The following is a 115,343-nucleotide window of genomic DNA, read 5'->3' on the forward strand; positions in this document are numbered from 1 at the left end:
CACGTCTGGATCCGGGGCGCTCCGCTTCCGTCTCCTAGGCCGTGTCTGCAATGGACGTAAAACAGGTGGGGATGTGAGGGTGGTTAGGGAGTATAAAGCCATTTTATGGGTTTATTTGGCCATATTTATATTATATTTTTGGTATATGTAGTAAGTTTTGTATTTTATGATGTTTATTTCATTGATTTTTGTTGATACTTTTTTAAAATATTAGTCATTCAATAGCTGATTTTATTGTTATTTTTGAGGTAAATTTCAATCTTAATCAAATATGACTATCGGAATACCTAAAGAAATCAAAAATAACGAAAGCAGGGTCGGACTAACAGCATCTGGCGTCTTCGAATTGAAGCAATATCATCACCATGTTTTGGTGGAACAAGGTGCGGGCAAAGGAAGCGGGATATCCGATGCGGAGTATGAAGCCGCGGGGGCCGAGATCGTGACCGATCCCCACGATATTTGGGCACAGTCAGACATGATCGTCAAGGTGAAGGAGCCCATCGATGAAGAGTTGCGATTGGCCCGGCCCGGGCAGATTATGTTTACCTACTTCCATTTTGCCTCGAGCATCACGCTCACCGAAGCCATGATTGGCCGTGGGGCGGTGTGCATCGCGTATGAAACCGTGGAGAAGCCCGACCGTTCGCTGCCCTTGCTTACCCCCATGTCTGAGGTGGCCGGCCGCATGGCCGTACAGCAAGGTGCCCGCTACCTTGAAAAGCCGGTGAAGGGCAGGGGCGTGCTGCTCGGCGGCGTACCGGGTGTTCCTCCTGGCAGGGTGCTCATCCTCGGCGCGGGCATCGTAGGCGTGCAAGCCGCCAAGATGGCGTCCGGATTAGGCGCGCATGTCACCATTCTCGACATCAATACCGATCGCCTGCGGTACGTAAACGATGTCTTGCCTTCCCACGTCGTCACCCAATATTCCAGTCAATATACCATCCGCAAACTCGTGCAAACCCACGACCTCATCATCGGCGCCGTGCTGATACCCGGTACCAAAGCGCCCAACCTCATCACGCGCGATATGCTCAAGACCATGCGTCCCGGTACCGTTATCGTGGATGTGGCCGTCGATCAGGGCGGCTGCGTAGAGACCTGTGTGCCCACTACACACGAAAACCCCACCTACATCATCGATGACGTATTGCATTACTGCGTGGCCAACATGCCCGGCGCGGTACCGTTTACCTCCACACTGGCATTGACCAATTCTACCTTGCCCTATATTATCAAGATCGCCAATAAGGGATGGAAGACCGCCTGCGCTAACGATGCCGCGCTCATGAAGGGGCTCAATATCGTAGAAGGCAAGGTCGTATACCAGGGCGTGGCCGAAGCATTTGATTTGCCACTGCATGATGTGGCTGAGGTACTGATGACCATGTAATCCACTCATAGCGAAACCGATACCCACCTCTTTCTTGAATGTGCTTAATAATTACTTAACACGAAATTAATCAAAAGATGATTTTCAGTGAATGTTGGCTTTATATTAAATAAAGTTCTTTGTATCGGAATATAGAGGAGTCAAAACATTAAAATTGAAAATCATGAAAAAGTTATTTTTACCATTCCTAGCGGTGTTTGCATTGGGATTTGTAACCAGCTGTAGCGACGATGATCCAGTAGATCCAATCGAAGAGGGCGAAGAGATGGTTAAATCGGGTTCCATTACCGCCAATGAAACATGGACTGCTGAAAACGTTTATATATTGGACGGCAAAGTGGTAGTAGACGCTGGTGTAACATTGACTATTGAAGCAGGTACTATTATCAAAGGTGAAGAAGGACAAGGAGACCAAGCCTCGGCATTGGTAGTGGCACAAGGCGGTAAGCTAATGGCCAATGGTACCGCAGATGCGCCGATTGTCTTCACTTCGGTGCTGGACGATATTCAACCTGGTCAGAAGGCTGGCACGAACCTCGATATTGAGGACAAAGGGGCTTGGGGTGGAGTAATTATCTTGGGCCGTGCCCCGATCTCCGTTGCATCGGATCTCCAAACCAAAAACGTGGAAGGGCTGCCGGCAAATGCTGCTTATAGCATTTACGGTGGTACAGATGCGGCCGACAATTCGGGCTCGATCAAGTACATTTCCATTCGTCATGGCGGTGTTGCTATCGCTACTGACAATGAGATAAATGGGTTGACTCTAGCCGGTGTCGGAAGTGGAACGGTTATCCAGAATGTGGAAATTGTAGGCAACCAAGATGATGGCATCGAATGGTTCGGTGGAACGGTAAACGTGACCAATTTGCTGACATATGGACAGGGCGATGATGGTTTCGATGTGGATATGGCTTATTCTGGTACCATTTCAAATGGCTTGGTCGTTCAAGGTCCTGAGCCCGGTTCTGCTTTCGAATTGGATGGGCCGGAAGGTACCGCTGCTACTGAGGCGTCCTTTACCATGGAAGATATTACGGTCATCGGTGGTGGCCAAAGCGCCATGGTTGCAGATTTGAGGGATGGCGTATTATGCGCATTGAACAATATCTTGGTGTATGATATTACTGCAACCTCTACAATAAATGTAGCTGGTGCTGATTCTCAAACTGAATTTGCCAATGACCGGATTACGTTTTCAAACTGGGAAGTTGTGCTTCCTACAGGGGTAGCCCTACCAGCATTACTGACTGGAGCTCCAGCTGGAACCGCAGCTAACTTCACCGGCAATGTAGCGACCATTGCTTCTGCCGATGCGGCTACTGTTGGCGCTGACCTCGCTGCATTTTCTTGGACTTACGCAGCAAGTAAGAGTGCATTTTAATTGCAATTGATGAAAGATTACGTGTCCATCTCCAGCATAGGAGATGGACATTTTTTATAAAATACAATACGCATTTATCCAAACCCTATGTTGAAGAAATTTTGGTTACTTTTTGCAGGGAATATCTGTTTTTCAGTTATACTTTTTGCCCAGCAGGGGCAGCTGGTCGGTACCGTGTCAGAAGGAGGAACTGGTGAAAAGCTTTCCAGTGTGACGGTAGCCGTGAAGAATTCCTCGATTGGTGCCCGGACCGACTTTGAAGGCGATTATGCGCTGGAACTTAACCCAGGCACGTACACATTAGTTTATTCTTTTATCGGCTATCAAACCCAAGAAATCGAAGCGGTGGAGATAAAAGCCGGAGAGGCGACACACCTCGATATCGTCCTGGAGTCGCAGGCAGACCTGCTGGATGAAGTCGTGGTGACTACTACGGCAAGGCGCAATTCCGAAATCTCGCTGTTGAACATGCAGCGCAATTCGACAACGCTGATGGATGGCCTTTCGCTTCAAAGCATCAAGCGAAGTGGCGCAAGCACGATTGCTACAGCGGTGCGATCGGTGCCAGGCGTTTCGGTGCAAGATGGAAAATACGTGTATGTACGCGGGTTGGGCGATCGTTATACCAAATCTGTTCTGAATGGGATGGATATCCCGGGTCTTGACCCGGATAAGAATACCATCCAAATGGACATATTCCCGACGAACATCTTGGAGAATATTGTCGTCGTCAAATCGGCCTCTGCAGAGCTACCAGCGGACTTTACGGGTGGTGTGGTCGATATTGTGACCAAAGATTTTCCGGCACAAGAGCAGTTCGGCGCTTCGATATCGGTTGGTTATAATCCTCAGATGCATTTCAACGATCGTTATCTGAGTTATTCCGGTGGAAGTACGGATTTCTTGGGTTTTGATGACGGCACACGTAAAATGCCCATTTCCGCAGGAACGACAATACCCCATCCGGCTTCCTCCAACAACGGTACCTTAGAAGGAATTACCCGGTCATTTGATCCGACGATGGCGGCGCAGCCGCAAACGAGTATGCCGGATTTCAGTGTAGGCTTGAATTATGCCAATCAATACGATGTAAAGGGCAATAAGTTGGGACTCCTTTTGTCCTTAGACTATAAAAATTCCACTGAGTTTTACGACGGATTCGAAAACGGTGTTTACCAGCGATGGTCAGAACGGGATCGATTTGATTTGCGCGATAACAGGCGGCAGTATGGCAATCTCGGGACAAACAATGTATTGGGTTCGGTGTTGGCTGGTTTGTCTTATAAGACGAGCAAATCGAAATATATGTTTAATGTCCTCCATATCCAAAACGGAGAAAGCAGAGCTGCATTTTTTGACCAATCAACGAGAGTTGACAACGTGATTAATGTGGTCAAGGACAACTTGGAATATTCTCAACGGTCCGTTTCTAACGTACTGATCAGCGGTAAACACGCCAATGAAGATGCTTCCTTCACCACCGAGTGGAAAATTTCGCCCACACTATCCAAGATTAACGACAAAGACGTACGGCTTACTACGTTTATCGACGGCGGCAACGGAACCTACACCATCGGCTCGGATGCGGGCTTTCCTCTCCGTATCTGGCGAGATTTGGATGAAGTGAATTTGGTTGGCAAGGTAGACTTCGTAAAAAAGCATCAATTCCTTGGGGACAACTCCACGTTAAAATTCGGAGCGTTATATAGCTATAAAGCAAGGGATTATTCCATTCAAAGTTACGAAATTGCTCCTTATAATACGATAACCTCAGCGTTGAATGGCGATCCCGATGCATTGTTGGCTGACGAGAATGTATGGACGCCAGAGGGCGATTCAGGATATTTTATCCGTGGAAACTTCCAACCTGCTAACACATACGATGCTACTCAACAAGTTGGAGCGCTATATGTGTCAAATGAATTTAGGTTACTAGAGAAATTGCAAGCGGTAATTGGGTTAAGGGGCGAATTTTTCATGGCAAATTTTACAGGGCAAAACAATCTGGGAGACGAAGTATACGACAATGAGAACGTTCTGGATAAAATCGATCTATTCCCCTCGGCAAATTTGATATATGGATTTACCGAAAACAACAAATTTAGGCTATCTTATTCACGGACGACTGCAAGGCCAACATTCCGCGAGCTCTCCGTGGTGCAAATTCCAGACTTGCTGACCGGCATCATGTTTTTGGGTAATATCGATCTACAACCCACTTATATTAACAACTTTGACATTCGTTATGAGTTGTTTGGTGACAATGCCCAAATGTTTGCTGTAAGTGGTTTTTACAAGCGGTTTAAGGATCCCATAGAAATTGTGGCCTATTCTGAAATCGACCCGAGCCAGTTCACACCAAGGAATGCGCCCGCTGCCGATGTTGTTGGTGTGGAGATTGAGGCAAGAAAGCATTTAGGCTTTATTTCCGATGGTTTGAGTGACCTTAGCATCAATGTCAATGCTTCGCTCATCCAATCACGGATTGAGATGCTCAAGGGTGCTGGTCAGGAGTACGATTCACGGCTAAACGCTGCACGTGATGGCGAGGAAATAGAAGATACAAGGGAGTTGCAGGGCCAGTCCCCGTACCTAATCAATACCGGGCTATTGTATAATAATGAAGATTTAGGATTGGAGACCGGATTGTTCTATAATGTACAGGGTAAAACACTTGAGGTAATCGGATTGAGTGTCAATCCCGATGTGTACACTCAACCGTTCAATAGCTTGAACTTTAATTTCTCCAAGAAGGTTGGCCAAGCGAAAAAAGGTACGATCAGCCTGAAAGTTGAAAATATCCTGAATGACGACAGGGAGAGCCTATATGAGTCATTCCGCGCTGAATCACAGCGGTTTCAGTTGAGAAGCCCGGGGCGTAATTTTAGCTTGGGATATAGCTATAGTTTTTAAGAGGATAAACAGTTCTTATGGAAGGCCCGGCATTCGACATGCCGGGCCTTTGTTTTTTGGATAGTTTAAATACTTAATCGAGTATTAATTTTAAACACATTTTACCCCTATTTATTCACTGCTTTTTAATGGTAGATTAATATTGTTGAGTTATCCTTGCGGTACAGATACTCTACAATTCATTAACTAAGTAATTTTAACCCTATGAAAAAAATTTGTTTTTCTTTATTGACCGTGGTGTTTTCTTTGCAACTTTCCGGTCAGGTCACGTCAAAGTATCATTTGGTGCGCTGGGTCAATCCGGATGAAGCCAATACCGTGTCGAATTTTTGCAACAACGGAATAATCCAAGCAGTCGGGGAACGAAGATTAAATATTCTGATTGAAGATAAGCTTCCTGTTAACACCGTATTTGTTGCGCAATTAAGCACTGTTCCATCCGGCTACAAGTATTTTATTGTAGTCGAATCTAGCGATTCTCCAATATCTAATCCGGACGTAACTATCACAGATTTTGCGAATACATGCGAAATTGTCGATTTTTGTGCTGGAAATTTGAAAACTTATAAGAGGCACAGAATTTATTATTTAGGTGCATCCATATCAGGTCTTGAGACATTATATTGTCAATATCTTCAAAGCCCTCCAAGTGGTAATGGAACTAAAGTAAATATTTTCAGAAGCACTCCGTTGGCAACAAACAAGGTGTATTATTTCGCAGCTGGTAGTGGGGTACAAGAGGGCTATTACTATGTCGGCTATTCCGGTTATACAAGAGATCCAGACGAAGATAGTAATGTACACGATTATACACTTATAAGCAGAATTGATTTGGCTGATTCAGATTATGACGGTGTTCCAAACATTTGTGATGACTGCGCTACCCAGTCCGGCCCTCCTAGCAACGGCGGATGCCCATTGCCACCTGCGGATTTGTCGTTAAATCCAGCATCCACCTTTGTTACCAGTAACTGCACTAATTGTCCTAGCCTTCTAGGTGATTTAGGGAATAAAAGATATGAGATCGCTCGTAATGGAGGAGGAATGACAGTGAGTGCTTATATCAGAAACACTGGGCAACAGGCATCAGGAAGTTATACCATAAAGGTTTATCTTTCATCAGACGCAACGCTAAGTAGTAACGATTTTAATTTTTACTCGTCAACAGTTTCTGCTTCACCAATTAGCGCGGGCGGTACTGACCAGGAAAGTATTTACGTTTATGGAAGTCAATTCGAATACAATCAAGCTTATGGAAATTACTATGTCCTCATAGTGTTGGATGCCAATAATGTTGTTCCAGAGGGCAATGAAAATAATAATTTGACGGCAATTCCTATTTTGTTTAAACAAAATTTTTAATCCCTACTACTATAAAAATTAAAAAAGTTATGAAAAATATTGTTTTGAAGTATGTTCTTATACTTGCAGCTGTAACGGTTGTGATGGGTTCCTGTGGTCAAATGGAAGAAGAACTAAATTCCAATAATGAAGAAGTAAATAGCGAGGTATTTAGTTACCGCTTTGGCCAGCAGATCGTGGACGGTAGCCAGCAGCTCAGATTGCTTATTTCTGAGCTAAAGGGTGATAGTTTATTTTTAACGAAAAAGGCGGTTTTAATTTATTATACCTTTGAAGGTGATAGTGTCGGTAACTGGCATTCAGCCTTAAACCCTGACCCAAATAAAGATTACAGGTTGCATTTTTCGTTTGGGGAGAGCGTTGATAGCGATACTTATGAGTTGAGAATCGAGGCCTTAGATGCTCAATCCGCTGAAGATTATGGACGCCCATTGAACTTTAGTGACATACGGATTTTAGCTCCGTTACATTCGTCACTCCGATCGCTTACCAAGTCTGATTTAGACCTTGCGGATTATTACGCTGTAACCAAATATTTCGGACTAGAGGAATAGCAACTATCCTTCCAATATTGATAAGAGGCTAGGCATGCTAGAAATGCCGAGCCTCTTTATTTCTTTTCCGCCGAAGGTCAACGAAAATTTTATAGCATACATACTAGGATGCCACGGGCTTTCATAGCCGGGGGTCAACGAGTTAAATCAGCAATAAGATCAGCAATATACTTGCCTCAAAGGGCATGGAGCCTGTGGATTTGGCCAATGCATGTGCACTGGGCGAAGATATCATTTTTGTGGAACCAACCATCCAAGCCAGTCAGCATTATCCCGAAATTATGTTTTTCTTCTAAAACCTTTTATCCAGTTCAACCGCTTCTTTTATCAGCCCGGTTAAAGCGGGAATATCAATGTCATCAACCGACTGATAAATCTTGTAGAAAATCTGTTTGTTCGTTCCGTGTGCCAGATAGTTGTTTTCATCTTTCAGGCGATTGCCATACCAAAAGCCAAATAATACTCCGTTTTTTATGCCGCTTCGGGGAACGGATGCTGGAAATATCAGGCAAATGGATTTTTTACCGTAGAAAAACGGGACATTGTAGGACAGTTTTTCCTTTCCGTATCCGTTTAAGGTTTCTATCGTTAGCTGACGCAGGACATCTGTCAGCAAGGCTTCATCCCCTGGAAGAAACTCAAACAGTTCTACCAGCGACCGGAATTTTACCTGCTCTTTTGCCATACCCGATATATCCTCTGTATGTTTCGTCAATCGCAGCCTTGCCCGGGAAGCTCCGTTCATTTCAGCTTGCCATACGATGAGTTTTTTACTTTTTAAAGGTCAATAACAATTCGTCCAACTGCTGGAAATCGATGGTCATACCTTCTTTAAAGCCCATCGCCAGCTCTTTTTCGAGGTCGTCAAGTGTGTCGTAAGTCAGCAGCATATCTACCTGTACTTTATTATCTTTCGGGATAAAGCTGTTTTCCCATAAATTTTGAGGAAACGCAGGATTTAACATGCCGTTTTCATCACTAATTCCACCTTTTGACGCGAATGATTCTTCTTTTACAATTGAAAGGAAGTTGGTTTTTGCCCAATGTTTTTCTCCTTCGGGACTTACCATTGCATACAACCAATATCCACCTTCCCGAAAATCCATTGTTTTCGTTTCGGCTCTCCACGGTTGCGGTCCCCACCACTGGTCGAGCAGTTCAGGTGTTGTCCATGCCTGCCAAACCAATGCAAGGTTTGCGGCAAATTCACGGGTGATGTGAATGGTGTTGTTTTCTTTGTTGACGGTAAAGTCAAATAATAATGTCGGGTTCATTTTATTTATTTTTTAGTGTTTGTAAAAATTCGTTCAGGTTTTTAAGATGCGACGAAAAGCCTTTTTTGTGGCTGACTGTAGCCATTTTTTCAAACATTTCGGGACTTCCGTATTTTTCAGTCATCGTTACGCGTGTTTTGCTCCCGATGGCTATCGGGATTTCGCTGAAGAGTAGGGTGCATTCGGTACGCGGGAAATCCGGACTAACCATTCCGTTTTCATCGCTGAATGCCCTCAACTCCGTAATGCTTTTTTGAGGTTCAATTTTTTTGTAATCATATCGGCTCCAATGTTTATTCCCCTCGGGGCCTACCAATGCAAAATGCCAGAAGCCACCTTCACGGAAATCCAACGTTTTTGTTTCTGTTCTGTAAGGATTTGGAGCACACCACTGGTCGAGTAATTCGGCCGTTGTCCACGCCTGCCATACCAACTCAAGGTTAGCATCGAATTTACATTCGATGTGAATGGTTTTATTTTCCTTGTTTACGGAAAAATCAAACAAGAGATTACTAGTCATTTTTTCTGTGTTTTAATCGTTGCCAATAAGTTGTCTAACTGATCAAATCTTGTTTCCCAGATTTTGCGGAACTGGTCCAGCCATTTATCGATTTCTTTCATTTTGTTTAGTTCAAGCTGGTAATAAATTTCCCTGCCTTGTTGTTTTTGCGTTACCAATTCGCATTCCGTCAAAATGCGTAAATGTTTAGATACTGCCTGTCGGGTAGTGTCAAAATGTTCGGCAATGGCGTTGGGCGTCATCGCCTGTAATGCAATTAAGGCAATAATTGCCCGTCTTGTCGGGTCGGCTACTGCCTGAAAAATATCTCGTCTTGTTTCCATTATGCAAATATATGGTTGCAAATATAAATGCAATCATTTGGTTTCGCAAATTTTTCAAGAATTTTTTTGGTTTGTGCTCGCAAATGTCCTGAAAAGCAAGTCACGATAAAACCATGGAACTCCTGTTTCAATATCTTGATGAGCTGAACGATAAGATTAAACGGTCACCACTACCGTAGCCAGTACAGCCGTTTTTGCGATGGATGATTTCGTAAGGTGATGGAGGTACTGGTAAAGAAAAGGAAGTTGACGCAGGATGAACGGCCTTTTTGCAACCTAACAATTTTGTATTATATTGTGTGGATTGATAACCCCATTGGTGTATGACGGCAATCACGGCAACGGTACCGAAGGAAAAGGATGTAAAAGTGCTTAAAGAGATTCTGGAGCGCTTTGGCATAGACTATACCATTGAGGAGTTTTATCAAAGCCTAACATCGTACTAACGCTGACTTAACCTACTGCAACTACTTTTGGCCTTAAATCAACTCATTGTCGAATGGATTTACGGTACATTTCAACCTAATTGAATTACTGCATGAAAGGCATTATCTGTTTATTGGGCCTCGGCCTGGCACTTGCTGCCATCGTACCCGCCACCGCGCAAATCCGCCCCACGGCGTACCTGGGCAACGCGCATTCGCATAACGACTATACCCGCAATCATCCCTTTAGCCTGGCTTATGGATTGGGCTTCGGTTCTATCGAAGCGGACATTTTCCTGCGCGACGGTGAGCTGTATGTGGCCCACACGGCCGGAGAAATCACCGAAGGGGGCACGTTTGACGCGCTGTACCTGCAGCCCATCCTACGCGCTTTTGCCGATGCATCGGAAGGGTGGCTGTATCCGGACAGCGGGCAGTTGCAGTTGCTTGTAGACCTGAAAACCGAGGGAACGGCTACTTTGAAAGCACTGGAGGAAAAGCTGCTGCCTTATAGGGCTTACTTTGATAGCAAACGCCATCCGAAAGCCGTGAAGATCGTGATCAGCGGCAATATGCCCGCCCCAGACCGGTTTGCTGATTTTGACGGGTTGTTCTTTTTCGACGGGCGGCCTGGTATGGCGTACACACCGGATCAGCTGGAGCGCATCGGGCTGTTCAGCGCCTCCTTTCATGATTTTTCGCGGTGGAACGGACTGGGCAGGCTTACCGAGACGGACCTCGGACGTGTGCGCCATGTGGTTGATTCGGTGCACCGACTGGGAAAAAAAATGCGCTTCTGGGCAAGTCCCGACACCAAAACCACGTGGTATGAATGGGTGAAATTGGGTATCGACTATATCAATACGGATAATCCCATGGGATTGGCAGCATTTCTGACTGCCTATCCCAAGCTTAGCTATCAGGCAGCGGCGCAGTACACACCCTATGAACCCCTCCATGCGGCCTTCCGCCCCGGCGCTAAACCGCGCAATGTCATCCTGCTGATCAGCGACGGCGCAGGCCTCTCCCAGCTGTGGGCAGCGGCTACCGCCAATGGGGGGAGGCTCAACGTGCTTGGCATGCCTTATACGGGCTATCTGTTTACCGGCTCGGCAGACAACTACCACACCGATTCGGCAGCGGGGGGAACCGCACTGGCAACCGGCTCCAAAACGCGGAACCGGGCTATTGGGGTCGATACCTTGGGGAAAGCGCTGGTTAACCTGCCGGAGCGCCTAGCGACAAGGGGTATAGTAAGCGGTATCGTATCCAACGATGGCGTTACCGGCGCGACTCCATCATCCTTTTACGCGCACCGTGCGGAGCGCGATATGGCCGACAGCATTGCCAGCGACCTGCTGCGCAGTCCGCTATCGCTGGTGGTGGGTGGCTTCGATCCCGTATTTGCCGCAGCGGACAGCGCGTTGGTACGTCAACTGCGCCAACAAGGGTTCGAGGTACAACAAGGCTTGGAAGGGCTGGGCCAAAGCAAGAGCAAACGCGTCTTGAGCTTTGCTGAAGATCAGGTAAGTGGCGAATGGGACAAGTTAAGTGCTGAACAGGGTAACCTGAATACGAGCTATCGGATGATCGAAGACGCTTTTGAACGCTCGGTAGCATTCTTGAAAGACAGGGCGGGGGATAAGGGTTTCTTCCTGATGGTGGAAGGAGCAAAAATAGACGGCGGCGGCCATGGCAACAGTGTGCCCTTTACGGTGACAGAGTACCTCAGTTTCGATAAGGTCGTAGGCAAAGCGCTCGAATTTGCTGATGCCGATGGGGAGACCCTTGTCATCGTGACCTCAGATCACGAGACTGGCGGTCTGATCGTTTTGGATGGCGATTATCGAACCGGATACGTGCTCGGCGATTTCGCTACGACCGACCATACGGGCCTCCCGGTGCCGTTGGCAGCCTACGGTCCGGGAGCCGAATATTTCCAAGGCTTTGTAGATAACTCGGAGCTCGCGGGGCGCATCGTTCAGCTGATACGCTAAAACTCCTTTTCTCCAAATTCACTGCCCGGCAGCTTGAGTTCGCGCGCCAACCGGTTCAGGTTGAACGACAGATTCAGCATGATCACATCGACTTCGTAAATGTAGTTGGTGGTGGTATAAAAATCTGGTCCCCATGTGGTGATCCGCTGTTCGTTGCTGGGTAGCAGGCCCAGATCGATGTTTTGCCATTGCACGAGCGCGGTGATCGCCCCATCCCAGAAGGTGTGTTTCAGCGATAGATTGGGTGATAGGAACCGCGAGTCTTCGCCTTGTACCGTCGGTCTGGCCGACAAATAATTCACATTGCCCTGGAGACTGAATGCCGGCGTCAATTGGATGTTTGCGTTGGCGTTGATCGCGTGTACCCAAGCTTGGTTTTCCAGCCGCTCAGCGTAGTCCAGTATCATGCCCCGCGTCGTGCTACGGTATACGTTGGCGCCGAGGTAAAGCTGTGCCCACTTCACCGGAGTATAATTGGCGCCAAGCTCAAGGCCCGTCCGCGTTGCCCGCTCGGCATTGGTAAACACCCGGTTCAAGATGGTGTCTGCATAGACATTATTCACCCGCTGGATGGGGTTCTTGACGTCTTGGTAGTACAGTGTGGTAAAAAAAGACCCCTGCTTGAACTCCCGGATGATGCCCAGTTCTGCCAAGTAAATGAATTCCGGTAGGAGGTTCGCGTCACCCTGCTCCAAGGTTTCCGAGTGCTCCCGCTCGGGAATGGGGTTCAACTCAAAATTGCTGGTTCGCTGTACACGCCTGCTGATGCCGGCTTTGGCCTTCCAGTGGTCATCGAGGCGATACAGGGCGCTTGCCGAGGGAAATAGGTTGTGCAGCGTCAGCCGGTAGTCTCCATCGTCGGTCGCGTTGACATGTAAATCCCGGTCGGCATATTCATAGCGCAGGCCACCCATATATTCCAGGCGCTCGGTCTTTCCTGAATACTGGGTATAAATGGAATGGATTTGATTGGTGGCCACCACATCACCCGTGAATGCCGGTACGATCGCGAAATCAGTGTCATCGCCCTCCCTTACCCGGTAGACAAAACGACCGTCTTGCTCATCCCGCCGGTACTGATAGCCGCTTTCCCACTTCCCGTGCCCAAGAGGAGTTGCAAAATCGACCTTTCCGCGGAATCCATTCAGGGGATTGGTATACGTGCTGACGGTGTGTTGCACCGTATCGGCTGATTCGATGTTGTGGTTGCGGGTAGCACCGTACAAGTCTGCGCGTTCGTACAGGGCAGAGAAGCTTAGGGATGATTGGTCTGCAAAGGTGTGCGTGTAGTCCAGGTTACCCAGTACAAAATCACCCTCTTTGTTTTGGAGGTTGGCATTGAAGTATTGACGCCGGCCAATGACCGTGCCCGTGGCGAGGTCCGTTTTTACATTGTCATAGTGGATATCGGCCACCCTGTCCTGGAATTTATGGCCAGCAAAGAATCCGGCAGTGAACCGGTGGCGTTCGTTGGGCGTGAAAGCCACATTAAGCCGCCCGCCATAATTGTATTTGTCAAAGCTGCGCTCGCCATGGGAAGGGAAGGAAGTCCGTCGGTCTGCGATCAGTGTGTAGACATCCCCATCCCGTAGGCCCGCATTGTCATTCCGTAGGTAATTGGCGTTCGCCGTCAAATCCCACTGGTTCCGGCGGTAATTTACCGTTACATCGGCGCCGTAGCGCTGTTGACGTTGGGCATTGTCATAGTCCTCAATGGATGGCAGACCACCTTGCAGGTTGGCCACCATCGCCAGCCCATCGTCGGCCCCCTGTTTGGTCGTGATGTTGATGATGCCGCCCCTGCCATCGGGGTCATACTTGGCCGATGGCGAGGTGATCAATTCAATGTTTTCCACCTGGTTGGCCGGCAATTGGCTTAGCATGGTCGTGGCATCGGTTTGCACCGGTTTTCCATTGATCAGCACCAAAAAGCCCTGGGCACCTCGCAAGGTGATCTGGCCCTGCCCATCTACGGAAACCGAAGGCATGTTGCGGATCACGTCGATGGCGGTTCCGCCTTTCGCGGCTTGGAATTGCTCCGCCCGATAGACCTGTTTATCGATCTTGTTGGCGCTTTGCAACGGTTGCCCCGTTACCTGCACTTCGTTTAAAAACTGTTGGCTGAGGTTCAGATCTATACGACCAAGGTCGATCTGCTGGTTGCCGGTGATGCTTAGCTGGTCGGATTCAACCGTTTCGTAGCCCAACGACTGCAACCGGATGAAGTAGCTGCCACGCGTTAGGTTTTCAAACCGGAATTTGCCTGCCTCATCGGCGAGCTGTCCATTCACCAGCGCGGAATCCTGGCTTTGGTATAGCGACACGCTGGCGAAAGCCAGCGGGCTTTGAGCCGCCTGATCAAACGCAATACCCGCTATCGATCCGGTTTGAGCAAACGCCTGTGTTACCATCAGTGTAGTCACCAAGCAGATGAGTAGTAAGTGTGTTTTATGCATCGGTAAACGTCATTTTGCAGCAAAGGTACTACAGCAAAATTCTGATAGCATGGTCTATTTGAAAATAACGCGGTATAAACCATACGCCAATCGGCCAGTTAGCCAAGTTGCCGGAAGGCATGGGGGGTGGTTTGGGTATGCCGCTTGAAGTACTTGATGAAATGCGAGGAGTCCCGGAAGTCGAGCTGGGCAGCGATCTGGCTGGCGGTCATATCCGTATAAAGCAGCAGGCGCTTGGCTTCGCCCAATAAGTGCCCGGCCAATACTACTGCTGCGGACTGCCCGGCGGCCCTGCGGCATACCGTATTCAGGTTCTGTGGGGTGGTGTTCAACAGCGAGGCATAGTGGGCTACGCTATTTCGCAAGGTGTCAGTCTGCCCGAGCAAGGTTTCAAAGCGTTGGAAAATGTCCGTAGTGCCAGCGCGCCATTGTTTTTCCGGCTGTGCTTGTTGCAATACCTTAGCGAGCAACGCCTTGAGCAACCCTTCGACCACATCACTTCGGTGGGCAAGCGCTTGCTTCCATTCCTGCAATAAGAGTCCGAAAAGCGATGCAATGCTGTTGGGATCGTGTATATACAGGCATGTATAAGCGCTTACGGTTGATAACAGCTCTTTGAGGGCCTTATCGAGGCTATCATCGACGTACTGTTTCTTGATGATCAGGACGTAACCTTCCGGTTCGCCGGTGAGTTCCCAATGATGTATCTGCTCCCTACGGATGATGAAGAGCACCGGGGGGAATATAACATACTGTTTTCCATCAATGGTATGCGAACCGCCTCCCTTGATGAGAAATACGAATTCGAAATAGCTATGGTGTTTATGGGGAGCTGTGGTCCGGATTTCCTTCCGGAATTCGGCAATCTTGATGAGCTGATGGCTGTCGATTTTGTTTTTTACTTCGAGCATATGAGCGTAACGTCTTCGAAGGTACAAATTTTAAATTTTTCTGCCGTTTGCTATGGCTATTTCTCCGACCACACGGGATTCCCTATACCCTTAGCGGCCTACCTTGTCATTCAAGCAATATTTCTTACCTGCGCGGTGGCCCAGCGGCTTACTGACTTTCGGAAATAATTGATAACTTTAACAAGGTATAACGAAAGCATAAGCAAATGTCTCGTTCCATCTTGCTGTTATTGCTTGCCTGCATGGCCTGCAATGGGGTTTTTGATAAGGGAAAGACGGATGCCGCGGCATCTCCATCAGGACAGCCCGTCCCGATCGGGGACCTGCCGGAATGGGAGCAGGTGTTCTACGATGATTTCACAAAGGACGCCACGTTGGGTTCCTGGGGAAGCGCGTGCGATTCCCGGAAGATCGTATACACCGGCGCACGGGGGCAGCAATGGAGGGCTTATCCCGCTTGTTTTGCCGATACGTACCAGGATCGCCCATATCGTTCGGACTCCGTATTATCCGTAAAAGACGGAGTGCTCAATTTTTATCTCCACCCGGTGGACGGGCAGCCTGCAGGTGCCAATCCCTCGCCCATCATCTATAATGGAAGCCAATATCAGACATACGGTAGGTATGCTGCCAGATTCAGGGTGGACAATCCCAACTTGGAGGAATATCATGTTGCCTGGCTATTGTGGCCCCAATCCGAAAAACGGCTGGAGGACGGTGAAGAGGATTTTCCGGAAGGATCGCTTTCCGGAAGGATAGGCGGTTTCCACCATTACGCCGCATCCGATCCCTGCTACGGCTGTCAGGATCCGGCGAAAACAAATGAAAAATTTACCGAATGGCATACGTTTATCATTGAATGGCGCCCCGGAAACATTCGGTATTATCTCGACAGCACCTTGGTGCTGGACTCGGATAGGGGAGTACCGGACAAACCCATGCGCTGGCAATTGCAGACCGAAACGAAAGGGTATGGCAACAATTCGGGCAACCTGATGCTCGATTGGGTAAGTGTTTACCGGTATCGTCCTTGATAAAAATTTGGAAGTTATCTTTATTAATCGTAATATTGCAATATATAATTATGGGACTCACGAAAACAGCTATTTTCACGGAGGAGCAGAACCGATTGGCGGTATTGCTCAAGGCGCTCGCGCATCCAGCACGGATTGCGATCCTCCAACACATCATGGCCTCCAATACCTGTATCTGCGGGGAGCTGGTGGAGGAACTGGGCTTGGCACAGGCGACCATTTCCCAGCACCTGAAGGAACTGAAGAACGCTGGGCTCATTCAAGGGACCATCGACGGGGTGAGTGTGTGCTATTGCATCCAGCCGGAAAACTGGGCGCTGCTGAAGGACCAGTTGAGTGGATTTATGAAGGCTTATAAGGGTGTCTCCAGTTGCTGTTGATTTTTTTTGAGCTTATTAATCGTAAAATTGCAATATTATGAACAATGCAGATTTAATGACCTGGGCGGCCTTTAAGGATCAGCTGGCGGCTCATCCGGACGCAGTGCTTCAATTCCAATATGCCGAAGGCAAATGGGTGGATGCTGCCTACCACATCACGGAAATCAAGCAGGCGCCGATCACTTCGGTGGATTGCGGCGGGGTGATGAATGCGTGGACGGAGATCATCGTACAACTATGGGAGCCGGAGGCAGCAGATAAGGAACGGGCAATGGCGGTAAGCAAAGCGCTTTCCATTGCCGATGTTGTGGAGAAGACGCTGCCGCTTAATCCTTCGGGAATCGTGAAAATCGAGTTCGGCAATTCGCAGTTCGATACCCGGCAGATGTATCCCGGCGAATTTATTGAAGCGGGCGAAAACCTGGTGGTGAATCTTATTCCCGATGCGACGCAATGCAAAGCCATCGGTAGGGGAGATAACTGCACGACGACAATAGGGGGCGATCCCTGCTGCGGAGCGACCGAGGGAGCTGCTACCAAAAAGAAGGTGGAGTTGGTGCAGCTGACTACAGCAGACGTGTGTACGCCGGGTTCGGGTTGTTGCTAATATAAATGTGATCGAAGATGCAGACGCACATGATGAAACATTCAGATTGGCCCGCTATCAAGGCAATTTACTTGCAGGGAATTGCTACGGGGCAGGCTACTTTTCAAACGGAAGCTCCCGACTGGGAGGAGTGGGACCGCTCGCATAGCCTGCATTCGCGTTTGGTAGCCGTAGTGGAGGATCAGGTGATTGGATGGGCGGCGCTTTCACCTGTTTCCGGTCGCTGCGTGTATGGCGGAGTGGCTGAGGTGAGTGTGTATGTGCATGAGCAGCACCGGGGCAAGGGAGCGGGAGCATTACTGATGGAACAGCTGATCATAAGCAGCGAGCAAAATGGGATATGGACGCTGCAAGCGGGTATTTTCCCTGAAAACAAGCCGAGTATCGAGCTGCATCGCCGCTGCGGATTTCGGCAGGTGGGCTATCGGGAGCGAATCGGTAAGCATGGCTCCCTGTGGCGCGATACGGTGTTGATGGAGCGGCGTAGCACGACTGTTGGCGTGGAATAAATATTAAATGAAAAACCAAAAGATAAAACTGTGAAAAAAATCCTTGTATTATGTACCGGCAACAGCTGCCGGAGCCAATTGGCAGAGGGTTACCTACGACACTTTGCCGGAGACCGCGCCGAAGTATACAGCGCGGGCATTGAAACGCATGGGGTTAACCCCAAAGCGGTGCAGGTCATGAAAGAAGACGGCATCGACATCTCGGGGCATACATCCAATCATGTGGATGAGTATATTGATATTGATTTTGACTATGTCATCACTGTTTGTGACAATGCCAAAGAAAGCTGTCCGGTGTTCCCATCCAAAGCCCGGCAATTCCACCACAATTTCCCCGACCCGGCAAAGGCAACAGGTACACCCGAAGCGGTAATGGATCAGTTCCGCGCAGTACGGGATCAGATCAAGGGGTACAGTGAGGCATTCGTCCGCGAACACATCACAGGAGGAAAGTAGCATGTCGGCGATTGATTGTGCGCCCGCGGCGCGGCGCAAGCGGCTTGGGTTTCTTGACCGCTACCTGACTTTGTGGATATTCCTGGCGATGACGATTGGCGTAGGCATCGGCTATTTTATTCCCGCATCGGCTGGATTTATCAATTCATTCTCCAGCGGTACCACGAATATCCCACTGGCCGTGGGCCTCATCCTGATGATGTATCCGCCGCTTGCGAAAGTCAAGTATGAGCAACTGGGGAAGGTATTCAAGGATGTCAAGATCCTGAGCCTTTCCCTGGTGCTCAATTGGGTCATCGGACCGGTATTGATGTTTATCTTGGCGGTTACGTTCCTGCAGGATTATCCGGAATACATGGTGGGCTTGATTCTCATCGGCCTGGCCCGATGCATTGCCATGGTGGTGGTGTGGAATGAATTGGCGGAAGGGAACCGGGAATATGCTGCCGGGCTGATTGCGCTGAACAGTATTTTCCAGGTGCTGTTTTACAGCGTGTTTGCATACCTGTTCATCACGGTGCTTCCGCCGCTGTTTGGCATCAACGCGACCGAAATCAACATCACCATCGGGCAGATCGCAGAGAGCGTGGGCATTTACCTGGGCATTCCATTTGCGCTGGGCGTAATCAGCCGGTATGCGCTCATTGCCTGGAAAGGGGAGGAGTGGTTTACTAAAACCTATGTGCCGGTGATCTCGCCCATCACGCTGATTGCGCTGTTGTTTACCATCGTGGTCATGTTCAGCCTGAAAGGGGAGCTGATCGTACAGATTCCGATGGATGTGGTGCGGATCGCCATTCCGCTGGTGATTTACTTCGCTTTTATGTTTGTATTCAGTTTCCTCATCGGCAGGCGCTTGGGCGCCGATTATTCCAAAAATACGGCTATCGCCTTTACGGCCACGGGTAACAACTTCGAGCTGGCCATCGCGGTGGCCATCGGCGTATTTGGCATCAACAGCGGGCAGGCCTTTGCCGGGGTTATCGGTCCGCTGGTGGAGGTGCCGGCGCTGATTGCACTGGTCAACCTGGCGTTCTGGTTCAGGAATAAATATGACAACGGTATCCGCGCTGCCGCGGAATAGGCTGTTGTTTTATTTTACTTGATTGATCACCATGGGCGCTTTTTCGATGAGCAGTGCGCCGAATAGGATGAACATCAGCAGCATCACCACGGCCACAATGCCGGACAACCGCGCGCATCTGCCCATTTTGAAATTTCCTCACGAATTCAGTATCTTCGAACAGGCAGAATCGAAGCTACATGACGGCAATGAAAACTGAGATTTTAACTTCTATCCCTGTGCTACCAACTTCTGATATTGAAAGGGATGTTGTTTGGTACAACGAAAAAATGGGGCTTGAAACGTATTTTGCAGACCAGATGTATGCCATTTTGTATAGGGATAAGCTCATTTTGCACCTGCAATGGCATGCTGACACGGATGACGACCCGTTGCTGGGCGGTTCGGTGGTGAGGGTTTACGTAAAGAACATCAAACCGCTTTTTGATGAGTTTCTGCAAAGGGGCACCATTACCGCAGACAGATTACGAACGAACACCCCGTGGAAAACCAACGAGTTCGGCTTTCACGACTTGAATAATAACGCTATATTTATCATGGAAGACGCCATTGGAATGGAAGATAATTAACGCCAGTTTATTATGAAGCACTCCATTCTCACCATTACATTAAACCCAACGGTGGATAAAAGCAGCTCCGTCGATCAAATTGTCCCGGATAAAAAGCTCCGGTGTGCCGAGCCGAAATACGAGCCGGGTGGAGGTGGCATCAACGTTTCAAGAGCCTTGAAACGTTTGGGGTTGGAGGCAGAGACGTTTTTCCTTTCGGGTGGGCGAACCGGAGCACTGCTGGAGGAGCTGCTCCAAGCGGAAGATATACCGATGCACCCGTTTACCGTTCCCGGCGAAACGCGGGAGAATTTTATCGTGGTGGATTTATCCAGCAACCGGCAATACCGCTTCGGAATGCCGGGAGAGGAGGTTGCCACGAAAGATCAGGCAGCTATCCTAAAAGCCGTTGGAGATCTGACGCCGTTTCCTGCAATTGTCGTGATCAGCGGAAGCCTTCCGCCCGAGATGCCTACGGCATTTCTGAGGCAGCTCATCACCCAATCGAAGGAGAAGGGCAGCAAGGTTGTGGTCGATACCTCCGGGCAGGCACTTCAGGAAGCGGCAGCAGAAGGAGTGTTTTTGTTGAAACCAAATTTAGGCGAACTGGCTGGTTTGACGGGTAAAGATGAATTGGATAGCGCTTCTGCCGAGGCTGCGGCACTGAAAATGATTGGGGAAGGAAAAGCGGAAGTTGTCGTCGTGTCGCTGGGTGCGCAGGGTGCCAATATGTATTCGGCCACGGAGCGTCTCCACGTGGGGGCTCCCGTCGTGAAAAAACGCAGTACCGTTGGCGCGGGAGATAGTATGGTCGCCGGGATGGTGTCCGTGCTTGCCACAGGCGGCAGTTATGAAGAAATGCTTCGGAAAGGTGTGGCTTGTGGTACAGCGACAACCATGGTAGCAGGTACCGGGCTGTTTGCCCGGGAAGAGGTGGACCGCCTATATGCAGAGTTGCACTAATAAAGGACACGTGAGGTCTTTTAGACTTATCTGTTCAATCGTTGACAAAAAGTTAATCCCCACTTAATTGCTAGATAATATACCTACCTTAGCTTTGCTGTAACAAAAAGAACATATAGCAGCATTCATTTTGTTAGGTTTGGTTAAATGGAAAGACCCCGCTGTGAAGCGGGGTTTTTTTTGCTTTGATGGATATTGCGTACCTTTGAATTTTACAAAGCGCGTCCATCGATGAAACACATAAAAAACACCTCGCTCGACGAGTTTTATCTGGAAGCGGCCCACTTTACGGGGAAAGCGGTCGACACCCTGTTGCCACCCGGAATTAACAAGGAAATAGGTCATTTCAATGTGTTTGACCTTGCCGAGACCATCAAAGAGGTGAAACGGAAGTCGGTGATGCCTTACAACCGCAGGGCCTACTACAAGATAAGCCTGATCAGGGGGAAAAACAGAGCGGAGTATGCCGATAAGGTAATCGACGTAAAGGAAAATGCCCTGTTGTTTGCCACACCAAAGGTGCCTTATCATTGGATTCCGCAAGATGAACAGCAATCGGGTTCTTTCTGCGTGTTTACGGACGCCTTTATGCTCAAAAATAAGAGTGGCGTGGTACTGGATGAACTCCCGATCTTTCGATCCGGTGGCTATCCGGTTTTTGAGATCACGCGGGACGAGGCCGAAGAAATAGCGCTTATATTCAAAAAGATGCAACAGGAGATTGCGTCGGACTATGCCTATAAGTATGACCTGCTTCGCAACTATGTGCTTGAGCTCATCCACTACGGTCAGAAACTGCAACCGGCATCGGCCTCGCATGCCAACCAACATGCTGCTGCCCGGATCATTGCCTTATTCGTCGAATTGCTGGAACGGCAGTTTCCCATCGAATTGCCCAACCGGCAGCTTCAGCTGCGATCGGCGAAAGAATATGCCGAACGGCTTGCGATTCATGTAAACCACCTCAATAAGGTGTTAAAAGAGCATACCGGTAAGACGACCACGGAGATGATCAGCCATCGGATCGTGCAGGAAGCCAAAATCCTGCTGAGGCAAACGGACTGGAATATCTCGGAAATCGGGTATAGCCTAGGCTTTGAGGAAGTATCGCATTTTTCCAATTTTTTTAAGAAGCAAACCGCGGAGACGCCGCTTACATTCCGTTCGTCGGTACCTCATATTTGAATTTTGTAAACATCGGATTGATGTTTGCAACTGGTGACACTGCTTTTTGTCCGACTTTTGTGGGATCAGATGATGATCACACGAATTAAAACATGAACGAGATGACAACAGCAAAAAGTAAAGTGGCACTGGTGACCGGCGGAAGCCGTGGCTTGGGCAGTGATATGGCGATCAGCCTGGCAAAAAAAGGAATAGACGTGGTGCTGACCTACAAAAGCAACCAGGCGAAGGCCGATGCGGTCGTGGCCGAAATCCAATCGATGGGGCGGTCAGCTGCCGCTTTTCAGCTGGACACCAGCAATGTAGCGTTATTTGACGGTTTCTTCACGCAGGTAACAGCGCATTTAAAGGCGCAGACGGGCAGTCCGAACATTGATTTCCTGATCAACAATGCGGGTACCGCGCTGTATGCGCCCTTCGCGGAGACAACGGAGGCGCAATTTGATGACATGCTGAATATCCATTGGAAAGGTGTCTTTTTTCTGACTCAGAAGGCGCTGCCATTCATCAATGACGGCGGCCGCATCATCAACGTATCGTCCGGGCTTGCGCGGATCGTGATGCCCGGTTCATCGGCATACGGTTCGATGAAAGGGGCCATTGAGGTGTTTACGAGGTACCTCGCTAAGGAATTGGGTGCGCGGGGCATCGCGGCGAATGTCGTTGCTCCGGGCGCCATAGAAACGGATTTCGGTGGTGGCCGCGTGCGGGACAATGTCGAACTGAATCAAACCATTGCCGCGGCGACGGCGCTCGGCCGCGTGGGACGGCCCGACGATATCGGCAGTGTAGTGGCTTTCCTGTGTACGGAAGAAGCCAAATGGATCAATGCGCAGCGGATCGAGGTGTCTGGCGGGCAGATGATATAAGTCCGTATTTCAGCCCCAGGCTAAACCACCTCCCCGGCATGGGTACCGCGGCGGCCTCGATATAGGTGACGTCGAAGATGTTCTGCACATCCAGGTATACGTCCACGGGATTGAAACGATAGGCCATGCGCAGATCGCTGACGACGTAGCGGCGATAACTGAAGCGCTCATTGACGCGTGCGGCTACGGTGGCGGAGAACCGTCCGGTCGTCAGCTGCAGGTTGGCGGCTAACTGATGGCGCAGGCTTTCGATGACATACTTGGATAGGTAGCCAGCCTCGCGGCTGTCTTCAAATCGGGGCGACAGCCAGGTGTACGAAAGACCAGCCATCAGTCCGGGCTGCCCGGCGCGGTGCAGGATCCGGTAGTTGCCGGAGAAGGTGAGGCCCTGTGTGCGGTTGCGCTGGAAATTGTGGGGTTGCCAGGGATCGTCGGGCGATGTGCGCACCCAATCAATGAAATCATTGACGTTGCGGTAGAAATAACCGGCATGGGCAAACAGCCGTGGACCGGCGTATTTGACGCCGCCCTCGGCGTGCCAGGCCTGCTCGGATTGCAGCACGGGGTTGCCGATGTTGCCGGGGCGCTGATCGAGGTAAAGGTCGGTAAACGAGGGGATGCGCTGACCGGTGCCGGTGTGGGCGACCAGTTTCCATCGCTCGCTCACCTCGTAGCCGAGGTCGATGCCGGGAAATACCTGCCAGCCATAGTCAGAGTTGTAGTTGACATAAGCGCCTGCGTTGAGCAGCAGGCGGTCGATCTGCTCGGTCTTGAACTCGGCGTATATCCCGTAGTTGCTGCGATCATGGTTGCCGATGTTGGAACTCCGGATGATTTCCTGCCGCATCTCCAATCCGATACCGAAGTCGCCCGCCGCGGTTTGGAGGGTGCTATTGATTTCGGTATTAATGGCATGGCCGCGGTGCTGGCTCCGCGCACGGCTCAGGTCGTGGCGGAAGTAGCGGTAGTCATCATACCCATAGCGGTAACTGACGCGGGGCGACAGCGACAGACGCTCGGTGAGCCGGCTGCGATACCCGATGGCAGCCAATACAGTTTGGACGATCTCGCGGGATTCTTTGTCGCCCGGCGCGGCATAGAACCCGTTAGCTCCGAAATCACTGGATACATAGCCGCCCATGAGCGACAGCGCATCCTCGCCGTGGGTCTGGACCTCTCCTTGGTAAAATACCTTGTGATTGCGGAATGCCGTGTTGTAGCGATAACCGTTGCCGGATTCGTGGCTGCCGTAGAGCGACTGGCGGTGGCGCGGCCCGACGATGCTGCCACCCATTTGTATCCCCCGCCCATGGAAGCGTGCGCCGTTGGCGGCGGTATCGCTTTTGAATCCCGACCCGGCGTAGGCGTGAGCGGATAAGCCGGAGGCATCGGGCGTACGCGTCACGATGTTGATGGCACCGGTGAGGCTGTTGATGCCGTATATCCGCGCCGCCGGTCCGCGGATGATTTCGATGCGCTCAATGGCGTCGGTGGGGATGGGCAGGTTGAGGCTGTTGTGGGCGGTTTGGGCATCGAGTACTTTGACACCGTTTACCAGGATGAGCGTCTGCTCGAAGCTGCCGCCGTCGATCGCGACATCGGCTTGGGAACCGAAGGGTCCGCGTTGGCGGAGGTCCACGCCGGCGACATGGCTCAGCAGCTCATTGAGCGACCGTGCGGGCAGCGCGTCGATCTGGGCCCGGTCGATGATCTGGATATTCCGGTTTTGCTTGGCAAACGGGAGCTGGAGGCGGTTTTCGGTGATAACGACCTCGCCTAGCGATATGGCACTGGTATCTGACCGTGGCGGTGCAGGCCGCGCTCCCGGGTGAACTTGCGCCGAGGCAAAATGGGTACAGCTAATGGTGAGCATGACCAGGGTTATGCAGGCTATCGGTAGAAAACGCTTCATCTTGTTTGTTTTTTTGCAAAAGTCGTATCTTGCCGGCACATCTTGATGTGCCAGTTTTGATATTATGGATAGTCCGGTTTTAGTGCCTTATCGAAGTTTTGTCCAGATCGACCGCCAGTCGGCTACGCCGGTGTACCTGCAGGTGGCCCACCAGCTGATCAACGCGATCCAGCGCGGGTACCTGATGGACGGCCATAAATTGCCGGGCAGCCGAAAAATGGGCGGATTGCTGGGATTGCACCGCAATACCGTAGCGGCCAGCTATGACGAACTGGCGGCTCAAGGGTGGGTAGTATCGCATCCGAGCCGGGGGACGTTTGTGCAGCATGGGCAATGGGAAAAGCCCGGGCGGCTAACAGGACAGGAGGGGGCAGCGCTGACGGTGTATCCGCAGCAGGCGGGTTTCGGTTTTAAGCGATGGAATGTGCTGGACAATCCGTTCGACCGGTCGCCCTGCCGGTATAGTCTTGACGACGGACTGCCCGATCCGAGGCTTTCCCATGTCGACTATCTCTCCCGGCTGTTGCATACGAATATGAAACGTAAGGGCAACAGGACCAAGCTGGGGGGGCATAACCTGATGGGAAGCGACTATTACCGGGAAAACCTGGCCAATTTTCTCAACCTGACACGGGGCTTGCATATTGCGACGAACAACCTGCTGGTCACACGCAGCCTGGAGCTCAGCATCTATATCGTAGCCGAAACATTGATCTCGCCGGGTGACAGCGTGGTGGTAGGGGAGCTGAGCTATTTCGCTACAAACATGATCTTCCAAAAAGCGGGGGCGAACATCCTGACGGTTCCCGTAGACGAAGAAGGCATTGACGTATCGGCTGTTCGGGCACGCTACGAGCAGCGTCCATTCCGGTTGTTGTATATCACGCCTCACCACCATTACCCAACGACGGTGACGCTCAGCGCGCGCCGCCGTGTTGAGTTGCTGGAACTATCGGCCAAATACGGCTTTATCATCCTGGAGGATGACTACGATTACGACTTTCGCTACGATGGGAGCCCGCTGCTCCCCATGGCCAGCGCCGACACGGAAGGGATGGTTGTCTACGTTGGTACGTTCGGTCGATCCATGGCATCCGGCTTCCGTTCGGGCTTCATCGTGGCACCCGAGGCCCTGATCGGCGAAATGGGCAAACTATTGGGTATCATGGACCGGCATGGCGATATGTTGACCGAACTGGCTCTGGGCGAACTTATCGCAGAAGGGGAGATGCACCGCTACCTGCAAAAGACTACCCGCGAGTACCGCGCCCGTCGCGACCAACTGGCCGCCCTACTGGCGGACCGTCTCCGGGGCGTAGTGGATTTTGCTATGCCCGCGGGGGGATTGGCCATTTGGACCGCATGGCCACAGGAGATGAACCTCATGCGGTTTGGAAGGCTGTGTGCCCATCGCGACCTGTTTTTGCCCCGTTACCTGCTTTATCAATCGCGGCGACATACCGCTATCCGGCTGGGATTCGGCAGTTTGACGCCCCATGAACTGACCGAGGTGGTGGACATCATGGCGGAGGCGGCAGTGGGCTAATGCCATTCTTCCCGCCCGAGGATTTTCTGCCCTTCTGCGGGGGCAGGTACCGAGTCTACGGCTGCGGGCAGCTCGGTAAGCTGCCGCAGATCCGGCTGACCGGCGTCTACCCACGCCGAATACCAGAAGTTGCCGATGCTGCGGATGGCTCCCCGCATCCGCTGCTCGACCATACCCTTCATGGTTTCGTGATAGGCTGCCGAATAGGCGTCTGAATAGGTACGGATCAGGATGCGGTTGCGCTCGATGTAACCGTACTTGCGATCGGCGGGAAATGCCGCACTTAGTCGGGCTTCAATGCCCAATACCGAATCGACCAAGGCATGGCTCTCCCGTACAATCCGCCAGGCTTCTTCCACCGGCGACTCGACATAACGGGCCCGCCCCACCATGAAATCATACTGGTCGGCAAATAGTTCGGGCAGCCTGCTTTCCCAAAAGGCATGGATGCCCACTTGGTTGGTCTTCTGTCCATTGTAATTGCTGGTGGTATGCAAGGGCACATGCGCGTCGGCCAAATAGTGGCCAATATCGGAGGAATGGCGCAGGACCCGCCGAATGTCATGCTTGCTGAGCGCGTCGACGAGGTTGCGATAGCTCCGGTTGATTTGCCAGGGGAGGATGCCCGAGGCGAGCAACCGGCGCTCGGAGAACTTATCAACGGCGGCCGTCCAGTGGATGGGAATGGTATCAAAAGGCTGCTCACCGTATTCGTCGGCATCAATGAAATGGCGGAACGATTCGTTGGTATCGACATAGCACCGCTTATCGGCATCGATGGCATGTTCGGTCATGTAGTCCACCCGGTCCTTGTAAAAACCGGCGATATCCGCTGGCAAGGTAAACACGGCCATTCGGTTGATGAGCTTATGCGCGTGGAAACCCCACGATGAAAGCAGGATTACGGCCATAGCGGCTAATGGTAATAGGCAGATTCGGTTCATGAAATAAAATTAGTATATTCGTTAAAATATTACAAATCCTTCACCGGCTTTTAATATTGGAGTAATATCAAATTGCCAAATTCGTGTACATCAATATACGGATGCTATGAAAAGGTTGCTAAGTTGGTTCGGAAGTTTGAAAAGCCGTATTTTTTTGCGTTTTTTGGCTTCAGCATTTAGGCATTAATCGCGTCATCAGCGTGAGAAGTTGTAATTCTCTGATGTCTCCCGTCTGATGTCTCGTATTCATATGAAAATTCTCTACGCAGTACAAGGTACGGGCAACGGCCACTTGAGCCGTGCGATGGATGTAGTGCCCTGCCTGCAACGGCGGGCCGAAGTGGATGTGCTGGTGAGCGGTATACAGGCTGACCTGACCTTGCCTTTTCCCGTTAAATACCGCATGCATGGACTCAGTTTCATTTTTGGAAAAAAGGGGGGCGTGGATCTGTGGAGAACATTCATGAGCTCCACCGTGCGTCGGTTAGTCCATGAGGTCAATAACTTGCCGATAGAACAATACGATTTGATTATCAATGATTTCGAACCGATATCGGCCTGGGCTTGCAATACGCGGGAAAAGATATGCGTCGGTTTGAGCCACCAAGCGGCAGCCATGGACCTGCAGGCCCCGAAGCCAAAGGAGCAGGATATGCTGGGCAAGTTTATCTTGAAGAATTACGCGCCAGCTACGATCAACTACGGATTCCACTTCAAACGCTATAACCACCGGATTTTTACGCCGGTCATCCGTCAGCAGGTCCGTCAGTTGGCTGTGGCAGACAACGGTCATTACACCGTTTATCTCCCTGCATATGACGATGCGCGATTACTCAAGCACCTGATGCGTTTTCCGGATGTTCACTGGCAGGTTTTTTCCAAACATAACAAAAAGCCGTTTGAGATGCGCAATGTAAGCGTGCAGCCCATCGCCAATGAGGCATTTATCCAAAGCATGGCGACCTCAGCCGGGGTCTTGTGCGGTGCCGGATTTGAAACACCGGCGGAAGCCTTGTTTCTGCAAAAGAAACTATTGGTGGTGCCGATGAAGAACCAATATGAGCAGCACCTCAATGCGGCGGCATTGGAGGAAATGGGGGTGCCTGTGATCAAAAACCTGAAACCCAAAAACGACCTCACCATAGAGACTTGGCTGAATAGCCGCCGTACGGTTTCGGTGGATTATCCCGATTGTACACAGTCCATCATCGATGAACTGCTGGAAACACATGTATCCAACGCATTGGTATAGGTAAATGGTAAAAGCAGACTTCGGATCTGATTTTCAGTGGGGCGTCTCCAGTGCCGCATTTCAAACGGAGGGCGCATGGGACGAGGCCGACAAAGGATTGTCTATATGGGATGTGTTTTCCAGCAAAAAGGGCAAGGTTAAACACGTTCACGATGCGCGCACAGCTTGTGATTTTTACAACCAATACCGAGACGATGTCGCGTTGATAAAGGGCATGCACATTCCGAATTTCCGTTTCTCGCTGTCATGGCCCCGTATCTTTCCCGATGGCGTCGGCCGATACAATGCCAGGGGGATGGATTTTTACGAGCGATTGGTAGACCATTGTCTGGAACAGGGCATTGTGCCGTGGGTGACCCTATACCATTGGGACCTCCCGCAAGCCTTGCAAGATAAGGGCGGGTGGACCAATCGGGATGTGCTTGACTGGATATCGGAATATGCTGCCCGGGCAGTGAAAAGCCTGGGCGATCGCGTGCAGCACTGGATGGTGCTGAATGAGCCAGCCGTATTTACCGGTGCTGGTTATTTTTTTGGCGTGCATGCGCCCGGTCTCACCGGCTTGCGTAATTTCTTTCCGGCGGCGCACCATGCAGCTTTAGCCATGGGCACGGTGGGACGGCTCATGCGAGCGGAGATGAGCCGGGCCCGGATTGGCACCACCTTCAGCTGCTCAAGTATACACCCCTACAGCAGCAGGTGGCGTGATGTGGATGCCGCTAAACGGGCCGATGCCTTGATTAACCGCCTCTTTATCGAGCCGGTATTGGGACTGGGCTACCCCACAGCTGATCTGAAGGCTCTGGGAGGGATCGAAAGCTACGTGCGGGCGGGAGATGAGGTGCTTTTGCCATTTGATTTTGACTTCATCGGCATCCAGAATTATACCCGTGAACTGGTACGGCACTCCTATTTTGTACCCTACCTGCAAGCACAGCTGGTACCAGCCAAAAAACGCAAGGTACCGCTCATCACCGAGATGGGATGGGAGGTGTATCCCGAGTCGATCTATGAAATGATCAATAAATTCAGCGCCTATCCTAATGTGCCCGATATCTACATTACAGAAAACGGTGCGGCTTTTCCGGATACAGTCGAAAGCGGTGCCGTGCATGATGCGCTGCGCATTCAATACCTGCAAGATCACCTCGCACAGGTGCTGCGCGCCAAGCGCGAAGGGCTGAATGTGCATGGCTATTTTGTGTGGACACTGCTCGACAATTTTGAATGGGCGGAGGGATACCATCCGCGATTCGGATTGGTGCATGTGGATTTCGAGACACAGCGGCGGATCGTAAAGGATTCCGGCAAATGGTATGGATCGTTTTTGGCAGATAACCCGTGATCATGATTGTCAACGCTTTGCCATTTTGAACGAATATTTAGCGTCTCGATAGCGGCTGGCCGATCATGGCACGGTTTTATACAACATCTTTCCAGTATTCGTTCGTTCCTTTGTTTTTATTTTGTGATCAGTGGCTGAGTTTTTAGATTTCTTGAACAACCTCACCAATCCGGACTGGATTGTTGCACATGGCGGTCTTTATTTATTGTTGTTTATCGTTTTTGCCGAAACGGGTATTCTCATCGGGTTTTTCCTGCCGGGGGATCCGATCTTGTTTATCGCGGGCATCATCATTGCCAACCTGACGCTTGGGCCGGTGGACTCCGTGCTTACATTGTTGTATTGGATCGCGCTGATCGGCGCTGCGGGCATCTTGGGCAACTTCGTAGGTTACTGGTGTGGCAAATACTTTGGGCATCGGCTGTTGAAACAGAAGGATAACTGGCTTTTCAAGAAGGAATATATTTTGAGAGCGCAGGAGTTTTACCATAAGCGGGGAGGGGTGGCGATCATCCTTGCACGTTTCTTGCCGGTGGTGCGCACGTTTGCCCCGATTGTGGCAGGCATCGTGGAAATGGACTTCAAGAAGTTTGCCCTGTATAACGTGGTGGGTGGCATCCTTTGGGTGGGCAGCCTGGTGACCTTGGGTTATCTCCTCGGCGAAAACGAATGGGTGCAAGAGAACCTGGAGTATGTGATCATGGGCATCGTGGTGCTGGCTACCGCGCCTGTACTGGTGAATATGATCACCGGAAAGAAAAAGCCTACGGCACTTGCCCAGGCTGAGGTGCTCGAGGAAGAGGAATACTAACGAACGTTCTCAAGCGTCAAAAGACATTTCGGCTTGTCTACGATCGAAGCCAAAATGATCCATTTAATTGGTCAGTAATATTTTACAGCGGTACAATCCCATTCTTAATGGCGTAGATGGCCAACCCCGTCCTGGTCTTTAATTGCAGCTTCTCACACAAGGCGTTGCGGTAGCCCTCAACCGTTCGGGGACTTACACACATTTCGTCGGCGATTTCGGCGTAGCTTTTTTCGGAGCAAACTTGTTTCAAAAACTCGATTTCGCGGTTGGTTAGTTTCACGAACATGCGGATGGCTGAATCCTCGGTTAGCGCATGCACCGATTGCATGACCTTACGAGTAATCAATTCGTTGAAAAAGTAGCCCAATGCTAGTACATCGTCAAACGCCCGCCGCAGTTCGGTGGGCTCAGCATCCTTGAGTACATATCCTTTGGCCCCGTGCTTAATCATCTTGATAATGGCTGTTTCAGTATCCATGGTGCTCAAGGCCAGTGTTTTGACGGATGGATGATTTGTCCGAAGCCATTCAGCTGTGGTGTATCCGTCCATCTCGGGCATGGTGATGTCCAACAGGACAATATCCGGTAGCTGTGAGGTTTGTAAGCGGTTGATAAAATCCCGTCCGTTGGCTGCTTCAAACAGCACCTTGTAGCCGGGAAAATAATTGATGAGCGCGGCCAGTCCCTTGCGAAATAGGGCATGGTCATCTACAATGGCGATGTGCTTGGTATCAGGCATAAGGGTATTTCTAAGGTGATTGTGGTGCCTTGGTTAACGATACTGTTGATGGTGGCCGTGCCGCCGATCAGCGCGGCGCGACTGATGATGTTTTGCAGGCCCAGCCCGGTTTGACCGGCGCTTGCCGGATCAAAGCCGCTTCCATCGTCGCGGATTGCGATGCTTACTCCATTCTCGTCGAAGTCAAACGCTACATGGATTTCATGGGCTTTAGCGTGTTTCAATACATTTTGGAGGCTTTCCTGGATAATGCGGAACAGGATGATTTTAGATTGCTCAGGCAACGGCCTTTCTGTACCCTTGATCGCTGTGGTACATTTCATCACGCCTCCCCGACTCATCCGCTGCAATTCTTGCGATACGGCTTGGGATAGGGTGACCTGCTGCAGGCGCTCGCTGCTGAGGCTCTTGGCGATGTCGCGCAGATCGGCCATTGCCTGGCCGACGTTGTGCTTGATCTCCTCGAGCAGGGTTTTATCTATCTGCTCATGCTGCTCGGCAATGTTCAGCTGTACCTTGGCAAGGCTGAGCAATTGCCCCACGTTGTCGTGTATTTCCCGGCTGATGGTGTTGAAGGTCGCTTCCTGCATTTCCAAGCGCGCCTGGAGGAGTTGTTTGTGATAGGCTTCATCCATGGTTTGCTTTTCTTGGTGGTGCTGGAATTTTTTTTTCTGGTGATACAGCATGGTAAAGACAATCACCCCCACAAGAAGGATAAATAAGACAACGCCTGAACAGATAACGATCAGGATTTCCTGGTATTGATCATTTGACATAAATATGCATAGCAAAATAGCGAATACATCACAATGTTGGAAATCTGAAGTAATTGCTTTAAGAAATTCGCCAGCGTAGCATGGTTTTTAGTCAAGAAATTGAACATGCCCATATAAGGCAGTCCACAGGTGTAAAAGAAAACCAAGCCTACAGCTATCCAAAAATCGCTGTAAAATCGGTATCGGATGGTACCTTCATTTACAAGCGTTTGATAACAGAAGAGGATAGCCCACAAAACCGTGAACAAACCACCGACGGTGTACACATAGCTGTTCCATTCGTCGATTTCAAACAGAAAGAAAACGACAGCATACCAAAAAACGGGATATACATACAGAAACCCGTTAATGAGATAGCCAACATGTCTGGATCGAATGATTTGCTTGAAATAATATGCGTAAAACATATACTCCGCCAGCATGAAGAAATTATAGCGTTGTACATTGCTTTTTGGTCCAGAAATTTCGATTTGCAAAAAAGTGCTCCATTCTATCAGACTGGTATATATCAGTAATACAGCGAGTACGTTTAGTTGGAAGGGAAAGCCACGTCTTATGCCTATGATGCCGAATACGGTCGCAAGTGACAACAAAAAAAGATAGGTGTAATGTAAATACATACCTTACCAAAATTTGAGAACGTCCAGTACCCACTATAACGTGCTTCCTTTGTCCGGATACGGCGGGATTGGAAATGCTGTATCCTGTGCGCCAAGGAATGGTACGCCTTTTTCGGGGTAGCGGGGATCAACTCCTTCTAGATGATGGTCTTCATGTTTTGCGTCGGTAAACACAAAAAGAATGGTCAATCGTTGGCAGTAGCGATGTCCATGCTCGCTCTGCACCGGGACATTAGTGTACGAAGCGATATAGATTTTGATGCCCGACACGCCGTATTGATTATTCAGTTGATAGTCGATTTCGTCCCTGATTTCCTTTATATGGCATTGATTAAAAAAAATCTGCTTGGTCTCCAGCAGTTGTTCCTTGATATCGTCTTCACATAAGGTGGGGGTCAGCTTGTCTCGCTTGGTATCCAGATAGTTGGTAATCAGTATTTTTGCTTCCTGTGGTGCTATTGATATCGCTCCTTTTTGCGGATGAACCATATAAAATGAGTCGGGGATATCGGTGTCTACCCCCGCTATGTTCTTAGTGGGTGCGTAGACGAGTGCGAGTTTACCATCGTTATCCGGATCTCCATGTTTCCCATACGAGCCGAAGTATACCCGGACCCCGTCGGCCCCCGCTATTTTCATCAAGGTATCAAATAGTTCCAGTATTACAGCGGCCTTGGGATAATAGAAATATATCCGCTCCTGATGGTTTGGATTAAGCGCGCTGACGACGCGGTCCAAGTGTTTTTTTTTGTGGTCTTTATACCACATTATTCGCGATGTGGCAGTTTCTTGTGAGACATACGTCCGATGCGGAAAAGGTGTTTGCGGTTCCATGCAATGAAATTTTGGTGTTGATTGTTTATGTTGATTAATCCGTTTGCCAATATACGGACATTCCCCGCGGTTTTCGCGTATTTTTTGTTTTTCCGTGATCATACGGAGAAGGGAAGCGGGTTTTTACGGGGGGCAGATCAAGGGGTGATACGCTATTGTGCGTGTATCGGTCCGTGTAGATTTGCCCTCAACTTATCATTCAATTTAAATTTTAAACCATGAGAAAATTATTTTTATCTACACTGTTACTGACCAGCCTGGCCCGACTTTCGGTTGCTCAAGAATCGCCTGTTAAATTTGGGGTGAAAGCGGGTATTAACCTACCGACCATCTCGCTGTCTGGAGAGGCCCTTCCAGATGAGTACCAGGATTACTTGAAGTCCTCCGCGTCGTTTTATTTCGGAGCAACGGCTGATTTTTTTATTAACGCGAATTTCAGCATCCAACCGGGCCTTACCTTGTCTGGTAAAGGATATAAGTTGAGTGAAGAGGAAGCTGGATATGCTTACCATGAAACATGGAATGTCATGTATCTGGAAATCCCCGTAAATGCTGTGGGTCGGTTTGATGTTGGGCCCGGTGAAGTGTTTGTAGGCGCTGGGCCATATTATGGTTTTGCAGTAAGCGGTAAGTCTAAATGGGAGGAAGAGTACGAGGGCGAGTCCGATTCGGGGGAGGAAGATATTGAGTTTGGAAGTGATGACGAGGCCGATTGGAAGCAGGGGGATTTCGGCCTGAACCTGTTGGCGGGCTATGCGCTGACCAACGGCTTGAATGTCCATCTTGGATACGGACTCGGGTTGAGTAATCTAAGTAATGGAACTGATGTGAAGATGAGTAACCGGGTGTTTTCCATCGGTGTTGGGTTTTCATTTTAATAATCAAGATCATGAGAAAACAATTATTATTGACGTCGCAGGTGATCAGGATGCTTTTATGCTTCGGTATGGGCGTGCTGATGGTTTCATTCCTTTCCTGCAAAAAGGACAACAACGAGGAGATTGACGAACCACGAGGGGCGGTACAAGTGAATTTTTACCAGCCGTCATCCCTTGAGGAGGAATATAATAAACCGCAGATAACCATCAAGGATGAAACGTTTCAGCTAACTGCTATTGGTCATAATGCCAATGGCATACCACAGCGCATCGAAAAGATTTATCTTGCTGATGAGGAAAGTATGACGGAATGGATGGTCATATTGGACGACCAAGGGGATCCCGCATTCCTTTATGGGGTAAATACCGCAACAAACGAGCGGTTGCCAGACCTCTACTGGTATTTAAAGGAAAGTTCAACGGTTTCGTACCTTCGGTACTATTCGTACGATTGGGAAAATCGCTTGGGAACGTTATTGTATGAAGTGAAAACCACAAACGGTAGCGATGAAGTGACCTTTGGCGGGGATTTAAACGCTTCTTTGACTCCCTCGATGTCGGTTGAACCACGGTTGTCTTCAGTCGCCATTGCGGGTGAAAAGAAGTCTAAAAACAATGCGTTCAAAACGCCTGCCTTTGATTTGATGACTCGTCAATTGGCAGTACTACCCGCCGGGGCGCGTGGCCTTGTTGCAGCATCCAACGGCGATGAAACGATGGATGAGGCATTTGACCGGCAAACGAGAGAACTGCTAAGCAGTCTTCAGTCGCTTAAAGATGAGCTGTTTGATAAGCTCTGCAATGTGAGTGAGCTTTCAGGGAGCGGAAACGCGGGATGCAGTATTTTGGATGTACTTAAAACGGTTACCGACCGCCAAATTTTTGATGACGTGGTTGAAGCTCACCATGAACACCAGGAGCATAGTGACCCGTCGGTAAGTGAAGTGTATTCAGGAAGCATGTTTAATATAGATTTCGGGGTATTCAATGCAAGCAATATCCACGACAATCTGGGGAGACATTTTAATGATATTTGGGGAAGCGTGCAGGAGACGGATATTGAGCGTATATTCCAGACACTTGAAGCACTGGCTTATACGGATACACAGGATCTTGATGATCTCACCGATTCCCGTGGCGTAGTACATGTCGCATTGTCGTGGAATAGCACATCTGATATCGATTTGCATGTTGTGGACCCCTTTGGCGAACGCGTATTCTTTCAAGTGCCAACTTCCCAGTCAGGAGGATATCTCGATCGGGATGACGTAGATGGGTACGGTCCTGAAAATATTTATTGGCCCGATCATGCGCCCGATGGTACCTATGTCGTGTATATTCACTATTACGGCGTATTGAATGGTTCGGTACCAGCGCCGAGTACAGCATGTCAGGTGAAAATCGTCAATGGACTTGGTAGTAGCTTTGCTGCGCAAACCGATTTATGGTATGTCGACCAAATGACCGAAATTACCAAAATCACCAAACAAGGAAATCAGCTCACATTTCATTAGTGGTTTGATCATAGACTGTCTCTCCTTTTTTAAACCGTATCACATACTAAATCATGAAAAAACAATTGTTTTTATTGACATTGCTGTTGTCAACCATTACCTGGAGTTATGCCCAGATCACCCGCAATGAAACCAAGCTGAGCCGTGGCTATCTGAGGCTTGGTTTCAGCAATTTCGGACAGGAACTGAAAGATGACCTGTCTAATTTTTCTGTAAATGGGGGTAGCGGGGTGGATGGCGAAGCGTCTGCCCTGAGCAACGTGTTAGATGGCCGTTATGGAGCCAAGCGCGGCTATGTGTTCGAATTCGGCCGCAATTACTACTTCAATAAAACCAGCCTCTTGCCGGCGTTTGATACCAAGATTGGTCTGGATTGGACACAGTTATCGCTCGTATACAATAAATTGGATTGGAGCAATTTTGCCGAACGGGATATCGACAATGGTTATGAAGTAGACGAGACATCATTCTTTGCGGGCTCCGCTTCTACAAAATTGGGCCCGGTAATCTCCATTAATTTGATTGGTAAGCTGGTGGTAGATGTAAGGGCTCAACTGGCAGCGACCTACTATTTCAATTCGCTGAACTATTATGCGTATAATCCTGAGGATGACGACGAGAAGTACTTTTCATTCATGCCGATAGATGCCGAAGATGAGGAAAGTTTTTCGGCGGTCACCAAGGCCGGGAATTTTGGAATCAAGCAAAACTACGGCGCTACGGTGCGTTTCGGAGGACTTGGTTTGGCCTTAGATTACTTCCCCGGATCTATTAAAGCAGAGTACACCTCAAACGAAGGGGACGGTGAGGAGAAATTCAAGAACAATATCTTTCAAATCAAGCTGAGCCTGATGCTGTAAATCGAAGTGCCTTTGACTGACGTTCGCCAAGTGCCCGCTTTTCGGTGCTTGGCGATTTTTTGATGATAACGCGATAATGACTTATCGCTGGACAATCCCATTCATGTCGCATAGATAGTAAATCTCGTGCGGGTCTTTAATTGCAACTTCATGAACCTGATATTTCATTTGTTATGTAAGTTATTCGTCGTGACCCTTGGATTGGCCCTGGGTGTGGTGGTGATCTGCATGTATGTTAGGAAGGCGAGCGACGCGATCATCCGCAGCGAAACGATACCCCTGGATTCCATTCAACAACCCCCTGTCTCCAGCGATACGGCTGTCGATGATCACGAAAATAGCGGGTACGAAAACGGATACATGTGCTTCATGGATTTGTATTAGTGGGTTTGTTGCAACAACTTAGTAGGTTTGTTACGATAACAGGGCTGGGCAGCATGAAAGGATTTCTTACCTTTGTGCAAACGTCATTTTCGTGCTCATGGACACCGAAACATCCACCGTTACTAAGCAAGTATCTGCCACCATCTATCCTGTACTATTCGCCGTAAGTTTTTCGCACCTGCTGAATGATACCATCCAGTCGCTCATCCCGGCGATCTATCCGATTGTAAAGGATTCGTTCAGCCTGAGTTTTTCGCAGATCGGGCTGATTACACTGGTATTCCAATTGTCTTCTTCTTTGTTGCAGCCGCTGGTCGGAATGATCACCGATAGCAAACCCTATCCGTATGCGTTGCCGGTGGGTATGGGATTCAGCCTTACGGGACTGGTGATGATGGCACTGGCGCCGAGCTACCAGTGGATATTGGTGGCTGTGGCATTCGTGGGTGCGGGATCTTCTGTTTTCCATCCCGAAGCGTCGCGTATGGCCTATGTGGCCTCCGGTGGCCGGCGTGGCTTCGCCCAGTCGCTATTCCAGGTGGGGGGCAATGCGGGGAGTGCCATCGGCCCGTTGTTGGCGGCGATGCTCATCGCCCCGTTCGGGCGGTTCAATGTGATCTGGTTTTCGTTTGCGGCGCTCACGGCCATCGTGATCCTCTACCGCGTAGGCAAATGGTATAAGCCGAAGTCGATCCGCAACTATATCCTCCGGAAAAATAACGTGAAGGAGGTCGTCCGGCAGCCACTCCCGCGCAAGACCGTTATCCTTTCGATCGTCGTGCTGTTGGTGCTTATTTTTTCGAAATATTTCTATTTTGCAAGTCTCACCAGCTACTACACTTTTTACCTGATGGATAAGTTTGGGGTATCTGTGCAGCAATCGCAATTATACCTATTTGTGTTTCTTTTTGCGGTGGCCGCGGGTACGATGATCGGCGGACCGGTAGGCGATCGTATCGGCCGTAAGTACGTGATCTGGTTATCCATCTTGGGGGCATCTCCGTTTACGCTGGCGCTTCCGTATGCTAACCTGTTTTGGACAGTTATCCTGTCGTTTATCATCGGCGTGATCATCGCTTCTGCTTTTTCGGCGATACTGGTGTATGCGCAGGAGCTGCTGCCGGGCAATGTGGGACTGGTATCGGGACTGTTTTTTGGTTTTGCATTCGGCATGGGGGGCATCGGATCTGCTGTGTTGGGGCGGCTGGCGGATGGGCAGGGCATCGACTATGTGTATCATTTGTGTGCATATTTGCCGCTCATCGGTGCGGTGGCCGCATTTTTGCCGGATTTAAAGAAATCACCTAGGGGCAAAGACGCCCTGAGCGGCAGATGAGCAATTGATCGCCTTGCATATATGTGCAAGTTTATCTAAGTTTGGTCGCGCTGTGTAAACGTTATGATGATCCTAATGATACGAATGAAATATCTAATTGCAAGTGTTGTGGGCTGTTTGTTGATAAATGCTGGATGGGCCGGTGCTCAGCAGACTGACACAGCAAAGGCGTCCGCGCTGAAAAACCGTGCTGATTCGGTGGCTTATGCGTTTGGTGCCTCTATCGGTCGGGATCTGAAACGGACAGGCCTTGATGAGATCAATGCGACGGTGCTGGCACAGGCGATTGCGGAGGTATTCGCGGGCAAAGCACCGGCCTTCGGGGAAGCCGAGGAACGGGAGTTGATCATGAATACCATTACCGCCGCCAAAGAGCAACAAGACGCGCGGCTTAAGGCCGAAGCCACCGCTTTTATGGAAGGAAATAAAGCCCGATCAGGGGTGGTTGCGACAGCATCCGGGCTCCAATATGAGGTTATCCGGGAGGGTACTGGCGAAAAGCCTGCGCTCGATGATACCGTGACGGTGCATTATAAAGGGCAATTGAGCGATGGCCGGGTGTTTGACAGCTCATACGACCGGGGGGAGCCGGCAACATTCCCGCTTGACCGGGTGATACCCGGTTGGCAAGAGGGGCTGCAGCTCATGCCCGCAGGGGCACATTATCGGATTTATATACCCTATGAGCTGGGCTATGGCGAGCGCGGGGCTGGACAGGATATCCCCCCTTACAGCTCGCTGGTGTTTGAAGTGGAACTTATCTCGGTAAAGAAAGCGACAAAAGATATACCGGCGGTGGAAACATCGGCCGAACAGACCGAATGAACCAGTTAGGCAAATCGGATTTATATGTAAGCCCGGTCAGCTTCGGCTGCATGTCTCTGGGCGAAAACGCAACGGTTTATAAGGACCTGCTGCAAAAGGCGGCGGATGCGGGTATCAATTATTTCGACACGGCCGATCTGTACCAAAAGGGGCTGAATGAGTTGTACGTGGGGGAGGCGCTCAAGCCGATCCGAAAATCGGTTATCATCGCAACGAAAGTGGGCAACCAATGGCGTGCCGACGGTAGCGGCTGGGACTGGAATCCGCGTAAGGAATATATCCTGGGTAGTGCGGAACAAAGTCTGAAACGGCTGAAAACGGATTATATTGATCTCTATCAGCTGCACGGTGGTACTATTGAGGATCCCATCGATGCAACGATCGAAGCCTTTGAGCAGCTCAAACAGGAGGGAAAGATCCGTTGGTATGGTATTTCGTCTATCCGACCGAATGTAGTGAGGGAGTACGTCAGGCGCTCAAACATCGTCAGCGTGATGATGCAATACAGCCTGCTCGATCACCGGCCGGAAGAGGCCCTGCTGGACTTGCTCCGGGAGCACGAGATCAGTGTCATTTGCCGGGGCGCCATCGCGCAGGGATTGCTGGCGGGCAAACCGGCCGATAGCTATTTGCAGTATACGGAGGGGGAGGTCTTAAGGGCGGCAAAGGCGGTGGCGAAAGTTGCTACGGAAACCGGGCGGACGGCGCTTGATGTGGCAATGGGCTATGTATGGGCACATCCGGCCGTGGCGACTGCGGCCCTGGGGATACGGACATCGGCGCAGTTGGATGGGGCCATTGATGTGTTGCGCAAGGCTGAGTCCCTGCCAGAAAGCCAATTACGCTTCCTGCGAGCGTCGGTGCGTCCCTTCCGCTACGAAGCGCATCGGTAACCAAATGGATTCATGAAATCATGACATTATAAACTAAAATTAAATAAGCAATGAAGAAGCATCTAAATGTATTTGTCTTGACGACGGTTATCGCTATGGCGATGGGCGTGTCGGCGTTGAAGGCCCAACAACCGGAGAAGAAATTGGGTTGGTACCTGTCTGCGCAAACGTATACTTTCAACAGGTTTACATTCTTTGAAGCGGTAGACAAGACCATCAGCGCGGGTTTGAATTCGGTGGAAGCGTTTAACGGGCAGGAGATCGGCGGTGGAATAGAAGGGAAGATGGACTACAAGATGGACGCTGACAAGCGGAAAGCGATCTTAAAGGCGTTGAAAAAGAAAAAGGTGAAGCTGTGTGCCTTTGGTGTCGTCAATGGTAACACCGAGGAGGAGTGGAAACAATTGTTTGCCTTTGCCAAAGCGATGGGCATCAAGGTCATCAACTCTGAACCCAACGAAGAATTTCTTCCGTTGATCGGTCAGCTGGCTAACCAATACAAGATCAAAGTGGGTATACACAACCACCCGCAGCCTAGCCACTACTGGGATCCTGCCACTGTGCTGGACGCCATTGCCAAAACCAACAGCGAGTATGTGGGAGCCTGTGCGGATATCGGCCACTGGGTGCGGTCGGGTTTGGATCCGTTGGAATCTCTGAAGAAATTAGAGGGGCATGTCGTCAGTCTGCATTTCAAGGACTTGGCCGAAAAATCGGCTAAAACACATGACGTGCATTGGGGTACGGGCGTGTGCAACGTGGAAGGGGTGATCGCTGAATTGAAACGCCAGGGTTTCAAGGGCAATATTTCGGCGGAGTATGAGCACAATTGGGAAAACAATGCCCCAGATGTGGCCCAGAGCGTTACGAATTTTCGGGAGATTGTGGGAAGGCTTTAAGCCTTTCCAGATCTTCGGGGGTGTCCACTGCAATGGTTTCCAGGGTGGTTTCCGCCGTTTGGATGGTGTACCCGTTTTCGACCCACCGCAACTGCTCCAGCGCCTCGGCCTTCTCCAAAGAAGAGACGGGAAGTTTGGTCAGCTCGGCCAATACGGAGGCGCGGTAGCCATAGATGCCGATGTGTTTATAATAGGGATGTAAATGAAGCCAATCTTGAGAGGGCGCATTCCGCTGGAACGGAATGGTTTGCCTACTGAAATAAATGGCCTGCCCGGTGCGGTCAACGACCACCTTAGGTATGCCGGTATTATAAAGTTCACTAAGCGCAGTTATTTTTTTGACCAGCGTGGCGATTTGAACATCGGGATTTTCGAAGCATCCAGCGACAAGCTCGATTTGGATGGGGTCGATATACGGCTCGTCTCCTTGGATGTTGATGGCAATGTCAAAACCAGCATAGACGCTAAGTACTTCGGCACACCGGTCGGTACCGCTTTGGTGGGTATCGGCGGTCATCAAGACCTTTCCGCCAAATGCGGTGACATGCGAAAAAATACGTTCATCATCGGTAGCGACGACCACTTCGTGAAGGCGCTCGCTTTTGGTGGCCTGCTCGTATACCCGCTGTACCATGCTCTTGCCCTGAATATCAACGAGGGGCTTACCGGGGAAACGGCTTGACGCATAACGTGCTGGAATGATGCCGATGATCTTCATATCAAAATAACCCAAACAATTCGGTTTCTATCTTCTGTAGTACAAAGCCAAGGTCTTCAGGGTTCTTGGCAAAGTCCAGCTTATCCTTGTCCAGTATGAGCAGTTTCCCGTCCTTGTAGTTTTTGATCCACTTTTCATATTTGGTATTGAGCTTAGACAGGTAGTCCAGGCGGATATTGGCTTCGTACTCCCGGCCCCGCGTTTGGATGTTGTCTACTAAGGTAGGTACCGAAGCCCGCAGGTAGATCAGCAGGTCAGGTGGTTTGATATACGAGACAATGCTCTCAAAGATGTTGCTGTAGTTTTCGAAGTCGCGCGCACTCATGAGTCCCATATCATACAGGTTTTCTGCAAAGATATAGGCATCTTCATAAATGGTGCGGTCCTGGATGATGTTGATCTCTTTTTGCTGCAGCTGTACGATATGCCTAAACCTGCTGTTGAGGAAATAGATCTGCAGGTTGAATGCCCACCGTTTCATATCACTGTAGAAATCTTCCAGATAGGGGTTGTCTTCCACCGCCTCAAATTGGGGCTCCCATTTGAGGTGGTTGGCCAGCAACTTGGTAAGCGTGGTTTTGCCGGCTCCGATGTTTCCTACGATGGCGATGTGCATAGCTAAAATTTCCTAAATCCGATAATTTCCCGCACATCCGCCACGGTCTTGCGTGCACTTTCGCGTGCTTTTTCGTTTCCCTGACGGATCACTTTGCTAATATACTCGTTATCATTGGAAATTTCATGGATACGTTCGCGCACGGTCGCTGTCGCTGCAATTATGTCTTCGGCCAATTGTTTCTTGAGGTCGCCGTAGCGTATTTCGCAGCGATTGTATAAGTCGTCAAAATGCGCTACCGTGTCCGGAGTCGACACCGCCGCGAGTAAGGCAAATAAATTTTGGATCGCTTCCGGTTTTGGTTGGTTGGGTTCGGTCGGTCCGCTATCACTAACCGCACGCATGACCTTCTTGCGGATAGCCTCTGGCGAATCGGATAAATATACGGCATTGGCTTCGCCCTCGGACTTGCCCATCTTGCCTCTGCCGTCCAAACCCGGGATTTTGACAAGCTGCTTGCTAAACGAAAATGCATGCGGCTCGGTGAAATATTCCGTTTGGTACATCCGGTTAAACCGGTTGGCAAACGTGCGGGTCATTTCGAGGTGCTGTTCCTGATCTTTGCCAACGGGTACTTTGGCCGCCCGGTGCAGTAGGATGTCGGCTGCCATGAGCACAGGGTAGGTGAGCAGTCCGGCATTAACATTGTCCGGATTCGCGCGCACTTTATCCTTAAAGGAAGTAGCCCGTTCGAGTTCGCCCAGGTAAGCGTTCATGTTGAGGTAAAGGTACAATTCCGCGACTTCGGGCACATCGGATTGAATATAGATGGTCGCTACTTCCGGATCGATGCCGGCGGCCAGGTACTCAACGACTACCTGGCGGACATTGGCATACAAATTTTCCGGCGTGGGGTGGGTGGTCAACGCATGCAGGTCGGCAATAAAAAAATAGCAGTGATGCTCATGTTGCATCTGCACGAAGTTTTTGATCGCACCGTAATAGTTACCTAAGTGTAATTTCCCTGTACTGCGTATGCCGCTTACGACTGTTTCCATATTGGTCGCGAAAATAAGGAATTATGACCTATTATCCTTATTTTTGTCCTAGAAAGAACTAATAGCGGTTGTATATGGACACACTCATAAAACCTACATATAAAAAACCGGGACCGGACGATTTCTTTAAAAAGCTCCAAAAAGAAGTGCAGGAAAAGGTATTGGGAGACAAACGTATCCAACGGCGCAATATCGTAAAAACATATTTCCTACTTTTTCTTTATTTCGGGTGCTACACCGCCATTCTATTGCTTGGAAATTATACGCCATTCTTGTTTTTGTGTTATATCCTGCTGGGTTTTTCGATGATCATGCTGTTTATCAATGCATTTCATGACGCCGCACATGGAGCGGTGTTCAAAAAACGCAAGCATAACCAATGGTTTATGTATGTGTTGGAACTCTTCGGCAGCAACAGTTGGGTTTGGGGCAAACGCCACAATGTATTGCATCATCCGTATCCAAATATCCAGCATTGGGATACGGACATCAAACAGAGCGACATGGTGAGGATCTTTCCGGACAGTGAGTATTTGAAACAACATCGATATCAGCACATTTATATGTTTTTGCTGTATCCTTTATATACCCTTAATTGGCTGTTTATCCGTGATTTTAAGGATTTCTATGGCACGAAGGACAATTACATTAAGCGCATCATGAAGATTCCGAAGGTTGAATATTACAGGCTGTTTGCGGCCAAAGCTTTCAACCTGTTTTATTTGATCGGTATCCCGCTGATGGTGCTCGAGCAGCCGTGGTATATGATCGTACTGGGATGGTTAGCCATGCACATATTCGGCAGCATGCTCGGGGTGATCGCCCTGATTTCAACGCATGTCGACGAAACGGCTATTTTTCCGTTGCCCCCGGCAGATGGTAAAATGGACGTGACCTGGGCCGAGCACCAGATGATGGTCACCAAGGATTTCAGTGCGGATAATCCGATTGCCAATTTCCTCTTTGGCGGTTTTACGCACCATGTGGCGCACCACCTATTTCCGCATGTGGCGCATACCTATTACCCCTACATCACGCCCATCATCAAACGATACGCACAGGAATACAACCTGCCTTATACCTGTTACCCAGCGATGAAAGCGGTTCGTTCGCATTTTGTGCTGCTGAAAAAGCAGGGTGCTGCTGAAAATATATTCCAGCATGGGGAACTATAATTTTTTGGCTTCCTCCCAATAAACATCCATTTCGGCCAGGCTCATATCCCGGAGACTTTTGCCGGTTTCACTGGCGCGCGCTTCTAAATGGGCAAATCGCCTGATAAATTTCTTGTTGGTACGCTCCAATGCATTTTCGGGGTTGATGCCGATGAAACGGGCGTAGTTGACCAGCGAAAAGAGCAGGTCGCCGAATTCGGCTTCCGCCTTTTCTGTGTCGATGGGCGAGTGACTGGTGACATCGAACTCGTGTTTGAATTCTGCCAATTCCTCTTCTACCTTTTGCCACACTTGTTGTTTTTCTTCCCAGTCGAATCCGACACCCCGCACCTTATCTTGAATGCGGTAGGCTTTTACCAGGGCAGGCAGGGAATGCGGCACGCCGGACAGCACCGACTTGTTCCCTTCCTTGAGTTTAAGCTGTTCCCAATTGCGTTTCACGTCTTCCTCATCGTTCACATCTACATCGCCGTAGATATGCGGATGGCGGGAGATGAGTTTCTCGCAGACGCCGTTGAGCACATCCACCATGTCAAAGGCCCCTTGTTCTTCCGCAATCCGCGCGTAGAAAACCAGGTGCATCATGAGGTCACCCAATTCCTTTTTCACCTCGACGAGGTCGTTATCCAGGATGGCGTCGCCAAGTTCGTACATTTCTTCGATGCTGAGGTGACGCAGGGTCTCCATGGTCTGCTTCCTGTCCCACGGGCATTCAGTGCGCAATGTATGGAGCACGGTCAACAGCCGGTCGAACGCGTCAGCAGGTGTTTTCTGAGCTGGGGGAGGTGTGTGAGGCATACGATGTGTTTTGCCAAAGGTAATAAATTAAACGCTCACCGCATCGAAGCTGCCCTGGATCTGCAATTGCTGTATCAATTCGGTTAGCTGGGTGAGCGTCCGTTCAAATTCAGCTATCGGAGGCAGCTCGTCGTTGCGGGCATCGATTTCCATCTTCCGCAGATGAAAAGCGATCTTATCTGCACCGATTTGGGCAGTGCGCCCGGCAATGCGGTGCAGCAATAGTTCCACATTTGGGAGGTCGCGTCTCTCATAGTAATCCCGCAATGCCGTTATGTCCGCAGTGGTATCCCGGGTGTAAAGCGAAATGATGTTGTTGGCCTCCGCTTCATCGTCCGATGCCAATGACTGGCTGTGCGTCACATGGCGGCCGGTATTGCCTTGCATCGGTGTGATGTCCAGCAGTTGGAGCAGATCAGCTTCTTTGAACGGTTTGAGCAGCAGTCCGTCAAACCCCTGCGCGAGGATGTGTTCCTGTTCTTCCGGCAGGACCTGTGCCGTACACGCATAAATGTTTACGCCTACGGTGTCGATTTTCCGGCGCAGTTCCCGGTTGAGTTGCGTGCCATCCATTTCGGGCATCCGGATGTCCATCAATACGATCTTAACCGCAGGATCCCAGTCCGTCGCCAGCACGTCCTTAGGTGAGGTGAAACACCGGTAGCTGACACCGTATTTGTCCAAGATGTTTTGACACAATCCCAAAATCAACCGGTCGTCATCGATGATCCACACACGGCCCTCGGATGCCTTCGCCTCGTGCAGCCTATCCGGAGCCGCTTCGGCAACCACCGCTTCAGCTGTTTCCAACGGCAGGTTGACCCTGAAAACCGAGCCGAACCCTTTTTTGCTTTCTACGCGAATATGGCCATTCATGCTTTCGCAGATCGCCTTGACGATGCTGAGGCCCAGTCCGCTACCAAAATGAACGCCGGAATTGGCATTTTCGGACTGCTCGAAATCATTGAATATCCGCTCCAGGTCTTCTGTGGGTATCCCTTTGCCGGTGTCCTTAACGACGATGTTCAATTCAGTTTTTTCGGCATACACCACGGTGCTTAGGTGCAGCGTCACCCTTCCGTGGTCGGTAAACTTGATGGCATTGCTGAGCAGGTTAAACAGGATCTGCTTGATCCGAAAGGCATCGCCCAGCACGTACCCCGATCCTAAAATGCGCATGTTGAATACCAAGTCTAATCCCTTGGCTTGTGCCTGCGTTTTCATTACGGAAACCACGTTATTTGCCAGACCCTCCACCGAAAAGGTGCTTTCATTGAGTGTAATCTTGCCCGAGGTGATGCGGCTGTAATCCAATATCTCATTGACGATCTGGAGCAGGTGCTCCGACGACTGGTAGATGGCGTCTATCTTGGTGTCTTCCGCACGATGTTCTTGTTTGAGCTGTTCGGAATAGCCGATGATGGACTGGAGCGGTGTACGCAATTCGTGGCTCATGTTGGCCAGGAAGCGCTGCTTAGCGGCAGCGTGGTATTCGGCTTCCTCTTTCGCAATCTCCAGTGCCATGCGATACGCATTATTCCGACGGATGTCGCCCAAGATCAAATATACCATGAAGGCCGTGATGACAAAAAAGGCAAGCATGATTGCGCCGATACGCCACACACTGTCGTTCACGACGGCTTTCGCCTGTTGATTGTCTACTTCCATTTGTTGCATGGCCTCGTTTTCCACGGAATGAAGAATGCTCAACATGTTGCTGATCAGGATGTTGCCCGCAATGGTTAAATCAATTTCTCGATCGATGAATGATTCCCGCTGCTGCTGTTGCTGTAACTGAAATAGCTGTACGGCGCTGTCAATACGGGCGAGGGTACTATCATGCTTGAAGGCCCGGATGGTGTCTACGGTGATTTCCTCTTCGATTTTTTGCCTCGGTTCAATCTGCCGAGGAAGCGTGAGCTGGGGCTGCGGTGCTTCCTTCCGTTTGCCGAACAAGCGGGAGAAGAGTCCGCGATCGTCCTCATTGCTGGTCGGCTGCAGGGTATCCAGCGGAATTACTTCGGTGCTCGGTTCGCCACCAATGGTGACTTCTCGCCTCTTGGAGATTTGGACAATCGCGCTGTCCGGGGTTGGTTCATATAGGAGGCCACTCAGTGACTGCAGCTGCTCTGAAAATTCCCGACCATCGACGACCTTTTCCCGCACCTTGACGTAGGAGTTGAACAATTTATCGCGTTCATGAAGCAGGATTTTCACGGAATCGATCCGGGCCTGCTGGATATCATCACCTGCATACAGTTGCATCAACGAGTCCAAGGAACCGATGATGGCGGCTGATTCATTGGAAAAGCTGCGATAGGAAGTGTTCGTGCTTAGAAACGCCTGCGAACGTTGCAACTGGTCAAGCCGCATGATATCCCGTGAAATGGTACTCACCAGTTCCAATTTAGGATTGGGGGTGGTGATGTTTTCCACGGTGTCCATCATTTCAGTAAAGGCCACCCGGCTGATAAACCAAGCCAATGCCAATGCGACTGCGCAAGTGAGAAATACGAAGATAACCTTGCGCCGCACACCTCCGGTGGATTGTATCTGTTGTGTAGGCATGACCGTTTGGTACTGATGCTTTTGGTAAAGGTACCAAAAATTGTGCTAAAAAGTACGATGGGCCGTAAGCCATGCCTACGACCCATGTATTGCCGGTACTTATCGTCTTCAGCGTATCACACGTTACGCTTCTTGCTTTTCATTTAGAAATACAAATTTGTTATCAAACATATCGAGCCTAATATTTGCTTCTTTGTCAATGTTGCCGGCCAAGATTTCCTTGGATAGTTCGTTGAGGATATGTTTTTGGATCACGCGCTTAAGCGGGCGCGCGCCGTACTGCGGGTCATATCCCAATTGGGCCAACCAATCGAGCGCTTCTTCGCTTGCCGTGAGGTGTATACCCATTTCGTCCAGTTGCTGCTGTACCTTGCTGAACTGAAGCTGTACGATCTTACCTAACTCCCCACGGCTGAGAGGGGTAAACATGATGACCTCATCTATCCGGTTAAGAAACTCCGGCCGGATCGTTTTCTGAAGCACCTCAAAGACCTCATTTTGCGTTTTAGCTACGATGTCATCCTTGTTGGATTCATCCAGTTGGCTGAAATTCTCCTGGATGAGGTGCGACCCGATGTTGGAGGTCATGATGATGATGGTGTTCTTGAAGTTGACCACACGCCCTTTATTGTCCGTCAGGTGGCCATCATCCAGCACCTGCAGGAGGATGTTGAAGACATCGGGATGCGCCTTTTCAATCTCGTCCAGCAACACGACAGCATACGGCCTGCGCCGGATGGCCTCGGTAAGCTGTCCTCCTTCGTCGTATCCTACATATCCCGGAGGCGCACCGATCAGGCGCGAGACGGAGTGCCGCTCTTGGTATTCGCTCATGTCAATGCGTACCATCGACTGTTCGTCGTTGAATAGAAATTCAGCCAGGGCCTTAGCCAATTCCGTCTTGCCAACCCCCGTGGTGCCGAGAAAGATGAATGACCCGATCGGCCGCCGTTTATCGCTCAGCCCGGCGCGCGATCGCCTGATGGCATCAGAAATGGCCCCGATGGCTTCTTCCTGTCCGGCTACGCGTTTGTGTAATTCTTCTTCAAGATGTAGCAATTTATCGCGTTCGCTTTGCACCATTTTGGTTACCGGGATACCTGTCCAGCGTGACACCACACCGGCAATGTCTTCGGCGGTCACCTCTTCCTTGAGCATGCGGCTGTCGCTTTGTTTTTCAGCCAGCGATGCCTTGAGTGATTCGACCTTGTCCTGCGATTCTTTGATCCGCCCGTACCGGATTTCGGCGACACGGCCGTAATCGCCCGCCCGCTCGGCTTGGTCCGCTTCGATCTTATAATGTTCGATTTGTTCCAGCTCTTGGTTGATGTTATCTACCAACGTCTTTTCGCTCTGCCATGCGGCACGCAGGGAGTCCCGGTCGGCGCTGAGGTTGGCGATTTCCTTGCTGAGCTCTTCCACCTTTTTGGTGTCGTTCTCCCGCTTGATGGCTTCCCGCTCGATCTCCAACTGCATGATGCGGCGCTCGATTTCATCCACCGCTTCCGGTACGGAATCCATCTCCAGCCGGAGTTTGGAAGCGGCCTCGTCCATCAGGTCGATCGCTTTGTCCGGCAGGAAGCGGTCGGCAATGTACCGCTGCGACAGTTCTACCGCCGCGATGATGGCCTCATCGAGGATGCGCACCTTGTGATGCGTTTCATAGCGCTCCTTGAGGCCGCGCAGGATAGAGATGGCATCCTGCGTGTCCGGTTCCTCCACCATCACCTTCTGGAAGCGACGCTCCAGGGCCTTGTCCTTTTCGAAATATTTTTGGTATTCGTTGAGCGTAGTGGCGCCGATCGCGCGTAACTCGCCGCGCGCTAAAGCAGGTTTGAGGATATTGGCCGCATCCATTGCGCCTTCGCCACCACCGGCACCGACCAGCGTATGGATCTCATCGATGAATAGGATGATCTCTCCATCGCTTTGGGTCACTTCTTTTACCACCGCTTTGAGCCGCTCTTCAAACTCGCCCTTATACTTCGCTCCGGCGATCAATGCACCCATATCCAGCGAGTACACCGTCTTGGTTTTCAGGTTTTCCGGCGCGTCACCTTTGATGATGCGGTGCGCAATCCCTTCGGCGATAGCCGTTTTACCTACGCCCGGCTCACCCACTAAGATCGGATTGTTCTTCGTACGGCGAGAAAGGATCTGGATGACTCGGCGGATTTCTTCGTCACGACCGATCACTGGGTCAAGTTTCCCCGATTCGGCAAACTCATTGAGATTGCGTGCGTATTTGTTTAAGGCATTGTACGTCGCCTCGGCATTTTGATCGGTCACCCGCGCGTTGCCGCGCAGGTCGGTGATGGCCGTTTTAAGGTCCTTTTCGGTTACGCCCTGATCTTTAAGCAGGGCCGCGGTTTTGTCATTCGCGTTCAGTATACCCAACAGCATGTGTTCGATGGACACAAACTCGTCTTTAAACTCTTTCAGGTACGACTGCGCTTTTTGCAAAGCGGTATTGGTTGAGGAAGCAAGATAGATATTGCTACCGCTCACCTTAGGGAAAGCATCGATTTGTTTGTCCAGCTCGTCCTCAACGTGTTTGATGTTTACGTTCAGTTTTTTGAGCAGGTGGCTTACCACATTTTCGTCTACCAATAGCAGTGCTTTTAACAGATGCGCTGTTTCGATCGACTGCTGCTGGTTGCCCACGGCAATTTCGGAAGCCTTTTGGATGGCTTCCTGTGCTTTGATGGTATAATTGTTGAAATTCATGATCGTTATTTATGGGTTGCAATCAAAACAAGTACCATTGGGGAATTGATTGCCCAATCGGAAATTTTGTCTTGATTTGTTTATGTTCGGCTGAATAATTGTCTGGTGGCTAATTGATTATACTGAAAAAATAGCAGGTTCTTATGCAATGTTGCTGCTTTGGGCTTCGGATAACAATAAAAACATTTATGCATAAATTTCTTATGTATATTGGAAAATTATATATTTGTTGCATGAGTTCGGCAAAACTGTTAAAAGGCACCCTTCAAACCATTATTTTGAAGTTGCTCGAAGACCATGATAAGATGTACGGCTACGAGATTACTCAAAAAGTAAAGCAGCTGAGCCATGGGGAATTCAAACTCACTGAAGGTGCATTATATCCTGCGTTACACAAATTAGAGGCAGATGGCTTACTCAAAACCAGTACCGAGTTAGTGGATGGGCGTGTGCGCAAATACTACGCATTGTCGCCCGAAGGAAAGGGTGAAGTGAAAGAAAAAATGAGTGAAGCTGCTATTTTCATTGAAAAGCTGCAATTAGTGTTAAATCTGAAGCCGACCGTAGCATGAAACTCAATAAACAGCAACTCGAACACCTTCGTGTTTTCATTAACCAACGTGGCTTTACTACAATAGATCTTCAAATGGAGATCATCGATCATGTGGCCTGTGGCATCGAGGAGAAACTTGCGCAGAATCCCGATTTAGGCTTTGAAGAGGCACTGAAAGAGATTCATGCGGAATTCGGTGTGTTTGGATTTAGTACACTGAAAGAAACGATGACCAATTCGCTTCGTAAGAAATATTTTCGTCAAATGTCGCTTGAGTTGAAACGGTGGCTGTCTTTCCCTGCTGTGTTGGTGGTAGGAGGTTTCGCCTTGGTATTATACCAGCTATTTTTTCTCATTGCCACACCTTGGCTGTTTGTGATTACGGGTTCCGTCCATTTTGCGTTTTCAATAGGCACGTTTGTATACACGTGGTGGTTAAAACGCAGGTATCGGAGGTTGATGGCGATGCAGTTCGCCACTCAATTTGTATATCTACCAACTTATCTCTTCTACATTGGAGGAGGGTGGTCGTCGATTTCTAATCAATTCACCCTTTATCCGGAAGAAGCTTGGATCTATGCGTGCCTTTTCGCATGTGTCACCTTGTTTTTTACATTCCTTTTTGCGGCGTATTTCCGGATCATTTCTTATGCGATCTGGAGCTGTCGGGAGTTTGAACGGAATGCGCTCCTTTTTTAGCGGCTTCATTGATCGCATAAATTACCGCATCAACAATTAATAGGGCTAGCCGCCACTCAATGAAGAACAGCTTGATGCTATCCGAGAGGCGAGAGAGTTAATTGACTTTTCCGAAAATCCGATAAGAAAAATGCCAGATTGTTGTCACTAGTCCAGCAGGGATATAGTTTTAAGGTGTCCAAAAATAGTTTTAAAAATTCGGCTTGAGCAAATACTTGTCGTAAAACCGGAAGATGTGTTCGGCGGCTTCCTCCGCCGTATCCACCAGGCGGTAGAGATTGAGGTCTTCGGGACTGATATTGCCTTCGCTAAGCATGGTACTTTTTACCCAGTCGAAGAGGCCACCCCAATAGGCGACGCCGACGAGTACAATCGGAAACCGCGCGATTTTACCTGTTTGAATAAGGGTAATGGCTTCGAAAAGTTCATCCATGGTACCGAATCCGCCTGGAAGCACGATGAATCCCTGCGAGTACTTCATGAACATGACTTTGCGCACGAAGAAATAATTGAATTGCAGGAGCTTATCACGGTCGATGTAGGGGTTGTGAAATTGTTCAAAAGGGAGCTCAATGTTGATGCCTACGGATTTTCCGCCAGCCTCGTAAGCGCCCTTATTGGCAGCCTCCATAATGCCGGGTCCGCCGCCGGAAACCACACCATAACCGCGTTCGGTAAGCAATCGGGCAATATCTTCGGCCAGTTTGTAGTATTGGTGGGCCTGCGGTGTCCTCGCAGAGCCAAACATCGATACGCACGGACCTATTTTGGCCAGTTTCTCGAATCCATCGACAAATTCGGCCATGATCTTGAAAATCTGCCAGGAGTCTTTCACTTTGATTTCCTGCCAGGTCTTGTTTTCAAATGCGCGCATGATTTTATCTTCTCGTGTTCTTGCCATGGTTGGTGCTTTTGATTTTTGCTAAAATAGCAATTTTTCACCGTGCTCCATTATTCGCGTCTGGATGGGGCGCTGCATGACTTTCGAATGAAAAAAGTATCTTTGTGTCATGAACTTTTCTTCCAAACTGTTGGAACAAGCTGTAGCCGAGTTCGGCCGCCTGCCGGGTGTGGGACAGAAGACGGCCCTGCGTTTGGTGCTGCACCTGCTGAAGCAGCCGGAGGCCGATGTCAACCGATTTATCGAGTCCGTTGATCGCCTTAAGCGCGAAATCCGGCATTGCTCGATTTGCCTGAACATATCGGATCATTCGGTTTGTGAAATCTGTGCTTCGCATAAACGGGATAAAGGGCTTATCTGTGTAGTGGAGGATACCCGTGATGTGATGGCCATCGAAAATACCAATCAATACCAGGGGGTATATCACGTGTTGGGCGGACTGATATCGCCGATGGATGGCATCGGACCGTCGGATCTGCAGATCGAAAGTCTGGTACGGCGCTTGGAGGCCGGTGGGGTACATGAGGTCATCCTCGCGCTGAGTGCCACGATGGAAGGTGACACGACCATTTTTTACCTCTATAAGAAACTCAAGGATTTTGGCGTGCAGATCAGTACCATCGCCAGAGGCATTGCCTTTGGCGGTGAGTTGGAATATGTGGATGAAATCACCTTGGGCCGCTCCATTGCAACCCGTGTACCTTATGAGCGGAGTATTGCGTAATAAAACAGTCATCGTTACTGGAGCCTCATCCGGCATCGGCTTGGCCTGCGCCGAGGCGTTTGCGCGGCAAGGGGCCAATTTGATATTGGGTGCCAGGCGCTACGTGCAGCTGTGCGAAATCGCGCAGGCCCTGGAAAGGCAGCATGGGATACGTGCCGTGGCCGTGCAATGTGATGTGGCCAAAGAGGCAGACTGCCAGGCGTTGGCGCAGCAGGCGGTGACGACCTTCGGTGGCGTGGATGTGCTGGTCAACAACGCGGGCATCAGTATGCGGGCACTGTTTGCGGACTTGGATCTGGCAGTGTTGCATCGGCTGATGGATGTCAACTTCTGGGGCACGGTATACTGCACCCGATATGCCATGTCCGAGCTGTTGCGGAGTAGGGGATCGGTGGTGGCGGTGTCGTCCATCGCCGGTTATCGCGGTCTGCCGGGGCGCACGGGCTACTCGGCCTCCAAATTTGCGGTCCACGGATTCATGGAGTCGCTGCGCGTGGAAAACCTCAAAACGGGACTGCACGTGTTGCTGGCCTGTCCGGGTTTCACCGCTTCCAACATCCGGCAGACGGCGTTGGATGCTTCGGGCAGCGAGCACGGTGAAACAAGCATGGACGAGGGCGGGATGATGACGACGGGGGAGGTTGCCGAACGGATTGTGCAGGGAGTTATCCGCCGCAGGCGGACGTTTATCATGACGCGGCAAGGCAAATTGGCGGTGCTGATGAATAAACTGCTGCCCGCTTGGGTGGATCGGCAGGTGTACAAGCTGTTTACCAAAGAAAAGAACCCGCTGCTGAAATAAAAAAAGCACGCGGATGACCGCGTGTGGCATCTCACATTTTTTTGACGACCATGTAAAGCCCCGCCGATACACCGACAAGTATCACCGCCGTAACCATCCAAAGTACCGTGAAACCATGGGCATCAGCTATCCGGGTACCCAGAAAGGGTGAGAAGATATGGGCTGCTGAAAAAGCGAGTGCGTTGAGTCCCATATAAGCGCCTTGACTTTGCCTTGAAGCACGTTTCACGGCCACGGAAGCCATGAATGGCATCGCCAGTATCTCGGAGATGCTCAGCAGGAATATGGAAACATACAATATCCAATAGCCGGTGGGTATGGGTAGCAGACCAAAGGATAAGGCGCAGAGCAGGGTACCCCAAAAGATACTGCTGGCATAGGAAAACCGCCGTTCCGCGATGTGTACGAGCAACATTTCAAACACCACTACCACAAAACCACTGAACCCCAAGATGATACCAACCTGCTGCTCATCCAGGGCATGGGTCTTTTGGTAGAATAGGGGCAGGGTGCTCAGTAATTGGAAAAAGCAAATGGCATAGATGCAACACAGGAGGCTAAACAGAAGGAACGCCCAATCGCGGTAGGGAGACCTCGGCGGATCAATAGGCACATCGGCCACGCCCGTCGGCTCGACCCTGATCGTTCCTTTTCGTCTGTAGAAAAACAGGATAAAAATCATGCTGGCAGCGAAAGCCCCCAAGGCGTTTCCATAGAATATCCAGTTGTAGGAAAGGGACGCCAGAAAGCCGCCCAATGCCGGACCGATGGAAAAACCGAGGTTAATGGCCATGCGGTTGAGCGAAAAGGCTCTCGTAATGTTTTCGGGCCGCGCATACCGGGCCACCGAAACGGAGTTGGCCGGACGGAACGACTCGGTCACGACGCTGAGAATGTATATCGCCATGGCAAGTGTCGGCACCGAAGTAAATAGGGGTATCAGGAGAAACAGCGGAACGGAAAGCAACAAACTCAAGGTCTGCACCCAGAAATTGCCGAAGCGGTCGGTCGACCATCCGCCTAGCCATGAGCCCGTAACCGCTCCCAGACCGAAACAGGCGAGCACAACGCCCACCTCCTTGATGGTGAAGCCGAGGGCCTGGGTCATGTAGATGCCCAGGAAAGGCAGCACCATGGCGCCGGTACGGTTGACCAGCATGACCAACGCCAACATCCAAGCCGGCTGCGACAGCCCCCGGTATGAATCGATGTATAAGCGCAAAAATGTTTTCATGAACGTTGGTTCACACTGAGGTCGCAACGTTATTCAAGCAAAGACCACAGATCTTGGTTAAGTCGGGGTTTAGTACCTATATAATTTTTGGCGTTCTTTGCGGATCCCTAGCGTTCTTTGCGAGGAACACACGCTCCGAAATTTCATACCTGCTAGCGGTCATGCGCTTTTTCTTCCCGGACTGGCGCTCGAAGACATAGTCCAGGCGACCGAGGTTGATGCCACCAAATCCCACCTGATTGACGGTGGTCACGTCGCCATCAAGATTGCGGATATCCTCGGGCGCGGGCATAAAGGTGTGGGTATGTCCGCCAATGATGAGGTCAATGTTGCGCGTATTGGCGGCCAATATTCGGTCGGACACCTTATCGCCGTCATATCGATATCCCAAATGCGAGAGACAGACAACCAAGCTGCACTGGTAATCATGCTTAAGCCGAGCAGCCATGGTATTCGCGATGTCAATGGGGTCCAGATAACGTACACCCTGACAAAGGGTGGGGTCTACCAAGCCATCCAATTGGATGCCCAGTCCGAACACGCCAATCCGGAGTCCCTGTTTCTTGAAAATGATGTAGTCACGGGTCTTGCCTTTCAGGATGGTATCGTTGAAGTCGTAGTTGGTCGTGATGAAGGGGAAGTTCGCATAAGGAAGCATCTTCGCCAACCCCTCCAGTCCGTTGTCAAATTCATGGTTGCCGAACGTGCTGGCATCATACTTCATCTTGCTCATGAGTTCAAGTTCGACCTTGCCGCCAAACAGATTGAAATAGGGGGTACCCTGCACGGTGTCCCCGGCATCAAGCAGCAGCACATTGCGGGTTTCGCGCCGGATGGTTTCTACCAACGTGGCTCGGCGGGCTACGCCGCCTAAGCCCTGGTTGCGTGAGCCATCCATCGGGAACGGCTCGATGCGGCTATGCACATCGTTGGTATGCAAGATGGTCAGGGAGATGTGGTCATCAGCTATCGCCGATAGGGGCATACCCCCCATGGCCGAAAACGCGGCGAATGTGCCTGCCTGTTTTAGGAAATGGCGTCTGTTAATTGCCGGTAATTCTTCCATCGAGTTGCGTGTTTATATGTTTGCCTTCTTGGGTATGCTGGCTTACGTAGTCAATCAATGCTTCGCGGACCTTTTTACCCAGGTTGACACGTTTTACAGGATTGTCCAGCCCAAGGGCATTGTCGCCGCCGTTGGCCAGGTAGTCATAGGTGATTAGCTTATAGGTGCGTGAGGTATCCAGGGGTGCCCCCGCAACCTGAATGTTAGTGGGCTGCCCGTTTTTGATCGTCATCCGCATCCCGGCGACGGGCTGTCCGTTTTTGCTGGCGATGAATTGAGCCAGCTGCTGTACACGTTCGCCGGAAAGTTCCAGCAACACCAGCTCATTCTCGAATGGCATGAGCTCAAAGAGGTGACCGATCGTGATATCGCCCTTTTGTAACTCGATCCGCAGGCCACCCTTGGTGCCGAAGGAAAATTCGGCATCGGGATGCAGCTTGCGTCCTTCTGCGAGCAATGCATCGGCAAAGAAGTTGCCGAGCAATGTTTCGGGTGGTTTTCCCGGCTGGGTGAGGCTCACGTCGGTATGGCCGATCACCCGGTTCATCTCGGCTTCCAGCTGCTGTTTGTACGGTGCGTAATACTGGAGATAGGCTGGGGAGGGTGCAATGCTGCTGTCGATCTGATGCTCGGTGTACGCATTGCGCGCATTCGAAAAATACCGGTGGCACGAGGAGGCGAGGATCGATGATGCGGCTAACGCGACGAATAGGATATTTTTGACATTGAAGTGCTTCATGATGCGGTGTTAACTCACCTGTCCGGCAGTCCATGTCTAACAGGTGCTGTAAAGGTAACCAACGCTGATGAAATCAGGAAAAAGTTATTGTTAAATGCTGTCTGCCGACGCTGCTTTCGTCCGCCCATCGGGTGCGGATGGTATGGAAGCACGGATGGTTGCGCGGATTCGCGCTTTTTCACGGAGGCGTTTATATCGCGTTCGCCTCGAAAAGATGGCTGACAGGTTATATGTATCCCAATTGATCAGCAATACGCTGGATAGCACGATCAGCAAGCCGATGAGCTGTGAGTACGTCACCGTTTCGTTTGCGAAAAGCGAACCCAGCAACACGGCGACAATGGGATTGACGTATGTGTGCGTGCTTACCTGCGTGGCAGGACGTACTTGGAGGAGCCATATATAAGAGCTGTACGCTCCGATAGAGCCAAATAGAATGAGGTAGGTGATCGCCCACCATGCCGATGCCGGTACGTCATCAAGTTGAAACGTGCTGACCTCGCCGCGGACTCCGGCAGTGATGGCAAATGCCGCGCCCGCGAGCAGCATTTGCCAGGCGGTGCTGACCATGCTATTCTCTTCCTCGGCTCGCGGTTTTCCATAATATTTGGAATAAAGGGAGCCAATAGTCCACGCAAGTGTGCCGAATAACAGCAGGACCATGCCCATGATGTTGCTTTGCCGCTGCGATGCATCCATGGCCTGTGCCACGCGGTCGCCAAATAGCATCACAACACCCAGAAATCCCATAAAAAGCCCGATGATGGTGGGTAGGTTACTGAAATTTTCCTTCCACTTCGGTTTATCAAGGATGATGAACCAGATGGCTGCCGAGGCCGACATAATGGCGACGATGCCGCTGGGCATGAATTGTTCGACCCAGATGATGATGCCATTGTCGATATAAAGCAACAACAGTCCCATCAGACCCGCCCGGACGATGGTGTGCTGATTGACGATCCGGTAACCTTTGTATCGGCACCAGGCCAGCAGCAGCAACCCGGCGGTAGCGAACCGGACGGCACCCAGCAAAAAGGGTCCGAACCCAACCAATGCCCGGTGGATAAAAAAGAAGGTAGACCCCCATACGATGTAAATCATCGCAAAAGCTAACATGACTTTAAGTCGGAAATGTTTATCTACTGTTTGCATATGTTCTTTACTCACCATTGGGTATCACCAGTTTCTGCTCTTCCTTTACCGTTTCCAATACGATGGTAGTACGGGTAGAGATAATGTCGGGTATTTTGGCAAATGAGTTGCGCATCAGCTCTACCAGCGCCGCGGCATCAGCCGTCCGCACTTTCACAAGGTAGCCATCATCACCGGCAATATCATGTACCTCCTGCACTTCGGGGATGGCGGCCAGCGCCAGTCCCGTGGTGGCGCATCCAATGCCGTCGGCCGCCCGGATGAAGATGAAAGATAGCAGCTTCTGACCCAATGCAACGGGATTGATCTTTGCATGGTATTGCAAAATGACATCCTTCTGCTCTAATTTCTTTACGCGCTCCAAAATCGCAGAGGGGGCCATTCCCAGTTCCCGGGCAATATCAGCATTGTTAATACGCGCATTGTCCTGCATGAGTCGCAAAATCTGATAGTCGACCTGATCCAGGTGATATGTTATTTCGTTCATTATTCCGCAAAATTACAACTTATAAGAATAATATTCAAATATTGACGAACTATTATGAATAATATTCTTAATCTTGGTTGATAATAGCAAGTCCGCGTAATTGCTGAATTGTCTTTTGATAAAAAAATAACATTTCCCTTGCTTTACTTAACACTGTTAATTAACTTTGTTCCGTTAATATCAGCTATGGGTATCAAAGAACGAAAAGAACGTCACAAAGAAGACCTCAAAGCCCGCATCCTGGAGGCGGCTAAGACATTGTTTGTCAAAGAGGGCTACGAAGCCACATCCATCAGGAAGATCGCAGCAGAAATCGAATTCAGTCCCACGACGATTTACTTATACTATAAGGATAAGACCGACATCGCTTATGCGCTTCATCAAGAAGGTTTCAGTCTCATGCGGGAGCGGCTGGCTATACTGAATGACGTGGAAGACCCCTTTGAACGGCTGAAAGTGATGGGACGGGCCTACATTCAGTTCGCATTGGCTCACCCCGACTTCTATGAACTGATGTTCATTATGAAGGAGCCGATGGAATACCTTCAGGCACACCATCCAGAAGAGGAGTGGCCAGAGGGTAAACGGGTTTTCGACGGACTGATGCAAACGGTGGCTGCCTGCAAGGAATCCGGTCATTTTGCGGGCATGGATACCGCGCAAATGGCTATGCTTTCGTGGAGTGTGGTGCATGGATTATGCTCGCTGCACATCACCGGCCATTTTAAGCACCTTGCCGAGAAGTGCGGTGACTATGCCCTGCCGGAGCAGGACGACCTGTTGGAAAGCATTTTTCAGGCATATATCCGCTTGCTTGACGGATTGAAATGATTTTTTTTATCTAGTAATAAACACTGTTAATAATGAGAACGGTATTAATTAACTTGGCTATACTGGTCGGAATCATCGGGGTCACGGGCTATACCGGAAATGCCATGGCGCAAGATGCATTGACCGGCTACATCCAAGAGGGGCTGGAAAGCAACCTGGTGCTAAGGCAACGCAATATCTCACTGCAACGGGCGGACTATGCCCTGAAAACCGCTAAAAGTATGTTTCTGCCTTCGGTCAACGTGCAGGCCAGTTACCAGACGGCGGATGGCGGCCGAAATATTCCGCTGCCCATAGGCGACATGCTCAATCCGGTATACCGCACACTCAACCAGCTCACGCAATCGGATGCTTTTCCGCAAATTGAGAACGAAACCATCAATTTCCTGCCCAGAAACTATTATGATGCGCACATCCGTACGACGCTGCCGATCATCAATACGGATATCGGGCACAACAAGCGCATCAACGAGCAGCGGGTGCGCTTGACCCAATTGGAGGTCGAAGCCTATAAGCGTGAGTTGGTCAAGGAGATTAAGACGGCCTATTTTAATTACTTGAGCGCCATACAGATCGTCGATATTAACCGCTCGGCCCTGGACCTGGCCAACGAGGGGAAGCGAACCAATGAAAAATTGGTGGAATACGGCAAAGGACTCCCGGCCTATGTGCTCCGCTCCAATAGTGAGGTGGCGGCGGCTCAGGCGAAATTAAATGAAGCGGAATTAGCGGCGCGAAACGCCCGGCTGCATTTCAATAGCTTGCTCAACCGGCCAGAAGACGCGCCTGTCGACTCGGCATTCAACCGAGACGCTGCCTTGCTGCAGGTGGCAGATGCGTTGCGGGGCGATACGGTGTCGCTGGAACAGCGGGAGGAGGTGAAGGCGCTGACAACGGCAATAGGCATACAGGAGACCGCGCTCAAGATGAATAAGCAGTTCGCCATACCCAAGTTGAATGCCTTCCTTGACCTGGGCTCCCAATCGGAAGGTTTCCGCTTCAACGACCAGACACGTTACTACATGGCGGGACTGCAACTGGAGCTCCCCATTTTCAACGGCAACCGGAATAAATATAGCATCCAGCAATCTCGCTTGGATGTAGAAGATGCCAACCTGCAATTGCTGCAAGCGCGGCAACAGCTGCAGTTGGCGAGTTCGGTGGCTTACCACAACCTGCAATCGGCCTTGCAGAACTATCGAGCCGCTAAAGCCCAACTGGAAGCCGCACAGGCCTATCAGCGGCTCATCACGAAGGGGTATCAGGCCGGTTCGAACAGTTATATCGAGACGGTGGATGCCCGCAGTCAGTACACCTCGGCCAAGATGGCCGTGTCGATCAATACCTATCAGGTGCTTTCGGCAGCTGCCGCACTCGAACGCGAACATGCAAGTTATCCGCTTACCCAATAATATCATCAACAATGGACATGAATAAGTTCACCCACATCAGCGTAGCGATCGCCCTGCTAATGACGGCGGGGGCCTGCGGGCATCGGCAGCCCGCCGCCGACGGCTTGGCTCGGGAAGAAGCCATTCCGGTTAAGGTTTTGCCATTGGCCGCTCAAGATACCATACAGGCTATCATGGCTACCGGTACGTTTACAACGGATGATGAAACCGTGCTTTCGTTCAAGAACGGCGGAGTCATCCAACAGATCCACGTAAAGGAAGGCGACGGTTTTAAGCGCGGGCAGCTGCTCGCATCGCTGGAACCCACTGAAATCAATACCGCTGTTAGGCAATCGCAACTCGCACTGGAGAAAGCCGAGCGCGATGATAAGCGCGCCCGGCAGCTTTATCGCGATAGCGTGGCTACACTCGAACAGCTGGAAAACGCCCAGACGGCACTGGAGGTGGCAAAGCAGGACGCCCAGCGGGCGGCCTACAACCTGGGCCATACCAGCATCCACGCCGCATTCGACGGCTACGTACTGCAACGGCCGGCCAATCCGGGACAGATCGCCGGTCCGGGCACGCCGGTGCTGGTGGTCAGCGGCACCGGGCGCAATGGCTGGTTGCTCAAAGTAGGGGTGAGCGACAGGCAGTGGTCGGCCATCCGGATAGGCGATAGCGCCACGGTGACCGGTGGCGCTGCATCCGGAGCACCCGTGCATGCGGTGGTACACCGCAAGTCGGAAGGCATAGACCCGCAGTCGGGCACCTTTACGATTTACTTAAAACTGCTTGATAAACAGCCGATGGCCATTGCTTCAGGTATGTTCGGCCGGGCAGAAATCCAATCTAGAAATCAAACCGGGGCTTGGTTTATCCCTTATGACGCGTTGCTCGACGGCGATGCGGGTACCGGATATGTTTTTGTGACCAATGACGGCAAAACAGCCGAAAGGGTGCAGGTACAGGTAGGTGAAATCCAAAAGGACCAGGTGGTGGTCACCGGCGGATTGGAGCGGTCCAAATCGCTCATCGTATCAGGGAGTCCCTACCTGCGCGATGGTTCAACAATCACGGTAAAATAGACAGCCATGGACTTGATTAAGTATCCCATCAAAAATTATCAGTTTACACTGATCATGGTGTTGATGGTCATCGCCATCGGCATAAGCAGTATCCTAACCATGCCCAGGGCAGAAGATCCGGAAATGCAGCCGCCTAATTTTCCGGTGGTGGTTATTTACCCAGGCACGAATCCCAAGGATATGGAGCAACTGGTGGTCAAACCCATGGAGAGCAAGCTCTATGACCTCGACAATATCAAACGTATCCGCACCACGATCGTCAATGGGCTGGCGGTGTTGTTCGTGGAGTATGAGCATGGCACCGACTACGACGATAAGTACCAGGAACTGATCCGCGAAGTGAGCGCATTGCGCCCGCAATTGCCCGACGAGATTTACAGCATCGATGTGCAAGAATTAAACCCTACCGGGGTCAATGTGCTCCAGGTGGCATTGATTTCCGAAAATGCATCCCGCAAGGCGATGAAGGAGGTCTCGGATGACCTGAAAGAGGAACTGGAGAAGGTGAAAGCACTCAAGGAAGTGAGGGTGAGCGGCTTGACGGATCAACTAGTACGCGTGGATGTTGAACCCGCGCGCTTGGCCCAACTGGGCATTCCGCTTAATCAGGTCATGCAGGCCATTCAGAGCGAAGGTGCTAATGTTCCCGGAGGCAGTGTGCTGGCAGGGGGCAAGGTGTTTAGCATCAAGACCAGCGGCAACTACCAAAGTATCGAGGGCATCAAGAATACGATCGTCTCCAGTGCAGGCGGGAAAAACACCTTATTGCGCGATATTGCCGATGTATATGCCGATTTTGCACCCGAGACGCACATTGCCCGCCTCAACGGGCATCGTGCAGTATTTGTCAACGCCGCGCAGAAGGAGGGAGAAAACATCAGCCGCACGCAGGAGGCATACATAAAGGTGCTGGATCGATTCAAGGAGCGGCTGCCCGCCAATATCGATATGGTGATGCACTTCGACCAGGGCGACAACGTCAACAAACGGCTTAGCGGCTTGGGTATCGACTTCCTGATTGCCGTCAGTTTGGTGCTGATCACCTTGCTGCCCTTGGGGATGCGGGCATCCATGGTTGTGATGATCGCCGTGCCGCTCTCGTTGGCCATGGGGGTCATCGTGCTCAATATGCTCGGCTATTCGCTGAACCAGTTAAGCATTGTGGGTTTCGTGGTCGCCTTGGGCTTGGTGGTAGACGACTCGATCGTGGTGGTCGAAAACATTGAACGGTGGATGCGCGAAGGTTTTTCCCGGGTGGAAGCAGCCATCAAAGGCACTCACCAGATTGCCTTGGCCGTGGTAGGCTGCACCGTTACGCTGGCCATTGCGTTTATGCCGCTTATGTTCATGCCTGAGGCAGCGGGCGATTTCATCCGTAGCTTGCCGATGGCAGTCATCGGCTCGGTCATCGCTTCGATGTTGGTGGCGTTATTAGTGGTGCCCTTTTTATCGAGCCGTCTGCTGAAGCCGCATGCCAATCCGGAGGGGAATGCCGTGCTCCGCTGGCTTCAACGGGTCATCCACGGCACATATGCCGTATTACTGGATCGGGCGCTGCGGCGTCCATGGCAGACCGTTGTGGTGGCCGTAGCCATTTTCCTGGGTGCATTGGCGCTGATTCCGGTGATTGGGTTCAGCCTGTTTCCCGTGTCCGAGAAGCCTCAGTTTTTGATTCGCATCAATGCGCCCTTGCAGGCCAATATTTATACGACGGATAGCATCACCAAGCAAATTGAAAAGGAGCTGAATGAAATACCTGAAGTTCAGTATTTCGCTTCCAACGTCGGGAAAGGCAACCCACGGATCTATTACAACGTGGAGCAAGTAAACGAACGGGCTGATTTTGCCGAGGTATTCGTGCAGCTGCATCCCGGTACGTCACCAAAAGAGAAGGAGGCGCTTATTGAGCAGCTGCGCCGCCGATGGACCCCTTATCTCGGCGCCAAGGTAGAAGTGAAGAATTTTGAACAGGGCGTCCCCGTGATTTCCCCGGTGGAAGTCCGCCTCTTCGGCGACGACCTCGACACGCTGAAGAAGTTGGCCGTCCGGGTAGAAACGATGATGGAACGCACTCCCGGCGCGCTGTATGTCAATAATCCCTTGCGCAATGATAAGACCGATATCCAGGTCGATATCGATCGCGATAAGGCGCTTGCATTGGGCGTGCCGAGTGCCAACATCGACCGGACCGTACGCGTGATACTGGCCGGTGTCGACGTGACCACCTACACCGATCCGATGTCGGATGATGACGACTACCTCGTGCGGTTGAGCGTGCCCCGCGGAGCCTATCCCAATGTCACGGTATTTGATCAGCTGTATGTGGATAATGTGCAGGGTACGGCGATTCCCTTCAGCCAATTGGCCAGGTTGAAAATGGTACCATCGCCGCCGGCCATCTATCACATCAACCGCGATCGTACGGCATCGGTCAATTGTTTTGTGGATGCCGGCTATACCAACGAAGAGGTGATACAGGATGTCATCCGGCAGATGGATGCCATGCAGCTGCCTGATGGATTTCATTACGAAATGGGAGGGGAGGTAGAGAGCCGTGAACAGTCATTCGGCGGCTTCGGCACGGTCATCCTCATTACGGTATTCTTATTCGTCGCCGTACTTGTGCTGGAATTCAAGACACTGAAAAGCACGTTGATCGTGCTATCGGTCATCCCGCTGGGTATTGTCGGGGCCGTGCTGGCATTGTTGGTCACCGGCAATACGCTCTCGTTCGTGGCAACGGTGGGCTTGGTTGCATTGGCCGGCATTGAAGTGAAAAACACCATCCTGTTGGTAGACTTTACCAACCAGTTACGCCGAGAGGGGATGGAGCTCAATACGGCCATCGAGAAGGCGGGAGAAATGCGTTTCTTGCCCATTATCCTGACCTCGCTGACGGCGATAGGCGGTCTGTTGCCCATCGCGTGGTCCAGCAATCCGTTGATTTCACCGTTGGCCATCGTGATGATCGGTGGGTTGATCAGTTCGACATTACTGTCACGGGTCGTCACACCTGTGGTGTACAAGTTAATGCCGCCAAAGGTCGGAAACGCAGATTAGTTTAATTAGTGTTAAAAAAATGATTGATTTTCAATAAATTATATTTACATTTACGTTTTATTCATGAAATTAATAGATAATGTCAACAGGAGTAGTAAAGTTCTTTAACGAAACCAAGGGTTTCGGATTCATCACACCCAATGACGGTGGACGTGAAATTTTTGTACATTCGTCCGGTGTGACGGACCGTATCCGTGAAAATGACGAGGTTTCGTATGACGTGGAGCAGGGTCAAAAAGGATTGAATGCGGTAAATGTCAAGGTGGTATAAACACCTCTTTAGATATTTTAAAGGCTGTCCACATGGGCGGCCTTTTTTATTGAGTAGATTTTTCAGTAAAACGAACAATTTTAATTAGGGGTTGTTCATAGCTGGGATAGGAGTATATGACGTATAGAAATACCATCATCGTGGGTAGTGGCAGCTATCTCCCTACACGTAAGGTACCGAATGAAGATTTCGGGGGGCATGTTTTTTATGGATCGGATGGAGTCAAACTGCCGACCGATAACGAAGAAATCATCCGTAAATTTGAACACATCACCGGCATCAGGGAAAGAAGATACGTCACCGACGACTTAGTTGCTTCCGATATCGCTTTTTTTGCGGCCGAAGATGCGTTAGCATCGTCAAAAATAGACAGGGAGGCACTCGATTATATCATTGTAGCCCATAATTTTGGAGATATCCGCGAGCAAAATCCAAGGAGCGAGTTTGTGCCGGCACTGGCATCAAAGGTCAAACACCGGCTGGGGATCAGCAACCCGAATACGGTGACCTATGACCTGATTTTTGGGTGCGCCGGTTGGTTACAGGGTGTGATCCAAGCGGATTATTACATCCGCTCCGGACAGGCAACTAACGTTATGGTCATCGGCGCGGAAACGCTCTCACGGATATGCGATCCGCATGACCGGGATAGCATGATCTATGCGGATGGTGCGGGAGCCATCATCCTCTCAGGCTTGGAGAGCGAAGTGCGCGCGGGTGTGTTGGCCCATGCGATGCAATCGTACACCGATGACCTTGCCTTTGTGCTTAAAATGGGGAAATCCAACAATCCCGAATATGGCAGCGATCGGTTGTTTCTGAAAATGCAGGGGCGGAAACTCTATGAACAGGCGCTGAAGATCGTTCCCGAGGCCATTAAAACGTGCATGGAAAAGGCCAATATCTCCATTGATGAGGTGGATAATGTATTGATACACCAAGCGAACAATAAAATGGATGAAGCGATACTGAGAGAGCTATATGGATTATACGGCCAAAGCCACGCCCGGGCTGGCGTGATGCCCATGACCATATCTTGGCTGGGTAATAGCTCAGTGGCTACGTTGCCTACCTTATATGATCTTTTAGCTTCCGGAAAGATCACCGATTATTCATTGAAAAACGCGAGCACCATTGTGTTTGCCGCAGTCGGCGCCGGGGTCAATATCAACGCTGTCGCATATCGTGTGCCTGACCTCGAAGCCTGATTCGGTTTATAGGTTATAGGTGCTTATTTATTCTTCTTCGTTTGTCCCGTGCGCACCCCTCCGGCGTTAGGCAATCCCTGCGCCCGCTTTTGCTTCTTCACGTCGTCGAAAGCCTTGTTGGCAGTCGTGCTGCCCATATTGCCTTTACGGCTTTGATCCTGCGTGCCGCCTGTTATATGCTGCTCTTTCATGATTCCTCCAATCGTTGGTCACTGTGATAGGATAACAGCAAATGGAAGTTATTGTTCGGGCTTCTTTTTTTCTTTCCGTTCCCTGGCCTCCAATAGGTCGCGTAGATTCCACCGCTTAAGCAGGATTTTCGTTGAATACCGTTTGAGATGATATTTTTCCGGCTCACCGATGAGGAAACCGAACGCATTCATCGAGGGGATGGCATCAAAAAGGACCTTGATTGTTGCAGTGAGGGGCAGGGCTAGGATCAAGCCGGCAAGGCCGAAAAGCATGCCGCCCAGGAGGATGGAGATAATGGCCATCAGTGGGTTGATGCTGACCTTTCCGCCGACGATGCTAGGTGTAATGACGTTTCCTTCGAGGAACTGCACCACTTGAAACCAAGCGATGACCCCCAACGCATACCACGAGCTGTCCTTAGTAGCCAGCGCAAAAAGCGCCGGTAGGATGGATCCGATGGCGATGCCGATGTACGGGAGCAGCATGAGCAGTGATGCCAGCGTTCCGAAAAACCAGGCATATTGAATACCCAAGATCAGTAGTCCCGCCGTGTTCAACACAGCCACGATGCCCATCACCGTGATGAGTCCCAGCAAGTAGCTTTGTACCACGCTGTAGATTTTGTTGAGCGTGTTATGCACCACCTCCTGTGGTGTGGAACGGAACGCCCGGAAGAAAAACTCCCGGAAAAATACCCGATAATACAGCAGGAAGAATGAAAACAACGGCACCAGCACAGCGCCCGCCAATACATTGCCCAATGAGCCAAAGGCCGCCGTGATGTAGGATGCAGCATTGGATAGGATTTGGTTAGCCTGCTCACGCAGTCGCTCCACCACCTCGGTTGGCTCCACCCCAAACTGGTTATACAGCCACCACTGTATCGTATCAAAAATGGAAAGAAACTTCGATTGGATCTCGGTGCCATCCCGGCCGATGATGATGACTTGGTGTATGATGAACCAAACCAATCCCGACAATATCGCAATGGCCAAAATGACCGCAAGCAACGCCGAGAAAGCCTTGCCCAAGCGTAGCCTCTCCAGAAAGATGGCCACCGGATACAGGGAGATAGCAATCAGGATGGAAAACATGAGCGGCAATAAGACACTCTGCAGCACATACATCAAGGCTATGATCAGCGCCAGCGAAACCAGGCTTGCCGCCAATTCCAGTGCGTACGGACGTTTGGTAGGGGGTTCTTGCATATGGTTTGAGATAAGTTGTGCTTTTTCCCGCTTTCGAAGATAAAGATACAGAAAATATTATGACTATCCGTTAGCACTAAACATCACGACTCCAACGTAAAATCAATCTGCCGCTTCGCCAGATCCACTTTTTTCACCCGGATCTGTACCTCGTCGCCCAATTGGTATTTCTTTTTCTTGCGCTGGCCGATGATGGCATAGTTCTTTTCGTCCAATGCGTAGAAGTCGTCCGTGATATCGCGCAGGCGTACCATGCCCTCGCATTTGTTTTCTTCGATCTCGACATACATGCCCCACTCGGTCACGCCGGAGATGATGCCCGCGTAGATTTCGCCCACTTGGTCCTGCAAGAATTCGGCCTGCTTGTATTTCACGGATGCCCGTTCGGCGTCGGCGGCTTTTTTCTCCATCTGCGAGGAGTGCTCGCAGAGTTTTTCATACGCCTCGGCATTGACCGGATTGCCGCCGGCGAGGTAGTGCTCCAGCAGGCGATGCACCATCACGTCCGGGTAGCGGCGGATGGGGGAGGTGAAATGTGTATAATAGTCAAATGCCAGGCCGTAATGGCTGGTCTTCTTAGTGCTGTAGATGGCTTTGGCCATGGAACGGATGGCGAGCGTGGTGAGCACATTCTGCTCCTTGGTGCCTTCTACTCCTTTCATGAGCGCGTTTAGCGAACGGGCGGTTTCCCGGTCCGATTTGGTGTTGATCTTGTAGCCGAACCGAGCGGCGAACTGAGCGAAGCTGGCGATGCTCTCGGCCTTAGGAGCATCATGTACCCGATATACGAAGGTTTTTTTGCTTGCACCTTTCCCTTGCTTGCCAATGAATTCGGCTACACGTCTGTTGGCCAGCAGCATATAATCTTCAATGAGCTTATGGGCGTCCTTACGCTCTTTCACATAGACACCCAAAGGCTTGCCGTTTTCATCGAGGTTAAACTTGACCTCGGTGGTCTCGAAACTAATGGCACCATGCTTGAATTTGCGCTCGCGTAGGATGTAGGCGAGTTCATTGAGTGTCAGTAATTCCTGACTGAATTCGCCCGTTTTGTTATCCAGGATTTCCTGTGCCTCCTCGTAAGAAAACCGTCTGTCAGAGTGGATGATGCCCTTACCAAACCAATCGCTGATGATGTTAGCTTCCCGGTCCATTTCGAACACGGCCGAAAATACCAAGCGATCTTCATGGGGCACCAGTGAGCATAAACCATTGGAAAGCCGCTCAGGCAGCATGGGGATCACCCGGTCGACGAGGTATACGGATGTGCCGCGCTCGAACGCCTCTTTATCCAAGGGCGAATCGGGCCGCACGAAATGTGTTACATCGGCAATGTGTACGCCGATTTCGTAATGGCCATTGGGCAATTGCCGGAAGGAAATGGCATCGTCAAAATCCTTGGCATCTGCCGGATCGATGGTAAATGTGAGCGTATCGCGGAAGTCGCGCCGCTTGGCAATTTCGGCGGGCGGTATTTCGGCCGGGTAGGCGTCGGCTTCGTGCTCCACGGCCTGGGGAAAGGATAACGGAAAACCAAAATCGGCCAATATGGCGTTCATTTCTGTATTGTTCTCGCCCTTTTTGCCGAGCACATGCGTGACTTTGCCGACCGGGTTTTTGCTGTCCTCTGGCCACTCGGTAATGGCTACGACAACCTTTTCGCCGTCCTGTGCACCGTTGAGGTCGGCCAGTGGCACGAATATATCATGCAGCATCTTGCGATCGTCCGCCATGAAAAAAGCGAATCGGGGCGATATGGTGACCGTGCCTGTAAATTCGGTGCGTGCACGTTCGAGTATTTCCACCACCTCGCCTTCCTTGCGTTTGCCCCGGCGTTTTTCGTAGGTGTGCACTTTCACGCGGTCGCCATGCAGCGCCTGCCGCAATTTGCGCGGGCCAATGTAGATATCGTCCTCAAACTCATCCTCCGGCACAATGAATGCCGATCCGTCCGCCGTCATATCTACGCGGCCGATGACGATGGCTTTGAGCTCCTTGAGGGCGTACTTTCCTTTTTCGACCTCTTTGAATAGTCCGATGCGGGCTTCTTCCTGCAGGATGTCAAGGATGGCGGTGCGCGATTCGGGGTCGGCTAGGTTGAGTTTAGCAGCCACCTGCTTATAATTCATGGGCGTGTTGCCAGACTTCTCGATGACGTCCGAAATAAGCTGGGTGAGAATTTGTTTGAATGCGTTGGTTTTTTTGTTTGACATGTATAATAATATGAAGGTAAGATCCTTATTCGTTATCCGCTGTTTTTACATTATTCTGCGAAGCTAATGTCCTCTTGGGCAATCAGCGATTCATTGCGCAACCTTCGCAAGATTTGTGCCGTGGTGATGACGTCTTTTTCACAATAGACACGGATACGGTCCAAATTGTTTTCCTCGTAATATACGCGAGACACCGCTTCACCGCTGATGTCATCCTTAGGGGTAGGGATGCCCAGTACCGTTGCCATGAGGTTAAGCGAGACACTGCTACGGACATCGCCGAAGCGCCACAGTTCCATTGTGTCCAAGTGATTGGTTTCCCAGGGTTTCTTGCCAGATATATCCAATTGCGAAGGGATGGTTAGTCCGTTGATCAGCATTCGCCTGCAAATGTATGGAAAATCGAACCATTTGCTGTTATGCCCGCAGAGGATGAGGTTTGCTGGCTGCCGGTGCAGCAACGCGGAGAAATCCGCCAATAAATCCTGCTCTTCGGCTTGGGCGAATGACTTGAGGCGGAATCCCATGTTCCCTTGCCGCTGGTGGAATGCTCCTACGGATAGGCAGATGATTTTTCCGAACTCGGCATACAGCCCCGCATGGGGATAGAGATCGGCGGGAACTTCCCCCTCACGCAGCATGTTTTTTACACGGTGTGCCCATAATTCCTGAAAGGGGAGAGGCAATTCATCATACGTAGCCTTTTGGGGTGCCGTCTCGATGTCCAGTACCAGTACTTGCTGCAAGTCTAAGGTTTCAAGCATGCTTATTTATCCGTTTCAATCCGTTAATAGCTAAGGTAGTCAATTCTGACCATCTCACAGCTAATGTACAAAAATTATGGATACTTCACTAAGCAAAGGTAATCGAGGATCGGCTAAATGGATATCTTATATTTTAGTTTATTTGAATCATTTTATATATTGATATATAATGTTATAAATAATGGTTAGCTTAAATTTTAGCCTTATATGCTAGTGCATTTTAGCTCATTGGGTTCGTTGGGGGCAGTTTAACGGACCTATTATCGGTAGCTGTAGCAAAGGCCCGAGTAGGCTAAATAGGTGTATATGATCTATTAGGTTTGTTGCGTTGATTTTAATAGTTGTTTTACAATGATTTATTAAATCAGAAGCTAATATTTTAGCCACGCATATGCCAGTCATCTATAAGTGTTTTTAGCTAAAAATCGACGGTACATGATAGGTCCACACCATCGAGGAGGAAAGCGTAGGAAATTACTTTTCGAGGAGTTTGCATTGGGCGCAGAGGCCTACGGCATTGACGCCGATGGACTTGAGCTGATAGCCTTCAGGAAGGTTGATCTTCGGCAGCTTGATGTCATCAAGGCAATAGATGCTGTTGCATACCGAACAGATAAAATGTACGTGTTCATCGTGATGATGGTGCTCGTCGCAATCCGTGGAGCACAGCGCATACGTAGCGGTGCCGTGGAGGTCGAATATTTTGTGGAGGATCCCTTTTTCTTCGAACGTAGCCAATACGCGGTATAAGGTCACGCGGTCCACCGTATCGCCCAGTAATTTTTCCAGTTCGGGTTGGGATATGGCGCTATCTTTTTGGGATACGATATGCAGCACGCCAAGGCGCGGCTGCGTCACCTTGAGTTTATTTTGACGGAGTAAACGGATGAACCTTTCGCCTGCTGTCGTGGGACTCTTGTCAATTACGGTCGGCATCATCTATCCAAATTATGGGCTCACGGATGGTACGTGAGCCCGCTTAAAATCATTATTTCCCGGCGGCCTTGGCGTGGTCCGCCAAAAACTGAGCCAGGCCATTGTCCGTGAGTGGGTGTTTAAGCAGACCCAATATCGCGGATAACGGACCGGTCATTACGTCTGCTCCGATTTTGGCGCATTCGATGATATGGGTTACGTGGCGTATTGAGGCCGCCAATATCTGGGTTTCGTACCCGTAGTTGTCATAAATTAACCGGATGTCCTCAATTAGGGCCAGGCCGTCGGTGGAAATATCATCCAGCCGCCCGATAAACGGCGACATATACGTAGCGCCGGCTTTGGCAGCAAGCAACGCTTGTCCGGAAGAGAATACCAATGTGCAATTGGTCTTGATGCCCTTGCTGCTGAAATATTTGATGGCTTTCACGCCGTCTTTGATCATCGGTACTTTGACTACAATCTTGTCGTTGAGCTTGGCCAGCGCTTCACCTTCCTTTACAATGTTGTCAAAATCGGTAGAGATCACTTCGGCGCTGACATCGCCATCGACGATGTCACAGATGGCCTTGTAATGGTTGATGATGTTTTCCTGGCCCGTGATACCTTCCTTGGCCATCAGGCTGGGGTTAGTGGTTACGCCGTCCAATACACCTAAATCCTGGGCTTCCTTGATTTGCTGTAGATTGGCGGTATCAATGAAAAATTTCATGTCTAAAAAATGATATGGGATGTAAAATGAAACATTGAATTCTGCATGTAAAATTAACGATAATGTGGCAAATACCGAAATATTTAAAATCGCGTTGGTCCTATGGACTTTTGGGGGTACGTGGTATGACTTTTGTTTGTGAAGGAGGGTGAATCTCTTCCGAGCACTTAACCATCGCAACTACCGCCTACACTTTACGGGACAGGCCATTTCGCTGATGGGTACATGGATGCAGCGCATTGCCGTGAGCTGGCTGGTGTACCGGCTGACCGAATCGGCGTTCATACTGGGCTTGGTATCATTCATGGCGCTTATCCCATCACTTATTCTGTCGCCTTTCATCGGCAGCTTTGTAGACCGCCATCAGAAATACCGGATAGTGGTGATCACCCAGTTCGGGCTGATGCTACAGGCGGGTACATTGGCACTGATGGTGTTTTCGGGGTATTATAGCGTGTGGTGGATCGGGGCATTAAGTTTTATCCAAGGGGTGATCAATACATTTGACGTGACGGCGCGGCAATCGCTCATGGTAGACTTGGTAGATGATAAGGCCGATTTGCCCAACGCCATTGCGCTCAATTCTTCGGCATTCAACGCCGCCCGGATGTTGGGACCCGCCATCGGCGGCATTTTGTTGAGTACTTATGGCGAGGCCGTGTGTTTCGGGGTGAATTTCGTGAGTTTCATCGCGGTGATCGGTTCGTTGCTGTCGATGAAGCTGACGCAGAAACCGATTAGGGCCAAGCAGGAAAGCACATGGAACGGACTCAAGGAGGGGTTCAGCTACCTGAAACATTCGCCTCATTTGTTATCACTTATCCTGTTGCTTGCCGCATCCAGCCTGTGGGTGATCCCGTTCACAACATTACTGCCTGTTATTGCACGAGAAATGTTCAACGGCGATGCGACTACTTTCAGCTGGTTTGAGAGTGCGGCGGGATTGGGCGCAATGGCAGGGGCCATTTACATGGCGCGGACGCAGGTGGGCACCAACCTGCGTTTTCGGGTGATGAAAGCTTCTGGTTTGTTTGCGCTTGGTATTTTGGCGCTGTCCTTTGCATCATGGCTGCCACTGGCGTTATTGAGCACCCTATTTGCCGCCATGGGCATGATGGTTCAGAATTCGAGCATCAATACCTATATCCAGACACATGCCATGCCAGCATACCGGGCGCGGGCCATCAGCTATTACATCATGGCATTTCAGGGCATCTTTCCGCTTGGAAGCCTATTCATCGGTGCCCTGGCACAGGCATGGGGCATTCATTACACATTGCTCTTTCAGGGTGCAGCCGGTGTCATCGTCAGCCTGAGTTTCATTGTATACATTTGGAAGCATCTCCACCGGCGGTACGTACCCGTCTGAGAAGGAGGGGATGAATACGCAGTAGGGCCGCCTACATGAAGATGTAGGCGGCCCTGTCGATCTTGGCACTCAGCACAATTAATCTACCGGTCCCAAAACGGCGGCGGTTCGATGCCCAACGAGCGGAGGTACACATATCCCTGTCCCCGATGATGGATCTCGTTATCGATAAAATAAAATAAGTGCCACCATACAGGTCCTTCCCACTGCCCATAGGCACTGTCCGTTTCTTGCAGGCGGGTATCGGCTACCTTGGGCCAAATGCTGTCGATGTATTCCGTACTCCAATCCCACAGGCGGAGGATACCGTCTTTGGTCGTCGGCCCGAGGTCTAGCCCCTCCGCTCCCGGAAGGTCTTTGACGTCCTTCCATTCACCTGTGGCGATCCCATGCGCCCCGTTTGATGCCATCCGGTTGAGCTCCATGGCCAGTTCCGCAAATGTGCGCATACCGCCGATGGAATGTGAAAACAGCTTGTCTTCGGGGAATGCGTCAATCACCCTGCGGGTGAGGCTACGGTGGCCCTGCCAGTGTGCGCGCAATTGGTCGAGGGTGATGGTCGTGTCTTTTTGTAGTGTTTCCATTGTACGTTGTTTTTGATAATAGAACAAAGAAAACACATGACACTGACAACCCTATGGCAGCGCCATCTCGGGCTTCCACACTTTTGCCGGATATTTTTCGGCATAGTCATAAATCAGTTGCATCATGTAGTGGTTGCTGCCGTAGCGGGTGACGGATTCTTTTACCGCTTCGGGTGAATGAATATCCGCATGACGACTGATGTAGCCCATACCATAAAACTGTCCGTTTTCTACCCAGATGCAACTGATTTCATCGTCATCCCGCCCCCTGTCGAGAATGGCGAAAGTGGGGAGATGCTGTGTCAGTTGGCTGAGCGCAAGCTGCACCCGCTGGTTGTGCACCGCTTGGGATACTGCAGGCGCGGAATTGGCTGTGGATGCCGGATTGATTCGCCAACGGCTCAAACGGGATGTGGGCACGCCGAAGATACAGAGTTCGGGCTGGAGCTCAAATTCCCGGATCAGGCGGTGGAGTAGATTAATAGCATCCAACTGCCGGTGAAACAAATGAGCAGACTGATGATATTTGCCATGTTTTCCAATGGCAAGCCGCAGAAAGCCGCGTTGGTCTTCATACGCATACAGCGCGTATTTCGGCTCGAACCGTTTCAACGCGCGGTTGTAAGCGGGCCACAGGCGCTTGATCTCTACGGCCTCCAGCAGCAAGGCTAACAGCTCGGTGCCGCATCGCTCGTGGGTGATGGAATGGATATGCCGGAGGAAGTGCTGGCGCTGGGGGTTCGGATTATGGCCATTGAAATGCTGGGCTACACGGTTGCGGACATCCTGCGCTTTGCCCACATAGATGACCTTGCCGCCCTGATCCCTGAAGTAATAGACGCCCGCGCTGTGGGGCAGCGTATCAAATTGCTCTTTCGGCAGGTTGGGGGGCAGTTGCTGGTGTTTGGATGTCTTCTTCAGCATTTCCGCCACGACACCTTGGGTATCCCAGTTCAACAGCAACCCAAACAGGATGGCTGTAGCCTGTGCATCGCCTCCTGCCCGGTGGCGGTGGTTGATGGGTATGCCCAACGCATCGCACAGTTTCCCCAAGCTGTATGAACGGAGTCCGGGCCTGATTTTCCGGCTCATGCGCACGGTGCACAACTTGGGTGCGGCAAACGGATATCCTGATACCGCTAAGTGATGCTTCAAAAACGAGTAGTCGAAGTTGACACTGTGGGCGACGAATATGCGGCCATCCAGCATTTCATGGATACGTCCTGCCAGTTCATCGAATGCCGGGCTGTCGGCGACCAGCTCATTGGTGATCCCGGTCATGGCTTGGATGGATACGGGGATGGGGCACTGCGGATTGATGAGCGACTCAAACCGGTCCACTACCTCGCACCCGTCATGGATGAGGATGGCGATTTCCGTAATCCCGCTACCAGCGGCAAATCCCCCGGTGGTCTCGATGTCCACAATGGCATATTGGGTATGTGGAGCAACTTGGCGCATAGCTGCAAACTTAGGCAACTTGCGTAAAAAAAACAAGAACTGTACTAAAATGTTTAGTCGGGTAAAACTGTTGGATCTTTCCGCAGCGGCATTGCCATCATATAAATACAGGCTAAGGCCCAAGCTCCCCAAACGAGGTATCCTCCGGCATGGAAATTCGCTTTCAGCAACCGATGAGTGGTGGTGGTGAAATCAAGGTAGGTGAAATAGGCTCCGGCAAGCCCAAAAACCAACAACAGCAAGATAACCGCGAGGGACAACCTACGGCCTAAAAGGCGTTTGACGATCCACAATACCAGGATCAGCACCAGTTGGACGGCAAAAAGCAGGGTGGCGGTTTTCCACCAAATGTTGAAGATGCCGTATTCGCGATACAACACCGTGATGCCCGCTTTGCCGACGAGTGACATCTGCGACATCAATACACCGGAAACAGTGGAGAGCAATGCTTGCACAGCAACGAGGGTACTCAAACCTTTCATGGATGTCGGTGCTATTTGGCAACTTCCCAGCCTGTTTCTGCGTTGAAGCGGAGGGTATAGGTCTTCTTGGTGAATGAAGCGTGGTTATCCATTTCCTCTTTTGCGAAGTCAGCAAAGTCGGTTTCGGTCTTTTTAAGCGTCACAGTGGCTTTCGCCCGGTTTTTACCGGTCTGCTCCACCTGTACCCCGCCGTCTTCGTCCAATGCATATTCGAAGGTTTTCACCGTCGCTTTCTTGTCTGTTTTCTCCAATACAAACGGAATGGACTTATCCGTCAGGTTGATGAGGTACACAAACGTGCTATCGTTGGATAAGAAGCGTTTCCGTTGTTTAAGGAGTTCCAATGTGACGTATCCTCCTTTTTTCAATCCCTGGTAGGCGTTTAGGAGATCGGCATCCGATTGCTGGTTCAATTTTACCTCTCCGTATGCCATTTCAGCCGTTTCATATACCGGGTTGGACTCCAGGTGATAAGCCACTTCGCTTAGGGCAATGCGGTCACTGACGGATTTATCTTTGCCGCAAGCGGCGAGGATGAGGGTAACGGTGATGGCCAGAAACTGGCCCCGATATGCTGTCATACACGCTAGTTGTTTGTCAAAGATATCACTTCTCAAAAGTTATTCCAAACACTATTGATAGCCCAATAGCCGGAGAACCTGTTTGCTATTCTGCTCTTCGCCGAACACCTCGAAGTTGAAGGTCTCGTCACGGTTTCTCCTAACCAACACGTGCTTCGGTGAGGGAAGCAGGCAGTGGTGGATGCCGCCGTACCCGCTCAATACTTCCTGATAGGCGCCGGTATGGAAAAAGCCGAGGTATTGGAGTTTGCGGGTTTTGGGCATAAAAACACTGTTGATGTGGGCCTCCTGGCTGTAATAATCTTGTCCGTCGCAGGTGATGCCGCCCAGGTTTACCCGCTCGTATTCGGCATCCCAGTTGTTGGTGGGCAGCAGGATGTATTTCTGGTTGAGCGCCCACACGTCGGGCAGATTGGTGATAAACGAGCCGTCGAGCATCAACCATTTCTCCCGGTCGTTCTGTTGCTTGCGGCCAATCACTTTGTAAAGAATACCGGATGCTTCCGCTACGGTATATTTGCCGAACTCGGTGATGATATCGGGTTCGATGACATCATGTACGGCGCAGATTTGTTTGATGCGGTTCACGATTTCGTTGACCATGTACTCGTAGTCGAAATCATGTACCAGCGAATCTTTGAACGGCATGCCCCCACCGATGTCCAGGGTATCCAGATCGGGATTGATCTTCTTGAACTTGCAGTACAGGGTCACGTATTTCTCCAGCTCAGTCCAGTAGTAGGGTGTATCCGATATGCCCGAATTGATGAAAAAATGGAGTAACTTGACCTTGAAATTTGGGTTGGGCGCTACTTTGCTATTATAGAAATCGAGGATATCCTCCAGCCGAATGCCCAATCGTGAGGTGTAGAAGGGCGAATCAGGCTGCTCTTCCGCCGCGATGCGGATACCCAGGTTGCAGGGCTCGTCCAGCTCCACCTCGTCGTCATATATATTGAACTCTTCCTTGTTGTCCAGTACCGGGATGATATTTTTGTATCCGTCATGCAGCATATCGATGATATACTGCTTATACTGATAGGTCTTAAATCCGTTGCAGATCACCGTGATGTCTTTCTTGACCACCCCCTTCTTTTCCAGCGCATCGATCATCGGCATGTCGAAGGCAGAGGAAGTTTCCAAGTGGATGTCGTTTTTCAACGCCTCTTCAACCACATGCTTGAAATGGGAACTCTTCGTGCAATAACAATATTTATAAGAGCCCCGGTAGTTGTGCTTCAGTATGGCCGTTTGGAACAGTATTTTGGCTTGCTGTATCTTCTTGCTAATGATGGGCAAATAGGTGAACCGCAGTGGCGTTCCATAGGTCTCGATCATTTCCATTAGATTGAGGTCGTGGAAGTACAGTTCGTCGTCTATAATTTCAAATCCATCTTGGGGAAACCCTACGCTTAGGTCAAGAAATTCCTGATAGCTCTGCATTTTTTCATATTTTTGGCAAAGATATAGTTTCGGTGTGAATCCGGCATGAATAAAATAGATATCTGCTAAAATTTACCATTTCGATGATCAATGCTAAGAAATTAATGCTTAAATACTTACATGGCCAATAAAATAGAACAACAGCTTATTCATCATATCAAGGACGCAGTCAAAACATTATATCATGCTGAGCTGCCCGAAAACCAGATCACTATACAGGAAACGCGAAAAGAATTTGACGGGCAGCTCACCATCGTCGTGTTTCCGATCACCCGGTTTTCAAAAAAATCCCCCGAAGCCACCGGCGCTGAGCTCGGCGCCTACCTCCAAACACAGCTGCCTGAACTGGCATCGTTCAATATTATCAAAGGCTTCCTCAACCTCAGCCTGTCCGATGCCTATTGGACCGACCTGTTTACAACACACATCGCACAGGAAAGTTTTGGCGTGTTCCCGCCCAACGGCCGGAAACTGATGGTCGAATACTCATCGCCCAACACCAATAAGCCCCTGCACCTCGGCCATATCCGCAATAACCTCCTTGGGTATTCGATGGCCGAAATCCTGAACGCATTCGGCTATGAGGTTATTAAAGCCAATCTGGTGAATGACCGGGGCATTCACATCTGTAAATCCATGCTCGCGTGGCAGCGATGGGGCGAGGGCGAAACTCCCGAAAGTAGCGGGCTCAAGGGCGACCACCTGGTGGGCAAGTATTACGTGTTGTTCGACAAGGCGTACAAGCAGGAGATCGACCAGTTGAAAGCACAGGGCCTCAACGAAGAAGAAGCCAAGAAGCAAGCGCCCATTATCCGCGAAGCGCAACAGATGCTCCAACGGTGGGAAGCGGGCGACGAAGCAGTCATCGGGCTGTGGAAAATGATGAACGGATGGGTGTATACCGGCTTTGAGCAAACCTACGGTCGTCTCGGAGTGGATTTCGATAAATACTACTATGAATCGGATACCTATCTATTAGGTAAGGATATCATCCAGGAAGGATTGGATAAGGGCGTGTTTTTCAGAAAGCCGGATCATTCGGTATGGATAGACCTCACCGCTGACGGCCTTGACGAAAAATTGGTGCTGCGCGGCGACGGTACGTCGGTCTACATCACGCAAGATTTGGGAACAGCCCAGCTGAAGTATGACGATTTTGCGATGAATGAGTCCATCTACGTAGTGGGCAATGAGCAAGACTATCATTTCAAAGTACTTTTCTTGATCCTTAAAAAGCTGGGTAAACCGTGGGCGACGGGCTTGTTCCACCTCTCGTATGGGATGGTCGACCTGCCATCGGGCAAGATGAAATCCCGTGAGGGCACGGTGGTCGATGCCGATGACCTGATGGATGAGATGACGGATACGGCCAAGCAGCGGACGGAAGAACTGGGCAAAACCGAAGGACTGTCTGATGCGGAGAAGACCCATCTCTACCGGATTATCGGCATGGGGGCGCTCAAGTATTTTCTGCTTAAAGTGGAGCCCCGGAAACGGTTGCTCTTCGATCCCAATGAATCCATCGATTTCCAGGGACATACCGGGCCGTTTATCCAGTATACGCATGCCCGTATCAAATCGGTATTGGCCAAAGGCGATTTTTCGGCAAGGAACACGCTGGTCGTGCCCCGCACGCTGGCGCCGAGCGAACGTGAACTGATGCAACTGCTGGGGAACTACCCGGCGATTATCGAGGCATCGGCGAACGAATTTAGTCCGGCGCAATTGGCCAACTATTGCTATGAAGTAGCCAAGCAATACAATAAATTCTACCACGAGGAGTCCATATTAAAAGCAGAAGACGACGTATCGAAGACCTTTAGGCTGCACCTCTCGGCCGCCACCGCCCGCATCATTGCAGGCGGTATGAAGTTATTGGGTATCGAGGTACCAGAACGAATGTAATGGAAAAGATGATCAATGTTGGACTGGTCGGCTTCGGAGTGGCCGGGCAGGTGTTTCATGCGCCGGTGATTGCCGCGGTTGACGGCCTGCGGCTGCATCGGGTGAGTGCCCGTAAACCCGAACAGCAAGCGCTGCTGCGGCAGCGATATCCCGATGCGGTTATGGTCACCCACGCAGATGAAATCATCTACGCCGATGATGTCGATCTCGTCGTTGTCGCTACCTCAAACGACATGCACTACCCGCTCACCAAAGCGGCCTTGCTTGCGGGCAAACACGTGGTGGTCGAGAAGCCCTTTACGAACACCGTAGCCGAAGCTGATGAGCTGGTCGCACTGGCGGAAGCGCGCGGCCGGGTGCTTAGCGTGCATCATAATGCCCGCTGGCACAGCGACTACCTCACGGTTAAGAACGTGCTGCAAAGCGGGCGGTTGGGCCGGCTGGTGTCGTTCGAAGTGCGTTACGACCGCTTTCGCAATGCGCTGAGAGAACATGCATGGCGCGAGGCGGATCTGCCGGGATCGGGTATCCTCTATGACTTGGGCGCGCACCTCATCGATCAGGCGCTTCGGCTCTTCGGCAAGCCGGAAGCGGTCAATGCCGACCTGCGTATGCAACGGCCGGGCGCGCAGGCGGTGGATGATTTTGAATTGATCCTGCATTATCCCCGCCTCAAAGTATCGCTCCGGGGCGCGATGCTCGTGAAGGAGCCATCACCGCGCTATGCGCTGTACGGACTGGACGGGGCATTCGTGAAATATGGTATCGACCCGCAGGAGGCTGCGCTGAAAGCAGGTAAGGCGCCGAGAGGGGATGCCGAATGGGGTAAGGAAGCGCCGGATAGCTGGGGCAAGCTGAACGTGCTGGAGAATGGGCAGGACACCATCGAATACGTGGAGAGTGAGCGTGGCAATTATCCCGCATTCTACCATAATATTTATGAAGCCATTTTGGGTCGGGAGGCATTGGCGGTCACGGCTGCGCAAGCGCGGGACGTGATTTATGTCATCGAGATGGCTGAAAAGAGCTGGGCGGAGCGGCGGACGGTGGATTTGCGATTTTAGATTGGCGATTGTGGATAATCAATACGATGCCATTATCATTGGCGGCGGGGCCTGTGGCCTGATGTGTGCGGTGCAGGCCGGCATGCGGGGCAAGCGCACCTTGGTCTTGGAGCGAAACGACCGCCCCGGAGCGAAGATACTCATCTCGGGAGGGGGGCGCTGCAATTATACCAACCTGCACACGACCACCGCCAACTTCCTGTCGGCTGATCCGGCATTTGCTGCCAGCGCTTTCAAACAGTGGACGGTAAGCGATACGGTCTCCTTCTTCGAGCAGCAGGGCATTGTGGGCAAGGAAAAAACGCTGGGCCAGCTTTTTCCGATCAGTGACAGCGCTAAGGATGTCGTGCACGTCTTCACTAAATTGATGCAACGGCACGGACAGGATCTGCGCTTGAACAGCAAAGCGGTAGCCGTCGTAAAATCATCCGATGGGAGCTTCGATGTCGCTTTTGAAAACAATGGGACCCTGCAGCAGGCGAGGGCCGGTGCTGTGGTACTGGCCAGCGGGGGACTGCCTATAGCCAAGTTGGGGGCCAGTGATTTTGCCTTGCGGGTTGCCCGGCAGTTCGGCTTGGCGGTCATGCCCACCGCCCCGGCGCTCGTGCCGTTGACCATCACGGGCAAGGATGCCGATTGGTTTGCCGCGCTCTCGGGAAACAGCGTGTTCTGTCGGGTGTCCAATGCGCGCATCCGTTTTGAAGAAAATATCCTGTTTACGCATTGGGGACTGAGCGGTCCGGCGATCTTGCAGATTTCTTCTTATTGGCAGCCGGGTGAAACCATTACACTCGATTTGCTTCCGCATCACGCCATGGAACAGCTGATCAACGCCGAAAGGGCGGCAGGTGGTAAGCGATTGGTCGGACAACTGTTGAACAGCCTGTATCCGCGCAGGTTGGTGGAGTCGCTGGGCAAGTTTTTGCCCATTGACACGAAAATTGCATCGTTAGGCAAGGCCGATGCTAAACAGATTGCCGAGACGATCCATCGATTTACCGTAAAACCCGCAGGGGACAAGGGGTATGACAAGGCTGAGGTGATGCGCGGCGGCGTGGCCACGCATGAATTGGATCCCCAGACGCTGGAAGCAAGAAGGGTTCCTGGATTGTATTTCGGCGGCGAATGCGTAGACATGACGGGGTGGCTCGGGGGCTACAATTTCCAATGGGCTTGGGCGAGTGGGCATGTAATTGCCCAGGCGCTGGGCAACAAAAAATAATGGCATTTTCCATTGCATAGCTAAAACGGTTTACTATTTTTGGGCAGCCGCAGTCCGGACAGGGCTTGCGCGGTTGACTGATTTTAAACTAATCATATGGAACGTACCGTATCACAGGCAGTAGGTGCAGAACTGCCGACGCATCAATCCTCGCCACTTACAGATCGCAGGTACCTACTGGTATTTGGTTTCGTCACCTCACTCTTCATGTTGTGGGGCATAGCCATTACCATGGGGGATGTGCTGAATAAGCACTTCCAGAACGTGCTTGGAGTTACCAAGGCCGAATCGGGCCTTGTGCAGTTTTCCATCTTCGGTGCGTATGCCGTGATGGGCATTCCCGCGGGACTCTTCATGAAGCGGTTTGGTTATAAGCGGGGTGTCGTGTTGGGGTTGGCGCTGTATGCGATTGGTGCATTCCTGTTCGTGCCGGCTGCAGATGCCGAGTCGTTTACATTTTTCCGGGTCGCCCTTTTTGTCTTGGCCTGTGGCTTGGCCACACTGGAGACCGTGGCACATCCATTCATTGCTGCGTTGGGTGTGCAGGCCACCAGTGACCGGCGCATCAATTTTGCGCAGTCCTTCAACGGGCTGGGCACCATCATCGGTCCGACGCTGGGCAGCTATTTCATCTTGAGCGGAAACATCGGCGAAACGGGCAGCCTGACTTCCGTCAAAATGCTTTATATCGGTATCGGTGTGGCGATTTCATTGGTAGCGGTCATGTTCAGCTTTTTACGGGTACCGGCGTTGTCATTCGACGAGGGTGCAGCACACCACGGCCAGGATGCGGCTGCACCGATAGTCCCCCGGAGGAAATTGTTTCAGCACCGTCATTTTATCTGGGCCTTTATAGCACAGTTTTTCAATGCGGCGGCACAGGGAGGTACCTGGGCATTCTTCATCAACTATGGCCATGAGAAAATGGGCCTCACCGATGAGATCGCTGGTTATTATTTCGCTGTGAGCATGGTCATGATGACCATTGGTCGCTTCGCTGGCACCTTCTTGATGAAATACGTCGCTCCTAATAAGTTGTTAGCGGTATTTGCGGCGTGCAATATCCTGATGTGCCTGATCATTGCGCAGAGCTGGGGATGGCCCTCTTTTATTGCCCTGCTCATGCTCAACTTCTTTTTCAGCATCATGTTCCCCACGATCTTCAGTCTGGGACTGAAAGACTTGGGACCGCATACACAGCAGGCCTCATCCTTTATTGTCATGGGTGTGGTCGGTGCCGCCATCTTTCCGTTTTTCATGGGGCGGGTGGCAGATTATGATGTGGCAGTAGCCTATTACCTGCCGATTGTTTGTTATTTAGTAATTTTCATTTTCGGGACGAAGTTTTATAAAACCAAGCCCCGCTTCTAACTTCATAACTTATTGTTTACCTTTGCACCGAAGCAGACCTGTTCTATCGCCCCGACAAATGCCGGGGAGGAAAGTCCGGACAACGCAGAGCACCCCGCTTCCTAACGGGAAGGGTTTCGATGACTATCGGGATACGGAAAGTGCCACAGAAAATAAACCGCCCCGGCGAATGTCGGGGTAAGGGTGAAAACGTGGGGTAAGAGCCCACGGCTTTGTATGGCAACATGCATCGCGGTAAACCCCGGGGGTTGCAAGGCCAAATAAGTTGCGGAAACCAGGGAGTTGCTCGTGCCCATTCCGCCAGGCGGAGACCGCAACGGGTAGGCCGCTGGAGCTTGTCAGCGATGGCAAGCCAAGATAAATGATAGAAGTCCTTCCGTTCACACGGCAGGGAACACAGAATCCGGCTTACAGGGTCTGCTTTTTTTTAATAGCATTTGACGTCTCTTGTCTGATGTCTCTTGTCTAAAATCTAATTGAATGACCAAAATATTAATCATAGACGACGAACGGGCCATCCGAAGTACGCTGCGGGAAATCCTTGAATACGAGGATTACAAAGTGATCGATACGGATAATGGCATCGATGGATTGGATATCATCAAAAAGGAGGATATCGACCTGGTGCTTTGTGATATCAAGATGAGCAAAATGGATGGCATGGAGGTGCTGACCGAAGCATTGGCCGTCAAGCCAGACCTGCCTTTTATCATGATATCGGGTCACGGTACGATCGAAACAGCGGTTGAGGCCAGCAAGAAGGGTGCATACGACTTCATTTCCAAACCACCTGATCTCAACCGACTACTGATTACCGTACGCAATGCCTTGGAGCGCGGCACGCTGGTTACCGAAACCAAAGTGCTGAAACGCAAGGTGAGTAAGACGCGCGACATTCTGGGCGACTCCGAAGCGATCCTGCGCATCAAAGAAACGATTGAGCGCGTTGCTCCCACCGATGCCCGGGTGTTGATCACCGGGGCCAACGGCAGCGGCAAGGAACTGGTAGCCCGTTGGCTGCACGAAAAATCACCTCGGGCCTCGGCGCCGCTCGTGGAGGTCAACTGCGCAGCGATCCCTTCCGAACTGATCGAAAGCGAACTGTTTGGCCATGAAAAGGGGTCTTTTACCTCAGCGGTAAAACAGCGGATCGGAAAATTTGAACAGGCACACAACGGTACGTTATTCCTGGATGAGATCGGGGATATGAGCCTCTCGGCACAAGCCAAGGTGCTTCGGGCGTTGCAGGAAAGCAAGATCACCAGGGTAGGGGGCGAAAAAGAAATTTCGGTGAATGTGCGTGTGATTGCTGCCACGAATAAGGACTTGCTCAAGGAAATCGACGCAGGCAATTTCCGGATGGACCTCTACCACCGGCTGAGTGTGATCATCATTCATGTGCCACCGTTGGCCGAACGGAAGGATGACATCCCGGTGCTGGCCGAGCATTTTTGCGAAGAGGTTTGTGCAGAATATAACATGCCCGTGAAGAAGATCACCGATGAGGCGATGACGGTGTTGAAAGCGCTGTCATGGACCGGCAATATCCGTGAACTCCGCAACATGGTCGAGCGGCTTATTATCCTCAGCGATAAGGCCATCACGGATAACGATGTACGGGCCTTTGCTAATCCGGGTTCCTTTTTATCAGTCAAGGAAGAGCCTGCCCCCACCACTGTTGCCACCGCTGCCACCGTTGCTCAGGCGATTGCCGCACCCGCTGGGGCGCCATCAAATGGTGATGTCACCAATTATGACGCGTTTTCCTCCTTCCAGGATTTCAAGGATTATACCGAAAAGGAATACATCAAATATAAGCTCGAAAAGAATGGCTGGAATGTGTCTAAGACAGCCGACGAAATCGACATCCAACGCAGCCACCTATACAGCAAAATAGAAAAGTACGGGTTAAAAAGAGAAGCCTAACCTGATCATTGCCCACGGTGTTAACACCGTGGGCAATCGATCATTCATTGAATTTCCGGTGTTGTTTACGGATCAGTACTACGACAGCCACAGCCAGTATAATTGCTCCCAAAGCAATGTAGCCATAAGTCTGCCAGGAACTATCCGGTGAGGCAGCTTCGCTTTGCTGGGCTGCGACCATGGAAACGCTAAAAATACTCATCAACAAGAAGGCTAAGCTGTACATCATCATTCAGTTTTATCCGTTCAATATACAAATATAAATAACGCAAATACAGCTTATGTTTTGATTATTTTATTTTTTAACAAACATGCTTCCTCATTACGCAATTTCAGCAATAAATACCCCTTCCCGGTTGATGATGTCTTTGTTTTTAAGAATATGATCAAGGTTAATCCTGCCAATGACATATTTGAAATCCTGGGCATAATACCGTTCGCTGACGGAAGCAAATCCAAGCTTTTCAACCAGGCTTTCGTCATCGTAACGCAAGTAAACATCGATTTCCCAGTCTGTCGTATAGGTCAATCCACCGGCTTCGATATGCTTTTTGTATTCGTATCGGTAGCCATATCGCAGCGCGGCAATATCCGACAGGACTGCCGATCCGGTAGGATGCCCACCGGCACCTTTGCCATAGAAGAACTGCTCGTCTGCAAAAGCGGCCTTGACCAGTACCCCATTATATTCATTTTCCACATCATACAAGATGTTATCGGGCGAAACGAGCTTGGGCAATACATAGAGGATGACTTCCTTATCATTGATCTCCCGCGCAGTGGGTACCAGCTTGATCTTGACCTTCTTTTCCCGCGCAAACCGGATGTCGGACGCATCGAGTTTATCGATGCCGAGGTTTAAGATGGCATCCGGGGCGATATAAAGACCATAGGCATGTGAGGCGACGATCGCCAATTTAAACTTCGCATCGAAGCCTCCCACGTCGAGCGTGGGATCGGTTTCGGCAAAGCCGAGGTCTTGTGCCTGCTTCAGCGCGGTGGCATATTCCAGGTTTTCATTGAAGATCTTAGAGAGGATGTAATTGGATGAGCCATTGAAAATGCCGGTCACCGAATGCAATAGCTCGTTATCGTAGTATTCTTCCAGGTTCCGGATGATCGGGATACTCCCGCAGACCGCCCCTTCATATAGGAGGCTCGTGCCGTACTGGTGTTGGATATCTACCAGTTCTTCCAAGTGGGTAGCGATCATCTTTTTGTTTGCCGATACGACATTCTTGCCGGACCGCAATGCGGTGGACACAATATCAAACGCGGCGTCGGCATCGTCGATCAGTTCCACGATGGTATTTATTTCCGGGTCGTCCAACACGATGCTCGCATCTGTTGTAAAGAGTTCGGCCGGTAGGCTGCGTTTTTTTTCGGGATGTTTGATGACGAAACGTTTGATGGCGAGATTGAGATTTTTGGTCTTGATGATGTCGTGCAGTCCCTGTCCGACTACACCAAAGCCGAAAATGCCCAAGGTAAGTTTGTTGTTCATGTTTGCTGTTCGTGTTGTTTACGCGTTAATCGGGGTTAACCTACTTGTTGATAAGCGGTCTCGTTTTCCGGCGTTCTGTTGTGATTGAGGAAATTGACAATTGTTTCTGTAATGCGCTTGGTTTCGATCAGGAAGCCATCATGTCCATAGAATGAGCTGATCTCCGCATACGTGGCTCCTGGGATATGGGTGGCGAGGAACTGCTGTTCTTCCACGGGGAATAAAAGGTCGGTATTGATTCCGATGACCAGTGTCTTTGCCTTGATGCCGCGCAGGGCATGTTCGATGCTTGTCCGGCCGCGGCCCACGTTGTGACTATCCATTGCTTTGCTGAGAAACCAATAACTATAGGCATTGAACCGTTTGACAAGCTTCTCGCCTTGGTAATGCTGATAAGACGAAGCCTTGAAATCATCCTGTTTGTCGTTTGTAGATTCCAGTTGGGTCGCACCATAGGTGTCGTATCCCCGATAGGATAGCAGCGCAATGCTGCGGGCAGCTTTCAGTCCCTTCGCGCCGCCGTCAGGCCTGTCGGCGTAGAAGGTGCGGTCTGTACTGATGGCAAGCCGCTGGCTTTCGTTGAATGCGATGCCCCATGGCGAATGTGCGGCATTGGTAGCGACTATTACGAGGTTGCCGATACGATCGGGATCGGCAATGGCCCATTCCAGTGCTTGCTGCCCGCCCAATGAACCGCCGATGGCAATTGCTATTTTGTCAATGGCGAGGTGGTCTGCCAGCAACCGGTGTGCGGCAGTCAGGTCGCGGACCGAAAATTGGGGAAAAGAAAGATAATAGGGCAATTCCGTTGCCGGATTGATACTTAGCGGATTGGTGCTGCCGTAAGGTGATCCGATAATGTTGGCACATACGATGAAGTAATCCTTCGGATTAAACAGGTCTTTTTCCCCGAATAACCCGGGCCACCACTCAAACACATCCGCATTGGCGGTGAGTGCGTGGCACACCCATACGACATTGTCCTTCCGCTCGTTCAGTGTGCCATAGGTATGATAAGCAATTTTCAGGTTCTGGATGCGCCTTCCATTTTCAAGCTTGAACGTTTTTGAATAGTTGAATGTATGTATACTCATGTTGTTTGTTTGTCGCTTCGTTCGCACGGGGTCATTTGATGTGATCGAATGCCTGTTGCAAATCGGCTTTAATGTCGTCAATATGCTCGATACCCACTGAAATCCGCAGCAACCCGGGGAATACCCCTGCGTTTCGCTGGTCGGCCTCACTCAGTTGCTGGTGGGTGGTGGCCGCCGGATGGATGATCAATGTTTTCGCGTCGCCCACGTTAGCGAGGTGGCTGATGAGCTGCAGGTTGTCAATAAACGCATTGGCCTGCTCCGCGCCTCCTTTTATGACGAACGATAATACGCTTCCGAATCCGTTTTTGAGGTATTTTTGCGCATGGTCGTGGTAGGGGTGGTTTTTCAACCCCGGGTAACTCACCTTTTCCACCTGGGGATGGTTTTCGAGCCATTTGGCTATCTCCAGCGCATTGTCTACATGCCGTTGAACGCGCAAAGAGAGCGTTTCGACTCCCTGTAGCAACAGGAATGCATTGAATGGCGATAGTGCCGGACCATAGTCGCGTAGCCCCTCTACACGGGCGCGAATCGCGAATTGGATATTGCCGAACGGACCGCCCACACCGAAAACATCACTGAACACCAACCCATGGTAACCTTCTGAGGGTTCGCTGAACTGCTTGAACTTGCCGTTGCCCCAATTGTAATTGCCACCGTCTATGATGACGCCGCCGATGCTGTTGCCATGCCCGCCGATCCACTTGGTAGCGGATTCCACCACCACATGGGCGCCGTTTTCCAACGGTTTGAAGAGGTATCCCGCGGCGCCGAAGGTGTTGTCTACGATCAGTGGAAGATCATGTTTCTGTGCAATGCCCGCAATGCGTTCGAAATCCGGAATGCTGTAACTGGGATTGCCGATGGTCTCCACGTAGATCGCTTTGGTATTGTTGTCGATCAGGGCCTCGATGTTTTCGGGCGAATCATCTTTTGCAAACCGGGCTTCGATACCTAAACGCTTGAACGACACCTTGAATTGGTTAAATGTCCCGCCATACAGGTTGGCGCCGCTGACGAAGTTATCGCCGTTTTCCAATATATTCGTCAGCGCGATGAACTGCGCCGCTTGTCCGGAGGCAACAGCCAATGCCGCTACCCCTCCCTCCAGGGCGGCGATACGCTTTTCAAAGACATCCGTGGTCGGATTCATGATGCGCGTATAGATGTTTCCGAATTCTTTCAACGCAAAGAGATTTGCGCCATGCTCCGCACTGTTGAATACGTAGGAAGTGGTTTGGTAAATCGGCACGGCCCGCGAACCGGTGGTGGGATCTGCTTCTTGTCCCGCGTGGACCTGTAAGGTCTCGAATTTTAGATTTTCAGTAGCCATGGTTCAATTTTTTTGTTTATGCAAGGATGAAAACGTGATCATGATGTTATACTGACATCGTTCCCGCAGGCTTGCAGGAATTACGCATCGGTAAACACATGCTTGTGTTGGATTAATGGCAACAGCACATGTACATTATTCCCCTGCACATTCGTTGCGCGGACCGTATAATGACAATACGCTTATTACTTAAAGAATACATGATCATCGTCTTATCATTTATATGCTCCCAACCGTTGTCGGCCGGGACAGGAATTGGCACCTTTTCCACCGTTTGTGGATGGTTGCCAGTGGGTCATTGAGCCAGTCTCTCGCCACTTCTTTATAAACCAAGACCTTTTTTGGAGGAATTGATTTGTGTGTGTATATACACACAACGGGTGCAAATATAAGCGGTGCGATTTGGTTGTGCAAAGTTTTTTTGATTTTTTTGTGCAAATGGAACCCAGCATGAACATCACGTTTAACACCGCCGCCCTGCTTTTCCCAGCCATCAGCTTGATCATGTTGGCATATACCAACCGCTTTTTGGCGTTGGCTGCGTTGGTCCGGAGCTTACATGCCAAATACCTCGAACACCACAAAAGCGGGGTGTTGCATGGGCAGATCAGGAATCTTCGTTACCGACTGAAGTTAATCAGACAAATGCAAGCCATGGGGGTATTGAGCTTCGTTACCTGCATCGTATGCATGTACTGCATTTATATTGAACATGCGTTCCTCACGGAGGTGACGTTTGCACTGAGCTTGCTTTTCTTTGCCGTTTCACTGTTGATATCGTTGCTGGAAATTCAGGTGAGCAATAAGGCGCTCGAATTGGAGCTGAGTGATATGGAAGAGGGAGATGCTTCTTCCCTGGTCGGCTATATCAAAAAGAAACTCGAAAAAAAAGGCCCCCGGTAAAGGAGGCCTTTAAATTTAAGTTTAGCGGGAGGTAAGTATTATCTCACGAAAAGGAGCTCACGCAATTTGGGGAGCGGCCATTTCCGATCGTCTACGATCTGTTCCAATTTATTGATGTTATACCGGATCTTATCGAAATGCGGTTTTACTTTCTCGTCATAAGCGATGGCTTTTTCCCGCACATCTTCCAGCACGTTGGCTTTTTTGCGCTCTTGACGCATCGCTTCGGCTTCTGCGATGATGGTGTCTACATGCGTTGAGATGCGCTCAATAAGCTCCGCCTGTGCCCGGTAAGTTTCGGCTTTAAATCCGATGTCCTTCAATCCTTTCACGTTGGTTATCAGATCGTTTTGGTAGTGAAGCGCCGCAGGTACCAGCAGGCTGTTGACGATTTCGCCATACACACGGGCCTCGATCTGGATCTTCTTGTAATAGTTCTCCAACAGGATCTCGTGGCGCGCTTCGCTTTCACGTTCAGATAAGACGCCGAGCTTTTCAAAGAGGGCCAGCGATTTTTCGGTTACATAGACGTCCAGTGCTTTCGGCGTCGTCTTGATGTTAGAGAGTCCGCGTTTGTGTGCTTCTTCTTCCCACTCTTTGCTGTATCCATTTCCCTCGAAGCGGATGGCTTTGGATTCCTTGATGTACTTGCGTACCACATTGAGCAAAGCCAGATCTTTCTTTGTCCCTTTCTTGATTTGCTTATCTACCTCTGATTTGAATTCAACCAGCTGGTTGGCAACGATTGCGCTGAGCACGGTCATCGGACTGGCACTGTTGGCAGAAGATCCTACCGCCCTGAATTCAAATTTGTTGCCGGTGAAGGCAAACGGAGACGTCCGGTTGCGGTCGGTATTGTCCAGCTGCAACTCGGGGATTTTAGGGATGCCGTGCCACAGGAGGGTCTCGTTTTTCACTTTTTTTGCCACCCTCGCCGTTTCTACCTCATCAAGCACCGCATTGAGCTGGCTGCCGAGGAAGATGGAAATAATAGCCGGAGGTGCTTCATTGGCTCCCAACCGGTGATCGTTGGCCGCACTGGCGATGGAAGCCCGCAGGAGGTCCGCATGGTCATGTACTGCTTTGATCACGTTTACGAAAAACGACAGGAACATCAGGTTGTTCTTCGGTGTTTTGCCCGGTGAGAGCAGGTTGATGCCCGTGTTGGTGATCATCGACCAGTTATTGTGCTTACCTGAGCCGTTGATGTCAGCATAGGGCTTTTCATGGATCAGCACTTTGAATTTGTGACGAAGGGCTACTTGCTCCATCAAGTTGAGCAGCAGTTGATTGTGGTCGATCGCGAGGTTGATCTCCTCATACATCGGAGCACATTCGAACTGCGAGGGGGCCACTTCGTTGTGGCGGGTCTTCAATGGGATACCCAATTTGAGTGCCTCTTGTTCGAGGTCGACCATAAATGCCAGTACCCGCTCGGGGATCGCGCCAAAGTAATGGTCTTCCAGCTGCTGACCCTTGGCAGACATGTGGCCAAAGAGGGTACGGCCGGTGAGTTGCAGGTCGGGCCGGGCGTTGAACAGCGCCAGATCGACCAGAAAGTACTCCTGTTCAATACCCAGGGAAGCATTTACCTTGGTGACCGATTTGTCAAAGAAATGAGCCACATCTACAGCGGCTTTGTCTAATGCATGCAACGATTTCAGCAGCGGTGCTTTGTAGTCGAGTGCCTCGCCCGTGTAGGATACGAAAATGGTCGGTATACAGAGCGTTTTGCTGCCTCCGGTTTCGTAGATGAATGCCGGCGACGATGGATCCCAGCCTGTGTATCCCCGTGCTTCGAACGTATTGCGGATACCGCCGCTTGGGAAGCTGGACGCATCCGGCTCCTGCTGTACCAATGCACTTGCGGTAAACTTGTCGATGGCCGAACCATCGGGCATGGGCTCAAAGAACGCATCGTGCTTTTCGGCCGTCGCTCCCGTGAGGGGTTGGAACCAGTGGGTGTAATGGGTTACCCCATTGCTGATGGCCCAGCTCTTCATCGCCTGTGAAATGTGCTCAGCAAGGTCGAGGCTAATGGCGCTGCCCACTTCGATGGTCTCAATCAATTCAGCGTAGGCATTCTTGGGTAGATACTCCTTCATTTTAGACGTAGTAAATACATTTTTGCAGTAGTACGATGAAGGTTTGATGGTTTCGTTTGTTTTGTTGTTATTTAATCGGGATATGGCGGTTTCTACCGCCTTGAATCTTAAACCTGACATTTAATTTGTATTTATTTGTTCGATTGCTGTATTGTTGCTTTCAATTTTGGTCCAATATTCGAAAAAAAAAATGACAATTCCTTTTTTTTTGATAAAAAATGAAAAAAAAATTTATCGATATCAAAATAAAATAGCCTGATTCTTGTGTTTATCGCAAATCATCCTGACCGAATCCCCACTCGATGCCCTTTAACGTAGCCGGAACGCCTTTTTCGATCCAGGGTGCAGCGGGCTTCCCTTTCAGGAAATGATCGAAAAATTCGAGCTGCCGACGCTGGATATCTTTGCGGTTTTGGCGTTGCACCAGGTTGTGGGCTTCCCCATTATAGTTCAGTAACCAAACAGGTTTTTGCAGGCGTCGCAAAGCGGTAAACATTTCAATGCCTTGGTACCAAGGCACGGCTCCATCTTCATCGTTGCTCATGATGGCCACCGGCGTTGTTACCTTGGGCAAATGAAACAAGGGCGAATTTTCGATGTACAGATCGGGGTTTTCCCACAGGGTCGTACCGATGCGGCTTTGGGTGCGTTCGTATTGGAATTGCCTGTTCATCCCGCTATCCCAGCGGATGCCGCCGTATGCCGAGGTCATGTTTACAACCGGTGCACCGGCCCAGGCCGCTGCGTACATATCGGTACGGGTGATGAGGTGGGCCACTTGGTAGCCTCCCCAGCTCTGTCCCTGAATGGCCAGCTTCTCACCATCTACCCAGGGCTGCTTCTTCAGCTCTTCCATGCCTGAATTGATGTATTCCTCTGCGGATCGGCCCGGATAGCCGATTTCATAATGGATATCGGGTGTGAAGACCAGGTATCCGTTGCTGACGAAGAAGCTGATGTTGAGGCGAGAGGGTGTCGGAGCCGGGGCGTTATAGCTATACAGCCCATCTGACACGGTTTCGTAGAAATAAGCAATGACGGGGTACTTCTTGGTCGGGTCAAAATCCTCGGGCTTGTACAGAATGCCTTCCGCCGCGTAGCCTTTTGGCGTGGTCCATTTCACCAGTTCAGCCGTACCCCAATTATATTCCTGCTGCTGCGGATTGGTGCTGCTGAGTTTGGTTTCCTTTACAAAGTCCGCTGATACATATAGGTCGGGCGAAGCGCCATAGTTTTCCTTGGTATAGATGTATAAATCCGCGTCGCTCGCTTTCTTGGTTTGACCGTAGCGATAGGGGGCGATCACGATTTCTTTGGGATCCCGGTTATTGCGTCCGTTTGCCGTATACCAGCCATTTTCTTTGCTGACGTGGTTGAATGCCGATAACGTCAATGGCTTTGTGATATCGATGATCGTCGGGCTGCCTCCTCCTCCGCGCCCAAACATCCTTGGGCGATCTTCTGCCAAGTCTTGGTAACGGAACGTGATCTGGTTGCTTCTTCCGAAGCCGTTGGTGATCAGGCGCCGCTGGGTGCCGTCCGTACGGAATCCCCAGATGTCGTATTTGTCATTGATAAACACCTCTTTGTCGTCTTCACTCCATCCCGCAATCCCGTACCCGTTGGGTTCATCCGGCACATCATTGTCCTCGTCTGCGAAGCTGACGGGCAGATCCGCGTTCAGCTTTGCCGTGCTGCCGCGTTCGATGTCGTGTGCATACCAGCTGCTGTCCATGCGGTTATACCAGGCAATGTAGCCGCCCGTGGGCGAGAGGCTGACGCTGCCCCTGATGTTTTCTGCCACTTTTTTCCGGGAGCCGTCGGTCGTGGAAACGGCGTATATGTCTTCAAAGGCGGCTGTTCGCCATTGTGTCTCGATGCGCCTGCCGACATCGGTCGTGCCTAACGCAAATTCATTGTCCGCATCTTCGGTCAGCAGCACTTCTGGGAGCTGCTCGTCGGCCAGTGGAATGACTTTCCGCCCTTGTTTGGGGTAGGTCACTGCCAGGTAACTCCGGTTTTGCTCCCTGCGCAGGTTGACCAGCTGCTGGGGCTGGAGGTAATCATCCTTCCAATGCCAGATGTCTACCTTGGCGTGCTCAAATTCCACCAAAGTGGTGTCCTTTACGGGCGGAATGGGGGCGATGCCGAAAAAGAGCTTTTCCCCATTTTTACTGAAACGTACGTTGCCTTCGCCACTGACAGACCACTGTTGGGGTATGCCATTCGTCTTGCTGTCGGCGATGATGATGGCGGTATCTTGCGCAGGGGTGTAATAATATAAATTAAAGGCTTTCTGGAGGGATTTCTCCGGACTCTTATCTGCGGTGAATGCGAGCTGTGAGATGGCTTCGTCAAAGACGATGTTCTTGTATTCGCCCTTTCCGCGACTGATGTGGCGGGATTGCTTGGTTGCCAAATCATAGTAATACAGTCCGGCGTCTGCACCGACGCTATCTTTCTCTTCTGCGGTACGCACATATACCAATACGTTTCCGTCCTTGCTGAACTCGTATGCGTCTACGCGCTCAACGGTGGTTTCCTCCCCGTCAGTCAAGTGGCGGATATGCAGGGTGGAGCGTTCCTTCTTGCGTGTCGGTTTTTTTGTTTTGCTGGTATCTGTTTTTGCCGTATCTGCCAGGGCTGGTGCGTCCTGACTCAGATAGGCCAGGTATTCGCCCGATTCTTCTGGCGTTTGATAGGATTTAACGGCGGGTATTTTATGAATGACCGAAGTCGCCAGCGCAAAGATGGCCAGCGAATCCTTGGGCATGTCTTCCGGTTTTTTCTTTTTTATTTTGGCTTCCCGGGTGTCGCGGTAGAAGGGTTTGATGAGCGCGACGAGAAATTGCCCGTCCGGCGAAAACCCCGCATCGGCAGCACGGTCTATGCGTCCAACCTGCTGATGGTCCGGCGTGGTGATCACCAACTGTCCATCGCCTTCCTGCGGACTGATCACGTAGTAGATAAAACGGCCGTCTTTGGAGATCGCGGATGAGCTGATGCTTTGCCAGCCGTCATAAACGCTGTGGTCTAGGGGCTTCTTTTGAGCCGATGCGCAATGAACGGCAAAAAGAAATAACAGAAGGGTTGAAAATCTTTGCATAATGTTGAGGGGTTTGGCATTCATTATGCAATATTGGCATAAAAAGATGTGATTACAAGAGGCTGTAATATCATTTTTACACAAAAGAACAGATTAAGCAACTGCCACCGATTTGACGACGTAACAAGTGGGTTGAAATGGTGTCAAAAATATGTTTTTTTGTTTTTATTTTAAGGCTGGGCTTCCTTTTCTGGTGCCAAAAAGCTTATTTTACCGAAATGTTGGATTAATTGGATAACAAGTGGCTGTTATTTTAAGTGTAAAAGACGTCGAGAAGACCTACCAAAGCGGGGGCAAGTCGCTCACGGTGCTGCAAGAGATCCGTTTTGAGGTCGAAGCGGCCTCAACCGTCTCCATCGTCGGTCCTTCGGGCAGTGGCAAAACAACCTTATTGGGATTATGTGCGGGACTGGATCGTGTCAGCACCGGAAGCATCGTGTTGAATGGCATTTCCCTGGATGACCTCGGTGAAGATGAGCGTGCCCGTGTACGAAACCAACACGTAGGGTTTATTTTTCAGAATTTCCAACTCCTGCCTACGTTGACCGCCCTGGAAAACATCATGGTGCCGCTCGAACTGCGTGGTCAACGGAATAGCAAGGCGATCGCCCAGGACCTGCTGGACAAAGTGGGACTAGCCGACCGCGGGCACCATTACCCGTTGCAGTTGTCTGGCGGCGAGCAGCAGCGTGTTTCCATCGCGCGGGCGTTCTCTAATTCGCCGAAGATCTTATTTGCCGATGAACCGACCGGCAACCTGGATGCGGACACCAGCGAAACCATCGAAAGCCTGTTGTTCGATCTCAATAGGGATGCCGGCACCACATTGGTGTTGGTCACCCATGACTTGGAGCTGGCCTCCAAAACACAACGTATCATCAGGATGAGGGGCGGAGCAATCGTTTCGGATACCGCAATGCAGGGTAAGGTGTGATGAGCATGGAATCCAAGAAGCACGATAGGATCGCCATCGGCTGGATTGTCCGCATGGCGTGGCGTGATAGCCGGCGTAACCGGTCCAGACTCTTTCTTTTCATTTCGTCGATCATCATTGGCATCGCCGCATTGGTGGCCATTTATTCTTTCGGCGACAACCTGGAGAAAGACATCGATAACCAGGCCGCCACCTTAGTGGGGGCTGATCTGGTGCTGCATAGCAACCGGCAGTTGACGGATGACACGGAACGTATTGTCGACTCCGTCCGGCAGATCAGTGACGAATATTCGGAGGAGCAGAGTTTTGCCTCCATGGTGCTGTTTGCCAGCAATGGCGGCACCCGATTGGTGCAGGTGCGGGCGCTGAGCGGTGATTTTCCGTACTACGGACAGCTGCAAACGGTACCGGAGGCTGCCGGTCGTGCGTTTAGGGACCAGCGGCAGGCGTTGGTCGATAAGACGCTTATGCTTCAATTTGGCGCTAAGGTGGGCGATTCCATCAAGGTGGGCGATGTGACGTTTGCAATTGCCGGACGCCTCGACCAGGCGCCCGGACAAACGGGTATATCCACGGCCGTGGCCCCCGCCGTATTCATCCCACTGGCGCATCTGCCCGCTACGGGACTCAATCAGAAGGGCAGCCGGATCAACTATAATTACTATTTCCGCCTGAACGCGCGAACGGATGCTGATGCGGTTGCCGAGGGGCTGGACTCCCTGCTGGAAGTGCATCGTATGGGGTATGACACCATTGCCTCCCGAAAGCGGGAAACGGGGAGATCGTTTGCGGACCTAAGCAAATTCTTGTCGCTGGTGGGCTTCGTCGCGCTGTTGCTCGGATGCATCGGGGTATCGAGCGCGATACACATCTATATCAAGGAAAAACTGAATAGTATTGCGATATTGCGTTGTCTGGGGGCGAGCGCGCGGCAGGCATTCTTGATTTATCTGGTACAGGTGCTCGGCGTGGGTTTCCTCGGCTCGGTGGCGGGCGCACTGTGCGGAACAGTAATCCAGCAAGTACTGCCGTTGGTGTTTAAGGATTTTGTGCCGGTGGCCATCAGCAGCGACATCTCGTGGACGGCGATTGCACAGGGCATCGGCTTAGGCATCTGGATATCTGTGCTGTTTGCACTATTGCCATTGATCGGTATCCGCAATATTGCCCCGCTAAATACCCTGCGACTATCGCTGGATGTGCCGAGCCCCATAAAAGATCGGTGGAGTTGGGTTGTGTATGGACTTATCGCGCTGTTTATCGTCGGCTACGCGTACCTACAGCTGGATGGTATCTGGCAGACGCTGGCGTTTACGGCGGGTGTTGCCTTGGCTTTTGTGATTTTGTATGCCGTGGCGAGCCTGCTGATGTTGCTGGTCAGGCGCTTTTTCCCGGTTTCATGGAGCTACCTGTGGCGGCAGGGGCTTTCGAACTTGTTCAGACCCAATAATCAAACCGTCATCTTGGTTGTGGCCATCGGGCTGGGTACCGCGTTTATTGCCACCTTGTTTTTTGTGCAGGGTATGCTCATGACGCGGGTATCGCTGTCGGCCAGTGAGAATCAGCCAAACATGGTGTTGTTTGACATCCAATCCACGCAGCGGGCGGATGTGGCCAAGCTGGTGAAGGCGCAGGGGTTGCCCATCTTCGATGAGGTTCCCATCGTCACCGTGCAACTGGACGCCATCAATGGGATCACGGCCGATGCTGCCCGCAAGGATAGCACGATCGATGTTTCCCGGCGGGCGTTGGGCGGTGAGCTGCGAACGACGTACCGGGCGAAATTGAGCGACTCGGAGAAGGTCACCGCCGGTGAGTGGATCGGCCGTACTGCCCCCGGCGATACGGCCCGCGTGTCGCTTGAAGCGGATTATGCACGGCGGATTCGCGTAGAAATAGGAGATGTGTTGCTCTTCAATGTCCAAGGGGTACAGGTTCCGGCCATTGTGGGGAGCCTCAGGGAAGTCGACTGGAACCGCGTGCAGACCAATTTCAGGCTGATATTCCCCATGGGGGTGATTGATGAGGCCCCTCAATTTCATGTGCTAATGACCCGTGTGCCGGACGAAGCCGCATCCGCGCGGATGCAGCAAGCCATGGTGAGACAATTCCCCAATGTATCCATCATTGACCTTGGACTGATCCTATCGGTGCTGGATGATATCCTGGATAAGATCGGCTTCGTCATTCGTTTTATGGGTGGGTTTAGTATTCTTACGGGTTTCGTGGTGCTGGTGGCTTCCGTGATGATCAGCAAATACCAGCGCATCCGAGAGAGCGTATTGTTGCGTACCATGGGTGCGTCGAGGCGGCAGATTTTAGTGATTACGGCGCTGGAATATTTCTTTCTGGGACTGATAGCTGCTTTCACCGGCGTGCTGTTGGCACTGGGAGGTAGCTGGGCATTGGCAGCATACAGTTTTGAGGTGCCCTTCTATCCGGATATCCCCTCAACGTTGCTGCTCATGCTGGGCGTTACCGCACTTACCGTGTTCATCGGGCTGATCAACAGCAGGGGAGTCACCGTGCGACCTCCGTTGGAGGTATTGCGAAAGGAGGTTTGACGCTAGCTATTATGGGGCGTCGGAGGTGGGTGGGGTGGTCTAAAGGTAGCTAAGCCACCACTGCTTGTGGCTGGCTTTGTACCGGCCAAACCATGCCGAAGGTTTGTATAATGCCAAGACAACGCTAATCCATATCAGGTATATCCAGATTAGGGATACACCGCTGGTAGCGTCCTGGGGCCGTCCGAACGTGCCGGATGCAAAGGACAGTTGCGACCAAGAGAAGCCTTGCAGCAGCAAGATCGCGATCAACAGGAGGTGGATCAGGTAAAAATGCAGCAAGAAATAGTATAAAGGGACCCGTCCGTAAACGAGGATGGCGCTTACCCAATTGCCTTTCAACCGCTCTGCAAAGGCTAGGATCAAAAACATGATTCCCAACGTAACCAAACAGAACAAAAGCGAGGGGGGATATTTCGTGATGTTGATAAACGACAGCATGGTATATAGTCCGTTTTCTTGGGGTGACCACGGCGCGGCATTGCCGTAGCCGTTGATCAACCGCACGATGACGAAAAGCAGCAATGCCCCGATCCCGATTTGAAGACACACTCTTTTTCTGGTACCGCTTGGACGTTCAAATAACGGTCCGATGCCATAGCCCGCAAGCATGATGCCCAGCCACGGGATAGGGGGGTAACCTACGACAAAAACCCCGACGGATGTAACAGGAAATACACTGGGGACAAACAGTGGCTGGAGCAGGGTTTTGATGAGCGAATGATCTCCGAAAGGGATCAGGGCAAATGCTTCATGGCAGGCGATGATGATAATGCCCAACAGTGCGACGGTTTTGGAACCTAATGGCAGCAAGAAGGCGAGGATGATGAATCCGGCACCGATTGCGGCAATGACTTCAAAAAGCAATACGCTAAATGTTACGTCGAAAAACATCCCGAAGTTTACCAATGTAAACTCCAGTATCACCAGCCAGAGGCCGCGTGTAAGTAGGTATTTCCGGGTCTGTGCGCGACCGGTATGTTTTCGGCGTAGCAGGTATACCGAAAGGCCAGCCAAGAACACAAAGGTCGGCGCGCATAGGTGTGTCACCCACCGGGTGAGAAACAGCATGGGCGTTGTCGTTGCTAAATCGGTGGGGTCTTGAGCGGCGTTTACATGGATAAGCTCGCGCACATGGTCCAATGCCATGATGATCATGACGATGCCTCTTGTAAAATCGATGCTGATAAGCCGTTGATCAGTCATGCGGTTATGCGGTGTATATTAGTCTTTCCACGCGGTCAGCAACCTGCCCACCGGATACCGCAGGTGCGTCTTTTCATAGTAAGGCGAGTGCTTGTATATCCAGTCCAGCTGGGCGCGCCCATTACTGCGCAATTGCTCGTCGGCCGCCTTAGCTGCTTCAAATTCGCGCTTCAGTCCGGCATCATCGTTCAGCATCCGGAAGGCTTCATCTTCGAAGATGTAGGCAGAGAAGTATTCTTTTTGACCGAGAACACTGTCGAAGAAGTTCCAGCTGAAATACGAATCAGCCGCTTGGGGCTCCAGCGCCTCCACGATAAACCGGTTCACCGGTTGGTCGGTCACCACCAGGTAGTCACCCTGGTAACACTGGATTTGCTGCTCAACGGGCTTCAGTTTCACGTCGCTGTGTATATAATGCCCTTCGTAGGGACTGCGTGCAGTCTGGTAGTCGGTGATGTAATACATTTCGAGGGTCAGCAGCGTATCCCATTCCAGCCGTTCTACCTTGGCGCCGTTGAGCTGCAACAGTTCCGCCACGTCCTGCCATGCCTGGGGAATGACGTACGCACGAGGTTTCGTCACCGTCACATCGGGCGTATATCGGTTATAGTAGGGGATTGTTCTCGTAAACGGTTTGCTGCGGTCGTAATACTGTCTCGGGAAGCCGTTGATATCGCTTGGTTTTTCGCCCGATTCGTATCCCTTGAATGCGATTTGCTCATGTTGTGTGGTATCCAGCTGCCAGGTGAGTACAAATTGGCGCTGGGTCTTCGACTGCTCCAAGGCGGCCTTGCGTTGCCGGTGGATCTTGTCCGCTTGTTGGTCGGCCTGGGTGACGAAATGCCCAAGCAGTGCGTAGGTCGACCGCACCCGCTGGGGATAGGGTTTCCACATGTGGGTTTCGGGCATGTAGCCAACGGTATGGTGCAGGGCAGCGTATCCCGTAGAATACCGGGGCGTCTCGTAGAACGCGACCAAGCCAGACTCGGGTGTACGTCCCATGAAATTGACGTAGGGTACCATTTCGTAGCCGCTTTTTTCCATACGGGTGTATAGTCCGGAGGTAAACGTTTTGGCCAGGTTATGCAGGACCGGATGCAGTTTATCCACCTGTGTGTCGATCAGGGTCATCACATATTGGTAGTCCGCGCCATTACTGGTGTGCGTATCCATGAAGACATCGGGTTGCCACAGGTTGAAGATTTCTTGGAACGAGCGGGAATTGCGCGAATCGGTTTTGATGAAATCCCGGTTGAGGTCGTAGTTGCGGGCGTTGCCGCGGAAACCATAGGCCTCCGGTCCGTTTTGGTTAGCACGTGAGGTACCGCGGTTGAGCATCCCCCCGATGTTATATACCGGGATGATACACAGCACGGCGTGTTGAGGCAGGTTGTTTTGCGCCAGCAGGTCGCGCGCCAGCATCATGGAGGCATCGATACCTTCCGGTTCGCCGGGGTGGATGCCGTTGTTGATAAGGATGACAGGCCTGTCTTGCTGATGGAGTCGCTGCGGGTCAAACTGCCCATCTTTGGCGATAACCAATAGGTGCAACGGTTTGCCGGAGTCGGTTGGACCATACGTGAGCAACTTACATGCGGCATACTGCTCATCGAGTGCCTGGTAAAAGGCAATCGCCTCTTCGTAGGTGGCGGTGGTATTGCTGTCGCGCTCGAAAGCGATTTGCTGAGCAAACGCACTGGATGCGTAGCAAATCAACGTGAATAGGAGGATCCGTTTCATGGAATATACAATTATCCGCTATTTCGCTTTCAGCAGATGATTCAAAATGGCTAAGCCGATGGCGTCCACCGATTCAGCGGTATTGGAGAGCACCACCAGCGCTATTTTTTTATCGGGGGTAAAGGCGATGTAGCTGCTGCTGCCGAAGGTACCGCCGTTGTGCCAATACATGAGTTCATCGCCTACCAGGTTCATATGCCATGCCAGCCCGATGTCCGTATCCGGCGGATGGAAGAACGTGAACTGCCTGGTGAGGGCCAAGGCATGTTCCAAATCACTTTCCGGCATCTTGAAATGGGCCTTGGCATAGTTGAGTAAGTCAGGCACCGTCGATTTGAGTGACCCGTGTGCGGTAAACGCGCCAAACGTCCACAAGAGCGTTTCCTCGCCTTTACTGTTGTACACCTTGGCCACATATTGGCTGTCCGGGCTGGGCTGTTCCGTCGTGTTTTTCAAGCCCAAAGGCCGGCAGATGATTTCCTGTACCAGCTCATTATACGGCTTTCCGGACACGGTCGAGAGGATATCCCCCAGCAGTCCGAAGCCGAGGTTGCTGTATTGGTATATCGAATCCGGCGGCACATCCGCTTTGTATGACTTCAGGTAGGCATACAGATGGTCCTGGGTGTACCCTTCATACGGGTTCGTCGGGTGAGATGCCGAGGTTGCACTGATATTGGCGGGCATCCGCGGCAGGCCCGAGGTATGGCTGGCAAGCTGCTTCAGCGTGATCCGCTGCAGGTCTGGGTTCGCCGCCACCGAATCGGGCAGGTACTTGGTGATGGTGTCATCGATACTCAGCTGCTGGGTTTGGGCCAGATACGCGAGCAACGTCGCGGTAAACGTCTTGGTGATCGACCCTGTTTCGAACAGTGTGTTTTCATCGGGAAGCCGTTTATTGCCTTGTTCTGTTTCACCATAGTAATAACTGCTGGTCTTTCCGGCATTGATGATGCCGATGGCCAGGGCATGCGTATGTTCCTTGCGGCTGTATGCCAATGCCAGCGAGTCGATGTACGCGTCAAGTGTGGATGCCGAGGTATTGCTTGGCGCCACGGGCTGGGCTTTTTCCGGTACCGGGTCGCCGGCAAAGGGTTGAAAGAGCAGGGTTTCGATCTGACGGAGGCTATCCAGCCCGAGGACCACCTGCAATGGGGTGCTCAGGAAATTAAGCCGGTATGTGCCGATGCCCTTCTCATAACGTTGCAATTCGGCCGATTGGATTTGTCCCAGGGGATAGAGCTGTTGCGACATCACCGTTTGGAATGCTTGCAGGGAAAGGGACTGCTTGAATTTCGGTCCGGTCAGCGCATATATGGAATCCGTTTCCTGCAGATTGAAGTGATACTCGATTTTGTTGAATACCGCTTGGTTGATACGTTGATTGCTTTCTTCCTCCTGTGCTAGGACTGAAAGTGTAGGCAACAACAATAGGGTGCAGGCTATTCTGTTTATGGTTCCAAACATGTCGCAAAATTACATCAAACCCGCCTACAATCCTAATAATTGTTTTAGGCGGGCATAACCATTTTTGCTCACGCTTACTTTTTTGCCGTCGGATAGCACCGCGACGTGGCTATCCTTTTCATGGGGTTCCAGGCGGATGATGTGATCGATCCTGATGATGAACGAACGGTGCACCCGGACGAAGTGGAGTGGGTTTAGCTGTTCCTCGAAAGAGGCCATGGTCTTGTTCTTCAGGAAAACGCCATCCTCGGTATAGATGCGTACATAGTCGTCATCCGCTTCGAGGCAAGTGATGCTGCCCACGGGGATGATTTTGATTTTAGCGCCCGTTTTTACCACCACGCGCTCGAGCATACCGCCCGTGTTTTGCACGGTGTTCAGCAGTTTCCGGGTGTTTTCCTTGCCTATCGCTTCCTGGCGCGCATCGAGAAATTTGGCCATGGCTTGATCAAACCGTTTTTTGGTGATCGGCTTTAGCAAATAATCCACGGCATGCTGCTCGAACGCGCGGATGGCATATTCGTCAAAGGCCGTGGTAAAAATGACGGCCGGCTGCTGATCGATGATCTCAAGCATCTCAAAGCCATTGATTTTGGGCATTTGTATGTCGAGAAAAACGATGTCCGGTTGATGTTGCATAATGGCTTTGGCACCTTCAAAACCGTCGCTGCATTCCGCCACGATAGCTACCTGAGGGTAATGCTCCAGGTATTCCGCTACCATGCTCCGTGCCAAGGGTTCGTCATCTACCAACACCGCTTTTATCATAACTGGGGAATTTTGATGATGCTGGTAAAGATATGGGTTGTCGCCCTGGTTTCCAACAGATCGGTGCGGCCGAATAACAAAAATAAGCGGCGCTGGACACCGCGGAGCCCAAACCCGGTACCCCTGCGGGGCTTGTTGCTCTGGCTGTCGTAGGGATTTTCAATCTGTATTTCCAATAGGCGGTCGCTGCAGGCACAGGCGATGCTGATGGTTACGTGTTCCGTAGTATCATATAGCCCATATTTGATGGCATTTTCCACCAGCGGCTGCATGATCATCGCGGGCAAAGTCATGCCGAGGCATTCTTCATCGTAGTCGATCTGCGTTGCTAAGCGGTGACCGAAGCGGACCTTCTCGATCTCGAGGTAGAGCTGGAGATGTTCCAATTCATCCTTGAGCGCGATCAGCTGTTGATCATCTTTGCGGAGCGTACCCCGGAGGAAGTCAGATAGCTGGAAGGTCATGTTTCTGGCCTCATCCGGCTTGCGGCCGATAAGGGCGATGATTGAATTGAGACTGTTAAAGAGGAAATGCGGTTGCAATTGCTGCCGGAGGTTGTACAGTTCGGCCTCCCGGGCGAGCCGCTCGGCATCGGCTTTCCGTTGTTCATTTTCCTTGTATTCCTGCTGGATATTCCATAGGATGTTGATGATCGCTATCCATGCAATCAGCATTGCATTGATAAAAAAGCGCAGCGGCAACGACAGGTCTATCCGGTCCAGGTATGCTTCATCGAAGATCACGTATTGCAGGATCCACCGGTCCGCTGATATGCTGATGGCGGCCAGCGCCAGTCCCCAAATGACAATATAGAAGTATCCTTTCCTTCGGGGTGAGTAGTGGTTCAGCGCACTCGCGATGACGTAGCAGCTTAGGGTAATGACGGTCGCACTGATGAGGCTGTCGTTCAACGCCAGGTTAAAGTCGATCTCGAACCACCACAGCAAGGCGGTCTGGATAAGCGCGTAAGCGATCCAAATGATAAAACAACTGATGTTGATCATCCGTTGTTTGGAAGCGGTATAGGGTGTGGCGCTCACGAAGGCTGTGTCTGGCTAGATGTTTTTAATCGTGATGCCCCCGAAAATGGAGGTACCTTTGATGTATAAGACCTTCTGTTCGTCATGCGGTATGCCCTGTGTAAAGCGCCGGTCATCTACCTCACCGAAAACAGATACCATTTCAGACTGAACCTTCCAGTGCGCGGGTACAATGATCTTGGTGCCCGCAAATAATTGGAATACGTCGATGACGATGGGATGCTGAATGTCTGCTTGGATGAGGTTGATGTCGGTGCCACCGAAGATGTTGACAATCTCGCCCCCCTGGAAACGCTTGGAAATAAGCGTCTTCTTCACTTCGCTGAATACGGCGGTAGACTTGACATAGTCCTCGTTGGTGAATGCTGTTGAACGAGGTTCTCCTTCCTCCGCTTCATCAAAGGCCGAAGCCCCGCTGGATGCGGGGCCTTTTGGTTCGTCCGTTACACGTTTGTCCCATTCATACGAGCTGTGAGGAGGTGTCTCTGGGTCAAACCGATTGCCCCGGTATGGACCCCGCGGGCGCCCCGGTCTTCCCCTGCCCGATAGCAGCCAAAGGCCGATGCCGATGATGACCACTGGCCAGATAATCGGACCGATGTTCACGTGGAAGGCTTCCTTAAGCAGGAAAAAGCCGCCAAAACCGATCAGAAATATCGATACCGGATTCCGGAAATTGGAGTTGCCCCCGATTACCAGTCCGACGATAATGAGCACCAGGGGCCACAGGTTGTGCCAGTTGAACAGCCACGGCGGGAAGATCCAGTCGAGCCCCAGTCTGCCGGCAAGCAACGCCGCGCCGATGCTCAAGATAATAATCCCTGCCCACATTCTGCCCGCATTGTAGTCACGTGTCGGATGATGTTGCTTATTCATAATGTTTTATTAAGTTTGTTTTATACTTGTTGCCTTCAAATGGTATTCCAAAGGTATGCCGAATCTTCCCTATCCGCAAATCGGATTAGGCGACCGAGGTTTTTTTCTCGGTGAGCGGCCACTTTATTTCGGTAAAAGCAAAAACCCCGGGAGGCCGTGGGTAGATTTGGTGAAATAAAAAATATTTTATACAATTTAGGACAAACATTTGTTTTAATCGACTAATTTCTTTTATATTTATCCCGATTCTGAGTATAAAAAATAAAAAGCTTAATAATGGGAGATTTTGACAACAAAGAGCGTGAAGAGGTTTTTTCAAAAAAGGTAAGGGCTGGTAAGCGCACTTATTTTTTCGACGTAAAGGCGACCCGTTCCAACGATTATTACATTACGATCACGGAAAGCAAGAAGCGGTTTGAGGACGGCGTATTCATCAAGCATAAAGTATTCTTATACAAAGAAGATTTTGAAAAGTTTGCAGAAGGGCTGAGTGAGGTTGTCGATTATATCAAGGGTCATCAGGAAGTAGTGGAAAAGCGGTATGAACCCGGATTTGAAAATAACGGTGTAGGTTTGGCTGACGATTCTAAAGACGACTATTCGTTTTAAACCGAAAGATAAACATGTTAATCATATGGAGCCTTGCAGTGTTGTGAGGCTTTTTTTATAGCTCATTAATCGATATGCGTTGGAAAGGTAGTAGACAAAGCGACAATTTTGAAGACAGGCGTGGCATGTCTTCTGGTGGTAAGCTGGCCTTGGGAGGTGTAGGGGGCATTGTAGTGCTGGTCATTGGCCTGCTGATGGGTGGCGACCCCCAACAGTTGCTGCAGCAGTTGCAGACCACGGGTGTGCAGCAATCGGAAGGATCGGTAGAAATCAGTGCGGAGGAAGCAGAGCTTACCGAGTTAGTGCGGTCCGTGCTCGCCAGTACGGAAGATGTTTGGACCTCCGTCTATCAAGCAAATGGGCTGGAATTCCGGCCAGCGACACTGGTTTTGTATCGTGAAGGGACACAGACCGATGGTTGCGGTATGGGCGCTTCCGCCTACGGCCCGTTTTATTGCCCGGCAGACGAAAAGGTATATATCGATCTCAGTTTCAATGACGAATTGACCGAGCGCTTTGGCGCAACGGGCGATTTTGCCATCGCTTACGTGCTGGCTCATGAAGTGGGCCACCATATCCAGAAGCTTACCGGCGCAATGGACAAAGTGAATAGCGCGCGGCAACAGCTTAGCGAGGTGCAATACAACAAAGTGCAGGTGATGCTGGAGCTGCAAGCCGACTTTTACGCGGGCGTATGGGCACACCACGCCAATAAGCGATCCGAAGTGCAGTTGGAGTATGACGACATTGTGGAAGGCATGAAAGCGGCCGAAGCGGTGGGTGACGACCGCTTGCAGATGCAAGCCCAGGGGCGTGTTGTGCCCGAGGCCTTCACCCATGGCACATCCGAACAGCGCGCCTATTGGTTCAAAAAAGGATACGATACGGGCGATATCCGCCAAGGCGATACCTTCAGCGACCCGAGTTTGCAGTGATACACCAGCGAATCATTGCACCAACAGATTACACCCGCGGATATCGCTTTGATCAAAGCGGCCCAGCACTTCAAAGCGGCCATCGGGATGAAGTTTCCCTAGATCCTGCGTGGCAATGAACGAGCAGGAATGGATATTGGCCAGGTCGACCACATTGATCGCCCCGGTGCGTCCCAAGGGAAGGGAGCTAAACGGGTCGTTCGTATCCCGGATGTACACGTTCATCCACGGCGGGCAACGGAATAGGCCATTGCCGGATGAATATGCCTGGGATAATAACTCTGTCATCCCATACTCCGAGTGAATGTGTGGCACACCAAATCCTCCGCACAGCCTTTCGTGCACCTCTTCACGGATCATTTCGCGCCTGCGGCCTTTCATGCCACCGGTTTCCATCACGATGAGTTGGGGGAATTCCATGCGGTGGTTTTCCACGAAATCAAGCAACGCAAAGGTGACGCCGATGAGCAGGGTTTTAGCCCCTTGGGCATTCAATTGCTGCAACGCATCGTATAGCTCATCATGGTTATAGAGGAAATATCCGCTCAGCGGATGGCCGCTCTGCCTGATCAGGTCATCTACCATGTAGATGAGGGACGACCCCGTTCGCTCGGCGTAGGCGGGGAGAAGCGCCAGTACGGTCAGTTCATCCGGCCGACCATAAAATTGTTCGAACCCGATCCGGAAGCTGCGTTCGTAGACGGTCAAATCGGCAACATAGTGCTTACTCGATGTGGTGCCTGTGGTGCCTGAACTGCTGAAGACGATTTGCGGTTCTTGGATACCTGTAATGACTATATGGCTCTTGAAAAATTCAATGGGCAGGAAGGGAATGTCTTCCGAACGTAGGATATCTTCCGGTTTGATGTTCAATGCGGATAAGTACTCGGCATATACACGGCAGCTGCGCGCCTGATGATGAAATACGGCCATGCACGCCTCCTCAAATGCTTGAGGGGATTGTATGCTAAACAATTGATGCAACGACGGAATTTTCTTGCTCGGTGTCATCAAAATTACTTATCTTCGTGAGAAACACAAACCCGATGAACGATCGAAATAACCTTGGATACTGGAAGATGGGACTATTCTATTATAATCCCAAAGATCCGCTGTTGGTCGTTCCTAAGTTAAATGGCTTGGGCTGGACGCTCAATTTCGGCAACAAGGTGTTGTACAGATATCTGTTAATCTTGTTGCTGGTAATTACCATTTATAACTTCATTCGGTAAATACTATTAAAGCATCCCGCCGCACACCGAAAGTACCTGGCCAGTGATATAGGCAGAAAGATCGGACGCCAGGAATAAGCAGGCGTTGGCCACGTCTTCAGCCTCGCCCGCACGCTTCAACGGGATGCCCTGTTCCCATTCTTCCACCACCTTGGGGTCCAATACGTCCGTCATCTCCGTGCGGATAAACCCCGGAGCGATGACGTTGCAGCGGATATTGCGTGAACCCAATTCCTTGGCCACCGATTTTGAAAAACCGATAATCCCGGCCTTGGAGGCCGCATAATTGGTCTGCCCGGAATTGCCCTGCACACCCACGACCGAGCTCATGTTGATGAATACGCCACTGCGGTTTTTCATCATGACCTTGGCAGCTGCTTTGGTGACATTGAATACCGACTTGAGGTTGATGTCGATCACATCGTCCCATTGGTCTTCGGTCATGCGCAATAGGAGACCATCCTTGGTAATGCCCGCGTTGTTGACCACGATATCGAGGGTGCCAAATTCCGCTACAACCGCCTCAACCAGTTTCTCCGCATCGTCAAACTTGGAGGCATCCGAGCGATAACCTTTTATCTTAGTGCCGTGGGCCTGTAATTCGTTTTCGAGGGCCTGTCCTTTTTCTACAGAAGACAGGTATGTAAAGGCCACATTTGCCCCCTGTTCTGCGAATTTCTCGGCGATCTTCCTGCCAATACCTTTTGAAGCGCCGGTGACCAGTGCCGTTTTTCCATCAAGTAACTTCATTGTTGTGTATATCCAATAAGGTTTTGCGTGCAAACTTAGAAAAAATGCACGGTATTCATCGCACATATCGGGAACAAAACGCCGAATGGGCCGATTTAGGCAAGTGCAGCCTGTAAAATGCTGTAGGATTTCAGTCTGGCCCCTTGGTCGTAGATGTTTCCTGTGGTCATCAGTTCGTCTATTTCCGTTTCTTCAACAAATCGGGAAAGCTGCGCATGCAACGTTTCGCGGCTGCCGATAAACGTGCAGGCGGTCATGGCCTTTACGGCCGCTTCGACGTCGGGCGACCAATAGGGGTCTATCGACGGGACAGGCGGCTGCAGTGGTTGGCGGGTGTTGGTAATGATGCCCAGGAACATGCGGTACATGCTCGTGGCCAGCACATGCGCTTCCTCGTCCGTATCGGCCGCGATGACATTGACGCAAGCCAGTACGTAGGGTTTCTCGAGGGCTGCCGATGGTTTGAAATGTTCCCTGTACAACGAAATTGCCGCGCGGAACTGCTGGGGTGCAAAGTGGGCGGCAAAGGCATAGGGCAATCCCATTTCGGCTGCCAGATACGCGCTGTCGGTGCTGGAGCCCAGTACCCAGATCGGGATGTCCAGTCCTTCACCCGGAAAAGCGCGCACGCGCCCATCGATATTGTCCTCGCTGAAATACAGCTGTAGCTCCCGGATATCGGCCGGAAAGTGGTAGGCCGTGTTGAGGTTGTTGCGGCGCAGGGCCATCGCGGTCAGCTGATCAGTGCCGGGTGCACGCCCCAGGCCTAGGTCGATGCGCCCGGGATAGAGGGTTTCCAGCGTGCCGAATTGTTCGGCAACTGCCAGCGGCGCGTGGTTGGGAAGCATGATCCCTCCTGAACCGACACGGATGTGATGGGTCTTGTCCGCCACATGGCCGATCAGCACCGATGTGGCCGAACTCGCAACGAATTCCATATTGTGGTGCTCGGCAAGCCAGATGCGGGTGTAACCCAGTCGTTCCACATGCTGGGCGGCCTCCACGGTGCGGGCGATGGCCGTAGCGGCGTCGCCACCTTGTATGATTACTGAAAGATCGAGCGCGGAAAGCGTTAGTTGTTTAGCCATGTGCGCAAATTACCGGATTCCATCCATCACGCGCAAGCGACGATCAGCATTTTGATGCAAAGATGACCAAGAGCACATCGTTGATGCCAGTACAGAAAAAAAGGTGTTTGCTTCCGTCTTCACCGATGCGGTGCTTCTTGCGGAGCGTATCGGCGTTCAATGGAAAATTCCGGGTGCTGACATTGGCCTGCGCGGCACTCTTGTCCTTTTTAAATTCGGCATAAGGCATCACGTGGTCTACTTGGAATGTTTTGCCGATGAAGTCCGCGACCACCGTGTCTGCGGTATAGAGGTGGGTGTGTGGATGAAGTTTTTTCAACCCGTAGCGCTGCCCCATCAGTTTGAATGCGCCCGCCTTGAGCAGCGCCGCATCCGGCTCGTAGAGGTACTGACCCGGCGGACCGAAGTCGGCGACAGCTGCCTTTTCTTCCGCGGCATGAAATGAGAACGGCTGCACGCTGCCGCCTTTCAATGCCGCCGCTGTCAACAGTGGAGCACCGGCATGCGCCCTGTCGAGCAGGAACAGCAGCTCCTTAGCTTCATTGTCGGCGCTGAGGATGTGCACCTCGCTGACGTGCTGGAGTACGCCCAGCGCAGCGGATATGTCGAGCAGTGGAGCTGATTTAACGAGTACTTTTCCCGCTTTTTGCAACAGGATGCGTTGTACGGCTACCACATTGGGTTCGCAATCCTCCAGCCGGAAGACCTTGCGCTTGTCCACCCGCCGGGAGGGGTCTAGGTAGATGCAGTCCATGGTATCATCGGCCAGGGTTTTCAAGTATTCCAGGCCATCGGCGGCGATGAAGGTGATGTCATCAGCGCCTAAGATCGAAGCATTATGCCGGGCGATCTCCGAAAGCGAAGCGTTGCGCTCGCAGTGGATCACGGATGTCGCCCGCTGCGCAAAAAAATAGGCGTCTATGCCGAATCCTCCGGTAAGGTCTGCCACCCGTATGTGCGGGGGCAGCAGTGCAGTTTTGTAAGCCGCGGTCACCTGCGAGGAGGTTTGTTCAAGGGATAGCTTTTCCGGATAATAGATGCCTGAGGTATCGTACCACAAGGGTAGTTTTTTGCGGCACCGCTGCCGCCCATCCAGCTGCTGTGCCAATTCTGCTGAAGATACTGCTGCAAAGGGGCTCTTCGCCAACGCCATGTCTGCGGGTGCCATGGTTTCGTGCGCGCGCAGGTACTGCTGGACTTCCGGTGTGAGGAGGTGCCGATTCATGATTGTCCGGACGGGGGGAGTACCAGTTTTTGGATGTGTGCAAACGATTCTTCCGCGGCCTTCAACTGCGTTTCCCTGGATTGCTCGAGCATCGTGCGGTCGGCGTTCAGTGCACGCTGGAATCCTTCGAAGATGCCGTCCAGCGGCACGATGCGATTAATACCGTCGATGCCCCAGGTTTGCAGGTAGCTGTTGAGTTTGGTGACGGTCACACCCACATAGGGCACGGCGTAACTCATGGCCGTAATGGCACCGTGCAGGCTGGTGCCGACATATACACCGGCATTCGCGATCAGATACATGATATCCCAAATACCGACCTCATCAAATACGGTATGGCTATGTGTCAATAGTGGTGCGATGCGTTGCAGCGCCAAGTGATCATCGTGATTGAGCGCCTTGCCGATCGGGCAGAGGCAGAGGTCCATGCCCGAGTGGCTGGCCATCAAGTCCAACTGCTTTGCGATCAGTGCTTCATTGTTTTTCGCGTGGTTGTTTTTGACCTGGAAGAAGGCATATGTTCCGCGCTTTTCCGCGACGTATCGGTAGACGGATGGGGACACCCGCTCGGCCAGCCAGGCCTTGGGGTAAAACTTGGACATCAGGACGGCCGAATCCGGATAGCGCCTAGTGTCAATACCTTGCGCCGCCATGTTGCGCTGGGTAGCATCGTCACGCACGGCGAAATAGTCTACCTGCGGTAATTTATCGCGAAGGCTGGCAAAACGCTCGAAGATCGCCGGATCCAATTCGGATCCACCTAACGAATTGAAGATCACCCGATCCACCCCGGCAAAATCAGCCGCACGGAACACAAAAGGCAGCTCGGTCTTGCCATGCAATACCCACTTGGCAAATCGGTTGACATCAAAGACCTTGTCTATGCGGTGATGGAAGCGATGCGTGCGTTTAAATGTCTTATTCAAGGCCAAGAGCAATGAGCTCCACGTCACGGCTACCGCCTCGCCCCCGGCAACGATCACACTCGTATGGCCCACACCCGCGTTGCACTGCCGATAAAATGCCTGGATATCTTCCGTGGGCTTGCCGCCCAGGGCACTGAGGTCGCTTTTGACGATGCCGAAGTACGAGGCATCGAAGGGTATACCATAAGTTTTCAATTGTGCCTCGATGACCAAGGGGAAAAGAAGATCCCCATAATTGTAACGGTCGAATGCCCCGATGATCAAGATGTTGTTTGCTGTAGTCAATCCGTGAATGTTTAACGTTAATAGGTAAATAGTTAATCGACCAATCCCGCTTCGTGCAATTGCCAGATGGGGGAGGAGGCCCTTAGTGTTTCCACCGCTGCACGCACCTGCGCGATACAGGACTCCACCTCCTCGGCGGTGTTAAACCTGCCCAGGCTGAACCGCAGGGCGGCGTGTGCATCAGCGTCCGGGTGTCCCATGGCCTTGAGCACATGCGAAGGGTCGCGCGTGCCGCTGACACAGGCCGACCCCGAAGCGAGCGCAATATCCGGCACGTTTACCATGATCTGGTCGGCCTTGAGGTGCCGGAAGCTGATGTTGCTCACGTGGGGCAGCCGCTGCGCATGCTGCCCGTTCACGACGGTGGCCGGCAGCTTGGTCAACGCCGCTTCCAGGCGGTCCCGCAGCGCTTCCAGTCGCCGCGATTCATCGGCGAGGTGCTGCTGGGCGATTTCAGCGGCCATGCCCAGTCCCACGATGCCCGGCACATTCAACGTGCCGGCGCGAAGCTTGTGCTCCTGGCCGCCGCCATGCAGCAGCGCCCCCGTCTGTATCCGCCTGCTCCGGCGCCTGACATACAATGCGCCTACGCCCTTTGGACCGTACAGTTTGTGCGCACTCACGCAGAGCAGATCGATGCCTGCGGTCCGGAGATCCACATCAACCTTGCCCGCCGCCTGGGTAGCATCACAAAAGAACAGCACATCGTGTTTGTTGGCGATACGCGCGATATCCTGTACCGGGTGGATGATCCCCGTTTCGTTGTTCGCATGCATCAGTGCGATCAGTACGGTGTCTTTCCGGATGGCCGCTTCCAGCGCTGCGAGGTCGATATTCCCATCTGTATCCACGGGCAGTCGCGTCACCTCGGCTCCTTTCCGCTCCAAATAAGCCAG

105 protein-coding genes, 1 other RNA gene and 1 riboswitch (1 of these 107 only partly in view) are annotated in these 115,343 nt (G+C 51.1%); of the genes, 54 read left to right on the top strand and 52 right to left on the bottom strand.

Features of this window, described 5'->3' with window-relative positions; all coding sequences use genetic code 11:
* The first annotated feature begins 271 nt into the window (after positions 1 to 271).
* The 5 genes from ald to ACMGDE_RS07105 all read left to right on the top strand — a co-directional run bounded on the left by ald (position 272) and on the right by ACMGDE_RS07105 (position 7,606).
* Positions 272 to 1,393: an alanine dehydrogenase gene (gene ald, locus ACMGDE_RS07085; protein ID WP_436832073.1), complete on the top strand. Its 1,122-nt coding sequence runs from the start codon at positions 272 to 274 to the stop codon at positions 1,391 to 1,393.
* A 163-nt stretch (positions 1,394 to 1,556) separates the two neighbouring features.
* Positions 1,557 to 2,777: a beta-helix domain-containing protein gene (locus ACMGDE_RS07090; protein ID WP_436832074.1), complete on the top strand. Its 1,221-nt coding sequence runs from the start codon at positions 1,557 to 1,559 to the stop codon at positions 2,775 to 2,777.
* Positions 2,778 to 2,864: 87 nt separating this feature from the next.
* Positions 2,865 to 5,690 (top strand): TonB-dependent receptor, encoded by a 2,826-nt coding sequence (locus ACMGDE_RS07095; protein WP_436832075.1) that lies wholly within the window; start codon positions 2,865 to 2,867, stop codon positions 5,688 to 5,690.
* A 204-nt stretch (positions 5,691 to 5,894) separates the two neighbouring features.
* Positions 5,895 to 7,052 (top strand): CARDB domain-containing protein, encoded by a 1,158-nt coding sequence (locus ACMGDE_RS07100; RefSeq protein ID WP_436832076.1) that lies wholly within the window; start codon positions 5,895 to 5,897, stop codon positions 7,050 to 7,052.
* A 29-nt stretch (positions 7,053 to 7,081) separates the two neighbouring features.
* Complete coding sequence (locus ACMGDE_RS07105) at positions 7,082 to 7,606, top strand: hypothetical protein (protein WP_436832077.1); 525 nt, start codon at positions 7,082 to 7,084, stop codon at positions 7,604 to 7,606.
* Between the two features lie 292 nt (positions 7,607 to 7,898).
* Here ACMGDE_RS07105 and ACMGDE_RS07110 read toward each other — a convergent pair whose 3' ends face one another.
* The 4 genes from ACMGDE_RS07110 to ACMGDE_RS07125 form a co-directional block, all read right to left on the bottom strand.
* On the bottom strand, positions 7,899 to 8,291 hold the full coding sequence (locus ACMGDE_RS07110) for a DUF1801 domain-containing protein (RefSeq protein ID WP_436832078.1): 393 nt from the start codon (positions 8,289 to 8,291) through the stop codon (positions 7,899 to 7,901).
* A gap of 85 nt (positions 8,292 to 8,376) precedes the next feature.
* The gene (locus tag ACMGDE_RS07115; protein WP_436832079.1) at positions 8,377 to 8,880 is read right to left on the bottom strand and encodes an SRPBCC family protein; all 504 of its coding nucleotides are present in this window, start codon (positions 8,878 to 8,880) and stop codon (positions 8,377 to 8,379) included.
* Between the two features lies 1 nt (position 8,881).
* Positions 8,882 to 9,385, bottom strand: coding sequence for an SRPBCC family protein (locus ACMGDE_RS07120; RefSeq protein WP_436832080.1), 504 nt, complete (start codon positions 9,383 to 9,385; stop codon positions 8,882 to 8,884).
* An 11-nt stretch (positions 9,386 to 9,396) separates the two neighbouring features.
* A complete protein-coding gene (locus ACMGDE_RS07125) occupies positions 9,397 to 9,723 on the bottom strand; it encodes an ArsR/SmtB family transcription factor (RefSeq protein ID WP_436832081.1) in 327 nt (108 codons plus the stop codon).
* 323 nt (positions 9,724 to 10,046) lie between these two features.
* Between ACMGDE_RS07125 and ACMGDE_RS07130 the strand changes: the two genes are divergently transcribed.
* Both ACMGDE_RS07130 and ACMGDE_RS07135 read left to right on the top strand, forming a co-directional pair.
* Positions 10,047 to 10,169, top strand: a complete 123-nt coding sequence (locus ACMGDE_RS07130) for a hypothetical protein (protein ID WP_436832082.1) — start codon at positions 10,047 to 10,049, stop codon at positions 10,167 to 10,169.
* Between the two features lie 92 nt (positions 10,170 to 10,261).
* On the top strand, positions 10,262 to 12,145 hold the full coding sequence (locus ACMGDE_RS07135; protein ID WP_436832083.1) for an alkaline phosphatase: 1,884 nt from the start codon (positions 10,262 to 10,264) through the stop codon (positions 12,143 to 12,145).
* Here ACMGDE_RS07135 and ACMGDE_RS07140 read toward each other — a convergent pair.
* Together ACMGDE_RS07140 and ACMGDE_RS07145 are read right to left on the bottom strand one after the other, a co-directional pair.
* Positions 12,142 to 14,601, bottom strand: a complete 2,460-nt coding sequence (locus tag ACMGDE_RS07140; RefSeq protein ID WP_436832084.1) for a TonB-dependent receptor — start codon at positions 14,599 to 14,601, stop codon at positions 12,142 to 12,144. The two genes, ACMGDE_RS07135 and ACMGDE_RS07140, sit on opposite strands and share 4 nt — an antisense overlap.
* Before the next feature lie 98 nt (positions 14,602 to 14,699).
* A complete protein-coding gene (locus ACMGDE_RS07145; protein WP_436832085.1) occupies positions 14,700 to 15,512 on the bottom strand; it encodes an AraC family transcriptional regulator in 813 nt (270 codons plus the stop codon).
* 206 nt (positions 15,513 to 15,718) lie between these two features.
* On the opposite strand from ACMGDE_RS07145, the gene ACMGDE_RS07150 reads away from it, so the two are divergent.
* The 10 genes from ACMGDE_RS07150 to ACMGDE_RS07195 all read left to right on the top strand — a co-directional run bounded on the left by ACMGDE_RS07150 (position 15,719) and on the right by ACMGDE_RS07195 (position 23,147).
* Positions 15,719 to 16,546 (top strand): glycoside hydrolase family 16 protein, encoded by an 828-nt coding sequence (locus ACMGDE_RS07150; RefSeq protein WP_436832086.1) that lies wholly within the window; start codon positions 15,719 to 15,721, stop codon positions 16,544 to 16,546.
* A gap of 50 nt (positions 16,547 to 16,596) precedes the next feature.
* Entirely contained in the window at positions 16,597 to 16,926 is a 330-nt protein-coding gene (locus ACMGDE_RS07155) for an ArsR/SmtB family transcription factor (RefSeq protein ID WP_436832087.1), read from the top strand.
* 37 nt (positions 16,927 to 16,963) lie between these two features.
* Entirely contained in the window at positions 16,964 to 17,533 is a 570-nt protein-coding gene (locus ACMGDE_RS07160) for a DUF6428 family protein (RefSeq protein ID WP_436832088.1), read from the top strand.
* Between the two features lie 29 nt (positions 17,534 to 17,562).
* Entirely contained in the window at positions 17,563 to 18,042 is a 480-nt protein-coding gene (locus ACMGDE_RS07165) for a GNAT family N-acetyltransferase (protein WP_436832089.1), read from the top strand.
* Between the two features lie 30 nt (positions 18,043 to 18,072).
* Positions 18,073 to 18,498: an arsenate reductase ArsC gene (locus ACMGDE_RS07170; RefSeq protein WP_436832090.1), complete on the top strand. Its 426-nt coding sequence runs from the start codon at positions 18,073 to 18,075 to the stop codon at positions 18,496 to 18,498.
* Position 18,499: 1 nt separating this feature from the next.
* Positions 18,500 to 19,582 (top strand): ACR3 family arsenite efflux transporter, encoded by a 1,083-nt coding sequence (gene arsB / locus ACMGDE_RS07175; RefSeq protein WP_436832091.1) that lies wholly within the window; start codon positions 18,500 to 18,502, stop codon positions 19,580 to 19,582.
* A gap of 188 nt (positions 19,583 to 19,770) precedes the next feature.
* Positions 19,771 to 20,151, top strand: a complete 381-nt coding sequence (locus ACMGDE_RS07180; RefSeq protein WP_436832092.1) for a VOC family protein — start codon at positions 19,771 to 19,773, stop codon at positions 20,149 to 20,151.
* A gap of 12 nt (positions 20,152 to 20,163) precedes the next feature.
* A complete protein-coding gene (locus ACMGDE_RS07185) occupies positions 20,164 to 21,093 on the top strand; it encodes a 1-phosphofructokinase family hexose kinase (protein ID WP_436832093.1) in 930 nt (309 codons plus the stop codon).
* 231 nt (positions 21,094 to 21,324) lie between these two features.
* Positions 21,325 to 22,278 (top strand): helix-turn-helix domain-containing protein, encoded by a 954-nt coding sequence (locus tag ACMGDE_RS07190; RefSeq protein WP_436832094.1) that lies wholly within the window; start codon positions 21,325 to 21,327, stop codon positions 22,276 to 22,278.
* 92 nt (positions 22,279 to 22,370) lie between these two features.
* Entirely contained in the window at positions 22,371 to 23,147 is a 777-nt protein-coding gene (locus ACMGDE_RS07195; protein WP_436832095.1) for an SDR family oxidoreductase, read from the top strand.
* Here ACMGDE_RS07195 and ACMGDE_RS07200 read toward each other — a convergent pair.
* On the bottom strand, positions 23,104 to 25,059 hold the full coding sequence (locus tag ACMGDE_RS07200; protein ID WP_436832096.1) for a TonB-dependent receptor plug domain-containing protein: 1,956 nt from the start codon (positions 25,057 to 25,059) through the stop codon (positions 23,104 to 23,106). The genes ACMGDE_RS07195 and ACMGDE_RS07200 overlap by 44 nt on opposite strands.
* A 64-nt stretch (positions 25,060 to 25,123) precedes the next feature.
* Here ACMGDE_RS07200 and ACMGDE_RS07205 point away from each other — a divergent pair, with 64 nt between their 5' ends.
* Positions 25,124 to 26,605, top strand: coding sequence for an aminotransferase-like domain-containing protein (locus ACMGDE_RS07205; protein WP_436832097.1), 1,482 nt, complete (start codon positions 25,124 to 25,126; stop codon positions 26,603 to 26,605).
* On the opposite strand, the gene ACMGDE_RS07210 is transcribed toward ACMGDE_RS07205, so the two are convergent.
* Positions 26,602 to 27,549, bottom strand: coding sequence for a zinc dependent phospholipase C family protein (locus ACMGDE_RS07210; RefSeq protein WP_436832098.1), 948 nt, complete (start codon positions 27,547 to 27,549; stop codon positions 26,602 to 26,604). The genes ACMGDE_RS07205 and ACMGDE_RS07210 overlap by 4 nt on opposite strands.
* A gap of 250 nt (positions 27,550 to 27,799) precedes the next feature.
* Between ACMGDE_RS07210 and ACMGDE_RS07215 the strand changes: the two genes are divergently transcribed.
* The 3 genes from ACMGDE_RS07215 to ACMGDE_RS07225 all read left to right on the top strand — a co-directional run bounded on the left by ACMGDE_RS07215 (position 27,800) and on the right by ACMGDE_RS07225 (position 30,957).
* Positions 27,800 to 28,801: a glycosyltransferase family protein gene (locus tag ACMGDE_RS07215; protein WP_436832099.1), complete on the top strand. Its 1,002-nt coding sequence runs from the start codon at positions 27,800 to 27,802 to the stop codon at positions 28,799 to 28,801.
* A 4-nt stretch (positions 28,802 to 28,805) separates the two neighbouring features.
* Entirely contained in the window at positions 28,806 to 30,146 is a 1,341-nt protein-coding gene (locus ACMGDE_RS07220) for a GH1 family beta-glucosidase (RefSeq protein WP_436832100.1), read from the top strand.
* A gap of 130 nt (positions 30,147 to 30,276) precedes the next feature.
* Complete coding sequence (locus ACMGDE_RS07225) at positions 30,277 to 30,957, top strand: DedA family protein (protein WP_436832101.1); 681 nt, start codon at positions 30,277 to 30,279, stop codon at positions 30,955 to 30,957.
* An 82-nt stretch (positions 30,958 to 31,039) separates the two neighbouring features.
* On the opposite strand, the gene ACMGDE_RS07230 is transcribed toward ACMGDE_RS07225, so the two are convergent.
* Positions 31,040 to 31,696, bottom strand: a complete 657-nt coding sequence (locus ACMGDE_RS07230) for a response regulator transcription factor (protein ID WP_436832102.1) — start codon at positions 31,694 to 31,696, stop codon at positions 31,040 to 31,042.
* Complete coding sequence (locus ACMGDE_RS07235; protein ID WP_436832103.1) at positions 31,666 to 32,472, bottom strand: sensor histidine kinase; 807 nt, start codon at positions 32,470 to 32,472, stop codon at positions 31,666 to 31,668. Before ACMGDE_RS07235 ends, ACMGDE_RS07230 begins: the two co-directional genes overlap by 31 nt.
* 80 nt (positions 32,473 to 32,552) lie before the next feature.
* Between ACMGDE_RS07235 and ACMGDE_RS07240 the strand changes: the two genes are divergently transcribed.
* Positions 32,553 to 32,987 (top strand): hypothetical protein, encoded by a 435-nt coding sequence (locus ACMGDE_RS07240; RefSeq protein ID WP_436832104.1) that lies wholly within the window; start codon positions 32,553 to 32,555, stop codon positions 32,985 to 32,987.
* A 138-nt stretch (positions 32,988 to 33,125) separates the two neighbouring features.
* On the opposite strand, the gene ACMGDE_RS07245 is transcribed toward ACMGDE_RS07240, so the two are convergent.
* Complete coding sequence (locus tag ACMGDE_RS07245) at positions 33,126 to 33,926, bottom strand: hypothetical protein (RefSeq protein WP_436832105.1); 801 nt, start codon at positions 33,924 to 33,926, stop codon at positions 33,126 to 33,128.
* 218 nt (positions 33,927 to 34,144) lie between these two features.
* On the opposite strand from ACMGDE_RS07245, the gene ACMGDE_RS07250 reads away from it, so the two are divergent.
* From ACMGDE_RS07250 to ACMGDE_RS07285, 8 genes are all read left to right on the top strand, one after another.
* On the top strand, positions 34,145 to 34,804 hold the full coding sequence (locus ACMGDE_RS07250) for a porin family protein (RefSeq protein WP_436832106.1): 660 nt from the start codon (positions 34,145 to 34,147) through the stop codon (positions 34,802 to 34,804).
* Between the two features lie 11 nt (positions 34,805 to 34,815).
* Positions 34,816 to 36,318, top strand: a complete 1,503-nt coding sequence (locus ACMGDE_RS07255; protein WP_436832107.1) for a YfaP family protein — start codon at positions 34,816 to 34,818, stop codon at positions 36,316 to 36,318.
* Positions 36,319 to 36,371: 53 nt separating this feature from the next.
* Entirely contained in the window at positions 36,372 to 37,178 is an 807-nt protein-coding gene (locus ACMGDE_RS07260) for a hypothetical protein (protein ID WP_436832108.1), read from the top strand.
* 150 nt (positions 37,179 to 37,328) lie between these two features.
* Complete coding sequence (locus ACMGDE_RS07265; RefSeq protein WP_436832109.1) at positions 37,329 to 37,562, top strand: hypothetical protein; 234 nt, start codon at positions 37,329 to 37,331, stop codon at positions 37,560 to 37,562.
* Between the two features lie 97 nt (positions 37,563 to 37,659).
* On the top strand, positions 37,660 to 38,898 hold the full coding sequence (locus tag ACMGDE_RS07270; RefSeq protein WP_436832110.1) for an MFS transporter: 1,239 nt from the start codon (positions 37,660 to 37,662) through the stop codon (positions 38,896 to 38,898).
* Positions 38,899 to 38,982: 84 nt separating this feature from the next.
* The gene (bamJ, locus tag ACMGDE_RS07275) at positions 38,983 to 39,723 is read left to right on the top strand and encodes a BamJ family beta-barrel-assembly machinery protein (protein WP_436832111.1); all 741 of its coding nucleotides are present in this window, start codon (positions 38,983 to 38,985) and stop codon (positions 39,721 to 39,723) included.
* Positions 39,720 to 40,616 (top strand): aldo/keto reductase, encoded by an 897-nt coding sequence (locus ACMGDE_RS07280; protein WP_436832112.1) that lies wholly within the window; start codon positions 39,720 to 39,722, stop codon positions 40,614 to 40,616. The genes bamJ and ACMGDE_RS07280 overlap by 4 nt, the downstream gene beginning before the upstream one ends.
* Before the next feature lie 50 nt (positions 40,617 to 40,666).
* Positions 40,667 to 41,515 (top strand): sugar phosphate isomerase/epimerase family protein, encoded by an 849-nt coding sequence (locus tag ACMGDE_RS07285; RefSeq protein WP_436832113.1) that lies wholly within the window; start codon positions 40,667 to 40,669, stop codon positions 41,513 to 41,515.
* Here the strand turns inward: ACMGDE_RS07285 and kdsB are convergent.
* The 3 genes from kdsB to trpS are packed head-to-tail and all read right to left on the bottom strand — an operon-like array spanning position 41,481 to position 43,847.
* Positions 41,481 to 42,233, bottom strand: a complete 753-nt coding sequence (gene kdsB / locus ACMGDE_RS07290) for a 3-deoxy-manno-octulosonate cytidylyltransferase (protein WP_436832114.1) — start codon at positions 42,231 to 42,233, stop codon at positions 41,481 to 41,483. The two genes, ACMGDE_RS07285 and kdsB, sit on opposite strands and share 35 nt — an antisense overlap.
* Position 42,234: 1 nt before the next feature.
* Positions 42,235 to 42,849: a deoxynucleoside kinase gene (locus tag ACMGDE_RS07295; protein ID WP_436832115.1), complete on the bottom strand. Its 615-nt coding sequence runs from the start codon at positions 42,847 to 42,849 to the stop codon at positions 42,235 to 42,237.
* Positions 42,850 to 42,851: 2 nt separating this feature from the next.
* Positions 42,852 to 43,847 carry a tryptophan--tRNA ligase gene (trpS, locus tag ACMGDE_RS07300; RefSeq protein WP_436832116.1) on the bottom strand — a complete coding sequence of 332 codons (996 nt, stop codon included), beginning with the start codon at positions 43,845 to 43,847 and terminating at the stop codon, positions 42,852 to 42,854.
* Between the two features lie 74 nt (positions 43,848 to 43,921).
* On the opposite strand from trpS, the gene ACMGDE_RS07305 reads away from it, so the two are divergent.
* Positions 43,922 to 45,022 (top strand): fatty acid desaturase family protein, encoded by a 1,101-nt coding sequence (locus tag ACMGDE_RS07305; protein WP_436832117.1) that lies wholly within the window; start codon positions 43,922 to 43,924, stop codon positions 45,020 to 45,022.
* Here the strand turns inward: ACMGDE_RS07305 and mazG are convergent.
* The 3 genes from mazG to clpB form a co-directional block, all read right to left on the bottom strand.
* The gene (gene mazG, locus ACMGDE_RS07310; RefSeq protein ID WP_436832118.1) at positions 45,017 to 45,820 is read right to left on the bottom strand and encodes a nucleoside triphosphate pyrophosphohydrolase; all 804 of its coding nucleotides are present in this window, start codon (positions 45,818 to 45,820) and stop codon (positions 45,017 to 45,019) included. The genes ACMGDE_RS07305 and mazG overlap by 6 nt on opposite strands.
* Before the next feature lie 27 nt (positions 45,821 to 45,847).
* Positions 45,848 to 48,388 (bottom strand): hybrid sensor histidine kinase/response regulator, encoded by a 2,541-nt coding sequence (locus ACMGDE_RS07315; RefSeq protein WP_436832119.1) that lies wholly within the window; start codon positions 48,386 to 48,388, stop codon positions 45,848 to 45,850.
* Positions 48,389 to 48,511: 123 nt separating this feature from the next.
* Positions 48,512 to 51,115 (bottom strand): ATP-dependent chaperone ClpB, encoded by a 2,604-nt coding sequence (gene clpB / locus ACMGDE_RS07320; protein WP_436832120.1) that lies wholly within the window; start codon positions 51,113 to 51,115, stop codon positions 48,512 to 48,514.
* Between the two features lie 233 nt (positions 51,116 to 51,348).
* Here clpB and ACMGDE_RS07325 point away from each other — a divergent pair, with 233 nt between their 5' ends.
* Complete coding sequence (locus ACMGDE_RS07325; protein WP_436832121.1) at positions 51,349 to 51,687, top strand: PadR family transcriptional regulator; 339 nt, start codon at positions 51,349 to 51,351, stop codon at positions 51,685 to 51,687.
* Complete coding sequence (locus ACMGDE_RS07330; RefSeq protein ID WP_436832122.1) at positions 51,684 to 52,367, top strand: hypothetical protein; 684 nt, start codon at positions 51,684 to 51,686, stop codon at positions 52,365 to 52,367. The genes ACMGDE_RS07325 and ACMGDE_RS07330 overlap by 4 nt, the downstream gene beginning before the upstream one ends.
* 190 nt (positions 52,368 to 52,557) lie before the next feature.
* On the opposite strand, the gene ACMGDE_RS07335 is transcribed toward ACMGDE_RS07330, so the two are convergent.
* Positions 52,558 to 53,268 (bottom strand): LOG family protein, encoded by a 711-nt coding sequence (locus ACMGDE_RS07335; protein WP_436832123.1) that lies wholly within the window; start codon positions 53,266 to 53,268, stop codon positions 52,558 to 52,560.
* A 109-nt stretch (positions 53,269 to 53,377) separates the two neighbouring features.
* Between ACMGDE_RS07335 and recR the strand changes: the two genes are divergently transcribed.
* Positions 53,378 to 53,992, top strand: a complete 615-nt coding sequence (gene recR / locus ACMGDE_RS07340; RefSeq protein ID WP_436832124.1) for a recombination mediator RecR — start codon at positions 53,378 to 53,380, stop codon at positions 53,990 to 53,992.
* Entirely contained in the window at positions 53,973 to 54,794 is an 822-nt protein-coding gene (locus tag ACMGDE_RS07345; protein WP_436832125.1) for an SDR family oxidoreductase, read from the top strand. The genes recR and ACMGDE_RS07345 overlap by 20 nt, the downstream gene beginning before the upstream one ends.
* Positions 54,795 to 54,825: 31 nt before the next feature.
* Here ACMGDE_RS07345 and ACMGDE_RS07350 read toward each other — a convergent pair whose 3' ends face one another.
* From ACMGDE_RS07350 to ACMGDE_RS07370, 5 genes are all read right to left on the bottom strand, one after another.
* Positions 54,826 to 56,028 carry an MFS transporter gene (locus ACMGDE_RS07350; RefSeq protein ID WP_436832126.1) on the bottom strand — a complete coding sequence of 401 codons (1,203 nt, stop codon included), beginning with the start codon at positions 56,026 to 56,028 and terminating at the stop codon, positions 54,826 to 54,828.
* Between the two features lie 76 nt (positions 56,029 to 56,104).
* Positions 56,105 to 57,094 carry a bifunctional metallophosphatase/5'-nucleotidase gene (locus ACMGDE_RS07355; protein WP_436832127.1) on the bottom strand — a complete coding sequence of 330 codons (990 nt, stop codon included), beginning with the start codon at positions 57,092 to 57,094 and terminating at the stop codon, positions 56,105 to 56,107.
* Entirely contained in the window at positions 57,072 to 57,833 is a 762-nt protein-coding gene (locus ACMGDE_RS07360; protein WP_436832128.1) for a 5'-nucleotidase C-terminal domain-containing protein, read from the bottom strand. The genes ACMGDE_RS07355 and ACMGDE_RS07360 overlap by 23 nt, the downstream gene beginning before the upstream one ends.
* A gap of 90 nt (positions 57,834 to 57,923) precedes the next feature.
* Positions 57,924 to 58,949 (bottom strand): EamA family transporter, encoded by a 1,026-nt coding sequence (locus ACMGDE_RS07365; protein WP_436832129.1) that lies wholly within the window; start codon positions 58,947 to 58,949, stop codon positions 57,924 to 57,926.
* A 43-nt stretch (positions 58,950 to 58,992) separates the two neighbouring features.
* Positions 58,993 to 59,472, bottom strand: coding sequence for an Lrp/AsnC family transcriptional regulator (locus tag ACMGDE_RS07370; protein ID WP_436832130.1), 480 nt, complete (start codon positions 59,470 to 59,472; stop codon positions 58,993 to 58,995).
* A gap of 186 nt (positions 59,473 to 59,658) precedes the next feature.
* On the opposite strand from ACMGDE_RS07370, the gene ACMGDE_RS07375 reads away from it, so the two are divergent.
* The 6 genes from ACMGDE_RS07375 to ACMGDE_RS07400 all read left to right on the top strand — a co-directional run bounded on the left by ACMGDE_RS07375 (position 59,659) and on the right by ACMGDE_RS07400 (position 67,321).
* On the top strand, positions 59,659 to 60,303 hold the full coding sequence (locus ACMGDE_RS07375) for a TetR/AcrR family transcriptional regulator (RefSeq protein WP_436832131.1): 645 nt from the start codon (positions 59,659 to 59,661) through the stop codon (positions 60,301 to 60,303).
* A gap of 32 nt (positions 60,304 to 60,335) precedes the next feature.
* Positions 60,336 to 61,715, top strand: coding sequence for a TolC family protein (locus tag ACMGDE_RS07380; protein ID WP_436832132.1), 1,380 nt, complete (start codon positions 60,336 to 60,338; stop codon positions 61,713 to 61,715).
* A gap of 11 nt (positions 61,716 to 61,726) precedes the next feature.
* Positions 61,727 to 62,782 carry an efflux RND transporter periplasmic adaptor subunit gene (locus ACMGDE_RS07385; protein ID WP_436832133.1) on the top strand — a complete coding sequence of 352 codons (1,056 nt, stop codon included), beginning with the start codon at positions 61,727 to 61,729 and terminating at the stop codon, positions 62,780 to 62,782.
* Between the two features lie 6 nt (positions 62,783 to 62,788).
* Positions 62,789 to 65,842: an efflux RND transporter permease subunit gene (locus ACMGDE_RS07390; RefSeq protein ID WP_436832134.1), complete on the top strand. Its 3,054-nt coding sequence runs from the start codon at positions 62,789 to 62,791 to the stop codon at positions 65,840 to 65,842.
* Positions 65,843 to 65,921: 79 nt separating this feature from the next.
* On the top strand, positions 65,922 to 66,113 hold the full coding sequence (locus ACMGDE_RS07395) for a cold-shock protein (protein WP_436832135.1): 192 nt from the start codon (positions 65,922 to 65,924) through the stop codon (positions 66,111 to 66,113).
* A 116-nt stretch (positions 66,114 to 66,229) separates the two neighbouring features.
* On the top strand, positions 66,230 to 67,321 hold the full coding sequence (locus ACMGDE_RS07400) for a 3-oxoacyl-ACP synthase III family protein (RefSeq protein ID WP_436832136.1): 1,092 nt from the start codon (positions 66,230 to 66,232) through the stop codon (positions 67,319 to 67,321).
* A 23-nt stretch (positions 67,322 to 67,344) separates the two neighbouring features.
* Here ACMGDE_RS07400 and ACMGDE_RS07405 read toward each other — a convergent pair whose 3' ends face one another.
* The 6 genes from ACMGDE_RS07405 to fsa all read right to left on the bottom strand — a co-directional run bounded on the left by ACMGDE_RS07405 (position 67,345) and on the right by fsa (position 73,346).
* Positions 67,345 to 67,512 carry a hypothetical protein gene (locus tag ACMGDE_RS07405; RefSeq protein WP_436832137.1) on the bottom strand — a complete coding sequence of 56 codons (168 nt, stop codon included), beginning with the start codon at positions 67,510 to 67,512 and terminating at the stop codon, positions 67,345 to 67,347.
* Positions 67,513 to 67,560: 48 nt separating this feature from the next.
* A complete protein-coding gene (locus ACMGDE_RS07410; RefSeq protein WP_436832138.1) occupies positions 67,561 to 68,721 on the bottom strand; it encodes an AI-2E family transporter in 1,161 nt (386 codons plus the stop codon).
* A gap of 83 nt (positions 68,722 to 68,804) precedes the next feature.
* A complete protein-coding gene (rnr, locus tag ACMGDE_RS07415) occupies positions 68,805 to 70,934 on the bottom strand; it encodes a ribonuclease R (protein WP_436832139.1) in 2,130 nt (709 codons plus the stop codon).
* 50 nt (positions 70,935 to 70,984) lie between these two features.
* Complete coding sequence (locus tag ACMGDE_RS07420; protein WP_436832140.1) at positions 70,985 to 71,698, bottom strand: 3'-5' exonuclease; 714 nt, start codon at positions 71,696 to 71,698, stop codon at positions 70,985 to 70,987.
* A 474-nt stretch (positions 71,699 to 72,172) separates the two neighbouring features.
* Positions 72,173 to 72,634: a Fur family transcriptional regulator gene (locus ACMGDE_RS07425; protein WP_436832141.1), complete on the bottom strand. Its 462-nt coding sequence runs from the start codon at positions 72,632 to 72,634 to the stop codon at positions 72,173 to 72,175.
* A gap of 52 nt (positions 72,635 to 72,686) precedes the next feature.
* Complete coding sequence (fsa, locus tag ACMGDE_RS07430; protein ID WP_436832142.1) at positions 72,687 to 73,346, bottom strand: fructose-6-phosphate aldolase; 660 nt, start codon at positions 73,344 to 73,346, stop codon at positions 72,687 to 72,689.
* Positions 73,347 to 73,494: 148 nt separating this feature from the next.
* Between fsa and ACMGDE_RS07435 the strand changes: the two genes are divergently transcribed.
* On the top strand, positions 73,495 to 74,715 hold the full coding sequence (locus tag ACMGDE_RS07435) for an MFS transporter (RefSeq protein WP_436832143.1): 1,221 nt from the start codon (positions 73,495 to 73,497) through the stop codon (positions 74,713 to 74,715).
* An 83-nt stretch (positions 74,716 to 74,798) separates the two neighbouring features.
* On the opposite strand, the gene ACMGDE_RS07440 is transcribed toward ACMGDE_RS07435, so the two are convergent.
* Genes ACMGDE_RS07440 through ACMGDE_RS07460 form a run of 5 tightly spaced genes read right to left on the bottom strand, consistent with a single transcriptional unit; the run spans position 74,799 to position 79,266 of the window.
* Positions 74,799 to 75,299 carry a DinB family protein gene (locus tag ACMGDE_RS07440; RefSeq protein ID WP_436832144.1) on the bottom strand — a complete coding sequence of 167 codons (501 nt, stop codon included), beginning with the start codon at positions 75,297 to 75,299 and terminating at the stop codon, positions 74,799 to 74,801.
* A 51-nt stretch (positions 75,300 to 75,350) separates the two neighbouring features.
* Positions 75,351 to 76,760, bottom strand: a complete 1,410-nt coding sequence (locus ACMGDE_RS07445) for an exonuclease domain-containing protein (RefSeq protein WP_436832145.1) — start codon at positions 76,758 to 76,760, stop codon at positions 75,351 to 75,353.
* A gap of 53 nt (positions 76,761 to 76,813) precedes the next feature.
* The gene (locus ACMGDE_RS07450) at positions 76,814 to 77,242 is read right to left on the bottom strand and encodes a hypothetical protein (protein ID WP_436832146.1); all 429 of its coding nucleotides are present in this window, start codon (positions 77,240 to 77,242) and stop codon (positions 76,814 to 76,816) included.
* An 11-nt stretch (positions 77,243 to 77,253) separates the two neighbouring features.
* Positions 77,254 to 77,823, bottom strand: coding sequence for a hypothetical protein (locus ACMGDE_RS07455; protein WP_436832147.1), 570 nt, complete (start codon positions 77,821 to 77,823; stop codon positions 77,254 to 77,256).
* 51 nt (positions 77,824 to 77,874) lie between these two features.
* Positions 77,875 to 79,266 carry a type III PLP-dependent enzyme domain-containing protein gene (locus tag ACMGDE_RS07460; protein ID WP_436832148.1) on the bottom strand — a complete coding sequence of 464 codons (1,392 nt, stop codon included), beginning with the start codon at positions 79,264 to 79,266 and terminating at the stop codon, positions 77,875 to 77,877.
* 120 nt (positions 79,267 to 79,386) lie between these two features.
* Between ACMGDE_RS07460 and argS the strand changes: the two genes are divergently transcribed.
* The 6 genes from argS to ACMGDE_RS07490 all read left to right on the top strand — a co-directional run bounded on the left by argS (position 79,387) and on the right by ACMGDE_RS07490 (position 86,754).
* Positions 79,387 to 81,171: an arginine--tRNA ligase gene (gene argS, locus ACMGDE_RS07465; protein ID WP_436832149.1), complete on the top strand. Its 1,785-nt coding sequence runs from the start codon at positions 79,387 to 79,389 to the stop codon at positions 81,169 to 81,171.
* Complete coding sequence (locus tag ACMGDE_RS07470) at positions 81,171 to 82,235, top strand: oxidoreductase (RefSeq protein ID WP_436832150.1); 1,065 nt, start codon at positions 81,171 to 81,173, stop codon at positions 82,233 to 82,235. Before argS ends, ACMGDE_RS07470 begins: the two co-directional genes overlap by 1 nt.
* A 10-nt stretch (positions 82,236 to 82,245) precedes the next feature.
* On the top strand, positions 82,246 to 83,457 hold the full coding sequence (locus ACMGDE_RS07475; protein ID WP_436832151.1) for a BaiN/RdsA family NAD(P)/FAD-dependent oxidoreductase: 1,212 nt from the start codon (positions 82,246 to 82,248) through the stop codon (positions 83,455 to 83,457).
* 96 nt (positions 83,458 to 83,553) lie between these two features.
* Positions 83,554 to 84,828, top strand: coding sequence for an L-fucose:H+ symporter permease (gene fucP, locus ACMGDE_RS07480; protein WP_436832152.1), 1,275 nt, complete (start codon positions 83,554 to 83,556; stop codon positions 84,826 to 84,828).
* A gap of 30 nt (positions 84,829 to 84,858) precedes the next feature.
* Positions 84,859 to 85,255, top strand: an RNA gene (rnpB, locus tag ACMGDE_RS07485) — RNase P RNA component class A.
* Between the two features lie 53 nt (positions 85,256 to 85,308).
* On the top strand, positions 85,309 to 86,754 hold the full coding sequence (locus ACMGDE_RS07490; protein WP_436832153.1) for a sigma-54-dependent transcriptional regulator: 1,446 nt from the start codon (positions 85,309 to 85,311) through the stop codon (positions 86,752 to 86,754).
* Between the two features lie 40 nt (positions 86,755 to 86,794).
* On the opposite strand, the gene ACMGDE_RS07495 is transcribed toward ACMGDE_RS07490, so the two are convergent.
* The 4 genes from ACMGDE_RS07495 to ACMGDE_RS07510 all read right to left on the bottom strand — a co-directional run bounded on the left by ACMGDE_RS07495 (position 86,795) and on the right by ACMGDE_RS07510 (position 90,688).
* Entirely contained in the window at positions 86,795 to 86,983 is a 189-nt protein-coding gene (locus tag ACMGDE_RS07495; RefSeq protein ID WP_436832154.1) for a hypothetical protein, read from the bottom strand.
* A 93-nt stretch (positions 86,984 to 87,076) separates the two neighbouring features.
* Positions 87,077 to 88,258: a homoserine dehydrogenase gene (locus ACMGDE_RS07500; RefSeq protein ID WP_436832155.1), complete on the bottom strand. Its 1,182-nt coding sequence runs from the start codon at positions 88,256 to 88,258 to the stop codon at positions 87,077 to 87,079.
* Positions 88,259 to 88,293: 35 nt separating this feature from the next.
* A complete protein-coding gene (locus ACMGDE_RS07505) occupies positions 88,294 to 89,352 on the bottom strand; it encodes a homoserine O-acetyltransferase family protein (protein ID WP_436832156.1) in 1,059 nt (352 codons plus the stop codon).
* A 31-nt stretch (positions 89,353 to 89,383) separates the two neighbouring features.
* The gene (locus ACMGDE_RS07510; protein WP_436832157.1) at positions 89,384 to 90,688 is read right to left on the bottom strand and encodes an O-acetylhomoserine aminocarboxypropyltransferase/cysteine synthase family protein; all 1,305 of its coding nucleotides are present in this window, start codon (positions 90,686 to 90,688) and stop codon (positions 89,384 to 89,386) included.
* Positions 90,689 to 90,904: 216 nt separating this feature from the next.
* A riboswitch (SAM riboswitch) is annotated at positions 90,905 to 91,019 on the bottom strand.
* A 119-nt stretch (positions 91,020 to 91,138) separates the two neighbouring features.
* Between ACMGDE_RS07510 and ACMGDE_RS07515 the strand changes: the two genes are divergently transcribed.
* Positions 91,139 to 91,591, top strand: coding sequence for a DUF2721 domain-containing protein (locus ACMGDE_RS07515; protein ID WP_436832158.1), 453 nt, complete (start codon positions 91,139 to 91,141; stop codon positions 91,589 to 91,591).
* A gap of 38 nt (positions 91,592 to 91,629) precedes the next feature.
* Here ACMGDE_RS07515 and ACMGDE_RS07520 read toward each other — a convergent pair whose 3' ends face one another.
* On the bottom strand, positions 91,630 to 93,816 hold the full coding sequence (locus ACMGDE_RS07520) for a glutamine synthetase III family protein (protein WP_436832159.1): 2,187 nt from the start codon (positions 93,814 to 93,816) through the stop codon (positions 91,630 to 91,632).
* 148 nt (positions 93,817 to 93,964) lie between these two features.
* A complete protein-coding gene (locus tag ACMGDE_RS07525; protein WP_436832160.1) occupies positions 93,965 to 96,802 on the bottom strand; it encodes a S9 family peptidase in 2,838 nt (945 codons plus the stop codon).
* Between the two features lie 241 nt (positions 96,803 to 97,043).
* Between ACMGDE_RS07525 and ACMGDE_RS07530 the strand changes: the two genes are divergently transcribed.
* Entirely contained in the window at positions 97,044 to 97,736 is a 693-nt protein-coding gene (locus tag ACMGDE_RS07530) for an ABC transporter ATP-binding protein (RefSeq protein WP_436832161.1), read from the top strand.
* Entirely contained in the window at positions 97,736 to 100,300 is a 2,565-nt protein-coding gene (locus ACMGDE_RS07535; RefSeq protein ID WP_436832162.1) for an ABC transporter permease, read from the top strand. Before ACMGDE_RS07530 ends, ACMGDE_RS07535 begins: the two co-directional genes overlap by 1 nt.
* Before the next feature lie 39 nt (positions 100,301 to 100,339).
* On the opposite strand, the gene ACMGDE_RS07540 is transcribed toward ACMGDE_RS07535, so the two are convergent.
* The 6 genes from ACMGDE_RS07540 to ACMGDE_RS07565 are packed head-to-tail and all read right to left on the bottom strand — an operon-like array spanning position 100,340 to position 107,397.
* The gene (locus tag ACMGDE_RS07540) at positions 100,340 to 101,506 is read right to left on the bottom strand and encodes an acetyltransferase domain-containing protein (protein ID WP_436832163.1); all 1,167 of its coding nucleotides are present in this window, start codon (positions 101,504 to 101,506) and stop codon (positions 100,340 to 100,342) included.
* Between the two features lie 18 nt (positions 101,507 to 101,524).
* Positions 101,525 to 103,246: a M14 family zinc carboxypeptidase gene (locus ACMGDE_RS07545; RefSeq protein WP_436832164.1), complete on the bottom strand. Its 1,722-nt coding sequence runs from the start codon at positions 103,244 to 103,246 to the stop codon at positions 101,525 to 101,527.
* An 18-nt stretch (positions 103,247 to 103,264) separates the two neighbouring features.
* On the bottom strand, positions 103,265 to 104,713 hold the full coding sequence (locus ACMGDE_RS07550) for a serine hydrolase domain-containing protein (protein ID WP_436832165.1): 1,449 nt from the start codon (positions 104,711 to 104,713) through the stop codon (positions 103,265 to 103,267).
* Positions 104,714 to 104,737: 24 nt separating this feature from the next.
* Positions 104,738 to 105,481 (bottom strand): LytR/AlgR family response regulator transcription factor, encoded by a 744-nt coding sequence (locus ACMGDE_RS07555; RefSeq protein WP_436832166.1) that lies wholly within the window; start codon positions 105,479 to 105,481, stop codon positions 104,738 to 104,740.
* Positions 105,478 to 106,521 (bottom strand): sensor histidine kinase, encoded by a 1,044-nt coding sequence (locus ACMGDE_RS07560; protein WP_436832167.1) that lies wholly within the window; start codon positions 106,519 to 106,521, stop codon positions 105,478 to 105,480. The genes ACMGDE_RS07555 and ACMGDE_RS07560 overlap by 4 nt, the downstream gene beginning before the upstream one ends.
* Positions 106,522 to 106,536: 15 nt before the next feature.
* Complete coding sequence (locus ACMGDE_RS07565; protein WP_436832168.1) at positions 106,537 to 107,397, bottom strand: LiaF transmembrane domain-containing protein; 861 nt, start codon at positions 107,395 to 107,397, stop codon at positions 106,537 to 106,539.
* Between the two features lie 276 nt (positions 107,398 to 107,673).
* On the opposite strand from ACMGDE_RS07565, the gene ACMGDE_RS07570 reads away from it, so the two are divergent.
* On the top strand, positions 107,674 to 108,006 hold the full coding sequence (locus tag ACMGDE_RS07570; RefSeq protein WP_436832169.1) for a DUF3276 family protein: 333 nt from the start codon (positions 107,674 to 107,676) through the stop codon (positions 108,004 to 108,006).
* Between the two features lie 74 nt (positions 108,007 to 108,080).
* Positions 108,081 to 108,941 carry a KPN_02809 family neutral zinc metallopeptidase gene (gene ypfJ / locus ACMGDE_RS07575; RefSeq protein WP_436832170.1) on the top strand — a complete coding sequence of 287 codons (861 nt, stop codon included), beginning with the start codon at positions 108,081 to 108,083 and terminating at the stop codon, positions 108,939 to 108,941.
* A gap of 12 nt (positions 108,942 to 108,953) precedes the next feature.
* On the opposite strand, the gene ACMGDE_RS07580 is transcribed toward ypfJ, so the two are convergent.
* Complete coding sequence (locus ACMGDE_RS07580) at positions 108,954 to 109,874, bottom strand: acyl transferase (RefSeq protein ID WP_436832171.1); 921 nt, start codon at positions 109,872 to 109,874, stop codon at positions 108,954 to 108,956.
* Between the two features lie 113 nt (positions 109,875 to 109,987).
* On the opposite strand from ACMGDE_RS07580, the gene ACMGDE_RS07585 reads away from it, so the two are divergent.
* Positions 109,988 to 110,173, top strand: a complete 186-nt coding sequence (locus ACMGDE_RS07585; protein WP_436832172.1) for a DUF5808 domain-containing protein — start codon at positions 109,988 to 109,990, stop codon at positions 110,171 to 110,173.
* Positions 110,174 to 110,179: 6 nt separating this feature from the next.
* On the opposite strand, the gene fabG is transcribed toward ACMGDE_RS07585, so the two are convergent.
* From fabG to ACMGDE_RS07610, 5 genes are all read right to left on the bottom strand, one after another.
* Positions 110,180 to 110,923 (bottom strand): 3-oxoacyl-[acyl-carrier-protein] reductase, encoded by a 744-nt coding sequence (gene fabG / locus ACMGDE_RS07590; protein WP_436832173.1) that lies wholly within the window; start codon positions 110,921 to 110,923, stop codon positions 110,180 to 110,182.
* A 95-nt stretch (positions 110,924 to 111,018) separates the two neighbouring features.
* The gene (locus ACMGDE_RS07595) at positions 111,019 to 112,011 is read right to left on the bottom strand and encodes an LLM class flavin-dependent oxidoreductase (RefSeq protein ID WP_436832174.1); all 993 of its coding nucleotides are present in this window, start codon (positions 112,009 to 112,011) and stop codon (positions 111,019 to 111,021) included.
* Between the two features lie 43 nt (positions 112,012 to 112,054).
* Positions 112,055 to 113,236, bottom strand: a complete 1,182-nt coding sequence (locus tag ACMGDE_RS07600; RefSeq protein WP_436832175.1) for a THUMP-like domain-containing protein — start codon at positions 113,234 to 113,236, stop codon at positions 112,055 to 112,057.
* The gene (locus tag ACMGDE_RS07605) at positions 113,233 to 114,447 is read right to left on the bottom strand and encodes a polysaccharide pyruvyl transferase family protein (protein WP_436832176.1); all 1,215 of its coding nucleotides are present in this window, start codon (positions 114,445 to 114,447) and stop codon (positions 113,233 to 113,235) included. Before ACMGDE_RS07605 ends, ACMGDE_RS07600 begins: the two co-directional genes overlap by 4 nt.
* 32 nt (positions 114,448 to 114,479) lie before the next feature.
* Positions 114,480 to 115,343, bottom strand: partial view of a cysteine desulfurase family protein gene (locus ACMGDE_RS07610; RefSeq protein ID WP_436832177.1) — the 3' portion only. 324 nt of this gene lie beyond the right edge of the window; only the last 864 of its 1,188 coding nucleotides appear in the window; its start codon lies off the right edge, out of view; it ends in the stop codon at positions 114,480 to 114,482.

The organism is Parapedobacter brassicae (assembly GCF_051400755.1).
Taxonomy (GTDB): domain Bacteria; phylum Bacteroidota; class Bacteroidia; order Sphingobacteriales; family Sphingobacteriaceae; genus Parapedobacter.

Excerpts from the sequence above, each read along its gene's own strand:
- ald (WP_436832073.1), top strand. The coding sequence starts at position 272 with ATGACTATCGGAATACCTAAAGAAATCAAAAATAACGAAAGCAGGGTC.
- ACMGDE_RS07090 (WP_436832074.1), top strand. The coding sequence starts at position 1,557 with ATGAAAAAGTTATTTTTACCATTCCTAGCGGTGTTTGCATTGGGATTT.
- ACMGDE_RS07095 (WP_436832075.1), top strand. The coding sequence starts at position 2,865 with ATGTTGAAGAAATTTTGGTTACTTTTTGCAGGGAATATCTGTTTTTCA.
- ACMGDE_RS07100 (WP_436832076.1), top strand. The coding sequence starts at position 5,895 with ATGAAAAAAATTTGTTTTTCTTTATTGACCGTGGTGTTTTCTTTGCAA.
- ACMGDE_RS07105 (WP_436832077.1), top strand. The coding sequence starts at position 7,082 with ATGAAAAATATTGTTTTGAAGTATGTTCTTATACTTGCAGCTGTAACG.
- ACMGDE_RS07110 (WP_436832078.1), bottom strand. The coding sequence starts at position 8,291 with ATGGCAAAAGAGCAGGTAAAATTCCGGTCGCTGGTAGAACTGTTTGAG.
- ACMGDE_RS07115 (WP_436832079.1), bottom strand. The coding sequence starts at position 8,880 with ATGAACCCGACATTATTATTTGACTTTACCGTCAACAAAGAAAACAAC.
- ACMGDE_RS07125 (WP_436832081.1), bottom strand. The coding sequence starts at position 9,723 with ATGGAAACAAGACGAGATATTTTTCAGGCAGTAGCCGACCCGACAAGA.
- ACMGDE_RS07130 (WP_436832082.1), top strand. The coding sequence starts at position 10,047 with ATGACGGCAATCACGGCAACGGTACCGAAGGAAAAGGATGTAAAAGTG.
- ACMGDE_RS07135 (WP_436832083.1), top strand. The coding sequence starts at position 10,262 with ATGAAAGGCATTATCTGTTTATTGGGCCTCGGCCTGGCACTTGCTGCC.
- ACMGDE_RS07140 (WP_436832084.1), bottom strand. The coding sequence starts at position 14,601 with ATGCATAAAACACACTTACTACTCATCTGCTTGGTGACTACACTGATG.
- ACMGDE_RS07145 (WP_436832085.1), bottom strand. The coding sequence starts at position 15,512 with ATGCTCGAAGTAAAAAACAAAATCGACAGCCATCAGCTCATCAAGATT.
- ACMGDE_RS07150 (WP_436832086.1), top strand. The coding sequence starts at position 15,719 with ATGTCTCGTTCCATCTTGCTGTTATTGCTTGCCTGCATGGCCTGCAAT.
- ACMGDE_RS07155 (WP_436832087.1), top strand. The coding sequence starts at position 16,597 with ATGGGACTCACGAAAACAGCTATTTTCACGGAGGAGCAGAACCGATTG.
- ACMGDE_RS07160 (WP_436832088.1), top strand. The coding sequence starts at position 16,964 with ATGAACAATGCAGATTTAATGACCTGGGCGGCCTTTAAGGATCAGCTG.
- ACMGDE_RS07165 (WP_436832089.1), top strand. The coding sequence starts at position 17,563 with ATGATGAAACATTCAGATTGGCCCGCTATCAAGGCAATTTACTTGCAG.
- arsB (WP_436832091.1), top strand. The coding sequence starts at position 18,500 with ATGTCGGCGATTGATTGTGCGCCCGCGGCGCGGCGCAAGCGGCTTGGG.
- ACMGDE_RS07180 (WP_436832092.1), top strand. The coding sequence starts at position 19,771 with ATGAAAACTGAGATTTTAACTTCTATCCCTGTGCTACCAACTTCTGAT.
- ACMGDE_RS07185 (WP_436832093.1), top strand. The coding sequence starts at position 20,164 with ATGAAGCACTCCATTCTCACCATTACATTAAACCCAACGGTGGATAAA.
- ACMGDE_RS07190 (WP_436832094.1), top strand. The coding sequence starts at position 21,325 with ATGAAACACATAAAAAACACCTCGCTCGACGAGTTTTATCTGGAAGCG.
- ACMGDE_RS07195 (WP_436832095.1), top strand. The coding sequence starts at position 22,371 with ATGAACGAGATGACAACAGCAAAAAGTAAAGTGGCACTGGTGACCGGC.
- ACMGDE_RS07200 (WP_436832096.1), bottom strand. The coding sequence starts at position 25,059 with ATGAAGCGTTTTCTACCGATAGCCTGCATAACCCTGGTCATGCTCACC.
- ACMGDE_RS07205 (WP_436832097.1), top strand. The coding sequence starts at position 25,124 with ATGGATAGTCCGGTTTTAGTGCCTTATCGAAGTTTTGTCCAGATCGAC.
- ACMGDE_RS07210 (WP_436832098.1), bottom strand. The coding sequence starts at position 27,549 with ATGAACCGAATCTGCCTATTACCATTAGCCGCTATGGCCGTAATCCTG.
- ACMGDE_RS07215 (WP_436832099.1), top strand. The coding sequence starts at position 27,800 with ATGAAAATTCTCTACGCAGTACAAGGTACGGGCAACGGCCACTTGAGC.
- ACMGDE_RS07220 (WP_436832100.1), top strand. The coding sequence starts at position 28,806 with ATGGTAAAAGCAGACTTCGGATCTGATTTTCAGTGGGGCGTCTCCAGT.
- ACMGDE_RS07230 (WP_436832102.1), bottom strand. The coding sequence starts at position 31,696 with ATGCCTGATACCAAGCACATCGCCATTGTAGATGACCATGCCCTATTT.
- ACMGDE_RS07235 (WP_436832103.1), bottom strand. The coding sequence starts at position 32,472 with ATGTCAAATGATCAATACCAGGAAATCCTGATCGTTATCTGTTCAGGC.
- ACMGDE_RS07240 (WP_436832104.1), top strand. The coding sequence starts at position 32,553 with ATGGTTTTTAGTCAAGAAATTGAACATGCCCATATAAGGCAGTCCACA.
- ACMGDE_RS07245 (WP_436832105.1), bottom strand. The coding sequence starts at position 33,926 with ATGGAACCGCAAACACCTTTTCCGCATCGGACGTATGTCTCACAAGAA.
- ACMGDE_RS07250 (WP_436832106.1), top strand. The coding sequence starts at position 34,145 with ATGAGAAAATTATTTTTATCTACACTGTTACTGACCAGCCTGGCCCGA.
- ACMGDE_RS07255 (WP_436832107.1), top strand. The coding sequence starts at position 34,816 with ATGAGAAAACAATTATTATTGACGTCGCAGGTGATCAGGATGCTTTTA.
- ACMGDE_RS07260 (WP_436832108.1), top strand. The coding sequence starts at position 36,372 with ATGAAAAAACAATTGTTTTTATTGACATTGCTGTTGTCAACCATTACC.
- ACMGDE_RS07265 (WP_436832109.1), top strand. The coding sequence starts at position 37,329 with ATGAACCTGATATTTCATTTGTTATGTAAGTTATTCGTCGTGACCCTT.
- ACMGDE_RS07270 (WP_436832110.1), top strand. The coding sequence starts at position 37,660 with ATGGACACCGAAACATCCACCGTTACTAAGCAAGTATCTGCCACCATC.
- bamJ (WP_436832111.1), top strand. The coding sequence starts at position 38,983 with ATGAAATATCTAATTGCAAGTGTTGTGGGCTGTTTGTTGATAAATGCT.
- ACMGDE_RS07280 (WP_436832112.1), top strand. The coding sequence starts at position 39,720 with ATGAACCAGTTAGGCAAATCGGATTTATATGTAAGCCCGGTCAGCTTC.
- ACMGDE_RS07285 (WP_436832113.1), top strand. The coding sequence starts at position 40,667 with ATGAAGAAGCATCTAAATGTATTTGTCTTGACGACGGTTATCGCTATG.
- kdsB (WP_436832114.1), bottom strand. The coding sequence starts at position 42,233 with ATGAAGATCATCGGCATCATTCCAGCACGTTATGCGTCAAGCCGTTTC.
- ACMGDE_RS07295 (WP_436832115.1), bottom strand. The coding sequence starts at position 42,849 with ATGCACATCGCCATCGTAGGAAACATCGGAGCCGGCAAAACCACGCTT.
- trpS (WP_436832116.1), bottom strand. The coding sequence starts at position 43,847 with ATGGAAACAGTCGTAAGCGGCATACGCAGTACAGGGAAATTACACTTA.
- ACMGDE_RS07305 (WP_436832117.1), top strand. The coding sequence starts at position 43,922 with ATGGACACACTCATAAAACCTACATATAAAAAACCGGGACCGGACGAT.
- mazG (WP_436832118.1), bottom strand. The coding sequence starts at position 45,820 with ATGCCTCACACACCTCCCCCAGCTCAGAAAACACCTGCTGACGCGTTC.
- ACMGDE_RS07315 (WP_436832119.1), bottom strand. The coding sequence starts at position 48,388 with ATGCCTACACAACAGATACAATCCACCGGAGGTGTGCGGCGCAAGGTT.
- clpB (WP_436832120.1), bottom strand. The coding sequence starts at position 51,115 with ATGAATTTCAACAATTATACCATCAAAGCACAGGAAGCCATCCAAAAG.
- ACMGDE_RS07325 (WP_436832121.1), top strand. The coding sequence starts at position 51,349 with ATGAGTTCGGCAAAACTGTTAAAAGGCACCCTTCAAACCATTATTTTG.
- ACMGDE_RS07330 (WP_436832122.1), top strand. The coding sequence starts at position 51,684 with ATGAAACTCAATAAACAGCAACTCGAACACCTTCGTGTTTTCATTAAC.
- ACMGDE_RS07335 (WP_436832123.1), bottom strand. The coding sequence starts at position 53,268 with ATGGCAAGAACACGAGAAGATAAAATCATGCGCGCATTTGAAAACAAG.
- recR (WP_436832124.1), top strand. The coding sequence starts at position 53,378 with ATGAACTTTTCTTCCAAACTGTTGGAACAAGCTGTAGCCGAGTTCGGC.
- ACMGDE_RS07345 (WP_436832125.1), top strand. The coding sequence starts at position 53,973 with ATGAGCGGAGTATTGCGTAATAAAACAGTCATCGTTACTGGAGCCTCA.
- ACMGDE_RS07350 (WP_436832126.1), bottom strand. The coding sequence starts at position 56,028 with ATGAAAACATTTTTGCGCTTATACATCGATTCATACCGGGGGCTGTCG.
- ACMGDE_RS07355 (WP_436832127.1), bottom strand. The coding sequence starts at position 57,094 with ATGGAAGAATTACCGGCAATTAACAGACGCCATTTCCTAAAACAGGCA.
- ACMGDE_RS07360 (WP_436832128.1), bottom strand. The coding sequence starts at position 57,833 with ATGAAGCACTTCAATGTCAAAAATATCCTATTCGTCGCGTTAGCCGCA.
- ACMGDE_RS07365 (WP_436832129.1), bottom strand. The coding sequence starts at position 58,949 with ATGTTAGCTTTTGCGATGATTTACATCGTATGGGGGTCTACCTTCTTT.
- ACMGDE_RS07370 (WP_436832130.1), bottom strand. The coding sequence starts at position 59,472 with ATGAACGAAATAACATATCACCTGGATCAGGTCGACTATCAGATTTTG.
- ACMGDE_RS07375 (WP_436832131.1), top strand. The coding sequence starts at position 59,659 with ATGGGTATCAAAGAACGAAAAGAACGTCACAAAGAAGACCTCAAAGCC.
- ACMGDE_RS07380 (WP_436832132.1), top strand. The coding sequence starts at position 60,336 with ATGAGAACGGTATTAATTAACTTGGCTATACTGGTCGGAATCATCGGG.
- ACMGDE_RS07385 (WP_436832133.1), top strand. The coding sequence starts at position 61,727 with ATGGACATGAATAAGTTCACCCACATCAGCGTAGCGATCGCCCTGCTA.
- ACMGDE_RS07390 (WP_436832134.1), top strand. The coding sequence starts at position 62,789 with ATGGACTTGATTAAGTATCCCATCAAAAATTATCAGTTTACACTGATC.
- ACMGDE_RS07395 (WP_436832135.1), top strand. The coding sequence starts at position 65,922 with ATGTCAACAGGAGTAGTAAAGTTCTTTAACGAAACCAAGGGTTTCGGA.
- ACMGDE_RS07400 (WP_436832136.1), top strand. The coding sequence starts at position 66,230 with ATGACGTATAGAAATACCATCATCGTGGGTAGTGGCAGCTATCTCCCT.
- ACMGDE_RS07405 (WP_436832137.1), bottom strand. The coding sequence starts at position 67,512 with ATGAAAGAGCAGCATATAACAGGCGGCACGCAGGATCAAAGCCGTAAA.
- ACMGDE_RS07410 (WP_436832138.1), bottom strand. The coding sequence starts at position 68,721 with ATGCAAGAACCCCCTACCAAACGTCCGTACGCACTGGAATTGGCGGCA.
- rnr (WP_436832139.1), bottom strand. The coding sequence starts at position 70,934 with ATGTCAAACAAAAAAACCAACGCATTCAAACAAATTCTCACCCAGCTT.
- ACMGDE_RS07420 (WP_436832140.1), bottom strand. The coding sequence starts at position 71,698 with ATGCTTGAAACCTTAGACTTGCAGCAAGTACTGGTACTGGACATCGAG.
- ACMGDE_RS07425 (WP_436832141.1), bottom strand. The coding sequence starts at position 72,634 with ATGCCGACCGTAATTGACAAGAGTCCCACGACAGCAGGCGAAAGGTTC.
- fsa (WP_436832142.1), bottom strand. The coding sequence starts at position 73,346 with ATGAAATTTTTCATTGATACCGCCAATCTACAGCAAATCAAGGAAGCC.
- ACMGDE_RS07440 (WP_436832144.1), bottom strand. The coding sequence starts at position 75,299 with ATGGAAACACTACAAAAAGACACGACCATCACCCTCGACCAATTGCGC.
- ACMGDE_RS07445 (WP_436832145.1), bottom strand. The coding sequence starts at position 76,760 with ATGCGCCAAGTTGCTCCACATACCCAATATGCCATTGTGGACATCGAG.
- ACMGDE_RS07450 (WP_436832146.1), bottom strand. The coding sequence starts at position 77,242 with ATGAAAGGTTTGAGTACCCTCGTTGCTGTGCAAGCATTGCTCTCCACT.
- ACMGDE_RS07455 (WP_436832147.1), bottom strand. The coding sequence starts at position 77,823 with ATGACAGCATATCGGGGCCAGTTTCTGGCCATCACCGTTACCCTCATC.
- ACMGDE_RS07460 (WP_436832148.1), bottom strand. The coding sequence starts at position 79,266 with ATGCAGAGCTATCAGGAATTTCTTGACCTAAGCGTAGGGTTTCCCCAA.
- argS (WP_436832149.1), top strand. The coding sequence starts at position 79,387 with ATGGCCAATAAAATAGAACAACAGCTTATTCATCATATCAAGGACGCA.
- ACMGDE_RS07470 (WP_436832150.1), top strand. The coding sequence starts at position 81,171 with ATGGAAAAGATGATCAATGTTGGACTGGTCGGCTTCGGAGTGGCCGGG.
- fucP (WP_436832152.1), top strand. The coding sequence starts at position 83,554 with ATGGAACGTACCGTATCACAGGCAGTAGGTGCAGAACTGCCGACGCAT.
- ACMGDE_RS07490 (WP_436832153.1), top strand. The coding sequence starts at position 85,309 with ATGACCAAAATATTAATCATAGACGACGAACGGGCCATCCGAAGTACG.
- ACMGDE_RS07495 (WP_436832154.1), bottom strand. The coding sequence starts at position 86,983 with ATGATGTACAGCTTAGCCTTCTTGTTGATGAGTATTTTTAGCGTTTCC.
- ACMGDE_RS07500 (WP_436832155.1), bottom strand. The coding sequence starts at position 88,258 with ATGAACAACAAACTTACCTTGGGCATTTTCGGCTTTGGTGTAGTCGGA.
- ACMGDE_RS07505 (WP_436832156.1), bottom strand. The coding sequence starts at position 89,352 with ATGAGTATACATACATTCAACTATTCAAAAACGTTCAAGCTTGAAAAT.
- ACMGDE_RS07510 (WP_436832157.1), bottom strand. The coding sequence starts at position 90,688 with ATGGCTACTGAAAATCTAAAATTCGAGACCTTACAGGTCCACGCGGGA.
- ACMGDE_RS07515 (WP_436832158.1), top strand. The coding sequence starts at position 91,139 with ATGAACATCACGTTTAACACCGCCGCCCTGCTTTTCCCAGCCATCAGC.
- ACMGDE_RS07520 (WP_436832159.1), bottom strand. The coding sequence starts at position 93,816 with ATGTCAGGTTTAAGATTCAAGGCGGTAGAAACCGCCATATCCCGATTA.
- ACMGDE_RS07525 (WP_436832160.1), bottom strand. The coding sequence starts at position 96,802 with ATGCAAAGATTTTCAACCCTTCTGTTATTTCTTTTTGCCGTTCATTGC.
- ACMGDE_RS07535 (WP_436832162.1), top strand. The coding sequence starts at position 97,736 with ATGAGCATGGAATCCAAGAAGCACGATAGGATCGCCATCGGCTGGATT.
- ACMGDE_RS07540 (WP_436832163.1), bottom strand. The coding sequence starts at position 101,506 with ATGACTGATCAACGGCTTATCAGCATCGATTTTACAAGAGGCATCGTC.
- ACMGDE_RS07545 (WP_436832164.1), bottom strand. The coding sequence starts at position 103,246 with ATGAAACGGATCCTCCTATTCACGTTGATTTGCTACGCATCCAGTGCG.
- ACMGDE_RS07550 (WP_436832165.1), bottom strand. The coding sequence starts at position 104,713 with ATGTTTGGAACCATAAACAGAATAGCCTGCACCCTATTGTTGTTGCCT.
- ACMGDE_RS07555 (WP_436832166.1), bottom strand. The coding sequence starts at position 105,481 with ATGATAAAAGCGGTGTTGGTAGATGACGAACCCTTGGCACGGAGCATG.
- ACMGDE_RS07565 (WP_436832168.1), bottom strand. The coding sequence starts at position 107,397 with ATGAATAAGCAACATCATCCGACACGTGACTACAATGCGGGCAGAATG.
- ACMGDE_RS07570 (WP_436832169.1), top strand. The coding sequence starts at position 107,674 with ATGGGAGATTTTGACAACAAAGAGCGTGAAGAGGTTTTTTCAAAAAAG.
- ypfJ (WP_436832170.1), top strand. The coding sequence starts at position 108,081 with ATGCGTTGGAAAGGTAGTAGACAAAGCGACAATTTTGAAGACAGGCGT.
- ACMGDE_RS07580 (WP_436832171.1), bottom strand. The coding sequence starts at position 109,874 with ATGGCCGTATTTCATCATCAGGCGCGCAGCTGCCGTGTATATGCCGAG.
- ACMGDE_RS07585 (WP_436832172.1), top strand. The coding sequence starts at position 109,988 with ATGAACGATCGAAATAACCTTGGATACTGGAAGATGGGACTATTCTAT.
- fabG (WP_436832173.1), bottom strand. The coding sequence starts at position 110,923 with ATGAAGTTACTTGATGGAAAAACGGCACTGGTCACCGGCGCTTCAAAA.
- ACMGDE_RS07595 (WP_436832174.1), bottom strand. The coding sequence starts at position 112,011 with ATGGCTAAACAACTAACGCTTTCCGCGCTCGATCTTTCAGTAATCATA.
- ACMGDE_RS07600 (WP_436832175.1), bottom strand. The coding sequence starts at position 113,236 with ATGAATCGGCACCTCCTCACACCGGAAGTCCAGCAGTACCTGCGCGCG.